Annotated in this window: 136 protein-coding genes, 1 pseudogene and 1 riboswitch (1 of these 138 only partly in view); of the genes and pseudogenes, 73 read left to right on the top strand and 64 right to left on the bottom strand. The window is 42.4% G+C overall.

Annotated elements, in window-relative coordinates:
- Positions 1-289 precede the first annotated feature (289 nt).
- Genes EAE89_RS10570 through EAE89_RS10585 form a run of 4 tightly spaced genes read right to left on the bottom strand, consistent with a single transcriptional unit; the run spans position 290 to position 3,596 of the window.
- Positions 290-1,597 (bottom strand): 6-phospho-beta-glucosidase, encoded by a 1,308-nt coding sequence (locus EAE89_RS10570; RefSeq protein WP_054476273.1) that lies wholly within the window; start codon positions 1,595-1,597, stop codon positions 290-292.
- On the bottom strand, positions 1,594-1,914 hold the full coding sequence (locus tag EAE89_RS10575; RefSeq protein WP_054476271.1) for a PTS lactose/cellobiose transporter subunit IIA: 321 nt from the start codon (positions 1,912-1,914) through the stop codon (positions 1,594-1,596). The genes EAE89_RS10570 and EAE89_RS10575 overlap by 4 nt, the downstream gene beginning before the upstream one ends.
- An 18-nt stretch (positions 1,915-1,932) precedes the next feature.
- Entirely contained in the window at positions 1,933-3,261 is a 1,329-nt protein-coding gene (locus EAE89_RS10580) for a PTS sugar transporter subunit IIC (protein ID WP_054476270.1), read from the bottom strand.
- Between the two features lie 29 nt (positions 3,262-3,290).
- Positions 3,291-3,596: a PTS sugar transporter subunit IIB gene (locus EAE89_RS10585; protein ID WP_214085784.1), complete on the bottom strand. Its 306-nt coding sequence runs from the start codon at positions 3,594-3,596 to the stop codon at positions 3,291-3,293.
- 487 nt (positions 3,597-4,083) lie between these two features.
- On the opposite strand from EAE89_RS10585, the gene hda reads away from it, so the two are divergent.
- Positions 4,084-4,800, top strand: a complete 717-nt coding sequence (hda, locus tag EAE89_RS10590; RefSeq protein ID WP_054476297.1) for a DnaA inactivator Hda — start codon at positions 4,084-4,086, stop codon at positions 4,798-4,800.
- Between the two features lie 37 nt (positions 4,801-4,837).
- On the opposite strand, the gene arsC is transcribed toward hda, so the two are convergent.
- A complete protein-coding gene (arsC, locus tag EAE89_RS10595; RefSeq protein ID WP_214085785.1) occupies positions 4,838-5,194 on the bottom strand; it encodes an arsenate reductase (glutaredoxin) in 357 nt (118 codons plus the stop codon).
- A 9-nt stretch (positions 5,195-5,203) separates the two neighbouring features.
- The gene (bepA, locus tag EAE89_RS10600) at positions 5,204-6,667 is read right to left on the bottom strand and encodes a beta-barrel assembly-enhancing protease (RefSeq protein WP_054476266.1); all 1,464 of its coding nucleotides are present in this window, start codon (positions 6,665-6,667) and stop codon (positions 5,204-5,206) included.
- A 138-nt stretch (positions 6,668-6,805) separates the two neighbouring features.
- Between bepA and EAE89_RS10605 the strand changes: the two genes are divergently transcribed.
- Complete coding sequence (locus tag EAE89_RS10605; protein WP_054476265.1) at positions 6,806-7,885, top strand: AI-2E family transporter; 1,080 nt, start codon at positions 6,806-6,808, stop codon at positions 7,883-7,885.
- A gap of 195 nt (positions 7,886-8,080) precedes the next feature.
- On the opposite strand, the gene bcp is transcribed toward EAE89_RS10605, so the two are convergent.
- Entirely contained in the window at positions 8,081-8,551 is a 471-nt protein-coding gene (bcp, locus tag EAE89_RS10610; RefSeq protein WP_054476263.1) for a thioredoxin-dependent thiol peroxidase, read from the bottom strand.
- Between the two features lie 26 nt (positions 8,552-8,577).
- Positions 8,578-9,123 (bottom strand): glycine cleavage system transcriptional repressor, encoded by a 546-nt coding sequence (locus EAE89_RS10615; RefSeq protein ID WP_054476261.1) that lies wholly within the window; start codon positions 9,121-9,123, stop codon positions 8,578-8,580.
- Between the two features lie 267 nt (positions 9,124-9,390).
- Here EAE89_RS10615 and dapA point away from each other — a divergent pair, with 267 nt between their 5' ends.
- The 6 genes from dapA to EAE89_RS10645 all read left to right on the top strand — a co-directional run bounded on the left by dapA (position 9,391) and on the right by EAE89_RS10645 (position 18,086).
- The gene (gene dapA, locus EAE89_RS10620) at positions 9,391-10,290 is read left to right on the top strand and encodes a 4-hydroxy-tetrahydrodipicolinate synthase (RefSeq protein ID WP_054476259.1); all 900 of its coding nucleotides are present in this window, start codon (positions 9,391-9,393) and stop codon (positions 10,288-10,290) included.
- Between the two features lie 16 nt (positions 10,291-10,306).
- Entirely contained in the window at positions 10,307-11,356 is a 1,050-nt protein-coding gene (gene bamC, locus EAE89_RS10625) for an outer membrane protein assembly factor BamC (protein ID WP_054476257.1), read from the top strand.
- A 100-nt stretch (positions 11,357-11,456) separates the two neighbouring features.
- Positions 11,457-12,170: a phosphoribosylaminoimidazolesuccinocarboxamide synthase gene (purC, locus tag EAE89_RS10630; RefSeq protein ID WP_054476255.1), complete on the top strand. Its 714-nt coding sequence runs from the start codon at positions 11,457-11,459 to the stop codon at positions 12,168-12,170.
- Positions 12,171-12,954: 784 nt separating this feature from the next.
- Positions 12,955-14,670 (top strand): ABC transporter ATP-binding protein, encoded by a 1,716-nt coding sequence (locus EAE89_RS10635; RefSeq protein WP_244866362.1) that lies wholly within the window; start codon positions 12,955-12,957, stop codon positions 14,668-14,670.
- Positions 14,667-16,310, top strand: coding sequence for an ATP-binding cassette domain-containing protein (locus EAE89_RS10640; protein ID WP_214085787.1), 1,644 nt, complete (start codon positions 14,667-14,669; stop codon positions 16,308-16,310). The genes EAE89_RS10635 and EAE89_RS10640 overlap by 4 nt, the downstream gene beginning before the upstream one ends.
- 606 nt (positions 16,311-16,916) lie before the next feature.
- Positions 16,917-18,086 (top strand): alpha/beta hydrolase, encoded by a 1,170-nt coding sequence (locus tag EAE89_RS10645; protein ID WP_214085788.1) that lies wholly within the window; start codon positions 16,917-16,919, stop codon positions 18,084-18,086.
- A 17-nt stretch (positions 18,087-18,103) separates the two neighbouring features.
- On the opposite strand, the gene EAE89_RS10650 is transcribed toward EAE89_RS10645, so the two are convergent.
- The 9 genes from EAE89_RS10650 to EAE89_RS10690 form a co-directional block, all read right to left on the bottom strand.
- Entirely contained in the window at positions 18,104-18,331 is a 228-nt protein-coding gene (locus EAE89_RS10650) for a phosphopantetheine-binding protein (RefSeq protein WP_054476250.1), read from the bottom strand.
- A 30-nt stretch (positions 18,332-18,361) separates the two neighbouring features.
- Complete coding sequence (locus tag EAE89_RS10655) at positions 18,362-19,591, bottom strand: ABC transporter permease (RefSeq protein ID WP_054476249.1); 1,230 nt, start codon at positions 19,589-19,591, stop codon at positions 18,362-18,364.
- A complete protein-coding gene (locus EAE89_RS10660) occupies positions 19,582-20,253 on the bottom strand; it encodes an ABC transporter ATP-binding protein (protein WP_054476248.1) in 672 nt (223 codons plus the stop codon). The genes EAE89_RS10655 and EAE89_RS10660 overlap by 10 nt, the downstream gene beginning before the upstream one ends.
- A complete protein-coding gene (locus EAE89_RS10665; RefSeq protein ID WP_054476247.1) occupies positions 20,237-21,391 on the bottom strand; it encodes an efflux RND transporter periplasmic adaptor subunit in 1,155 nt (384 codons plus the stop codon). The genes EAE89_RS10660 and EAE89_RS10665 overlap by 17 nt, the downstream gene beginning before the upstream one ends.
- A 24-nt stretch (positions 21,392-21,415) precedes the next feature.
- Positions 21,416-25,807 (bottom strand): AMP-binding protein, encoded by a 4,392-nt coding sequence (locus EAE89_RS10670; protein WP_214085789.1) that lies wholly within the window; start codon positions 25,805-25,807, stop codon positions 21,416-21,418.
- Positions 25,808-25,824: 17 nt separating this feature from the next.
- Positions 25,825-26,319 carry a hypothetical protein gene (locus EAE89_RS10675; RefSeq protein WP_054476244.1) on the bottom strand — a complete coding sequence of 165 codons (495 nt, stop codon included), beginning with the start codon at positions 26,317-26,319 and terminating at the stop codon, positions 25,825-25,827.
- Entirely contained in the window at positions 26,316-27,326 is a 1,011-nt protein-coding gene (locus EAE89_RS10680) for a hypothetical protein (RefSeq protein WP_149616991.1), read from the bottom strand. Before EAE89_RS10680 ends, EAE89_RS10675 begins: the two co-directional genes overlap by 4 nt.
- Positions 27,327-28,194: 868 nt before the next feature.
- On the bottom strand, positions 28,195-28,461 hold the full coding sequence (locus tag EAE89_RS10685; protein WP_054476242.1) for a hypothetical protein: 267 nt from the start codon (positions 28,459-28,461) through the stop codon (positions 28,195-28,197).
- Positions 28,462-28,471: 10 nt separating this feature from the next.
- A complete protein-coding gene (locus EAE89_RS10690; protein WP_054476239.1) occupies positions 28,472-29,533 on the bottom strand; it encodes a radical SAM protein in 1,062 nt (353 codons plus the stop codon).
- 996 nt (positions 29,534-30,529) lie between these two features.
- Here EAE89_RS10690 and EAE89_RS10695 point away from each other — a divergent pair.
- Positions 30,530-30,982 carry a DUF441 domain-containing protein gene (locus EAE89_RS10695; protein WP_054476296.1) on the top strand — a complete coding sequence of 151 codons (453 nt, stop codon included), beginning with the start codon at positions 30,530-30,532 and terminating at the stop codon, positions 30,980-30,982.
- Positions 30,983-30,987: 5 nt separating this feature from the next.
- Positions 30,988-33,036: a tRNA(Met) cytidine acetyltransferase TmcA gene (locus tag EAE89_RS10700; protein ID WP_214085790.1), complete on the top strand. Its 2,049-nt coding sequence runs from the start codon at positions 30,988-30,990 to the stop codon at positions 33,034-33,036.
- On the opposite strand, the gene EAE89_RS10705 is transcribed toward EAE89_RS10700, so the two are convergent.
- The 5 genes from EAE89_RS10705 to EAE89_RS10725 form a co-directional block, all read right to left on the bottom strand.
- Positions 32,987-33,175, bottom strand: coding sequence for a YpfN family protein (locus tag EAE89_RS10705; RefSeq protein WP_054476233.1), 189 nt, complete (start codon positions 33,173-33,175; stop codon positions 32,987-32,989). The two genes, EAE89_RS10700 and EAE89_RS10705, sit on opposite strands and share 50 nt — an antisense overlap.
- Entirely contained in the window at positions 33,163-33,849 is a 687-nt protein-coding gene (locus tag EAE89_RS10710; protein WP_054476231.1) for a M15 family metallopeptidase, read from the bottom strand. Before EAE89_RS10710 ends, EAE89_RS10705 begins: the two co-directional genes overlap by 13 nt.
- A complete protein-coding gene (gene dapE, locus EAE89_RS10715) occupies positions 33,846-34,973 on the bottom strand; it encodes a succinyl-diaminopimelate desuccinylase (protein WP_214085791.1) in 1,128 nt (375 codons plus the stop codon). Before dapE ends, EAE89_RS10710 begins: the two co-directional genes overlap by 4 nt.
- Position 34,974: 1 nt before the next feature.
- Complete coding sequence (locus tag EAE89_RS10720) at positions 34,975-35,358, bottom strand: ArsC family reductase (protein ID WP_054476225.1); 384 nt, start codon at positions 35,356-35,358, stop codon at positions 34,975-34,977.
- A 196-nt stretch (positions 35,359-35,554) separates the two neighbouring features.
- Positions 35,555-36,190, bottom strand: a complete 636-nt coding sequence (locus EAE89_RS10725; protein ID WP_015833959.1) for a response regulator — start codon at positions 36,188-36,190, stop codon at positions 35,555-35,557.
- Between the two features lie 587 nt (positions 36,191-36,777).
- Between EAE89_RS10725 and maeB the strand changes: the two genes are divergently transcribed.
- The 5 genes from maeB (at position 36,778) to EAE89_RS10750 (ending at position 45,611) form a co-directional block, all read left to right on the top strand.
- The gene (gene maeB / locus EAE89_RS10730) at positions 36,778-39,057 is read left to right on the top strand and encodes an NADP-dependent oxaloacetate-decarboxylating malate dehydrogenase (RefSeq protein ID WP_054476223.1); all 2,280 of its coding nucleotides are present in this window, start codon (positions 36,778-36,780) and stop codon (positions 39,055-39,057) included.
- A gap of 121 nt (positions 39,058-39,178) precedes the next feature.
- On the top strand, positions 39,179-40,054 hold the full coding sequence (locus EAE89_RS10735; protein ID WP_054476218.1) for a ChaN family lipoprotein: 876 nt from the start codon (positions 39,179-39,181) through the stop codon (positions 40,052-40,054).
- A 154-nt stretch (positions 40,055-40,208) separates the two neighbouring features.
- Entirely contained in the window at positions 40,209-41,009 is an 801-nt protein-coding gene (locus EAE89_RS10740; protein ID WP_214085792.1) for a TonB family protein, read from the top strand.
- Between the two features lie 133 nt (positions 41,010-41,142).
- A complete protein-coding gene (locus tag EAE89_RS10745; RefSeq protein ID WP_054476295.1) occupies positions 41,143-43,200 on the top strand; it encodes a S9 family peptidase in 2,058 nt (685 codons plus the stop codon).
- Between the two features lie 131 nt (positions 43,201-43,331).
- Positions 43,332-45,611: a TonB-dependent receptor domain-containing protein gene (locus tag EAE89_RS10750; RefSeq protein ID WP_214085793.1), complete on the top strand. Its 2,280-nt coding sequence runs from the start codon at positions 43,332-43,334 to the stop codon at positions 45,609-45,611.
- A gap of 28 nt (positions 45,612-45,639) precedes the next feature.
- On the opposite strand, the gene xseA is transcribed toward EAE89_RS10750, so the two are convergent.
- A complete protein-coding gene (gene xseA / locus EAE89_RS10755) occupies positions 45,640-47,013 on the bottom strand; it encodes an exodeoxyribonuclease VII large subunit (RefSeq protein WP_214085794.1) in 1,374 nt (457 codons plus the stop codon).
- Positions 47,014-47,185: 172 nt separating this feature from the next.
- Here xseA and guaB point away from each other — a divergent pair, with 172 nt between their 5' ends.
- Complete coding sequence (guaB, locus tag EAE89_RS10760) at positions 47,186-48,652, top strand: IMP dehydrogenase (protein WP_054476291.1); 1,467 nt, start codon at positions 47,186-47,188, stop codon at positions 48,650-48,652.
- Between the two features lie 75 nt (positions 48,653-48,727).
- Entirely contained in the window at positions 48,728-50,305 is a 1,578-nt protein-coding gene (gene guaA, locus EAE89_RS10765; protein ID WP_054476216.1) for a glutamine-hydrolyzing GMP synthase, read from the top strand.
- 264 nt (positions 50,306-50,569) lie between these two features.
- Here the strand turns inward: guaA and EAE89_RS10770 are convergent, their stop codons facing one another.
- The 4 genes from EAE89_RS10770 to EAE89_RS10785 form a co-directional block, all read right to left on the bottom strand.
- Positions 50,570-50,830, bottom strand: coding sequence for a helix-turn-helix domain-containing protein (locus tag EAE89_RS10770; RefSeq protein WP_054476215.1), 261 nt, complete (start codon positions 50,828-50,830; stop codon positions 50,570-50,572).
- Positions 50,831-50,902: 72 nt separating this feature from the next.
- Positions 50,903-51,106 carry a hypothetical protein gene (locus tag EAE89_RS10775; protein ID WP_214085795.1) on the bottom strand — a complete coding sequence of 68 codons (204 nt, stop codon included), beginning with the start codon at positions 51,104-51,106 and terminating at the stop codon, positions 50,903-50,905.
- Between the two features lie 491 nt (positions 51,107-51,597).
- Positions 51,598-51,990, bottom strand: coding sequence for a DUF2335 domain-containing protein (locus EAE89_RS10780; RefSeq protein WP_161804206.1), 393 nt, complete (start codon positions 51,988-51,990; stop codon positions 51,598-51,600).
- Positions 51,950-52,141 (bottom strand): hypothetical protein, encoded by a 192-nt coding sequence (locus tag EAE89_RS10785; protein ID WP_054476289.1) that lies wholly within the window; start codon positions 52,139-52,141, stop codon positions 51,950-51,952. The genes EAE89_RS10780 and EAE89_RS10785 overlap by 41 nt, the downstream gene beginning before the upstream one ends.
- Before the next feature lie 340 nt (positions 52,142-52,481).
- On the opposite strand from EAE89_RS10785, the gene rlmA reads away from it, so the two are divergent.
- Positions 52,482-53,300 (top strand): 23S rRNA (guanine(745)-N(1))-methyltransferase, encoded by an 819-nt coding sequence (gene rlmA, locus EAE89_RS10790; protein ID WP_054476212.1) that lies wholly within the window; start codon positions 52,482-52,484, stop codon positions 53,298-53,300.
- 56 nt (positions 53,301-53,356) lie between these two features.
- Here rlmA and mntP read toward each other — a convergent pair whose 3' ends face one another.
- The 8 genes from mntP to pabB all read right to left on the bottom strand — a co-directional run bounded on the left by mntP (position 53,357) and on the right by pabB (position 61,530).
- Complete coding sequence (mntP, locus tag EAE89_RS10795; RefSeq protein WP_054476209.1) at positions 53,357-53,938, bottom strand: manganese efflux pump MntP; 582 nt, start codon at positions 53,936-53,938, stop codon at positions 53,357-53,359.
- Positions 53,939-53,944: 6 nt separating this feature from the next.
- Positions 53,945-54,135: riboswitch (yybP-ykoY riboswitch) on the bottom strand.
- Between the two features lie 164 nt (positions 54,136-54,299).
- The gene (locus EAE89_RS10800) at positions 54,300-54,758 is read right to left on the bottom strand and encodes a DUF986 family protein (RefSeq protein WP_054476205.1); all 459 of its coding nucleotides are present in this window, start codon (positions 54,756-54,758) and stop codon (positions 54,300-54,302) included.
- A gap of 78 nt (positions 54,759-54,836) precedes the next feature.
- Entirely contained in the window at positions 54,837-55,703 is an 867-nt protein-coding gene (locus tag EAE89_RS10805) for a PTS mannose transporter subunit IID (protein WP_054476204.1), read from the bottom strand.
- A 13-nt stretch (positions 55,704-55,716) separates the two neighbouring features.
- Positions 55,717-56,517: a PTS mannose/fructose/sorbose transporter subunit IIC gene (locus tag EAE89_RS10810; protein ID WP_054476203.1), complete on the bottom strand. Its 801-nt coding sequence runs from the start codon at positions 56,515-56,517 to the stop codon at positions 55,717-55,719.
- Positions 56,518-56,590: 73 nt separating this feature from the next.
- The gene (gene manX / locus EAE89_RS10815; RefSeq protein WP_054476201.1) at positions 56,591-57,565 is read right to left on the bottom strand and encodes a PTS mannose transporter subunit IIAB; all 975 of its coding nucleotides are present in this window, start codon (positions 57,563-57,565) and stop codon (positions 56,591-56,593) included.
- Positions 57,566-58,064: 499 nt separating this feature from the next.
- On the bottom strand, positions 58,065-59,429 hold the full coding sequence (locus tag EAE89_RS10820) for an L-serine ammonia-lyase (protein ID WP_054476196.1): 1,365 nt from the start codon (positions 59,427-59,429) through the stop codon (positions 58,065-58,067).
- Positions 59,430-59,599: 170 nt separating this feature from the next.
- Positions 59,600-60,163 (bottom strand): CoA pyrophosphatase, encoded by a 564-nt coding sequence (locus tag EAE89_RS10825; RefSeq protein WP_214085796.1) that lies wholly within the window; start codon positions 60,161-60,163, stop codon positions 59,600-59,602.
- Positions 60,160-61,530: an aminodeoxychorismate synthase component 1 gene (gene pabB, locus EAE89_RS10830; RefSeq protein WP_054476287.1), complete on the bottom strand. Its 1,371-nt coding sequence runs from the start codon at positions 61,528-61,530 to the stop codon at positions 60,160-60,162. The genes EAE89_RS10825 and pabB overlap by 4 nt, the downstream gene beginning before the upstream one ends.
- Positions 61,531-61,671: 141 nt before the next feature.
- Between pabB and EAE89_RS10835 the strand changes: the two genes are divergently transcribed.
- The 3 genes from EAE89_RS10835 (at position 61,672) to pip (ending at position 63,360) form a co-directional block, all read left to right on the top strand.
- Positions 61,672-61,845 carry a YoaH family protein gene (locus tag EAE89_RS10835; protein ID WP_072161798.1) on the top strand — a complete coding sequence of 58 codons (174 nt, stop codon included), beginning with the start codon at positions 61,672-61,674 and terminating at the stop codon, positions 61,843-61,845.
- 113 nt (positions 61,846-61,958) lie between these two features.
- Positions 61,959-62,333 (top strand): protein YebF, encoded by a 375-nt coding sequence (yebF, locus tag EAE89_RS10840; protein WP_149616990.1) that lies wholly within the window; start codon positions 61,959-61,961, stop codon positions 62,331-62,333.
- Positions 62,334-62,406: 73 nt separating this feature from the next.
- Entirely contained in the window at positions 62,407-63,360 is a 954-nt protein-coding gene (gene pip, locus EAE89_RS10845) for a prolyl aminopeptidase (RefSeq protein ID WP_054476184.1), read from the top strand.
- A 49-nt stretch (positions 63,361-63,409) separates the two neighbouring features.
- Here pip and EAE89_RS10850 read toward each other — a convergent pair whose 3' ends face one another.
- Positions 63,410-63,640 (bottom strand): DNA polymerase III subunit theta, encoded by a 231-nt coding sequence (locus EAE89_RS10850; RefSeq protein ID WP_054476178.1) that lies wholly within the window; start codon positions 63,638-63,640, stop codon positions 63,410-63,412.
- A 328-nt stretch (positions 63,641-63,968) separates the two neighbouring features.
- On the opposite strand from EAE89_RS10850, the gene ftnA reads away from it, so the two are divergent.
- From ftnA to EAE89_RS10870, 4 genes are all read left to right on the top strand, one after another.
- Positions 63,969-64,472, top strand: a complete 504-nt coding sequence (gene ftnA, locus EAE89_RS10855) for a non-heme ferritin (protein WP_054476284.1) — start codon at positions 63,969-63,971, stop codon at positions 64,470-64,472.
- A gap of 195 nt (positions 64,473-64,667) precedes the next feature.
- Positions 64,668-65,054: a CopC domain-containing protein YobA gene (gene yobA / locus EAE89_RS10860; protein ID WP_054476177.1), complete on the top strand. Its 387-nt coding sequence runs from the start codon at positions 64,668-64,670 to the stop codon at positions 65,052-65,054.
- Between the two features lie 2 nt (positions 65,055-65,056).
- Complete coding sequence (copD, locus tag EAE89_RS10865) at positions 65,057-65,950, top strand: copper homeostasis membrane protein CopD (RefSeq protein WP_054476176.1); 894 nt, start codon at positions 65,057-65,059, stop codon at positions 65,948-65,950.
- Between the two features lie 160 nt (positions 65,951-66,110).
- Positions 66,111-66,452 carry a YebY family protein gene (locus tag EAE89_RS10870; protein WP_054476174.1) on the top strand — a complete coding sequence of 114 codons (342 nt, stop codon included), beginning with the start codon at positions 66,111-66,113 and terminating at the stop codon, positions 66,450-66,452.
- Between the two features lie 237 nt (positions 66,453-66,689).
- On the opposite strand, the gene EAE89_RS10875 is transcribed toward EAE89_RS10870, so the two are convergent.
- Positions 66,690-66,938, bottom strand: a complete 249-nt coding sequence (locus EAE89_RS10875) for a DUF1480 family protein (protein WP_054476172.1) — start codon at positions 66,936-66,938, stop codon at positions 66,690-66,692.
- A 627-nt stretch (positions 66,939-67,565) separates the two neighbouring features.
- On the opposite strand from EAE89_RS10875, the gene EAE89_RS10880 reads away from it, so the two are divergent.
- The 4 genes from EAE89_RS10880 (at position 67,566) to htpX (ending at position 72,163) form a co-directional block, all read left to right on the top strand.
- A complete protein-coding gene (locus EAE89_RS10880) occupies positions 67,566-68,063 on the top strand; it encodes a GAF domain-containing protein (RefSeq protein WP_054476170.1) in 498 nt (165 codons plus the stop codon).
- 95 nt (positions 68,064-68,158) lie between these two features.
- Positions 68,159-68,863 (top strand): RNA chaperone ProQ, encoded by a 705-nt coding sequence (proQ, locus tag EAE89_RS10885; protein ID WP_054476168.1) that lies wholly within the window; start codon positions 68,159-68,161, stop codon positions 68,861-68,863.
- Between the two features lie 19 nt (positions 68,864-68,882).
- Positions 68,883-70,934 (top strand): carboxy terminal-processing peptidase, encoded by a 2,052-nt coding sequence (gene prc / locus EAE89_RS10890; RefSeq protein WP_214085797.1) that lies wholly within the window; start codon positions 68,883-68,885, stop codon positions 70,932-70,934.
- Between the two features lie 341 nt (positions 70,935-71,275).
- Entirely contained in the window at positions 71,276-72,163 is an 888-nt protein-coding gene (gene htpX, locus EAE89_RS10895) for a protease HtpX (protein ID WP_054476165.1), read from the top strand.
- Positions 72,164-72,213: 50 nt separating this feature from the next.
- Here htpX and EAE89_RS10900 read toward each other — a convergent pair whose 3' ends face one another.
- The 3 genes and pseudogenes from EAE89_RS10900 to hxpB all read right to left on the bottom strand — a co-directional run bounded on the left by EAE89_RS10900 (position 72,214) and on the right by hxpB (position 75,189).
- Positions 72,214-73,605, bottom strand: a complete 1,392-nt coding sequence (locus tag EAE89_RS10900) for an L-cystine transporter (protein ID WP_188093369.1) — start codon at positions 73,603-73,605, stop codon at positions 72,214-72,216.
- A gap of 186 nt (positions 73,606-73,791) precedes the next feature.
- On the bottom strand, positions 73,792-74,340 hold the full coding sequence (locus EAE89_RS10905; RefSeq protein WP_214085798.1) for a metal-dependent hydrolase: 549 nt from the start codon (positions 74,338-74,340) through the stop codon (positions 73,792-73,794).
- A gap of 222 nt (positions 74,341-74,562) precedes the next feature.
- Positions 74,563-75,189 (bottom strand): annotated as a pseudogene (gene hxpB / locus EAE89_RS10910) (hexitol phosphatase HxpB).
- A gap of 216 nt (positions 75,190-75,405) precedes the next feature.
- Between hxpB and EAE89_RS10915 the strand changes: the two are divergent.
- Positions 75,406-76,656 carry a tyrosine-type recombinase/integrase gene (locus EAE89_RS10915; RefSeq protein WP_214085799.1) on the top strand — a complete coding sequence of 417 codons (1,251 nt, stop codon included), beginning with the start codon at positions 75,406-75,408 and terminating at the stop codon, positions 76,654-76,656.
- On the opposite strand, the gene EAE89_RS10920 is transcribed toward EAE89_RS10915, so the two are convergent.
- From EAE89_RS10920 to EAE89_RS11010, 19 genes are all read right to left on the bottom strand, one after another.
- Complete coding sequence (locus EAE89_RS10920; protein ID WP_214085800.1) at positions 76,613-76,804, bottom strand: helix-turn-helix domain-containing protein; 192 nt, start codon at positions 76,802-76,804, stop codon at positions 76,613-76,615. The genes EAE89_RS10915 and EAE89_RS10920 overlap by 44 nt on opposite strands.
- Positions 76,805-77,125: a hypothetical protein gene (locus EAE89_RS10925; RefSeq protein ID WP_214085801.1), complete on the bottom strand. Its 321-nt coding sequence runs from the start codon at positions 77,123-77,125 to the stop codon at positions 76,805-76,807.
- Positions 77,115-77,435: a phiTE_015 family protein gene (locus tag EAE89_RS10930; RefSeq protein ID WP_214085802.1), complete on the bottom strand. Its 321-nt coding sequence runs from the start codon at positions 77,433-77,435 to the stop codon at positions 77,115-77,117. Before EAE89_RS10930 ends, EAE89_RS10925 begins: the two co-directional genes overlap by 11 nt.
- Positions 77,432-77,653 (bottom strand): hypothetical protein, encoded by a 222-nt coding sequence (locus tag EAE89_RS10935; protein WP_214085803.1) that lies wholly within the window; start codon positions 77,651-77,653, stop codon positions 77,432-77,434. Before EAE89_RS10935 ends, EAE89_RS10930 begins: the two co-directional genes overlap by 4 nt.
- Before the next feature lie 2 nt (positions 77,654-77,655).
- Complete coding sequence (locus EAE89_RS10940) at positions 77,656-78,216, bottom strand: beta clamp domain-containing protein (protein WP_214085804.1); 561 nt, start codon at positions 78,214-78,216, stop codon at positions 77,656-77,658.
- The gene (locus tag EAE89_RS10945; RefSeq protein ID WP_214085805.1) at positions 78,216-78,359 is read right to left on the bottom strand and encodes a hypothetical protein; all 144 of its coding nucleotides are present in this window, start codon (positions 78,357-78,359) and stop codon (positions 78,216-78,218) included. Before EAE89_RS10945 ends, EAE89_RS10940 begins: the two co-directional genes overlap by 1 nt.
- Positions 78,360-78,371: 12 nt before the next feature.
- The gene (locus EAE89_RS10950) at positions 78,372-78,971 is read right to left on the bottom strand and encodes a hypothetical protein (protein ID WP_214085806.1); all 600 of its coding nucleotides are present in this window, start codon (positions 78,969-78,971) and stop codon (positions 78,372-78,374) included.
- Positions 78,971-79,711: a Rha family transcriptional regulator gene (locus EAE89_RS10955; protein WP_214085807.1), complete on the bottom strand. Its 741-nt coding sequence runs from the start codon at positions 79,709-79,711 to the stop codon at positions 78,971-78,973. The genes EAE89_RS10950 and EAE89_RS10955 overlap by 1 nt, the downstream gene beginning before the upstream one ends.
- 2 nt (positions 79,712-79,713) lie before the next feature.
- Positions 79,714-79,998, bottom strand: coding sequence for a hypothetical protein (locus EAE89_RS10960; RefSeq protein ID WP_214085808.1), 285 nt, complete (start codon positions 79,996-79,998; stop codon positions 79,714-79,716).
- The gene (locus tag EAE89_RS10965; protein WP_214085809.1) at positions 79,998-80,189 is read right to left on the bottom strand and encodes a PerC family transcriptional regulator; all 192 of its coding nucleotides are present in this window, start codon (positions 80,187-80,189) and stop codon (positions 79,998-80,000) included. The genes EAE89_RS10960 and EAE89_RS10965 overlap by 1 nt, the downstream gene beginning before the upstream one ends.
- Positions 80,186-80,476, bottom strand: coding sequence for an ANR family transcriptional regulator (locus EAE89_RS10970; protein WP_214085810.1), 291 nt, complete (start codon positions 80,474-80,476; stop codon positions 80,186-80,188). The genes EAE89_RS10965 and EAE89_RS10970 overlap by 4 nt, the downstream gene beginning before the upstream one ends.
- Before the next feature lie 13 nt (positions 80,477-80,489).
- Positions 80,490-80,855: a hypothetical protein gene (locus tag EAE89_RS10975; RefSeq protein WP_214085811.1), complete on the bottom strand. Its 366-nt coding sequence runs from the start codon at positions 80,853-80,855 to the stop codon at positions 80,490-80,492.
- A 68-nt stretch (positions 80,856-80,923) separates the two neighbouring features.
- The gene (locus EAE89_RS10980; protein WP_214085812.1) at positions 80,924-81,355 is read right to left on the bottom strand and encodes a hypothetical protein; all 432 of its coding nucleotides are present in this window, start codon (positions 81,353-81,355) and stop codon (positions 80,924-80,926) included.
- A gap of 3 nt (positions 81,356-81,358) precedes the next feature.
- Positions 81,359-81,538 carry a hypothetical protein gene (locus tag EAE89_RS10985; RefSeq protein ID WP_112871973.1) on the bottom strand — a complete coding sequence of 60 codons (180 nt, stop codon included), beginning with the start codon at positions 81,536-81,538 and terminating at the stop codon, positions 81,359-81,361.
- Positions 81,538-81,732 (bottom strand): hypothetical protein, encoded by a 195-nt coding sequence (locus tag EAE89_RS10990; RefSeq protein WP_214085813.1) that lies wholly within the window; start codon positions 81,730-81,732, stop codon positions 81,538-81,540. Before EAE89_RS10990 ends, EAE89_RS10985 begins: the two co-directional genes overlap by 1 nt.
- Complete coding sequence (locus EAE89_RS10995; protein WP_214085814.1) at positions 81,729-81,926, bottom strand: hypothetical protein; 198 nt, start codon at positions 81,924-81,926, stop codon at positions 81,729-81,731. Before EAE89_RS10995 ends, EAE89_RS10990 begins: the two co-directional genes overlap by 4 nt.
- Positions 81,919-82,110, bottom strand: coding sequence for a hypothetical protein (locus EAE89_RS11000; RefSeq protein WP_214085815.1), 192 nt, complete (start codon positions 82,108-82,110; stop codon positions 81,919-81,921). The genes EAE89_RS10995 and EAE89_RS11000 overlap by 8 nt, the downstream gene beginning before the upstream one ends.
- Before the next feature lie 218 nt (positions 82,111-82,328).
- Positions 82,329-82,595 carry a hypothetical protein gene (locus tag EAE89_RS11005; protein ID WP_214085816.1) on the bottom strand — a complete coding sequence of 89 codons (267 nt, stop codon included), beginning with the start codon at positions 82,593-82,595 and terminating at the stop codon, positions 82,329-82,331.
- Positions 82,596-82,773: 178 nt separating this feature from the next.
- On the bottom strand, positions 82,774-83,199 hold the full coding sequence (locus EAE89_RS11010; RefSeq protein ID WP_214085817.1) for a transcriptional regulator: 426 nt from the start codon (positions 83,197-83,199) through the stop codon (positions 82,774-82,776).
- A gap of 116 nt (positions 83,200-83,315) precedes the next feature.
- On the opposite strand from EAE89_RS11010, the gene EAE89_RS11015 reads away from it, so the two are divergent.
- The 6 genes from EAE89_RS11015 (at position 83,316) to EAE89_RS11040 (ending at position 87,719) form a co-directional block, all read left to right on the top strand.
- A complete protein-coding gene (locus tag EAE89_RS11015; RefSeq protein WP_214085818.1) occupies positions 83,316-83,549 on the top strand; it encodes a helix-turn-helix domain-containing protein in 234 nt (77 codons plus the stop codon).
- A 34-nt stretch (positions 83,550-83,583) separates the two neighbouring features.
- Positions 83,584-83,877: a hypothetical protein gene (locus EAE89_RS11020; protein WP_422615509.1), complete on the top strand. Its 294-nt coding sequence runs from the start codon at positions 83,584-83,586 to the stop codon at positions 83,875-83,877.
- A 251-nt stretch (positions 83,878-84,128) separates the two neighbouring features.
- The gene (locus EAE89_RS11025) at positions 84,129-84,443 is read left to right on the top strand and encodes a hypothetical protein (protein WP_214085819.1); all 315 of its coding nucleotides are present in this window, start codon (positions 84,129-84,131) and stop codon (positions 84,441-84,443) included.
- A complete protein-coding gene (locus EAE89_RS11030) occupies positions 84,437-85,984 on the top strand; it encodes a DEAD/DEAH box helicase (protein ID WP_214085820.1) in 1,548 nt (515 codons plus the stop codon). The genes EAE89_RS11025 and EAE89_RS11030 overlap by 7 nt, the downstream gene beginning before the upstream one ends.
- Positions 85,981-86,955 carry a DUF7146 domain-containing protein gene (locus tag EAE89_RS11035; protein WP_214085821.1) on the top strand — a complete coding sequence of 325 codons (975 nt, stop codon included), beginning with the start codon at positions 85,981-85,983 and terminating at the stop codon, positions 86,953-86,955. Before EAE89_RS11030 ends, EAE89_RS11035 begins: the two co-directional genes overlap by 4 nt.
- Positions 86,955-87,719: an antitermination protein gene (locus EAE89_RS11040; protein WP_214085822.1), complete on the top strand. Its 765-nt coding sequence runs from the start codon at positions 86,955-86,957 to the stop codon at positions 87,717-87,719. The genes EAE89_RS11035 and EAE89_RS11040 overlap by 1 nt, the downstream gene beginning before the upstream one ends.
- A 178-nt stretch (positions 87,720-87,897) precedes the next feature.
- On the opposite strand, the gene EAE89_RS11045 is transcribed toward EAE89_RS11040, so the two are convergent.
- On the bottom strand, positions 87,898-88,257 hold the full coding sequence (locus tag EAE89_RS11045; RefSeq protein WP_214085823.1) for a helix-turn-helix domain-containing protein: 360 nt from the start codon (positions 88,255-88,257) through the stop codon (positions 87,898-87,900).
- A gap of 65 nt (positions 88,258-88,322) precedes the next feature.
- A complete protein-coding gene (locus EAE89_RS11050; RefSeq protein ID WP_214085824.1) occupies positions 88,323-88,583 on the bottom strand; it encodes a type II toxin-antitoxin system RelE family toxin in 261 nt (86 codons plus the stop codon).
- Positions 88,584-88,731: 148 nt separating this feature from the next.
- Between EAE89_RS11050 and EAE89_RS11055 the strand changes: the two genes are divergently transcribed.
- Positions 88,732-88,980, top strand: a complete 249-nt coding sequence (locus tag EAE89_RS11055; RefSeq protein WP_214085825.1) for a hypothetical protein — start codon at positions 88,732-88,734, stop codon at positions 88,978-88,980.
- Between the two features lie 17 nt (positions 88,981-88,997).
- On the opposite strand, the gene EAE89_RS11060 is transcribed toward EAE89_RS11055, so the two are convergent.
- Positions 88,998-89,501: a hypothetical protein gene (locus EAE89_RS11060; protein WP_214085826.1), complete on the bottom strand. Its 504-nt coding sequence runs from the start codon at positions 89,499-89,501 to the stop codon at positions 88,998-89,000.
- 189 nt (positions 89,502-89,690) lie between these two features.
- Between EAE89_RS11060 and EAE89_RS11065 the strand changes: the two genes are divergently transcribed.
- The 6 genes from EAE89_RS11065 to EAE89_RS11090 all read left to right on the top strand — a co-directional run bounded on the left by EAE89_RS11065 (position 89,691) and on the right by EAE89_RS11090 (position 91,924).
- The gene (locus EAE89_RS11065; RefSeq protein WP_214085827.1) at positions 89,691-90,023 is read left to right on the top strand and encodes a phage holin, lambda family; all 333 of its coding nucleotides are present in this window, start codon (positions 89,691-89,693) and stop codon (positions 90,021-90,023) included.
- On the top strand, positions 90,013-90,417 hold the full coding sequence (locus tag EAE89_RS11070) for a structural protein (RefSeq protein WP_214085828.1): 405 nt from the start codon (positions 90,013-90,015) through the stop codon (positions 90,415-90,417). Before EAE89_RS11065 ends, EAE89_RS11070 begins: the two co-directional genes overlap by 11 nt.
- 9 nt (positions 90,418-90,426) lie before the next feature.
- Positions 90,427-90,876, top strand: a complete 450-nt coding sequence (locus EAE89_RS11075; RefSeq protein WP_214085829.1) for a lysis protein — start codon at positions 90,427-90,429, stop codon at positions 90,874-90,876.
- Positions 90,877-90,884: 8 nt separating this feature from the next.
- Positions 90,885-91,157 (top strand): hypothetical protein, encoded by a 273-nt coding sequence (locus EAE89_RS11080; protein ID WP_214085830.1) that lies wholly within the window; start codon positions 90,885-90,887, stop codon positions 91,155-91,157.
- A gap of 244 nt (positions 91,158-91,401) precedes the next feature.
- A complete protein-coding gene (locus tag EAE89_RS11085; RefSeq protein ID WP_214085831.1) occupies positions 91,402-91,587 on the top strand; it encodes a hypothetical protein in 186 nt (61 codons plus the stop codon).
- Positions 91,588-91,729: 142 nt separating this feature from the next.
- The gene (locus tag EAE89_RS11090) at positions 91,730-91,924 is read left to right on the top strand and encodes a hypothetical protein (RefSeq protein WP_214085832.1); all 195 of its coding nucleotides are present in this window, start codon (positions 91,730-91,732) and stop codon (positions 91,922-91,924) included.
- Here EAE89_RS11090 and ghoS read toward each other — a convergent pair.
- Positions 91,916-92,206, bottom strand: a complete 291-nt coding sequence (ghoS, locus tag EAE89_RS11095) for a type V toxin-antitoxin system endoribonuclease antitoxin GhoS (protein ID WP_214051799.1) — start codon at positions 92,204-92,206, stop codon at positions 91,916-91,918. The two genes, EAE89_RS11090 and ghoS, sit on opposite strands and share 9 nt — an antisense overlap.
- 156 nt (positions 92,207-92,362) lie before the next feature.
- Between ghoS and EAE89_RS11100 the strand changes: the two genes are divergently transcribed.
- The 21 genes from EAE89_RS11100 (at position 92,363) to EAE89_RS11200 (ending at position 108,548) form a co-directional block, all read left to right on the top strand.
- The gene (locus EAE89_RS11100; protein ID WP_214085833.1) at positions 92,363-93,079 is read left to right on the top strand and encodes a terminase small subunit; all 717 of its coding nucleotides are present in this window, start codon (positions 92,363-92,365) and stop codon (positions 93,077-93,079) included.
- Between the two features lie 11 nt (positions 93,080-93,090).
- The gene (locus EAE89_RS11105; RefSeq protein ID WP_214085855.1) at positions 93,091-94,323 is read left to right on the top strand and encodes a PBSX family phage terminase large subunit; all 1,233 of its coding nucleotides are present in this window, start codon (positions 93,091-93,093) and stop codon (positions 94,321-94,323) included.
- 220 nt (positions 94,324-94,543) lie between these two features.
- Positions 94,544-96,007 (top strand): DUF1073 domain-containing protein, encoded by a 1,464-nt coding sequence (locus EAE89_RS11110; RefSeq protein WP_214085834.1) that lies wholly within the window; start codon positions 94,544-94,546, stop codon positions 96,005-96,007.
- A 76-nt stretch (positions 96,008-96,083) separates the two neighbouring features.
- Complete coding sequence (locus EAE89_RS11115) at positions 96,084-96,617, top strand: phage head morphogenesis protein (protein WP_214085835.1); 534 nt, start codon at positions 96,084-96,086, stop codon at positions 96,615-96,617.
- A 49-nt stretch (positions 96,618-96,666) separates the two neighbouring features.
- Complete coding sequence (locus EAE89_RS11120; RefSeq protein WP_214085836.1) at positions 96,667-97,920, top strand: DUF2213 domain-containing protein; 1,254 nt, start codon at positions 96,667-96,669, stop codon at positions 97,918-97,920.
- An 11-nt stretch (positions 97,921-97,931) separates the two neighbouring features.
- Positions 97,932-98,429, top strand: a complete 498-nt coding sequence (locus EAE89_RS11125; RefSeq protein WP_214085837.1) for a structural cement protein Gp24 — start codon at positions 97,932-97,934, stop codon at positions 98,427-98,429.
- An 11-nt stretch (positions 98,430-98,440) separates the two neighbouring features.
- Complete coding sequence (locus tag EAE89_RS11130; protein ID WP_214085838.1) at positions 98,441-99,388, top strand: DUF2184 domain-containing protein; 948 nt, start codon at positions 98,441-98,443, stop codon at positions 99,386-99,388.
- A gap of 39 nt (positions 99,389-99,427) precedes the next feature.
- Positions 99,428-99,823, top strand: coding sequence for an STY1053 family phage-associated protein (locus EAE89_RS11135; RefSeq protein ID WP_214085839.1), 396 nt, complete (start codon positions 99,428-99,430; stop codon positions 99,821-99,823).
- A complete protein-coding gene (locus tag EAE89_RS11140) occupies positions 99,792-100,202 on the top strand; it encodes a DUF4054 domain-containing protein (protein WP_214085840.1) in 411 nt (136 codons plus the stop codon). The genes EAE89_RS11135 and EAE89_RS11140 overlap by 32 nt, the downstream gene beginning before the upstream one ends.
- Positions 100,199-100,717: a hypothetical protein gene (locus EAE89_RS11145; protein WP_214085841.1), complete on the top strand. Its 519-nt coding sequence runs from the start codon at positions 100,199-100,201 to the stop codon at positions 100,715-100,717. The genes EAE89_RS11140 and EAE89_RS11145 overlap by 4 nt, the downstream gene beginning before the upstream one ends.
- On the top strand, positions 100,704-101,090 hold the full coding sequence (locus EAE89_RS11150; protein ID WP_214085842.1) for a head-tail adaptor: 387 nt from the start codon (positions 100,704-100,706) through the stop codon (positions 101,088-101,090). The genes EAE89_RS11145 and EAE89_RS11150 overlap by 14 nt, the downstream gene beginning before the upstream one ends.
- Entirely contained in the window at positions 101,080-101,631 is a 552-nt protein-coding gene (locus tag EAE89_RS11155; RefSeq protein WP_422615510.1) for a phage neck terminator protein, read from the top strand. Before EAE89_RS11150 ends, EAE89_RS11155 begins: the two co-directional genes overlap by 11 nt.
- 3 nt (positions 101,632-101,634) lie before the next feature.
- Positions 101,635-103,098, top strand: a complete 1,464-nt coding sequence (locus tag EAE89_RS11160) for a DUF3383 domain-containing protein (RefSeq protein ID WP_214085843.1) — start codon at positions 101,635-101,637, stop codon at positions 103,096-103,098.
- Between the two features lie 9 nt (positions 103,099-103,107).
- Positions 103,108-103,548 (top strand): phage structural protein, encoded by a 441-nt coding sequence (locus EAE89_RS11165; protein ID WP_149616206.1) that lies wholly within the window; start codon positions 103,108-103,110, stop codon positions 103,546-103,548.
- 2 nt (positions 103,549-103,550) lie between these two features.
- A complete protein-coding gene (locus tag EAE89_RS11170) occupies positions 103,551-103,976 on the top strand; it encodes a phage tail assembly chaperone (protein WP_214085844.1) in 426 nt (141 codons plus the stop codon).
- 35 nt (positions 103,977-104,011) lie between these two features.
- Positions 104,012-104,164: a DUF6889 family protein gene (locus EAE89_RS11175; protein WP_214085857.1), complete on the top strand. Its 153-nt coding sequence runs from the start codon at positions 104,012-104,014 to the stop codon at positions 104,162-104,164.
- Positions 104,154-106,157, top strand: coding sequence for a lytic transglycosylase catalytic (locus tag EAE89_RS11180; protein ID WP_214085845.1), 2,004 nt, complete (start codon positions 104,154-104,156; stop codon positions 106,155-106,157). Before EAE89_RS11175 ends, EAE89_RS11180 begins: the two co-directional genes overlap by 11 nt.
- Positions 106,157-106,771 carry a phage baseplate protein gene (locus EAE89_RS11185; protein ID WP_149616208.1) on the top strand — a complete coding sequence of 205 codons (615 nt, stop codon included), beginning with the start codon at positions 106,157-106,159 and terminating at the stop codon, positions 106,769-106,771. Before EAE89_RS11180 ends, EAE89_RS11185 begins: the two co-directional genes overlap by 1 nt.
- Positions 106,771-107,076 (top strand): phage baseplate plug family protein, encoded by a 306-nt coding sequence (locus EAE89_RS11190; protein ID WP_214085846.1) that lies wholly within the window; start codon positions 106,771-106,773, stop codon positions 107,074-107,076. The genes EAE89_RS11185 and EAE89_RS11190 overlap by 1 nt, the downstream gene beginning before the upstream one ends.
- Before the next feature lie 9 nt (positions 107,077-107,085).
- Positions 107,086-108,189 carry a baseplate hub protein gene (locus tag EAE89_RS11195; protein WP_214085847.1) on the top strand — a complete coding sequence of 368 codons (1,104 nt, stop codon included), beginning with the start codon at positions 107,086-107,088 and terminating at the stop codon, positions 108,187-108,189.
- A 5-nt stretch (positions 108,190-108,194) separates the two neighbouring features.
- On the top strand, positions 108,195-108,548 hold the full coding sequence (locus tag EAE89_RS11200) for a hypothetical protein (protein ID WP_214085848.1): 354 nt from the start codon (positions 108,195-108,197) through the stop codon (positions 108,546-108,548).
- Positions 108,549-108,577: 29 nt separating this feature from the next.
- Here the strand turns inward: EAE89_RS11200 and EAE89_RS11205 are convergent, their stop codons facing one another.
- On the bottom strand, positions 108,578-108,961 hold the full coding sequence (locus EAE89_RS11205; RefSeq protein ID WP_149616211.1) for a hypothetical protein: 384 nt from the start codon (positions 108,959-108,961) through the stop codon (positions 108,578-108,580).
- Here EAE89_RS11205 and EAE89_RS11210 point away from each other — a divergent pair.
- The 9 genes from EAE89_RS11210 to EAE89_RS11250 form a co-directional block, all read left to right on the top strand.
- On the top strand, positions 108,942-109,127 hold the full coding sequence (locus EAE89_RS11210) for a hypothetical protein (RefSeq protein ID WP_149616212.1): 186 nt from the start codon (positions 108,942-108,944) through the stop codon (positions 109,125-109,127). The genes EAE89_RS11205 and EAE89_RS11210 overlap by 20 nt on opposite strands.
- A gap of 173 nt (positions 109,128-109,300) precedes the next feature.
- Complete coding sequence (locus tag EAE89_RS11215; protein ID WP_149616213.1) at positions 109,301-109,519, top strand: hypothetical protein; 219 nt, start codon at positions 109,301-109,303, stop codon at positions 109,517-109,519.
- Positions 109,520-109,602: 83 nt separating this feature from the next.
- Entirely contained in the window at positions 109,603-110,175 is a 573-nt protein-coding gene (locus EAE89_RS11220) for a hypothetical protein (protein WP_214085849.1), read from the top strand.
- Positions 110,176-110,177: 2 nt separating this feature from the next.
- Entirely contained in the window at positions 110,178-110,597 is a 420-nt protein-coding gene (locus tag EAE89_RS11225; RefSeq protein WP_188093318.1) for a type II toxin-antitoxin system YafO family toxin, read from the top strand.
- 58 nt (positions 110,598-110,655) lie between these two features.
- Complete coding sequence (locus tag EAE89_RS11230; protein WP_214085850.1) at positions 110,656-111,414, top strand: phage baseplate assembly protein V; 759 nt, start codon at positions 110,656-110,658, stop codon at positions 111,412-111,414.
- Positions 111,411-111,764 (top strand): contractile injection system sheath initiator, encoded by a 354-nt coding sequence (locus tag EAE89_RS11235; protein WP_214085851.1) that lies wholly within the window; start codon positions 111,411-111,413, stop codon positions 111,762-111,764. Before EAE89_RS11230 ends, EAE89_RS11235 begins: the two co-directional genes overlap by 4 nt.
- On the top strand, positions 111,761-112,948 hold the full coding sequence (locus tag EAE89_RS11240) for a baseplate J/gp47 family protein (protein ID WP_214085858.1): 1,188 nt from the start codon (positions 111,761-111,763) through the stop codon (positions 112,946-112,948). The genes EAE89_RS11235 and EAE89_RS11240 overlap by 4 nt, the downstream gene beginning before the upstream one ends.
- A 2-nt stretch (positions 112,949-112,950) precedes the next feature.
- Positions 112,951-113,607, top strand: coding sequence for a baseplate wedge 1 family protein (locus EAE89_RS11245; RefSeq protein WP_214085852.1), 657 nt, complete (start codon positions 112,951-112,953; stop codon positions 113,605-113,607).
- Between the two features lie 10 nt (positions 113,608-113,617).
- Positions 113,618-113,655, top strand: part of the annotated coding region (locus tag EAE89_RS11250) for a phage tail protein (protein ID WP_244866367.1) (this coding region is incomplete at its 3' end). Its footprint extends 551 nt past the window's final position; 38 of its 589 annotated nt are in view.

Consider the following 113,655-nt stretch of genomic DNA (forward strand, 5'->3'; position numbering starts at 1 on the left):
TAACTTATCAAGGGCAGTTGCCCTGATATTATGGGCTATTTTTAGCCTGTTATGGGTTGTCAGTCCCAATAACAGGCAATCAATCTCTGTGGGTTTATTTTCAATGCCAGTCTTTTGCGACACCCTCTTTACGGCGGGGAGCAGTCACCGTGAAAGATAAATGCGTGCGGCGCCGCAAAAAAAGAGGTTATAAAAATCAGCTAGCGACATCTGTTAGTCAGAAATAACGGATATCGCTTTAATTTTATGACTGTTCTGATCTTAAATTAATTAACCAGACTCAGATTACTCATTGGAATTGTGGTAAATAATCACGATTGATTGCTAATACATCATCCAGTAGTGGTGAAGCAATGTCTGCATCGGCAACCAGTGGGTTGGTGATCAGTGCCAATAGTGCAGCGTTACGATCACCATGAACTGCTGCTTTAATCGTTAAACGTTCGTAGGTTTTTATCTGTTGTGTCAAAGAATGCATGCTGTTGGGCAGGCGACCAAATGTCAGCGGATGGGCGCCTTCTGCATCAATGATACAATTGGTTTCAATAACTGCATCGTCTGGCAAACCCTGAATAGCACCATGGTTAATGGTATTGACCACCAATTGGCTACCAAGATTGTTATGAATAGCGCAAATCAGATCCAGTGCAACTTCGGAATAGAATGAGCCACCGCGGAAACTAAGTTGTTCTGGTTTGTGATCAAGTTCTGGCCCAGCATATAATTCAAACAGTTCCCGTTCCACTTTCATGACTTGTTCAGCCCGTGTGCCCTGTTTGGCTGCGGCTTCGCGCTCTTCCTGCAACATGCTGCGGGTTTGGTAGAAGTAACGATGATAAGGGCAGGGGATCGCGCCTAATGCTCTGAGTAATGGTGGGGGCCAGGGCGCTTCTTTAATATTATTCATGGTTAATGCTACACCATTACATAGCATATCCAGCACTCGCTGAGTTTCATTCTTCCCTGAGACTAACACCTGATGTACCCAGACCATGTGATTAAGCCCTGCAAAGTGTAGTTGTACATCCTCATATGGGCGTTGCAGCATATTGGCTATCATGTGATGCATTGTGACGGGGACATTACACAGGCCGATAATTTTTACCTTACTATGGCGGGAAATGGCTTCGGTGACGATCCCGGCTGGATTGGTAAAATTAATCATCCATGCATCTGGCGCAAGTTGTTCAATTTTGTGGGCGATATCCAGTAAAACTGGAATGGTGCGCAAAGCCTTGGCAAATCCACCTACACCTGTAGTCTCTTGACCAATCAAACCGTATTTCAGCCCTAAACGCTCGTCCGCAACTCGTGCGGGTAGCTGGCCGACACGTAATTGAGTCAAAATAAAATTGGCGCCCCGGATAGCATTATCTGGTGTGAAATGTACGCTGACAGTCACTTGCTCCATGCCGTGACGGGCTAGCATGCGGCGGGTAAGTGCAGCGATGATTTCTACTTTCTGTTTTCCGCTGTCAATGTCAACTAACGCCAATTCAGATAATGGAATACTTTTGTAGCGCTGAATAAGCCCTTCAACTAATTCAGGGGTGTAGCTGCTACCGCCGCCAATAACGGCTATTTTTATCTGTTTCATATATTTTTCTCCAACGGTATCCTGCGGTAGAGTTCAATCATGTCGCCGGCAAGATCTTGAATAACCATAGCGTTCATTAAATGATCTTGTGCATGTATGGTAATCAGATTGACAGGTAGTTTATTGCAGCCTTCATCCTGCCCGATTAAGGTGGTCTGAATGGTATGAGCCTTCCTGATTGCCTGTTGGGATTCAACCATCAGCGCTTGTGCGGCCTGAAAGTCGCCGTTTCTGGCATGTTGTAATGCCATCAATGCATTACTGCGTGCACTCCCGGCATGGACTAATAGCTCTATAATAGTTTGTTCTAAATCCATGTATAAATCCTCCGAAGATTATTGCTGAGACGGAGTTCCTGTGTTGGTGGATGTATCGCTTCCTTGCTGTTTGTACTCTTCGTTAATCAATTGTTTTTCATAAATTTTAAAGAAGGGATACCAGATAAGCAGATCGATTGTTATTAGCACGATAACCAGTACTACCGCACGGTAATCCCAGGCGGTAGAAATTAGTGCACCAAGTGGAGCAGGTGTAGTCCAGGGAGAAATAGCGACCATTTTTTGTACCAGATCGAGATGCAGAGCGCTGTAGGACAATACGGTATTGACCAACGGCACAATCAGTAGTGGAATTAATAAGCTTGGATTCATAACAATCGGTGAACCAAATAACAGCGGCTCGTTAATATTGAATATGGCAGGAACCACACTCAACTTTCCGATAGTACGCAAGTGTATAGAACGACTGCGTAGATAAAGAATAGCCAGAACTAGCGTAGAGCCGGAGCCACCGATACACACATAAAATGCCCAGTAAGGATTGGTGAGAATTTGTGTTGCAGCAACCCCTTGAGCCATTAATGCCGCATTAGTGGCGATATTTGCCATAAAGATAGGACTTAGCAGGCCAACGACAATGTTGTCACCGTGGATACCGGCAAACCACAGCAGATTAGCAATCAGCAGTGCTAGCATAATGGCAGGCAGAGTATCACCAACGGAAATGAGAGGTTGAAATACTTGCATTATAGCGGCAGGAATAAGCAGATTGAATTCACTTTGCAATAGCAGACTGACAGGATAAACCGTCAATAGTATACCTATAACTGGGTATAGAAGTTCAAAAGAGCGGGCAATTGCTGGTGGTACTTGTGCTGGCATATGGATAGTGATGTTATATTTCTTTAATAAACGCGTCAGTTCAACGGACCAGACAGCGCAAATCAACGAAGTAAACACGCCTGAGCCACCGAGAAAGTCGAGTGCTATTTTGTTTTCTACCTGTGGTGCGGCTGCTAGCAGAAATGCCATTAGTGATAGTAAAGCAGAAGTTAATCCGTCCATACCGTAGGATTTAGCTAAGCTGTAAGCCGTGCCGACCGAAACGAATACGCTCATGAGTCCCATCGTCATAAAGTAAGGCATGGTGATAGTTTCCCAGTGGGTTCTGGTAAAGGATAACCAAACCTGGCCGAATGATGATGAAGTCTGTGGATCGAATGGAGGATTTGCCACAATTAACATAATACTGCCGATGATCAAAAACGGCATAGCCGAGATAAAGCCGTCACGTATCGCAATAATATGCCGTTGGCTGCCGATTCGACCGGCAAGGGGCGCAATATGACTTTCTACAATGTGCATGAAAGAAGTATAGAGGCTCATAGGGCACTCCGTCGGGATGATGAAATTGATTATTCCAATAGGCTTAATGCCTTATCGAGAACTTTGTCACCACGAAGAGCGCCGTAATCCATCATGTCAATAACGTCTATTGGCTTGCCAAGTGGTTTGGCGATAGCGGCGAAATGGGCTAGTTGGTATCTTACCTGCGGACCAAGTAAAACAACGTCGGCATCGGTTATTAGATGTTCTAACTCAAAGGTGGGTACTGCTTTGATCTCAATGTCCAATGCTCGTTTTGTCACTTCTGCCTGCATACGTTGTACCAACATGCTGGTGGACATACCGGCAGCACAACACAGTAGGATTTTTTTCATAGCTTGGCCTCTCGTTATTATGTCGTTTCTAATGGGATAGTAGTCAATGGATGCACTATCACTTTTTATAAGACTAGCAACTTATGTTAAATTCGCTGGGATTTTATTCGCATATTGATAAGAATATGTTGACAGATGGGAGTAAAATGTGATCTTCATCTGTATGCAGATAGCATAATAGCGACTACACTGATTTTTCAGGAACTAGACAACCTGTTATCTGGTTTTTTATTTGAAATAGTATCAAGCTCAAAATTTAAACCGTTCCTGTTTTCTGTCATTCTTAGCATTCGAGATATTTCACAGACGTTTGTAGATTGTTCTGTATATGAGCTATTTATAGTGAAATGTTGTGTTTTATTAGAGGATTTTGCTTCTGAAACGGATTTAACTTGTTGAATCTTAAAAATAGTTTTTTTATTATTTACCTATACAGTTCATTTACAACTATTTTCTGTGATAAACTTATTTGCGTTTGTTACCAGCTCTGTTTGAGGCGCTTCTGAACACACCGTCGCAGCTTTCATTACCTTTATATCTTCCCGATGACGAAACTTTTGCCAGTTTTTTTCCGGGGGAGAACGCTACCCTGTTAGCTGCAATCAAATTGGCCATTAGTCAGCAGCATGGCAGCTATATTTATTTCTGGTCCCGTGAAAGTGGGGGACGAAGTCACTTATTGCATGCCGCGTGCGCTGAATTGTCCTTAAAAGATGAAGCTGTGGGCTATGTTCCTCTGGATAAACGTGCTTATTTTATCCCAGAAGTACTTGATGGCATGGAACATTTATCACTGGTTTGTATCGATAATATTGAATGTATTGCGGGTGATGAAGAATGGGAAATGGCGATTTTTAATCTTTATAATCGTATTCTGGAGATTGGTCGCACTTGTCTGCTGATCAGTGGAGATCGTCCACCTCGCCAGATTGATCTTATGTTACCTGATTTGGCTTCCCGTCTGGATTGGGGACAAATTTATAAGTTACAACCGCTTTCCGATGATGAGAAATTACAAGCTTTGCAACTGCGGGCAAAGTTACGCGGTTTTGAATTGCCAGAAGATGTGGGGCGTTTCTTACTGAAAAGATTGGATAGAGAAATGCGAACTCTGTTTATGACATTGAACCAGTTAGATCATGCTTCGATAGTTGCTCAGCGTAAGCTGACGATTCCGTTTGTGAAGGATATCTTGCACCTTTAAAGATGATGGTGATTTCACCATCATCACATTTGTCCGATTAGCCGAGAATTTCTTTTACTTGTTCCGGCGGGCGCCCTAGTTTGGCTTTATCACCACAAACAACAATAGGGCGTTCAATCAGTTTAGGATTTGCCACCATTATTTTCAGCAAATCATTCTGAGTGAGTTGTTCATCGGCCAGATTTAATTCTTTGTATAAATCTTCTTTAGTCCGCATCAACTGGCGAGCATCATTAAAACCAAGCTGTTCTAACAAAGCAGATAATTGCTCCACAGTTGGCGGTACCTCTAGATAGAGAATAATCTGTGGGTTAATTCCCTGTTCTTCAATAAGAGCCAACGTTTCACGGCTTTTGGAGCAGCGTGGGTTGTGATAAATGGTCACCTGTTGCATGAGAGTTCCTTAACGTTTGTATTGACTGTAACGCTGTTGTAGCTGGCGTAACTGATCGATACGGGCATCATAACGTGCCTGATCGTAACTGCCTAATTTTACCAGTGAACTGGCATTACTGAGGTATTTAATCGCGTTGTCAAATTGACCACGAAGCGCCATTTCTTCAGCGTAAGCTGATAATTCTTCATAGCGTTTGCCTTGTTGGGCGGCGGTTTCAGCCATCAGGCGCCAACCATTTAGATCATCGGGATTATTGAACGTATAGTGGTAAAGCAGTTTTTCAGCTTGTTGATATTGCTTTGCGCGAATAAGCGCATTTGCCAAATTAATCTGTAATACCAAATTATCTTTTTGTTTCTGTAAGGCGTTTTGTAACCGAGTGATGGCTTGAGCAGTCCGGTTTTGCTCAAGATCGATATCGGTCATCACATCGATAAACCAGATATTATCTGGTTGTTTTGCGAGTAATGGTTCCAGAATAGCCCGGGCTTCAGCATATTTTTTATCTTGAGAAAGCAAGATGGCTTTACCATAAGTTGCGGCAAGTTGCTCTTGAGCTGTACCTTTACGATAATTTTCCAAAACTTGCTCTAGGTAGCTACGTTGCTCCGTAGTGTACATTCCCATAATACGGACTTTAGCGAATAGAAAATCTTGAGATTGTGGAACATGCTTTGCTGGATACTGGTTAGCGCGGTTACGGGCATCAGCAAGACGGCTGTCAGGTAATGGGTGAGTTAGCAACATTTCTGGTGGTTTAGAGCTGTAGCGGGTCTGATCTGCAAGAAGCTGCATAAAATCTGGCATACCTTTAGGATCAAAACCGGCTTTGCGGAGCGTCTGCATACCAATCCGGTCAGCTTCTTGTTCATTGGATTGGGTGAAGCTGATCATCCCTTGCTGTACACCGGCAATAGTACCGCTGAGTGCGGCCATTCCTGCTTGTGGGTTAGCCATGAGTAAGAGGATGGAACCCAATGCACCTGCCCAAGCCAGCGGCGCTGTACGCTGCTGATCTTCCATCATTCGAGCCAGATGGCGTTGTGTGACATGAGAAATTTCGTGAGCTATAACGGATGCAAGTTCACTTTCATCACGACTATAACGGAAAAGTGCAGCATGGAGGACGATGTTCCCGCCGAAGAAAGCATAAGCGTTGATCTTTGGGTTATCGACCAGATAGAAATGAAAAGGCGTTTTAACTGAATCTGCATGGGCTACCAATTTTCGCCCAAGAGTATTGATATATTGAGTTAATAATGGGTCATAAATTAGTGGGGCGTTAGCCCGCATCTGGCGGGCGTAAAAATCTCCCATTGCCAGTTCCTGATTAATACTCAGGATTGAACCTGCGGTGGTACCTATATCCGGTAACGAATCTTCAATAGAGGCACTGGGAACAGGGGAACTTGTTAGCAATAGTGTACTGACGAGTATTGCTGCCAAAGATTTATTAGACATTATTTTCATAAAACAAAAATGATCTCATTTGGCCATAGTTTTTAGATAATGCGTGTATGATGAACAAGGGTACCTTAAAATTAACCAATTAGTACAATTTTTAAGAAAAATAGAAATTCCGAATACTGCTATTAAGGAGCCTGGTCAATGCTGGACATGATTATACAGTGGTATCGCCGTCGGTTTACTGATCCACAAGTTATTGCGTTATTTGTCATTCTTGTGGTTGGGTTTTGTATTATTTATTTTTTGCATGGCATTTTAGCACCATTATTGGTAGCGATTGTTCTTGCCTATTTGTTGGAATGGCCAACTTCTATGCTTGAAAAATTGGGATGTTCACGAACAGTTGCTGTTTGTATTGTGCTGATTATTTTTTCTGGGATCAGTGCTCTGGTCATTCTGATTGTGGCCCCCACTGCGTGGCAACAAGGGCTTAATCTATTGTCAGATATACCTAATATGCTTAACCGTTTTAATGAATATGCTCAGACATTACCGACACGTTATCCGGTTTTGGTTGATGCCGGCATCATTGATATGATGGCGGAGAATTTGCGTAGTAAGATTTCAACTGCTGGAGAGTCCGTGGTGAAGTTTTCAGTAGCTTCATTGATTGGTTTACTGACACTGGCTATCTATCTGATACTTGTACCGTTGATGGCATTCTTCTTGCTGAAAGATAAAAATCAGATGCTGCAAGCGTTACAACGAGTTCTGCCGCGTAACCGCATTTTGGCCGGGCAGGTATGGCGTGAGATGAATCAGCAAATCACTAACTATATCCGAGGTAAAGTCACTGAGATGGTCATTGTCGGTATCTGTACCTACGCTGTATTTGCATTTCTTGGATTGGAGTATTCATTACTACTTTCTGTCTTGGTCGGGTTGTCAGTATTAATTCCTTATGTTGGAGCGTTGATTGTCACGATTCCAGTCGTATTGGTTGCTTTGTTTCAGTGGGGGGTAGGGACAGATTTCTGGACATTGATTATTGCTTATCTAATTGTTCAGGGATTGGATGGTAATTTACTGGTACCGATTTTGTTCTCTGAAGCAGTAAATCTACATCCTCTGGTTATTATTCTTTCTGTAATTACTTTTGGTGGCTTATGGGGATTTTGGGGCATATTTTTTGCTATTCCACTGGCGACACTGATCAAAGCGGTTATTCATGCATGGCCGGAAGAGATAGTGATAACAGAAGATGCTGAGATGAAAGACTAGGTTTTCTTTCGATATTGAAAATTGTCTTTATATTTATTCTCATTGATTGATGTTAATTCTACCATTAGGGAAGTACGGGGGGAATCCTCCCGTACCTGCCTCGAATATATTTATCTATACCTGTTATCTTTCAAGTTGCCTCTTGAAATCTATTGGGTAATATTAGATAAATATGATTGAATTCTTGCCATTTTCTTAAGAATGTTGTTTCAGATAATCCGCCACGATTTGGTGGTGATCACTGGTTTTAAATTTATCAAAAACGTGTTCAATATTACCTGTGGTATCAATCAGAAAACTGATACGGTGCATACCATCATAGGTTTTCCCCATAAACTGTTTTTTGCCCCAGACACCAAACTGTTCAGCGACTTGATGATCTTCGTCAGACAGTAATGTGAAGTTCAGCATTTCTTTCTCCACAAAGCGTGACAGTTTACTTGGATGATCAGTGCTAATACCCAGCACTTCAACACCAGATGCCTTTAATGTATCCATTTCATCGCGTAGACCACAAGCTTGTACAGTACAGCCGGGAGTCATTGCTTTAGGATAAAAATAAACTAAAACACGCTGACCTTCGAAATCAGACAAATTGATTGTTTCTCCATCTTGGTCAGGAAGGCTAAACAGGGGGGCCTTATCACCGGCTTTCAATGGGTTCATCACGTATTCTCCGTTTAATCTTTCTACTAAAGTGGTTCAAGAATACTAATACTGCCTTGTGCATTGAGATCTGTACATAGCTTATTAAACGCTTGCTTAATAATTATGCCATCATCATCTAACAGGCTGTGAGCAGTAATTTGGATTTGTAATCGGGCGGGGATATTACCTTCTCGTGGTTGTGTTTTTGATACCAGTTCAGCAATATTAAAATCTTGGGTGGTAAACAAATTGGTAAACTGTTCAACAATGCCGGGTGAATCATCAACATCAACCTTGACGAAAACCGTGGAAGGAAATGTTGTATGAGTATCACACTTTGTACGCTTCATGACGATAAGAAGATCGAGTTCGGCCCCTTTCTGTGGCAGCGTTGATTCAATCATGGTGATTGCATTCCAACTGCCGGAAAGTAGCATAATGAAGGTGAACTCCTCACCAAACATCGCTAAGCGGCTGTCTTCAATGTTACAACCACATTCACTCACAAGACGAGTAATCGTGTTGACGATGCCAGGGCGGTCAGCACCTAAAGCGGTTATAACTAAAAAATGTTGTTCTGATTGTGGCAAAGTCACTTTTCCTTCTCTGCTGTAGTTTATTTAAGGTAAACACAAAAAGCCTATACTGCCAAGGTCAATTGTATCAAAGTTGTTCGATTGCTCTCATTACCCAACTATTCCCTATCTTTGAATTTCAACAAATTACTTCGCTTATCACTTCTCTTTAACAAAGGTTCTCTGGTATTAACAAAATTCATTGAAATCCGACGTTAAATAGTTTCCTTCTGTATGACTAGAAAGTACCATGGAACTCTTGTTTGTATAGGGGGTTATGTAATGTCTAGTGGGAGTTTTAAATTCACAGGCAGTATTGTTGCATTGGTGACACCAATGGATGCTAATGGTCATGTTGATAAGGCTAGTTTGAAAAAGTTAGTCGATTACCATGTTGCCAGTGGTACATCGGCGATTGTTTCGGTAGGAACAACTGGAGAATCGGCTACATTGAGTCACGATGAACACGGTGATGTTGTTTTGACAACCATAGAATTGGCTGACGGACGTATTCCGGTCATTGCTGGAACAGGTGCGAATGCGACTGCTGAAGCGATATCCCTGACGAAGCGTTTTGAAAATAGTGGTGTTGCTGGTTGCCTGACGGTAACACCCTATTATAATAAGCCTTCACAAGAAGGTTTATATCAGCATTTTAAAACTATTGCTGAAAATACTGATTTGCCGCAAATTCTGTATAATGTGCCTTCTCGTACGGGATGTGATTTACTGCCATCAACTGTAGCTCGTTTGGCGAAGATCAAAAATATTGTCGCAATTAAAGAAGCTACAGGGAACTTAAATCGCGTTAGTCAAATCCAAGAGTTGGTTAATGATGATAGTTTCATCTTATTGAGCGGTGATGACGCAAGTGGGTTGGATTTTATCCAGCTTGGAGGCAAGGGAGTAATTTCTGTTACTGCAAATATTGCAGCTCCTGAAATTGCCAGGCTTTGTGAATTGGCATTGAGTGGTCAGTTTACAGAAGCGCGTAAGCTGAATAACCGCCTGATGGATTTACACTGTCAGCTATTTGTTGAACCTAACCCAATTCCGGTTAAGTGGGGATGTCACAAATTAGGTCTGATTGCTGATGACACTATGCGTCTGCCGATGACGCCATTGACAGAGGCAGGAAAAGTCTCAGTCGAAAAGGCATTGAGAACGGCCGGATTACTGTAAAATTTAGGGAATTTTAATGGCAATATTGTTGCAAAAATCAAAGGTCATGAAGGTTGCTGGTATGTCATTGGCAATGTTACTGGCAGCGTGTTCCAGCGACCAAAGTTATAAGCGTGAGGTCAATGGTAATGATGCGTATCTTGATACGCCTCCTCTGAAAGCACTGAATATTCCTGCGGGTATGATATTGCCATTACAGAATGGTGAATATGATATTCCACCAACGATCTCTAAGGGGCTGGTTGGGAAAGAACTTGATATTCGCCCGCCATCTCAGGCATTGACTTTGTTGAGTGGTTCTCGTACTGAAAACAGTGCAAAAAACAGTAAGTTGCTACTTGAAAATACCCCTGAGAACAGCAATCTGTGGTCGCAGATTAATCATGTTATGCAGAAAAAAGGTTACAAAGTTAGCCAGCGTGATGATGCCAATCAAACACTGACAACGGATTGGATTGAATGGCAACGTGCAGATGAAAATGTTCCATATCAAACGCGTTACCGTATCAGTCTTGCCCGCCAGAGCTATCAGATTGAATTATCAGTTGTTAACGAAGGATTGAGACAAGCGGGTCAACAGATAACTGATCCTATTGAAATCCAGCGTTATAACGCACTGATGCTTAATCAGCTGATTGAAGGCGTGAACCAGCAACGTGAACGTATTAGTGATAACACTACTGCACGCAATTTCGGGCCATTGGATGTACAGAGTGGTGGTGATACTTCTGGGTTGCCACAGATAATTGTTCGGGCACCATATAATATCCTTTGGGACCGGCTACCGGCAGCACTGGAAAAAGTGGGAATGCAAGTAGGTAGCCGCAGCCGTTCTACGGGTTCTGTCACTGTGAACTATAAAGGTCTTAGTACATCTGATTGGAAATCAATGGGTGTTAATGAGCCTTCCATTAGCGAAGGGGATTATAAATTACAAGTTGGTGATTTGAATAACCGAAGCAGCTTACAGTTTATTAGTGATAAAGGTAAACCGTTAACTCAAGTACAAAATGATGAGTTGGTTGCAGTGTTGATAGCAGCTTTCAGCCAGACGGCAGGATTATAGTTTTAAATGTAAGTAAAGGGGCGTAAAGCCCCTTTACTATTTATAGTTATAGCTATTTCGGACAATTATTTTTCGTAGTGATATCTTGGAGTGTAATAAGATGCAAAAAAAAGCTGAGCTGTATCGTGGAAAGGCAAAAACGGTGTACACCACTGATGATCCTGATTTACTCGTGTTGGAGTTCCGTAATGATACATCAGCATTGGATGGCGAACGGATTGAACAGTTTGAGCGTAAAGGAATGGTGAATAATAAATTCAACCATTTCATCATGAGCAAACTGGAAGAAGCGGGTATTCCGACGCAAATGGAACGTCTGTTATCGGACACGGAAGTGTTGGTCAAAAAGCTGGATATGGTGCCAGTTGAATGTGTTATCCGAAACCGGGCTGCTGGTTCGTTAGTCAGACGCCTTGGTATTGAAGAAGGTTTGGTATTGAATCCACCTCTGTTCGATCTGTTTCTCAAAAATGACGCCATGCACGATCCAATGGTGAATGAATCCTATTGCGAAACTTTTGGTTGGGTCAGTAAAGAACACTTGGCTGAAATGAAAAAACTGAGTTATAGGGCTAATGAAGTCTTGAGCAAATTGTTTGATGATGCGGGTTTACTTCTGGTTGATTTTAAACTTGAGTTTGGTTTATTTAAAGGGCAAGTGGTTCTGGGGGATGAATTCTCTCCGGATGGAAGCCGTTTATGGGATAAAGAGACATTGGATAAAATGGATAAAGACCGTTTTCGCCAAAGTCTTGGTGGTCTGATTGAAGCGTATGAAGAGGTAGCACATCGTATCGGTGTTATTTTAGACTAATTACGCAAACGATTACCTGGGCCGAAAGGCCCTTTTTATTAGCATAAAGTGATGCTGGTTATAATTTCTCACTTTGTTTTTAGTAATTAATATTATTGGATAGGATTATAGCTGATATAAATTAACTTATATTTATTTAGCTTATTTTAATTAATTGGATATTAATTCAATAAGGGTAATTTTTCATTTTATTAGTAATAAATGGTTAAAGTTTAGAAAATACAGAGAACAACCAAAATTAACCAGAAATACAATTGTATTGTTGTGAATTTGTAAACACCATGATAATTTATTGGGTTTTCTGTTGGTTTTTTATTCGCTTATGACGCATTGTCTGGAATATGTTATCTATTGACAATATACTTGCGGCCCCCTTGGGATATGGAGTAACCCTTAAAAGGTATTGACAATATAAAATGAGATATATACCCAATAGATTTCAAGTTGCAGTGCGGCGGCAAGTGAACGCATCCCCAGGAGCATAGATAACTATGTGACTGGGGTAAGTAAACGCAGCCAACAAAGCAGCAGCTTGAAAGATGAAGGGTATAAATTTTATTTTCTGGCTATTTTCTTGTGATAGCGTTTATAAAGATCTCAATCATGTAGTGATAAACGTGAATATTTTGAGATAATTGCATTTTTCCAAATGCAAACAAGATGTTACTGTTGTGACCGATTTGTTATTAATTAAGGGCGGCACTAGCTGCATATCCATATATTGATGTTACGAATAACATCCCTAATTTTACTGAGGTGATATAACCCAAAGATGGAAAACATTATGTCAAAGAATTTAACCGCATGGCAGATACTGTTACGTAGTGCCATACCGTTTAAGGGAACGGTTATGTGTGCTTTTCTGGCCTTAACCTTCACATTATTATGCGATCTGGGTGGCCCCTATATTATAAGGAATTACGTCGATAGGGCGACGTCAGGAACCACTGCTGATCAGCTTATTATGTTGGCAATAATTTATCTTTTCATCGCCTCGATTGGTGTCATCGGTAGTCTGGTCACCAGTTACATGAGCACCAAGGCTGGTTGGGGTATCGCAGATACTATTAGATACAAACTCTTTCATCATGTGATGACGGTTTTACCCGTATTGGAAATAGAGAGAAGATCGCAGGGAGAGCTGTTGGAAAGTGTCGAAGGAAACGCTGACATTATAGGGAAAACGATTTCTAAAGCTGGCTTCAAGGCCATTGGTAATTCAGCTCTGGCACTCGGTACATTGATCATTATATTCAATGTCATGCCCCAGGCAGGTATTGCCATGGCTGTGGTTATTATATTGGTGGCATATGTACTGACTCAATTGACCAGACTTGCTGTTCGTCGCTGGCTAATTGCGCGAACTGAGAAAGCGAAGATCTTTGGTTTTATCGGTGATTCACTGCATGCAATGGATGATTTGCAACCATTGTCACAGGCTCATTGGCCTTCTGTTGCATTTCGTAAGATGTTGTCAACATTGCTCAAAATTGAACGCAGTGCTTATATCGGCGGTAGGGCTTTCTGGCCAATTACTCAGCTCTTTTTTGCATTATGTTTTGGTATCGGTTTTGGTTTCGGGCTTCAGTTACTTGGTCAGGACAGTATCAGTATCGGGACATTAACAATGGTTTATCTCTATGTTGACAAACTTCGGGAACCCGTGGAAGACATGTCATCAGAAATAGAGCTATTACAGAAGTTATTTGCTGCTTTATTACTTGCGGCTAAAACTTTAAATGAAGGGGCTTCAGATAAATCAGCGGATAATTTATTGCCTGATGGGCCTCTTTCTATCCATTTCGATAATGTTGATTTCAGTTATGGTGGGGAAGATACACAGGTTTTGCATAGCGTTAATTTTTACGTCGCTCCAGGGAGTAAAATTGGCATCATTGGTAGAACGGGAGCGGGGAAAAGTACCATTCTTAATTTGATGTGTGGATTTGCACAACCTGATTCGGGAAGGGTGACAATTGGAAATATTGATGTTTCAACAATCAGACCTGAAGAATTTGCGAAAAAGGTTGCCGTCCTTAGTCAGCGTTCTCATTTATTTTCCGCAACACTGCGGGAAAATTTAACGCTATTCAGTCATGAAATATCTGACAATCATATTTGGGATGTTCTGCAAGAATTAGATGCACTTGAATGGGCCAAAGCATTACCAGATGGTCTTGATACACCGGTCGGGGCTAATGGCCGGATAATGTCAGAAGGGGAAATTCAAATGATAGCGGGAGCCAGGGTGATGTTACGGCATTGCTCGTTGGTGATTATTGATGAAGGAACATCTCAACTCGATCCTCAGACTGAAGAGAGTTGGTTGAAACTACTTGAAAAATTAAGCCGCAATCGCACCGTAGTGATGGTCGCACACCGTCTTCATACACTTTCAGCCGTTGATGAAATCATCATTATTGATGATGGGCGGATTAAACAGCGAATTCCAGAAACAGAAATCGCAATGTCAACCAGCAATCATGGACTTATTGTATGACTATATCCCGTGTATCAACTAAACCTAAGATGTTACCGGCATTGATTGATCTGGTGAAAAGATTTGCACCTATCTATTTCATCACGATGTTTGTCTGGACGCTTATGCACGGTTTTCCTTTATTGGTTGGTTACTTAATCAGTAAATTACTGGATAGTGCAATAAATGAACCGACTAACCCTACAGTCTGGTGGTTGCTTGCCTCTGCGATTGCTGTAATGGTTTTGCGATCGCTAATTCTCTTCATGGGATTAAGCTTGGACTTTACGTTGATATTTAAAGTAAGTGCTTATTTGAAGGAGAGGGTTTTGCGCGGAGTGAGTCATTGTTCTCACAATCAAAGGCACGCTTTTTCACAAGGCGATATTTTGAATCGCATTCGTGATGACAGTGATGAAATTGCGGAATTCTTGAGTTGGACCTCTGATTTTATCTACCGGGCATTACTTTTAATGATCGCATTAGTTGTGCTTATCAACACTGATCCAATAACCACGCTGGCTCTTATGCCGATGATTGTAGGTCTCTGGGTTGGCGCGATACTTAAACGCAAAGTAGGTAATTTACAAGAGAGCAAACGTCAATCACAGGGAGATATCGCTGGTCAGATTACTGATGTTTTAACGGGAATACGTGATCTGCGCCTTAGCAACAAAATTGAAGGTCAGATTGAGAGGTTGTCGCAGAAATTTGTTAGTCGGCGGGCTATTCAAGCCAAACATCAGGTATTTACTGACCTTCTTTCTGGCCTGTTTAAAAATATTGTCATAATCGGAACGTCAGCTGTTTTATTGATAGTGAGTAAACGAATCGTTGATGGCAGTTTTACCGTGGGTAACCTGGCGTTATTTCTGACTTATATCGGCTGGATCAGTGAACAGATATTTTTCTTTGGTCGGTCTATTGCTAATTATAAAAATGCTGATGTGTGTTATGAGCGTATCAAACAGCTATTGGCAGATAAAAAAGAAACAAAAGAATATGAGCAAGGTGAGGTCCTCTATAAGCTTAGTGTTAATCATCTTGCGTATTCAAATACTCAGCTTCCTGTTTCATTTGAAGCGACAACTAATCAGGTCGTTGGAATCGTTGGTGAGATGGGAGCGGGTAAAACCACCTTTTTGCGTTATTTGATCGGTCTGGAAAAGTCCAGTTCTGGCAGTGTGCTTTGGAATAACAGAGAGGTTCTGGGGAATGAAAACTGGTGGCGGAATCCACGTATCGGTTATGCCAGACAGAAAGCGGGTTTTTTTGGTGGAACAGTAAGACAAAATCTCGCATTGGGCGATACGGATATTGATGATGATGTCATGGTGCAGGCTTTGGAGGCGGTAGGGTTGACCCCCGGTTCATATGAGTTGCCAGAAGGGCTTGATACTGTCATTAATTCTGGTAGCGCCCGGCAACTATCTGGTGGCCAGCGTCAGCGTTTGGCATTGGCTCGAATGTTATGCCGTCCAGCTGATGTTTATGTTGTTGATAACTGTGATTCATCATTAGATGCGGCTACGGCTCGTCACTTGTGGTCCACTTTACCTGAGCGCTGGCCCGGTCTGTGGATTGTTGTTTCATGCAATGCTGACTTTCTCGCTAAAGCTGACCATATTGTTACTGTTCAACGGCGGAGGGAGTTGGCGTGATCCCTGGAAAATAAGTTGTACTGCGTGAGGGATATTTCTAGCTTAATGATGTGCTTGTGGCGGTAGGGAATACCGATACGTTAAACGCTTGTCAGAGGCAATGTAAGACTAAAGCAATTGTATATACCCAATGGATTTCAAGATGGATCGCGACGGCAAGGGAGCGAATCCCCGGGAGCATAGATAACTATGTCATAGATAATTCTGTGACCGGGGTGAGAGAGTACAGCCAACCAAGAGGCAACTTGAAAGATAACGGGTATATTGCCATGCGATTGCCAATGACGACAAGAATCACCTGACTTTAGCCTGGTGAGTTTCAATGTATAAAGAATGTAGGCACTTGCAATGTGGCTGAGTTGAAGGTTCATTCAGCTATACTGAAATATGAAAGGAGAGGTTGTTATGGTAAAAATTGCTGATTATCCACAAGTGAAAAGTTGTGCTTAGAATTCGTTTCGCCGGAGTCAGATAACTGTTATCACAATTACTAAATTTAATCTGCATAACTTCATATCGGACTTTTCATATCAAAAACACCAAAGACTGGGATGATTGAGCAAAAATTGATATAAAAAAGCAAATCACCATTATTTGAGAAATGGCATGCTTGTTAAGAGATTAATTACCGCGTTGGATGAGGAAATAGCCGTATTAATAACTGCTTTGCTTGACGAGCAGTGGGAAGCGGTTAGGGCGTTGATGAGTGAGCCGTTGCGCATAGCGGCTGATGACGCGACATTAACCGTACTGGCAGATAGTTTGTATAACTCAGATATCGATATTATTTTCCAGCAGCAAAACGCTTGCCATTTACGGCTAAGTACCCTCAATGGAAAATTTAACCTTTATATTGGGCTTAAAGATCAGCAGATTGACGCGCTTACGCTGGCTCCATGCCCGATACCCGATGTGTATGAAAAACCAGGCATCTTCACTGAAAAAACGCTAAGGGAGTTTGGCCTTGAAGCGCTTCCTGATGGTTTGGTATGTCTGCCATCACCTAATGTTAAAGCATTGGTATTATTGCTTGCGGGTTCTGGTCCGCATTCAATGGATTATGATATTGGCCCTAATCCACTGTTTCGTATGTTGGCACATGAATTAAGCCAATACGGTATCGCCAGTGTGCGGTTTGACAAACGCTATTACCGTTATTGGCAGGGAAATACTGATCCAGAGTCCATCGATCTCGATGCAGAAGTTGTTGATGATGCGTGTCATATTTTAACTGGTTTGATGGAACATGCTGAATTCCACAATGTGCCGGTATTCCTTGTTGGGCACAGTTTTGGCGGATATGTTAGCCCGTTGATTGCAAAAAATTTACGGCAAAAATCGGGTCTAGATGTTGCGGGCATTGCAATGCTGGCGACGCCCTTTCGTCATTTACTCCAGGTGATTTTATCCCAATTATCCAGTGGCAAAGAGAAAGAGACGACATCTCTTGCGAACTTGCTGGCAGTACCGGAAAGCTATCTCAAACAGCTTGAGGACTACCATGCATTTACTTGCTTAAAAAATTTGCCCTCAATACCTTTATTCTTGGCTCAAGGAGATCAGGATTTTCAAGTTCCGTATGATATTGACTTTACAATGTGGAAAACTGCACTGCACAGCAATAAAGATGCGGAGTTCAAACTTTATACCGGGTTGAATCATATTTTATTGCCTACGACAGGATGCACCAGCGGAGAGGATTATTTGCAACCAAACCAAATCCCGGGGCAGCTGATTACTGATCTTGCCACATGGCTTATCCTTCGCTCATTATGAAACGAAAGGTAGCTCAGTTAGTCTTTTGCGATCAGATTGATCCAGTCATTTATTGTCGGCCACCGGACCAAATCCGCAAAGTTGACTGGATAACCAGCATATTTTAGCCGATCAACCAGCATCAACATTTTTATCGAATCGAAACCAATATCAAAAAGATTCTCGTCTGCTGGAATGGTTTCTGCTTCTGAGTGAAGGGCTTTGATTTCCCGGAGTAAAATTTCATATAAAAGTTGATTTTTCATCGTGCCTCCAAAGTTGTATTAAAAAATAGGCTACAATTCCCTGATCCCGTCGATCGGTGTGGATGCTGCTGCACGATGTGATGGATATACACCAAACACCACCGTAATGAAACATGCCGAGAGGGAAGCCAATAAAAATGAATAAAATGAGAAGCCAACGGCAATATCAAATAGCGATAAGACCTTGAAACCGATAAATGATAATAATAATCCTAATAGTGCTCCCAATAATGAAATCAAAAATGCTTCGGTAAGAAATTGATAAAAAATATCGGAATAACTTGCTCCTACCGCAAGTCGTATACCAATTTCTCTTCTGCGCTCTCTGACACTGATCAAAATAGTATTCATCACACTAACTCCCGCAACAAAGAGCGTTACTGATGATATTGATAGCAGGAAAAGGTTAATTTTTGTCTGAGTTTCATTCAACGTTTTCAACAATTCCGTGGTATTACGTATCTCATAGCTTTGCTGACGTTTAAACTGTGATAACCGTTCTTCAACAGCGCGCTTAACCGGTTCGACATGAGTAGCGTCCTTGGCTTTCAACACAATACCGCTGGGAGGTGTATTACCGAATAGCCTCACCAGAAAGCTATTTCTTGGTAAAAATACAGTGTTATCAACTCCCGCATCCATGCCTTCACCTTTCTGCGCCAGGATGCCGATGACTCGCATAGAGATGTCGTTAATTTTAATATTCTGTTCAAATGCGGCTTCTTTATGGGGAAATAGTCGTTCGGCTAGGGAAACCCCTAAAACGACGACGTTTGCCAGAGTATCATCTTCTTCTGGTGTATAAAAACGCCCGTGTTCAATGACCAGATTACGGATAATCGCTATATCCGCATTAGCACCGAGCAATTGAGCATTAGTCGTGCCTTGTGGAGAAACTATCGTTCCTGAAGCGGTGGAAAAAAGGGTGCTGTGGCTAATATGCGGATTACCTGAAAGTGACGTGATATCTTTTTGGGTCAGATAATTATTATGGGAATCGAAAGCACCGTTTTCTTGTCCTTTGTATTTTACTGAGATGATGTTACTTCCCATTGAGGAAACAGCTTTGACAATGTGATCCTTGGTTGCCATCCCGATAGCCTGCATAATCACAATTGAAGCGACTCCGATGGCAATGCATAACAAAGTTAAGAAAACTCGTGTCTTATGTGCCGCGAGGGAGCGTGTTGCCATCCTGAGGTTAAATAGGATAACAGTAGAATAAATGTCAAGCTTTAGGGGTATTTTCATTATGCCCATTGTGTCACCAAAGAACCGTTATCCAGGCACAACTTACGCTTTGCGTATCCAGCAACAGTTTGATCGTGTGTCACGAGAATGATGCCACATCCATTATCATGTAATTCAGTAAAAAGCTGCATCAGATTGGTCGCATTAGCGGTATCTAATGCGCCGGTAGGTTCATCGGCAATAATAAACTTCGGATTATTGATTAATGCACGGGCTACAGCAACGCGCTGCTGTTCTCCGCCAGAAAGATGACGCGGGTATTTATCCAATAAATTATTAAGTTGGAGGCGTTCTATTAAGTAATTGAAGTACTTTCTGTCGTAATTGAAATCTCTTTTTAAGTAGTACATCGGCATTAAGATATTTTCATCAATCCGGTAATGATCGAGCAGGTTGTAGTTCTGAAAGACAAAACCAAAATATTTCCGCCGCAAAAGCGCCAATGAGTGAGTCTTTTTCTGCGTCATTTCCAGGTCATTAATAAGATATTTTCCCGTACTGGCGGTATCCAAAAGCCCGATTATATTCAATAAAGTACTTTTCCCTGAGCCAGAGCGACCAAGAATAGCAACGTAGTCATGTGGATCGATAGTTAAACAAATATCTTTCAGCACAAAATGCTTTTTGTTCTCATTGCCGTAGATCTTGCAGATATTATTTAGGGTTATCATCTTTACCACCAAGATTATCTTGTTTGGAAAGTACAACGATCTGTTCATTATTCTGCAATCCGCTGACAACAACTGAGTGTATTCCATCGTTATGACCGACAATCAATTTCCTTATTACGATATTTCCATCTTTCATCTCACGTAAAAAATAGGCGGTTAGATTATCATTTACAGGTTGATGTCGTTTGTTATTCAGTACGTCATTGGGTATGGTCACTACCGCAGTACTTTCATGTGTCACAATAGTGACATCAGCACTCATGCTAGGTTTTAGCAGGAAATTGTCATTAATCACATCAAACAGCACTGTATAATAAACTGCATTATTAATTAGGTCAGGTTTATACATGATCTTCTTAACATTACCGTGCCATATATGCTGATTTGCACTATAGATCTTGAAGGAAGCTTTTTGCCCGGTCACGATTTGGTTAATATCTGCCTCAGAAACTTTTGCATAAACGGTCATATTCTTGAGATCGGCAATTTGCATGAGAACAGGTGTCTGTTGATTAACATTGAGGGTTTGACCTGGATCAACATAGATTGCAGTCACTACGCCGGCGATAGGTGCATAGATTTGGGTATAACTGAGGCTGACTTCTTCGCTATGTAAAATATGTTCATTTTGTCTGATATCTGCTTTAAGGTTTTCAATTCTTGCCAGACTTTTCTTTACGCCGAAAGTCGCCTCATCCAGTAATTGTTGGCTGGTTGCAGAGTGTAGACTAAGCTGTCTTTGGCGTTTTTCGGTAATGACCAGGAACTGGTAGGTGTATTGTTCTTCCTTCAATATGGCCCGCAATTTTTCCAATCGCGCGCGGCTTGCCTCAACTTTAGTACGATAAAAAGTATCATCAATGCTGGCAACCCGCTTACCTGCTTCGACGATATCCCCGACTTCAACGTATAACTTGATTAACTGGCCAGAGATTTGACTACCAACGTTAACCTGGCTAGTCGGTTGTATAACACCGGCTGCACCTACCGTAGAAATAACATCCCCTAACGTTCCTGTGATGATTTGCTCTGCCATCACAGCAGGTGTTTCTTTCCGGTTGAATGTGTAATAAACCACGGCGATAAAAATGATCATAACGATAGTGATAATTGCCCATTTCTTTTTTTTGATCAGCACAATCAGTATCCGTCTTAGTATTTGCTATAGTTTCATGTCGCCAGGTGTCAGGTAATGCTGAGTACCCATGCAATCCAATAAATCAATCAAAAATAGTCCCATGTCGCTAATAATATTTTCAGAGAAAATATCATCGTCGTAGAGCCATTCCAGACCCAATCCGGTTGGGGTGTTTACCAACTCGAGCGCGATATCCCCTTTAGGTTTAAGCCCCTTGACTTTTTCCTTTGTGCAACGGGTTTCACCAAGATACAAACTGGTGGAGAATCCGATTTGAGAAGAGAAATAATAAGCGATTTCTGGTAGCTGCATACCGTGGTAGTGGTAAAGATGTTGTTTCAAGTACGCCAGCGAAATATTGGAATGTGCATTCGCGTCTATCAGGAAATCACGGACATACTTGGATACGTTAATTAGCGAAGTTTCAGTGGTAGCATAGGGCAATAGCAAGGTTGTTGCAAAGCTTCCGACGCTATCAAATGGCACAGGAGGAACACGGTTGGCGCAAGGGATGCCCATTATTAGCTCGTCTTTATTGAGTAATGATTTGATGGTCATTAAAAATGCCCCAATCACGATATGTTCCAGAGTCACTGCATGTTTTTTCTGTACAGAAGACAATGTCGCAATTAATTGAGGGGACAATGTCATCGAGTAACGTCGACCACGAACCCGAAGATTAGCCTCTGGTACAGAATGATGTTGTCCGGTGATAGAAAGCACGTTGAACAGTTTTTCGGTCCAAAAATTTAATGTTTCATCTGACATATGTGGATTAATTACCGCAACTTTTGTTTCCGTAACGGCTTCTATATTCGGTATATTATCGGCATAAATTGAAGATAATTTTTGCAACACATGAGCAATTGACATTCCATCACAAAATGCATGGTGGAAATTTAACAAAAGGTAATATTCATTCTCCGCCACTTTCAGCAACTTAAAACATACCGGTGGATTTTCCTGTAATGACATTGGTTTGAAGGCCAGATCATTTAATATCTTGCGTAATGCAATCTCAATATTGATACCTGTAGTATGAGTCAGGTCGATATATTCGAAGGGTAAATCTTCTTCGGTAATAGGTAAAAAGGATAAAGAGAGTTGCCCTTCTGCCATTGTTACTTTCTGGCAGAGGGCAGGGAAACATTGCATGGTATACAGCAAAGCGCAATGTAATTTCTTTAAATCGATATTACCGACAAGATGATAATATAACGGGATATTGTGTGCCCCTGAACGGTTAGAAATAGTGTCAATTATCCAATAATATTGGTCGTGCTGTTCTGTCAGGCAAGTGTTATTTTTATTGGTTAAAACCGGCATTTGTCCCTGTTGAATGACGGATTGCAATAAATAACCTAATCTGGGGGACTGATAGAAATCTTCCAGCCGGATAGTACAATCAAAATGTTGTTGGATCTTATTAATTAGCAACAATGCTTTAAGTGAGGTACCGCCTGCGTCAAAGAAATCGGTATCCTCATTAACTATTTTGTCGCTGTCGCCAAAGACTTCTCGCCATAATGTAAAAAATATTTCGCGTTTTTCTCCTTCAATTTGTGACATATTATTTCTTTTACTTAAATCTGTCTCTGGAACAGATTGATCGGATGAGCTTAATTCGACAATAAAAGGTACCTGCAATTTTGGATAACATCCGCGCAGGAAGGAGACTATTTCGTGGCGATCTATCGGGTATACATCATGAGGTATAAATATATTAATATACTGGTACCCAGTTTCACTTTCTTTTAGCGTTAAATAAATTTCATCAATATCAAAAGCGGCTGCAAGTAATTTATGCATTTCTTCCAGATCGACACGTTTTCCATCAATTTTTCGCTCTTTATCCAATCGACCCACGAAATTTAAATTTCCCAGGACATCGTAAAACCCACGATCCCCGGTTAAATAATAGATTTTTCCATCGTTCAACTGTAAGAATTTACATGAAGTTGATTCGTCATCGTTAATATATCCAGTACATATAGAATCGCCACGGATGCATATTTCTCCACTGCTACCGTTGATGATTTTATCAGTTCCATATTCCCGAATGACGATAGAGGTATTTGCCAATGCTTTACCAATGATATTTCCGGGGTGAAATTCATCATCTATTTTATGGCAGCTAGCCACAACACAACATTCTGTTGGGCCATAAGAGTTAATTAGAGATATTCCACAGCCTACTTTTTCTAACCAATGGTGGATAGCTTTATCCATTGCTAAATCACCACCGATAATTGCCATTCTGATTGAAGGCGACAATTCTTTAATGGCTGCGTGTAGGAAAAAGACAATTTGATGCCAGTAATTCGTAGGGAAATTAATTATAGTGACCGATTGAGCATGACAAAATGAAAACAGTGTATCAAGCTCAGCGATCATTTGATCGCTAGCAATTGTCAGAGTAGCTCCCTGATAAAAACATCCGAACACTTCTTCAATATAAGCATCGAAAACCGGCGTGCTGAAATTAAGAATAACATCATCCTGTTTAATGCCATACTTATCTGTCATTGCGGCCAAATAAGCATAAAGTCCCTTGAAAGTTATCGGTACCGCTTTTGGTACGCCAGTGGTTCCTGATGTAAAAAAGATGTAGGCTTCGTCTTCTTTGGTCGCAGGGCGTTTTATGTTATGTTCCAGAGATATTCTAGCGGGCAGAATATCTATATCCTCAATAAAGAAAATATGAGTATGATTAATGCCATCCACTTTATCATGGTAATTCTGTGTAGTTATCAAGAAAGAGATATCTAGCCCACGTAATATACTACTGATTTCTTCTCGTCCGAATGTCATGTTGATTGGAACAAAGCATAACCCAGCAGCATGGATTGCTAATATGGATAATAAGGATTCCATTCCCCTTGGTAATAATACTGCTACCCTTTGGTTTTGCATCGGATAAGATAATAGCAGTTGGCTGAGATTTAATAGCTTACAGTAAAGCTCACGGTAATTAAGGTAATGTGCAGCGTTTATTATGGGCTGACTTCCACAAATTACTGCTTTCTTATCTGGAGATGTCTCGGCTATTTTCGCTATTTTGGAAATAATGTTCTCTTTGATAGGGTGATTAATGATAATATTTTCTATAGCCCATATGCCTGATGTAATATTGTCATCTGTTTCTATCGATTTATATTTTTTCCAATATGTTTCGATAGTTTCATTGATATTTATCGTCATAGTGTTATAGATATGTAAATATTCATCAATCAAAGCATGTGCGGTAGAAACACTATACAGGCGGCTCCCTGCATCCAATTCAACTAATGCCGGTTTTCCATCAGAGGAGAATCGGATATTAATGCCATAATTATTTACTGCTCCGGAAATCATACAGCCGCGAGTAGCGCGGTTATTTTTCATGAAACCATGTTCAAGCTCATGTAACAGGTTAACATAGGGCGCAGAAGTTAATTGATCCGCTCGACTTATCGCACCATCGTTTAAATCATTTATATCAATACGACTATGTTTGCTATGCAGGCTGATCTGAGATTGCATTTCTATAAGGATTTGTTTTATCGTTGCCCCTGGAGATAAAGAAACCATAAGAGGCAAAGTGTTCATAGCCGGGCGATAATAACGGTATTCTCCTTTGCCTCGTCTATTGGAGAAAGGTAAATTGATAATACTTGTTGATGAGTGGCCCTGTTTGGTCATTTGTAAGCATAAAGCCAATATCATCATCAACTTATCATTAAAAGTGAAACTACCGTTATTGGTGGTGAGTGGTCGGCTAACTTTAATCGCTTTGGAAGGAAATAAACGTTTACGTGCATAATCTTCTAATATGGGAAGTTGGTTAAGATAATTATCCCAATAGTTTTTGTCGTTGGTATAATATATGCTTGCCTTATATTTAACATCATTAAGGTAAGCGTGATAGGTAAAAACAGATTCTAATATTGGGGGGGATAGGGTTTCTTCATAGCAGGATAGAACATCATGAATTAATTGTCCAATTCCCCAATAATCTGTAGCAATATGATGAGCAACGATTCCCCAAAAATAGCATCCAATATCATTAAAATAAAGATAATGTCTGATTGTAACGCCATTTTCGATGTCCAGTGGTTCAGTTGATCTCTTTTTAAAATCAGTTTTAGCTGCTTGTTCTATCATTGAATCTGACCGTTCTATCCGTATGATTTCAATCGGTGCAGATCCTCGATCTTGAAAAATGTTTTGTTCAGAAAGACGATAACGTAAAGAAAAACCATCATTAAAACTGTGAATAGTCATAATGGCCTGTTCTAGTCTTTCCAGACTAATACAGTCATTGAAACTGATGAATTCGCCGACATTGAAGACAGATTTATCGTCAGCTACAGTATTAGCAATGGCTAAACGGAGCTGTGTATAGTTCAATGGCCAATAATTTTCACTATATTCCATTATCCTGCTACTCCACTCTATATTTTATTTTGCAACTCGCTCTTTATTTTTTCGAAAATAGATTCATCCATGCATAACCCAATATTGCCTTCTGCACTAAAACATATCAGGGGACGTTTGCTGGTACGCAGAATAAAATATTTGTTTCGTTTCTTTTGATAGTATCCAGATGAATAATGGATAATATGTATACCATTACTGCGATGAAAGTCGTCCAGGGAAGTTCCTTCTTCCCGGCGCAATGAGGAAATAGTCCATTCGTGTGAATATACTCCTGACTTCATCAATAATTTCCCTTCCTTGACTACTGCCTTATTTGATAACAGTTGATAGCCCACAAATAGGGTGATGATGACAAAGAGAGTGGTTGTAATGCCTGCCACCAATTTATTGGGATTACTGCTATTGAGCCAGTATGGTACTGGCAGAAAAACCAGAGCAATAAGGACGAACATGGCGACGTTCATTAATATGACTTTGAAGTCTGGATTTAATCCCACGATATTATTCATGCTACTGCCATTCCTAAAGATAATTCGGTAAAAAGATGAATCACTTCTTTACGCCCTTCGCGAGTTTCCGGCAGATTAATATAACCACACTTTTGTGCTGCAAACAGGCAAGCTGTGATTTCCCGCCGGATAGCTTCTTTCACCAGAGTGTCAACCATTTCTTGATTGTTATAGAGTCTGGCAAGATGAAGAGAAGCTGTGCCAGTTGAGAGGTCGCTATGGTCAATTTTAGGTAGATAATTTGCCATACAGACAGTAACGGCTGTTTGTACTGCCAGACTTAAATAGGCTGCTACGTTAACCGCTGCTGCTGCATTTACCGCCGCGACGACTCTGGTGCCGACAGCCACGTTAACCGCAGCAACCACATTTGCTCCGACGACCAGGCGGGCAATCTCAATGCGGGTATCGTCTTCGCTGTTTAAGGGTTCCAGAATTTCCTTTAACCGGATAAGAGGAGGACTGTCTGTATCTTGCAGCTGATAGGATTCGATATGCTCTTTAAAATGTGCAACAAGACTGGCGTCTTGATTGAGGTGATAATTGATTCGGCTTCTCAGGCTTGAGCCTTTTTCATTTAAACCATAGGTTTTTAGTCGGGAAAAGAGCGTTTCATAATCGTTGGTTTTTACTGAATTCATTAAATCTTTATCATAAGTGATAAACAACAGTAATTCCTCAGCGGAGCCGGGGCTAACAATATCTTTGTCTATACCGAATTCATCCAATACTTTTTCGGGTGATTCTCTATATTCTAATGCCAAAGTAGGTTGTTGTTTTATGGTTTCCCAAAATCGGTTATAGGTGATGATCTCTTCCCAAACTTCTACCGGGAGTTTTGCGTTTGACATTGACAATCTCAGCTTGTTTTCCTCGACTTCTCCTGGGGAAAGTAATGAACGTGGCACGCCAAAGAGACGAGTGCTGTCAGTACTGGCGTTAACGGTAGGTATGACACTGCCAATGGCTGCTCCGGCGGCTACGCCAATAAATGTACGTCTTTTCATCATTCGTTCCTTTATAAGTTAACGGAATTCTTTTTTTACTGAGTGTTATACCCTTCATCTTTCAAGTTGTTGCTTTGTTGGCTGCTTTCACTTACCCCAGCTACATCGTTATCTATGCTCCTAGAGATGTGTTCACTTGCCGCCGAGCTGCAATTTGAAATCTATTGGATATATAAGACGAAATTTAACCTTTTCTTATTAAGTTCTTCATCACTGATACAATTTCATGACGTAATTATCTAGCTAAAATTTTTTACCAACGATACTCATTGTCAGTATATATTGTGATTACCGTAACAATATCTGGATATTATTCTCATGCTAGGTGAGGAAACATAGAATAATTCACCCTCCGTTCGATTAAAGGTTAGATGCTACTAACTATTAGCTGGATAGCTCAATTTTGCAATAGGTTAGTTGATTAAATTTATATTTTGGGTGTTTAGGCTAAATATATCTTGGCATAAAGTGTGTTTATTTGGAGCCTGCTCACAAAATAGGGGGTGGAAATATTCATAAAGGATAATAAATTATTTCCTTTCCTTGATTACCACTTCATCTAATAAAAATTTTATAGTCGAAAAGTCCTTATTATGGCGATATTTGTTAGTAGTAATGCTAATACCCGTTATCTTTCAAGTTGCCTCTTTGTTGGCTGCACTCTCTCACCCCGGTCACAGAGTTCTCTATGACATAGTTATCTATGCTCCCGGGGATACGCTCCCTGGCCGTCGCGATCCACCTTGAAATCCATAGGGTAAAGGTTTGGATTCAATTCTGTAATATTGTTCATGCTGTTATCATTTTTAAAGACAATTCGGTAAAGAGGTCAATGACTTCTTTGCGTTCTGCCCGAGTCGCTGGAAGGTTAATATAACCACATTTTTGTGCGGCAAACAGGCAAGCGGTAATTTCCCTCTGGGTGGTTTCTTTGACCAGCGTATCGACCATTTTTGGGTTGTTGTAGATTCTGGCAAGATGAATGGAGACTGCGCTGGCGGAAATTCTCTCCCGGAGAAAGTAATGAACGTGGTACTCCAAATAGACGATTACTGTTAGCCTTTGCGTTAACGGTAGGTATAACACTACCAATGGCTGCTCTGGCGGCTGCGCCAATAAATGTACGTCGTTTCATTATTCACTCCTTATATTGAATCAACGGCGTTTTCTGCTGCTGATTGATATATCAGAAGATCCAATCTTTCCTTAGCATTAAATTTTTTGATTACTGGAATAATTTCCCCATGATAATTATCTAATAAATTCTGGCGTGTTCCTTCGTCCTTATGTAGGTAGGCACAGGCTTGGCAGGGATGAACGATTTTTTCCAGATTAATGTTGCTATCTTGTGGACGATATTTTTTTAGAATCTTGTACGGCCCCTCTGTCCGTAACCAGACTTTCATAAAGTCTTCTTCTTGCCCTTTGAAAAGTTGGGCTAAATCCCCTCCTTGTAACCGACCAAGTTTCATTTCCGGGATATGCTCTAATGTCAGACCACAGCAGGCGGAAATTTCACCATGTGGTGTCAGCACGATATTTTCAAAGACCTGATCACACCCTTTTGTCAGTTGTTCATCTCGGTTCGGCACGTTTTTCCGTTCTTCACTGGTATCATAGAATGGCATCCAGGTGTTTCGCTGTAAGCTAATCTTGTTTTGTGCTTTGAGACGTTTAATGATCGGATTTTGGGTAATTTGTGTTGCAATGGCGGAATCTGCGGTGTCCTGTTCCACTGTAATCAGTGTCGTAATGTTTTGCCCGGCCAACGCTTCCGCTGCTGCAACTACGTTGTCGATTGGCACCCATTCGCTGTGATCTTTCCCGGTACTGATGTTTATCTCTGTGATACCGGCATCTGTTAAATCTTGGGCGATTTTTTGCGCCTTTTCCCGATTTTTTCCCCAATAACCATTGGTCACGCAACGGGTCAATAAGCCATGTTCCGAGGCAAAACGGATAGCTTCCATGAGATCTTTGCCTAACAGGAAACACTCTCCACCACTAAAAACGACTAACTTTAGTCCTGGGAAATTAGCTTTTGAATGTGCAATAAATTGTTTAATTTCATCCAGGCTGAGGCGTGCTTTCACTGAAGGATTACATTCAAAACAACATTCTTTGCAAGCGGCATTGCAAGTATATGTTGTGATTACCGTGGCTGTATTCGGATATTTTTCCCAATATCCAGTAGGAAAGCATGACATAATTTACCCCCGGTTAGATTAATGGTTAGGCGATATTCACTATTAGCAGTATGAATTCATTTTGCAATGCATTGGTTAATTAAATTCGTATTTTGAGTGTTTAGGCTAAGTATGACGTGTTAAAAATATGCTTATTTAGAGGATGATCACAAAATAGGGGGCAGAAATATTTATTATGGAGGATAAAGTAAGAGGGAATAATTCGTGAGCTACTGTCGCCGAATGCATTTTTATATCATTATAAGGAATATGACTATGTGTGTTGGATTTACACTGTAACCAGCCGAATTAGCGAAGGTTTATCATGAAAAAGGTTATTAGTCTGGCAAGTCTTTAACTGGCATATTGAACACAATTTCCCTCATTAACTGCGAATTTAATTTTCGCAGGAATAAAAAAGGTGATGCTGAAATAATATAACTTCCCAATGTGGCTGAATTTTTTATTATACTTTTTATTGCTGAAAATGGGATTAGTGTTTTATTTAGTTATACTACAAGTAGCTGGATTATTTTGAAATTATTGATGCTATATGAATATATAAAACTCGATATTAACGATCCTGAAAGGGTAGAAATTATTTGCTCTCAGCAACTGTTGCTTTCAGGAAAAGTAGCTATAATGGCGTGTCGTCTGATTCGAGGGATACTCATATGCAGCGCTCATGTGAAAAACAGATGATGATGAAAAAAAACGGTTACCGGGCATCTTAAGTAATATAATTGTTGTTGATGGTGGTGAGGAATTGAATAGTTGATTATTTAGAAATACTTATTAATATTGTAAGTGAAAAATTAGTTTTGTAATGTAATACAAGGAAAAATCGCCCTGGCCTAATCGAGTTTAGGTAGCTATACCTAATAGATTTCAAGATGCATTGAGACGGCAAGAGAACGCATCCCTAGGAGCATAGATAACGATGTGACTGGGGTAAGTGAAAGCAGCCAACAAAGCAGCAGCTTGAAAGATGAAGGGTATATTAGGGCATTAACGTCTATGAGCCATATCGATCCTACTTTACTCGTATTGTTGGTGCTGGCGGCACTGGGTATTATCAGCCACAATATGACCGTCACCCTTGCCATGCTGTTCCTATTGGTTATTCGCATAACGCCGTTGAATCAGTTCTTCCCGTGGGTAGAAAAATATGGGCTGACTATTGGTGTGCTTATTTTGACTGTGGGAGTGATGGCGCCTATTGCCAGTGGAAAAATCACTGTACAAACGGTCCTCAACTCATTTATGAATTGGAAATCGTTATTGGCAATATTGATAGGGGTTTTAGTCTCATGGTTGGGTAGTCGCGGTGTTTCCCTGATGTCTAATCAACCATCGACTGTTGCTGGTTTGCTAGTGGGAACCGTGCTGGGTGTTGCCATGTTTAAAGGTGTTCCAGTTGGGCCGTTGATTGCTGCGGGGATTTTGTCATTGCTGATTGGTAAATCGTAATAGTTATGTTTCTAGAATTAAGTGCAATCCAGGCGGAAATGCAGCAGCAAGGATTACGTCGTTTGCTGGTGTTGAGTGGAGATCATAATTGGTGCTACCAACAGGCTCATGAGTTACAGCAGCGATTTACCGGTGATTGGTTATGGATCTCTTATCGTAAAGAGAAGGCTGTATTACCAGAAAAATCGGCGGGTTTACTAGGTCAGGAATATCTGCATGGAATATTTGATGCTACTGAAGGTTTTAATGCGGAAGCATTAGCGATAGTAGTGGGCACATTGAAAGCAGGAAGTTGGTTGGTAATGATGGTTCCATCTTGGTATCAATGGGATTATCAACCAGACCGTGACAGTATTCGCTGGAATGAACAATCAGGTGTTATTCCAACTCCGAACTTTATTCAGCATATTCAACGGCAAATTGTTAGCGATCCTCAAGTTTTGTTATGGCGGCAAAATGATCCCTTTTACATCCCTAAATTTCCGCGATATAGAGAATGGCAGTTGCCTGATGGCAAACCAACGGCCCGCCAGAATGCCATTTTGGCGCAACTTTTGCGGGCAAATCAGGGGATATGGGTAATTACGGCTTCAAGAGGGCGAGGGAAATCGACGCTTGCAGGTATGTTAATGCAGCAATGGCAAGGAAATTGCTGGTTGACAGCACCAGCAAAAGCAACAACTGAAGTTATCAGGTGCTATTCAGGAGAAAAGGGTCAATTCTGGGCAGTAGATAATTTGCTGAAATATTGTAGACAAAATAGCGTATCGGATATTGATTGGTTGCTTATCGACGAAGCCGCGGCTATTCCAATGCCTCAGTTAGCTGAGTTGATCAGTTATTTTCCCCGAATATTGTTGACCACAACCGTGCAGGGATATGAAGGTACAGGGCGCGGATTTTTACTTAAATTTTGCGTTGGGATTCCTGATAGTCATATCCTGAGCCTGACAGCACCTGTACGTTGGGCTGAAAATGATCCACTGGAAAACTGGTTGGAAAACGCTTTATTGTTTAAGGATGCAATTCCTGTCAACGATTCTGATAAGGCGATTCGTTATCACGTCTATCATCAGCAACAATGGATTAAACAGCCTGAATTGTTGAAACAGTTTTACGGCATATTAACCCGCGCTCACTACAAAACGTCACCTTTGGATTTGCGACGTTTACTGGATGCTAAAGGTATGCAATTTGTTGCGGCTCTTGGAAATAATGCCTTGATCGGTGCTTTGTGGATGGTTGAAGAAGGTGGATTATCGTCTGAACTGGCACATGAAGTATGGGCGGGAAGACGTCGTCCAAGAGGAAATTTGGTTGCTCAATCATTAGCGGCTCACAGTGGTTTATCCCAAGCGGCTGTTCTGAAATCTCAGCGAATTAGCCGGGTTGCTGTGCAGGTTAACAGTCGCAGACAGGGTATTGCTCAGGGAATGATTGCGTTTCAACGAGAAAGGGCGGAAGCGCAGGGAATGGATTTTATTTCTGTTAGCTTTGGTTATACCGCGGAGCTTTGGGCGTTATGGCAAAAGTGCGGTTTTCAATTGGTACGGATGGGTACCCATCAGGAAGCCAGCAGCGGTTGTTATACCGCAATGGCAATTTTTCCACTGAGCCAACAAGGGATTGCACTTTGTGTTCGGGCACAAAAACAGTTTGCTCGTGATGCACATTGGCTGGAATCACAGATTGGGTTCCGCTTGCCTGTTGATTATCAAGCTGATCAACGTCTTAATCAAAATGACTGGCAGGAGCTTGCAGGTTTTGCATTTGCTCACCGGCCATTGTCTGCTTCATTGCCAGCTTTGCAACGATTGTTACTGAATTGTGATTTGCCGCTGATAGCACTGAGAAATCATCTCCAGTGGGAAATGAGTATTGAGCAGTGTGTTACTGAGTTAAAGTTAAGCGGGTATAAGGCATTAACATTGCTTTGGCGGCAAGAAACCACGCAGGCATTGGTAAACCTTGATAAAAAACTTGCTATGTACTGGCAAGAGTGGGCTACTGTTTTTTCTGAGGCCAATCGTCTTCATCATCCCATTTGTCATTAAGATCCCGGTGAGGGGGGAGTTCCGGTTTATTATCCAGAAATTTTTTGACGTCCAGACGGCGTAATTCTTTAATGGCATTGAGCAAAACGCCAACCAGCAAAACTAAAATAATCCACCAGTAATCAGCTAACCATTGCATCGGGTTGTCTCCTGTGGAATACGGAGGTAATTTTCAAATAGATAAGGTAGGTTAGCAGATAACCAGTCGATCCCTGCGATATCATGATGTTGCCAGACATCCAGTAAAATCTGTTCAGTTAGCAATTTCTCCAATTGTTCAGATAATGGCCGATAGCTGATATGCCATGGCTCATAGGCGATACCACTGTTACCGACAAAAGGGCGATAAAAGCCAAAATGGGCCATATTCTCTGTTAACCAGTGAGTTAATGGTTCAAAGTAACCGTCTTTTTCATATTCCCAGGGTTCCAGTTGCAATTTCTGGTTTTCCGGCAGCATGGTTGGATCATAAATATCCAGCTCTGTTCCCCAATGATGACGGCTGGCACCGGGCAAGGCAGACCAGCGAAGAATAGCCTTACAGAGTTCACCTTCGGTTAATGGAGTAATATCCATTGGTTGGCTATTTTCATCCAATACAGGGCGTTTGCCCCGGAATTTGCCATTCCAGATAGTCTGTTGGCGCTGGAAATCGCGGAAAGTGCTGGCAGGTTGCAAATTAAATCCTGCGCTTGCGGCGGCCTGCTGCATGGATAAAAAAGCTTTCGCTGCTTCTGGTTGCAACTGATGGTTGCCAGAGAGCGAAACCAGATGCTCGGTAGTCAGGCCGGTTAACATATTTGCTGTTGTCACTGGATTAGCAGCTCCATAACACGCTGGTAAATTCGGCTAAGTTGTTGCAGATCTGCGGCACTGACAGACTCATTAACTTTATGAATAGTTGAGTTTAATGGCCCCAATTCGACAACCTGAGCACCCATCTTGGCAATAAATCGCCCGTCTGATGTACCGCCGCTGGTGGATAATTCAGGCTTATAGCCACAGTAGTGGTCTATTGCTTGTACGACTGCATCGACTAACTTGCCTTTGGCTGTCAGGAAAGGCTCTCCTGGTAATATCCACTCAATGGTGTAATCCAGGTCGTGGTTTTTTAGGATGGTTTCAACCCGTTTACGGATTTGGCTATCGGTTAGCTCTGTACTGAAGCGGAAGTTGAATTGAACCTGTAAATTCCCTGGGATCACGTTATGGCTGCCTGTTCCGGCATGAATATTGGCAATTTGCATACTGGTCGCTGGGAAAAATTCATTTCCTTCATCCCAATGTGTACTGACCAATTCTTGTAAGGCTGGAATAGCCCGGTGAATCGGGTTATCAGCTAAATGTGGATAGGCAACATGGCCCTGAATGCCATGGACAGTCAAATTAGCTGTAAGGGAACCACGACGGCCATTTTTCACCATATCACCGAGGCAATATTGGCTAGAGGGTTCACCAATCAGACAATAATCTAGTTGTTCATTGCGGGACATCAATGCTTCAACTACTTTAACTGTACCATCGGTGGCTTTTGCTTCTTCGTCTGAGGTAACAAGAAAAGCCAGGCGACCATTGTGATTAGGGTGACTGGTAACAAAGCGTTCGGCGGCGACAACCATAGCGGCCAGCGAACCTTTCATATCTGCTGCACCCCGGCCGTATAGCATGCCATTACGAATGGTCGGCTCAAAAGGTGGATGTTCCCATTGAGATCCGTCACCTGCAGGAACAACATCGGTGTGTCCGGCAAAGGCCAGCGTTGAACCTGTACCACGATAAGCCCAGAAATTGCTTGTATCGCCGAAAGGCATCAGTTCGACGGTGAAGCCAATCGCTTGCAGACGGGCGATCATAATATCCTGACAACCTTTATCGTCTGGACTGACAGATGGCTGCTTGATGAGTTGTTGAGCAAGTTCAATTACAGGACAAGTCATCTCAGCATCCCTCAGCAAAAAATTGCTGATATTCATCTGCTTTATAACCTAACAGACAGTTGCCTTTAGCAGAAACTAATAATGGACGCTTGATAAGAGCGGGCTGTTCTAACATTAACACTTTTGCTGCATCAGCATTATTGATTGCTGCTCTCTGTTGGTCAGTCAGTTTACGCCAGGTTGTGCCACGGGTATTAATCAGTGATTCCCAGCCAAGTTTGTCAATAAACGATTGTAAAAGTGTTTCATTTAATCCATCTACACGATAATCATGAAACAGGTAAGTGATTTTCTGTTCTTCCAGCCAATGACGGGCTTTTTTTATGGTGTCGCAGTTTTTTATCCCGTAGAGAGTAAAGATAGATTGAGAAGGTTTATCCGACATAATATAAGAGATCCCTAAAAAGTCTAAATACCTAAACATAATGCTGGAAAATGTCAGTTTTATCTAGACGGTATCCTGATTTTTATTATCTGAGAAAGGAGGGAGCAGTTTGTCTTGTGGAGGCTATTTTGTTGCACGATAACCGCAAGAGCCGGTCCCCGGGTATAAACCTAAGAGAACGGCTCAGATAAAAATATTAAGCTATCCCATTTTTCCTATGTTGCAGATACATAATTGTTGCTGCCAAACGGGAACGTACGTTCAGTTTTTTTAACAAGTTTCTGATATGTACTTTTACTGTTTCTTCAGAAATAAAGAGTACATCAGCAACTTCCTTATTGGTCATGCCACTGGAAACTTCTTTTAATACATCTAACTCACGCTTGGTCAATTCAGATAAAGGATCAACGTGTTTATGGCGGTTAGCCAAATGTTGATATATTTTTTCACTAAATACAGTTTGTCCACGAGCTGCATGACGAATACTGCTTAACAGCGAATCTAAATCGCTGTCTTTAAGTAAATAGCCATTGGCGCCAGCGTCAATGGCTGCATAAACATCGTTTCGGTCATCTGAAACGGATAATACCAGCACATAAGAGTTGATCCCTTTCCTACGAATAGATTTAATTGTGTCCACGCCTGAAAGACCATTCATATTAAGGTCTATCATAATGACATCAGGTTTGAGCTTGCACGCAATGTTTATTGCTTCTTCACCGTTGTCAGCTTCCGCAGTGACGGTAAGTGCACGGTCGAGCTCTACAATCTGTTTCAGGCCATGGCGAATGAGAGGGTGGTCATCAACTATCATCACTGAATGGTTATACATTGTCCTTCTCCCTTATAGGTAAAGCCACGAAATTCAGACTTTTAATTCGATTAATAGGCAGTAATGAATGAGTCTGCCCTAAATTAAATTGCTATAAAAAAATTTCACAAAAACCGATTGAATTACAAAGTTGATATCTCTGTAAGTCCAGAAAACACATCCTGATATAAAAAAATAAATAGCGCAAATTAGTTTGATAAGTAAAAGAAGAAGATGAGTAATTTTCACAAAAAACGTATAACTTTTCTATAAAAAATAATATTGTAAATCAATTTGTTATAAATCCAGTTATTAAATTTGTTTTCTTTTATAAAATTTATTTTAATTGAATTTATATTGAGAGTTTTTATTGTTTATAATTATCAAAGTTATTATAATTATAATGATATTATATAGTCAGTAATATTTCCGTGTTTATATTCTCCATACCTAGCATATGACATTGATGGATAAATTTACCAGTGTTTTTTTTGAGCAGAAAAGTGCTGGTTTATGGGTAAAATACTGTCAAAGTTATGATTTAACACACCATACCCATTATACTGGTTCTGTGCTTACTCCAGATAATGTATATAAAGGACCCGACGATGGACGAAAAATTAAAGCAGAGTGCATTGGATTTTCACCAGTTTCCACAACCAGGAAAAATCATGGTTACTCCAACCAAGCCTCTGACAACTCAGCGCGATTTGGCCTTAGCTTATTCACCAGGTGTTGCTGCGCCTTGTCTGGAAATTGCAGAAGATCCATTAGCGGCTTACAAATATACGGCGCGCGGCAATCTTGTTGCGGTGATTTCTAACGGTAGTGCAGTCTTAGGGTTAGGGAATATTGGTGCACTGGCAGGTAAGCCAGTGATGGAAGGAAAAGGTGTACTGTTTAAAAAGTTCTCAGGGATTGATGTATTCGATATCGAAGTAGATGAGTCTGATCCTGATAAATTGATTGACATCATTGCGGCATTGGAGCCGACTTTTGGGGGAATTAATCTCGAAGATATCAAAGCACCGGAATGTTTTTATATTGAACAAAAACTCCGGGAAAAAATGAATATTCCAGTATTCCATGATGATCAGCATGGCACGGCAATTATTTGTACTGCTGCCGTTCTAAATGGTTTACGGATTATGAAAAAAGAGATTTCAGCCGTTCGTCTGGTTGTTTCTGGTGCCGGTGCTGCATCGATTGCTTGTATGAATTTACTGGTTGCGCTTGGGCTGAAACGCGAAAACATCGTGGTATGTGACTCTAAAGGGGTTATTTATCGTGGTCGCGATGAAAATATGGAAGGAACTAAAGCCGCCTATGCTATTGAAGATAATGGCAGTCGTACATTAGGTGATGTTATCCCTGGTGCAGATATTTTTCTGGGATGTTCTGGTCCTGGCGTGCTGACTCAGGATATGGTGAAAACCATGGCAAAAGATCCTCTCATCATGGCGCTGGCAAACCCTGAGCCAGAAATTTTGCCACCATTGGCTAAACAAGTTCGCCCTGATGCTATTATTTGTACTGGTCGTTCGGATTATCCGAACCAGGTTAATAACGTTCTTTGTTTCCCATTTATTTTCCGTGGTGCGTTAGATGTTGGGGCAACAACTATCAACGAAGAGATGAAACTTGCCTGCGTCCACGCTATTGCTGATTTGGCACTGGCAGAACAGAGTGAAGAAGTCGCTTCTGCATATAATGATCAGGATCTGTTTTTTGGCCCGGAGTATATTATTCCCAAACCATTTGATCCGCGTCTGATTGTTAAAATTGCCCCGGCAGTGGCTAAAGCGGCTATGGATTCCGGTGTAGCAACGCGTCCGATTAAAGATTTTAGTGCATACATAGAAAAACTGAATGAGTTTGTCTACAAAACGAACTTGTTTATGAAACCTATTTTCTCTCAGGCAAAGAAAGTGAAAAAGCGCATTGTTCTGGCCGAAGGGGAAGAAGTTCGGGTGCTGCATGCGACTCAGGAGCTGATTTCTCTTGGGTTGGCTTATCCGATCTTGATTGGCCGTCCAAGTGTTATCGAAAAGCGTATCCAGAAATTAGGGCTGCATATCGAAGCGGGTAAAGATTTTGAAGTCGTCAATAATGAGAATGATCCACGCTTTAAAGAGTATTGGCAAGAATATCATAACATTATGAAACGTCGTGGTATTTCTCCTGAACAAGCACGCCGAGCCGTTATTGGTAATCCAACCCTGATTGGGGCGATTATGGTGTTACGTGGTGAGGCTGATGGTCTGATTTGTGGTACCGTTGGCAGTTACAGTGAACACTATGATGTGATGAGAGATGTATTTGGCTTCCGAGAGGGGGTCCATACTGCGGGTGCAATGAACGCATTGATGTTGCCAAGTGGTAATACTTTTATTGCAGATACCTATGTCAATAATAATCCAACGCCTGAACAACTGGCCGAGATTACTCTCATGGCCGCAGAGACCATTCGACGTTTTGGTATCGAACCAAAAGTTGCGTTGCTTTCTCATTCAAGCTTTGGTTCTACAGATTGTCTTTCCGCGCAGAAAATGCGTCAGACATTGGCATTGGTCAATAAGATGTCACCTTCACTTGAAATTGATGGTGAAATGCACGGTGATGCCGCGTTGGTTGAAAGTATTCGTCGTGACGTTATGCCAGATAGTCCATTGAAAGGTGCGGCGAATCTGTTAATTATGCCGAATATGGAAGCCGCCCGTATCAGTTATAATTTGCTACGTGTCACCAGCTCGGAGGGAGTTACCGTTGGTCCGGTTCTTATGGGAGTTTCAAAACCGGTACACATTTTGACGCCAATTGCTTCTGTACGTCGTATCGTCAATATGGTCGCTTTAGCAGCAGTTGAAGCGCAAACTCATCCATTGTAAAGATAGATCTTAATAAGCAGATTAAAACAGCCGCGGTTTCCTGTAGGGAGCCGGGCTGTTTATTGTAAATAATTCTTATTATCTATATGATGCGCAAAATATTATATGGATAACGAACATTATGAAATTATTCACAGCTGTAAAATCCTTTCTGATTACCTGTGGCTTACTGCTCTTATCTGGATGCATATCTGTACAACAAAAGCCAACTCTGCAAATACTTTCGCCGGAATTGACCCAGCAAGGGGTTGTTATCGATCTTAAAACCGGCAACGCGCTTACTCCTGATGAATTGATCAATCGATTGGCCTCACATCAGCGAATAGTTGTGGGTGAAAAACATGATAATCCATATCATCATCAAATTGAGCTTTGGCTGGTTCAGCAACTTCTTCTCAAGAGAGAACATGGTTCGGTACTGTTGGAAATGATTACTCCTGACCAGCAGGAAAAAGTGAACAAAGTCAAAAACTGGTTGCAAACTAAGCCTACTGTGCGTGAAAGCCGTATAAAAGATTTGCTGGCGTGGAATGCTGGATGGCCGTGGGAATTGTATGGTGAGCTGGTCTTGGAGCTTATGTATCAGCCTTATCCGCTCTTGGCTGCAAATTTGGCTCGCAGTGAAATTAAGGCTGCTTACAGCAATCCCCCTATTTTACAGGGAAATATTTCTGTTGCTGAAAATGTGAAAGCACAGATTGCAGCGACGATTAAAGATGCCCATGGTGGTGAAATAACAGAGCAACAGTTATCTGCAATGACAACGATTCAGCAAATGCGGGATCGCAGAATGGCAGAGCAATTAATTAAAGCACCTGTTCCTGCTACATTGATTGCGGGTGGATACCATGCAACGAAAGTGATGGGTGTTCCTCTGCATATTAAAGATTTGTCACCACGGGAGGATCTTGTTGTGCTGATTCTCGCTGAGAAAGCAAATGTACTGGATAGTCAACATGCTGATTATATCTGGTATACACCAGTAAAAAAACTATAGATATTTTACATAATTAGCTGTTTTTTAGGCTGTATTTAAAGGGTTCTGGTACATGGATGTGCGCAAGTTAACGATATATGCAAAAATAATTTTCATTAACATATGGAATTAATTATCATTACCAAATGATAATTAAAATTATGCGCTGTAACTAATGTTAACGTTGACACACCCTGTCTTTCAAACAAGTCATTTTAAAAAAGGACTTGTTTTTGCTCTTGCTGTTCATCTCATTTGGGCTGGATGGATTATCTACCAGTCAGAAGAAATTTCTGTTGATGAATTGATGTCACCTCCGGCGGTGATGATGGAGCTTTCATTACTGACAGAAGCGATACATCAGGTACAAAAACAACCTATTGGTATTGAACAGCAACTTTCTGTTGCCAGCCGACAACAAGAAAGTGCGATTAATGAGATTAAAGCGCCTGAGCTTATTAAAGATGAACAAGCGCAGATTTTGGTACATAAGCTTAAAAAACAGAAAAAGAACCTCGAAGAGCTTAAAAAAACACCGCCAGTAAAGCGCCAACAGGTAGAAGAACAAGAGAGTGAAAAATCTCAAAGTAGTGCTGCTCCTGTGAGCAGTACTGCCACTTCGGTTAATCTAACTTCGCGAGTTGCTGCTTCTTATGATAGTGATTCAAATGCTATTGTTGATGCAGGCGCTGCATGGCGAGCTGAAGTTATCGGGCATTTAAACCGTTATAAACGCTATCCTGAGGATGCACAGAGAAGAAACCGCACTGGCCGGCCTACGGTCAGGTTCACTATTGATAAACACGGATATGTTACTAACAGCGTTTTGGTTCATCGTTCAGGTACCCATTCTCTGGACAGGGAAGCGAAACAAGTTTTGGCAAGAGCGCAGCCATTGCCAGCTCCTCCCAATATTATTTTAAACGGCAATGAAATTACGATAGAACTTCCAATTGATTTTAGTTTAGTCAATTAATATCTTTAATGACTTAAGGACAGTATATATTATGTTAAGGCAGCAAGCGCAGTTTGCCCTGAAAACTAAAGGGCTGTTGTTAACATTTTTATTAAGTGGCTGGTTGAGTTCAGCTGCGGCAGAGGAAGGAATTATGCCACCAAAGGCAATTAAACAACCACATCAGATGATTATTCATGGTGATACTCGTACAGATGATTATTACTGGATGAGGGATGATAATCGTCAGGATCAAAAAATTATTGATCATTTGATAGCCGAAAATAAATATACTGAACAGATGTTGAAACCCGGTGAGCAATTGCGGGATACGTTATATGAAGAAATGATTAGTCGGATGAAACAGGATGATCAATCCGTGCCATACACTTATAACGGGTATATTTATCGTACAATTTATGAAGCTGGAAAAGATTTTCCGATTTATCAGCGTAAACCGGTTGATAGTTCATCAGATTGGCAGATTCTGGTTGATGGTAATGAAAGAGCTAAAGGGCATGAATATTACCAACTGAGTGATTTTGCTATCACGCCTGATAATAAACATATTGCGATTGCCGAAGATACTCAGGGGCGCCGTAATTATCAGATCTCCTTTAAAGAGATCAATGATAAACAGTGGAATAATGGCGTAATAAACAATACTTCTGGCGATATTGTCTGGGCAAATGATAACAACACACTATTTTATGTGCGCAGGAATTCTCAAACGTTGTTGCCATACCAAGTATTTCGTCACCAATATGGTACAAATACTACTGAAGATCAGAAAATATATCAGGAAAAAGATGAGCGATTTTACTTAGAACTCTCTAAAAGTTCTTCCCGTGATTATATTATGTTGTCGATAACCAGCACTTCGACTTCGGAATATTTACTGATTGATGCAAATAAACCACAAGCTGAACTTCAAGTATTTTCTCCCCGTCAAGAAGGTCGGGAATATGATATAGACCATTTCCGTGATTATTTTTACATCCGTTCAAATCATGAAAATGAAACTTATGGGCTTTATCAGACTGATGCAATAAATACACCGTGGAAAACAGTTATTGCTCCACAGCAGGATAGTGATCTTGAAGATTTCGTATTGTTCAATAACTGGTTAGTTGTACAGGAGCGAACAAAAGGATTGCCGACAATTCGTCAGATTAATTGGGAAACACAGCAAGAAAAACAGATTAAATTTGATGATCCGAGTTATATGGCATGGATTGATTACAACCCTGAGCCAGATACTGATTTTGTACGTTATGGTTATTCGTCCATGACTACACCAAGTTCAACATTCCAGTGGAATATGAAAACAGGTGAGCGGGAATTACTTAAGCAGCAGGAAGTAAAAGGATTCGATAAACATAATTATGAGAGCCAGCGTATTTGGGTGAAAGCTCGTGATGGTGTGGAAGTTCCAGTCTCTCTGGTTTATCGTAAATCACTGTTCAAAAAAGGCCATAACCCAATATTGATATATGGATATGGGGCTTATGGTTCGAGTATGGACCCGGCATTCAGCTCATCACGATTGAGTCTGTTGGACAGAGGTTTTGTTTACGCATTGGTGCATGTGCGTGGTGGCGGTGAATTGGGCAAGCAGTGGTATCTGCAAGGTAAAGTCGAAAATAAAATGAATAGTTTTAATGACTTTATCGATGTGACCAAGGATCTGATTGCTCAGAAATATGGTGACAGTAAGCGTGTTTATGCTATGGGAGGCAGTGCTGGTGGTTTGCTGATGGGAGCAGTAATTAATCAGGCACCGGAATTATATCGTGGTGTTGTTACTCAGGTTCCATTTGTTGATGCTGTTACAACCATGCTCGATCCTTCTATTCCACTGACAGTAGGAGAATATGAAGAGTGGGGTAATCCCGAAAACAAAGATGATTATTTCCGAATTAAATCATATAGCCCATATGATAATATAAAATCTCAGCGCTATCCCAATTTATTGGTTACGAGTGGATTACATGATTCACAGGTTCAATATTGGGAGCCAGCTAAATGGGTCGCAAAATTACGGGATATGAAGAAAGATGACACTGTTTTATTACTGGAAACCAATATGAGTGCGGGGCATGATGGTAAATCAGGCCGTTTTAATCGTTTGAAAGATACTGCATTGGATTACAGTTTTATTTTAATGTTGGATGATGCTAAGAAATACTTTCCACAATTAAGAGATAACTGAAAGAAATTATAAATATAAGTTTGTTATTTAAAGCACTGATAATTATTTATCAGTGCTGAATCTTTTTATTCTTTTTTTGAAGACTGACATGTGAGCAAATAATTTATTTTTATGAATTTGGGATGATTGAAATGAGAATAATGACACAAATAGCAGGAGCCAGTGTTGTGTTGATTGGGCTTCAAGGGCTTGCTTATGGTGAAGAAAAACAAGAGAAGAAATCAGATAAGGTAATGAAATTCAGCAGTCTTAAGGTTTCAGGTTCGCAGGATAATGCCGAAGTGCGGGCAATGGAAAGGCCCGGTTCTTATAGTTCTAAAGGCGAAGATACTAAACTTCAGTCAATAGATAATATATTGCGCAGTATGCCAGGAACCTATACGCAAATAGATCCGGGACAGGGGACGGTGAGTGTAAATATCCGTGGATTAAGTGGCTTTGGCCGGGTTAATATGATGGTTGATGGTGTTAGCCAGAGCTTTTATGGTACATCTCCGACGAATCCAATTCATGGTTTGACTTATAACCAATTCGGGGCACTAATTGATCCTAATTTTATCGTGGGCGTTGATGTTAACCGTGGTCAATCTGATGGTTCAAATAGCGTTAATGCCTTGGTAGGTAGTGCTAATTTCCGCACAATTGGCATAGATGATGTAATATTTGCTGGGAATTCGCTAGGAGTACGCACAAAAGCAACTTATGGCGATAATGGCATTGGTCATAATGGCATGATAGCGGTTGCGGGTAAAATACCGGCTTTTAGTTCTGAGGGTTCAATAGGTGCTATGTTGGCTGGCAGCGGACATTCAATTGATGCGCATTATAAGAATGGCGACGGTGTATTAAGTGATGAGTTTGCTACCAATAAATCATTTAAGCAAAAACCCAATTCGCAGTTAATGAAAATAAATATTAAACCAAACGAATTTCATGATATGGAACTCAGTGGGCGCAATTATCATAATAAATTTACCCGCCGTCATATTGACAGTCGGGATGTTTATCTAAAATACAATTACACACCATTTAGTGAATGGGTTGATATGAAATTATTGGCCAGCACCAGTGAGAGTAGTCAACGTTATGAAGGTGATTCACTTTTTGATTTGATAAATAGCAGAGCCAAAAACAAGTCAGATGCAATAGATATTAGTAACATTAGTCGATTCGACTATGGCAATACAAATTTTGAGCTAACATTTGGCAGTAAATTGATGAAAACCGAATATAGCAAAATAACAGATAGTACTTATTCTGGTAAAGGTCAAAATGAGGAAGAAAAGAAAAAATATGATAAAACGGATAGGGAAGCAAAAGAAAATAATGTCTTTGCACCAAGTGGTAAACAAGATATTGCCAGTATTTATGGTGGGCTGAAAATAAATCGTGGGATTTATCAGGCCAATATTACCTTTAATTATATGGACTACAATGTTAAAGGCCATAAACCGGCTTGTGATCTGCGGATTCCTTGTTTCCCTCAGTGGGCAACCGAATTGAATTTGAAAGAACATGGATTTAATCCTGGCATTTTACTATCAGCAGAAATTATTCCTGAATTTCAGCCATTCGTCAGTTATGCTCGCTCAATGAGAGCACCAAACATTCAGGAAACTTTCTATAGTAATGAAGGTGGTGGTTCCATGAATCCATTTTTGAAGGGAGAAACATCAGATACTTATGAAATTGGTTTTAATAGTTTTCGCCCAGATTTGATTGTTAAGGGAGATATTTTCCGCTTGAAAGCCGCCTGGTATCACTCTAAAGTAAAAAATTATATTCTCAGTGATATCTGGATTATTTGTGGCAACAGGAAAACATGTAAATACGATAGTTCATTGGACAACTACGATACAGTCGATCCTAACATCAAAATGTATATCTATCACAATAGCTTGACGCCGGTGACAATACGTGGGTATGAAGTTGCTGCTGATTATGATGCGGGGGTGTTTTATAGCAAATTGGCTTATAGCTGGCAAAAAACGCGCCAGCCAACTTCGGCAGCTACAGCGCATTTTGGTGCTGATCCCGTGTCACAATTACCTGATAGTTTTATGACTCTGGATACAGGTGTTCGTTTATTTGATGAAAAATTCCGTATTGGTGCGATTGTTAAATACACTGGCGATTCTCATAGACTGGACCCAGATCAATATAATGTGGATAGTGATGGGCGGGTTGTACTACAAAAAGAGCCTAAAATCCCGACGATAGTTGATCTTTATAGTGATTATCAGATAAATAAAAACGTATTGTTGAAATTTTCAGTACAGAACCTGGCAAACAAAAACTATTCTGAAGCACTTAATCGTGTAAATTCTTCTCCATTAATGACCGAACAAACTTCAGCTATGCAAACCGCCAGAGGGCGTACCTATATTGCAGGTGCAGAAATTCGTTTCTGATGTAAGAAAAAGTGGCAAGGGAATGCCATTATTCCTGATTTGCTCGCCGTTTCTGGCGTTTTTTCTTCACTTTAATAACTTCACTTTCAATCCAACCATCTTGTAAACGGGTTTTCAGAGCATCACCAACACGTACTTGTTTGGTTTGTTTCAGTAATTTTCCATCAGATGTTTCACTGATATTGTAACCACGAGCCAGAGTTGCTAGTGGGCTGACGGCTTCCATTCGTGAACAGGAAACGGCAAATTTTTCTCTGGAACGGCTGAGTTGTCGTTCAATCGCTTGTTTTAGCCGGAAATCCTGTTGTTGGATTTGTTGGCTATACTGGTGGATCTGCTGACTAGGCTCTGAATGCCAGAGGCGTTGCTGCAATTTCTCATAAGCCAGATTGCTTTGTCGTAGATGCTGTTGCAAGCTGTCAGTGAGTCGTTGGCGTAAACTGACCAGTATGTTTTGCTGACGAGCCAGTCGTAAATGGGGATGTTGCTGCTGTAAACGATGAGATAACAAACTAAAAACATGTTGTTTCTGGGCAAAGAAATAATCCATTGCCATTTCCAGCCGTTGTTGTTGTGATTGAATTTGACGTAATAATTCAAGCTGATTACGGCTGACTAACTCAGCTGCTGCTGATGGTGTAGGAGCGCGTAAATCTGCCACAAAATCAGCAATGGTGATATCCGTTTCATGACCTACAGCACTGACTATCGGAATATCACTGTGAAAAATCGCTCTGGCAACATGTTCATCGTTGAAACTCCATAAATCTTCTAGCGAGCCGCCACCACGTCCAACAATCAATACATCACATTCTTGCCTTTCGTTAGCTAATTCAATAGCCCTGATAATCTGTAACGGTGCTTCTGTACCCTGGACGGCTGTTGGATAAATGATGATGGGTAATGATGGATCACGACGCTTTAAAATATTCAAAATATCATGCAGAGCAGCACCATTGGTTGAAGTAATCACACCAAGCTGTTGAGCAGGAGATGGCAAGGGTTTTTTATAGCTTTGGTCAAATAATCCTTCAGCACTGAGTTTTTGTTTCAATAATTCAAACTGTTGTTGTAACAGGCCATCACCGGCGGGTTGCATACTTTCAACAATGAGCTGATAGTCTCCTCTTGGTTCATAAAGTGTAATTGCAGCGCGCACTAATACCTGCTGACCATTTTGTGGTCTGAATGTCACACGTTGGTTGCTATTGCGAAACATAGCTGCTCGCACTTGGGCACGTTCGTCTTTCAGTGTGAAATACCAGTGACCAGAAGAAGGTTGAGAAAAGTTAGATATTTCAGCGCTTAGCCAAATTCTGCCCATTTCCATTTCGAGCAGTTGTCGAATCGTCTGATTGAGGCGACTGACAGAAAAAATTTCAGTATTAAAAGGTAGTGACATATGAGAAAGATCAAATTTCAAAACAAGAACTTAATATACTGATACTAACCTTCATGATGAAGTAAGCAAGAAATTTTTTAATAAAATGCTGGAGGCAACCGATTACGTTCTGTATAATGCCGCGGCAATATTTTATTCCTTAAATTTTCAGCAGCTTGGTGAGATATTGCTTATGTTACGAATAAAAAAAGAAGCTTTAACCTTTGACGATGTTCTGTTAGTTCCTGCCCATTCTACTGTTCTGCCTAACACTGCTGACTTGTCTACTCAACTGACCCCCACTATCCTTCTGAAGGTTCCTATGCTATCTGCGGCTATGGATACCGTGACTGAATCCGCTTTAGCTATTGCGTTGGCTCAGGAGGGGGGAATGGGTTTCATCCATAAAAATATGTCGATTGAGCGTCAAGCAGAAGAAGTGAGTCGGGTGAAGAAACATGAGAGTGGTGTTGTGACAGATCCTGTCACTGTGACTCCTAAAACAACGCTGCGTGAAGTTCAAGCTCTAACTGAACGTAATGGTTTTGCTGGTTATCCTGTTGTGACTGAAGGAAATGAGTTAGTTGGTATTATTACTGGCCGTGATGTACGTTTCGTTACTGATCTGGATCAGCCAGTTACTGCTGTAATGACACCTAAAGAGTGTTTAGTAACGGTAAAAGAGGGCGAAGCTCGCGAAGTTGTATTGCAGAAAATGCATGAAAAACGTGTCGAAAAAGCACTGGTAGTTAATGAAAACTTTCATCTGCTTGGCATGATCACAGTTAAAGATTTCCAGAAAGCAGAGCGTAAACCTAATGCTTGTAAAGATGAGCATGGCCGTTTACGTGTTGGTGCAGCGGTTGGTGCTGGTGCCGGCAATGAGGAGCGTATTGATGCGTTGGTTGCCGCTGGTATTGATGTTCTGCTGATTGATTCATCACATGGTCATTCTGAAGGTGTATTGCAACGTATTCGTGAAACCCGCGCTAAATACCCAAATCTACAAATTATTGGCGGTAACGTGGCAACTGGGGAAGGAGCAAAAGCGCTGGTAGCGGCTGGAGTCAATGCTGTTAAAGTCGGTATCGGTCCCGGTTCTATCTGTACTACCCGCATTGTTACCGGTGTAGGTGTACCACAAATTACTGCTATCTCTGACGCGGTTGCAGCGTTGGAAGGCACCGGTATTCCGGTTATTGCTGATGGTGGTATTCGTTTCTCTGGCGATATTGCCAAAGCCATCGCTGCGGGAGCGTCTTGTGTTATGGTGGGTTCTATGTTCGCAGGGACAGAAGAGTCACCAGGAGAAATTGAGCTGTTCCAGGGACGTTCATTTAAATCTTATCGTGGTATGGGATCGTTGGGGGCGATGTCTAAAGGCTCTTCTGATCGATATTTCCAAACTGATAATGCCGCAGATAAGCTGGTACCGGAAGGTATTGAAGGCCGTGTTGCCTATAAAGGCTTGCTGAAAAACATTGTCCATCAGCAAATGGGGGGCTTGCGCTCTTGCATGGGATTGACAGGCTGTGGAACCATTGATGAATTGAGAACTAAAGCAGAATTTGTTCGCATTAGTGGTGCTGGTATTCAGGAAAGCCACGTTCATGATGTGACCATTACCAAAGAGTCTCCAAACTACCGTTTAGGTTTGTAATTCATATTTATGTGGCCTGAATAAGGCCACTGAACCTTTTTTATTTTTACTACTTGTTTTTGGAATTCCCCGCACATGACAACTAATATCCATCAGCACCGCATTCTTATCCTCGATTTTGGTTCACAATATACTCAGTTGATTGCTCGTCGTATCCGTGAAATCGGGGTTTACTGTGAACTTTGGGCATGGGATGTCACTGAAGAACAAATCCGCAGCTTTAATCCAAGCGGTATCATTCTTTCCGGTGGCCCGGAAAGCACCACAGAGCAGGGAAGTCCACTGGCACCTGAATATGTTTTTAACGCGGGTATTCCTGTATTGGGTGTTTGCTATGGTATGCAAACTATGTCAATGCAGTTTGGTGGTAAGGTTGAAAGTTCTATTGAGCGTGAATTTGGTTATGCTCAGGTCGGAATTAAATCGGAAAGTGCACTATTCCGTGGGATTCAGGATTCATTAAATGAGCAAGGTCAACCATTACTGGATGTATGGATGAGTCACGGTGATAAAGTCACGGCAATTCCTGCGGACTTTATTACGATCGCCAGCACTGATACCTGTCCATTTGCCATTATAGCGAATGAAGAAAAACGTTTTTATGGCGTACAATTCCACCCGGAAGTCACTCATACTCGTCAGGGGCAGCGCATACTGGAACGTTTTGTACTGGATATATGTCAATGTGAAGCGCTGTGGGCTCCTGATTCTATTATCGAAGATACCGTTGTACGCTTACGCGAACAGGTTGGTGAGGATCACGTTATTTTGGGGTTATCCGGTGGTGTTGATTCCTCTGTTACCGCATTATTGCTGCACCGCGCAATTGGTAATCGTCTGACCTGTGTATTTGTTGATAACGGTTTGTTGCGTTTGAATGAAGCTGATCAGGTAATGGAAATGTTTACCGGCAAATTTGGGCTAAATATTGTTCATGTTCCCGCCGAAGATCGTTTCCTTGCTGCACTGGCTGGCATCAATGATCCGGAAGAGAAGCGTAAAACGATTGGTCGTGTATTTGTTGAAGTCTTTGATGAAGAGGCAAGTAAACAGACTCAGGTTAAATGGCTGGCACAAGGTACTATTTATCCGGATGTCATCGAATCAGCGGCATCTGCGACAGGTAAAGCCCATGTTATCAAATCTCATCATAACGTAGGTGGTTTGCCAGAAGAGATGAAACTGGGATTGGTAGAACCTCTGAAAGAGTTGTTCAAAGATGAGGTGCGTAAGATTGGCTTGGCGTTGGGATTGCCTTATGACATGTTGAACCGCCATCCATTCCCAGGTCCCGGCTTAGGTGTTCGTGTATTGGGTGAAGTGAAGAAAGAGTACTGCGATTTACTACGTCGGGCAGATGCTATCTTTATTGAAGAGCTGCACAAGGCTGATTTGTACAATAAAGTCAGCCAGGCATTTACTGTATTCTTGCCGGTTCGTTCGGTGGGCGTTATGGGGGATGGCCGCAAGTATGACTGGGTTGTCTCGTTACGGGCAGTAGAAACTATTGATTTTATGACCGCACATTGGGCACATTTGCCATATGATTTCCTTGGCCGGGTTTCTAACCGGATCATCAATGAAGTCAAAGGGATATCAAGAGTGGTCTATGATGTCAGTGGTAAACCTCCTGCGACTATTGAGTGGGAATAAGCCCTCAGAGTCTATAGACATTGGTTGAAGCCTAAATTAAAAACATCAATAAAACTAAAACGTTTTTTGGTGTTTTTGTTTATGGTATGCACTGAACTGTATTCGTCAGTTGGATATAACTGAGATTGGATTGAAGAGGTCTTAACTCATGAGTAACGTAGCCGTAGAGATCCATAACAAAGCTGTATGTGTTGAACAGAGCAAACAACTGCCACGGAGTTGGTTAACAAGTTGATTGAAGAATATAAAGAATAAACTCGATATTCACTTGAGATTATTGTTAAAACTTGGTTTTTTCAGCTTTATTTTGTTTAGAATTTGGATTGGGTTTAGTGACAATAAATGGGCCATGTGCATACATTCCACGACATCCAGTCTTCTTTCACCATTTTCAACTTTGGCTATAAATGATTGAGGACGGCCAAATACTTGCGCCAGTTTTTCCTGTGTAATGCCTTTTTCCAAGCGTGTTTCGCGTAATAATCGGATAACGTGCTGATATTCTTCTGAGTAAATCGAGCTCATTCGTTTTGCCTTAATAGAAAGATCCCAAGTATAGAATATCCCTCATTTGCAGGAATATCCAAAGTTACAGTCTCAGAGAAGCTGTTCAGTTTTTTGTTTACGATTCAGTGTAATTTCTCCTATCAGTTTCTCTTTGATTGCTAACGTATTTGCGATTTCATATAAAGAATTAGTATTAAGTTGTTGTGCTTCTTGTGCGTCAAAGCCGAGTTCAGAAAAAATATTTTTCCCAATTGGTGTTACATGACGAATTTTAGTATCAATATTGACGGTCACTTGTTTCTCCAATGCTACAAACCATGATTCAATTTTACGCTATTCTATTAATTAGTGATGTAGAAAGTGGCAAAGATGGTTTGTAGACTTTTGGATGTCCAATTTATTCATTAAGAGTTATTCCAGTTACAGCCGAAGATATTGTGATCCGCTGGATTATTTTCATAATGTCATTTCAAGTTATGTTCAGATATTTAATTATCAATTCATCGGCCAATCGTTGCTATTTTGCGAATGTAACCGTTAAATTAATGATATACTTTTCATCCTTCAAGTTGTTGCTTTGTTGGTTGTTTTCACTTACCCCAGTCACAGAGTTATCTATGCTCCCGGGGATTCGCTCCCTTGCCGTCGCGATGCACCTTGAAATCTATTGGGTATAAATGTCATCAATTTATTAACTGATATTTTATTTTTTATCTATAAATTTTAGGCAAAGTAAAGATCTATGACAATATAAAATAAGACATTTTTACCCTGATCTATATTAATTATCTTATAAATCGGTGTGGATTTCTATTTAAAACATAAATAATTAGAATAGTTGTTACAGTGCCACTTCCAATAATTCCTGCTAACCAATTATTTCCATTTAAACCCAAGATTAAAGCGACAAACAAAGAGATAAAAGTGAGTAATAATCCATAACTTTGTCCCCTTATACTTTTTCTTACCATTTGCTCTAAAGCGACTTTTTCCATCTCGTGTCTGTGCTGTTGTTGTTGTTCGATTAGGGTTAGAAATCGATCTGCAGCTCCTTTTGTATGTTGTTCATAAAGCGATAATATCTCCGAATCAGGCAATTGATAATATAATGGATTGATATCACCTTGATTAGATTGTTTAGCTATTTTCGGATGTTTTCCGGTGACCATTTTTCTCATATATCGTCTCTTTCCCTGTAGATAATATGATTTCATCATTGAATTGCTTTAATACAACAGCAAAGTCTGCACGGACTTTATCCAGATCATCTGCTAAAGTATCAACATCACTCTTCTGTGGGATAAGATCAAAATAGTTTGTATTGGGCATAATATCGAATCTCGGTGAAATTGATCTTAATTTATTAAAATATTGTATGAAAATGTTCATCATATTACCTGTGTTATTAGTTGCTTCTATTAGTTAAATGATTTATTTACAATTATATTTTCTTGATTTTGATTGGATAATAATACCTGATAAATAGATTTATTCCATAAAAATATTGCGAGCCGGCTCAAAAATAGAACTGAAAATAATGGAATATAATTTCATTCAAGGTAATTATTAATCGTCTATATAGGAACTATTAATGAGTATGATTTACGACTAAAAGTATCAGAATATGCTATAGTGCTGGCTGGTTTTTGCTTATATTTTTGGGAATCTTATGTCGTATCAATGCCCCTTATGTCATCAATCTTTATTGTTCACTCGACAGCAATGGCGTTGTGAGAATAATCATCAGTTTGATTGTGCGAAAGAAGGGTATGTCAATCTGATGCCTGTTCAGCATAAAAGGTCTAAAGAACCGGGAGATAGTCCAGAGATGATGCAATCAAGAAGGGCGTTTTTGGATTCTGGGCATTATCAACCATTACAACAACAGGTTTCGGAATTGCTGGAAAAGTATCTGCCAGAAAAGGCAGAAAGTTTACTGGACATAGGATGCGGTGAAGGTTATTACACCGCTGCGGTTGAAGCGCAGTTAAGCAAGAGACGTAATCTTAAAATCTATGGGTTAGATGTCGCTAAGATCGCAGTTCGTTATGGCGCTAAGCGCTATCCTGCTGTCAGCTTTTGTGTCGCGTCGAGCCATCGTTTGCCATTTGCCGATGAATCTCTTGCCGGGGTGCTACGGATTTACGCGCCTTGCAAAGCGGAAGAACTGGCAAGGGTTGTTAAGCCACAGGGAATTGTTCTGACAGTCACTCCCGGTCCTCGCCATCTTTATCAGCTCAAGGAATTGATTTATCAGAATATTCAGCTTCATCCATTGAAGACAGAACAGTTAGCAGGATTCGAATTGATAACGGATGAATCATTATCTTATCCAATGAAATTAAATGGAATACAGGCGCATCATTTATTACAGATGACACCATTTGCCTGGCGGGCCACAGAAGATGTGAAAAAAGGATTGGCAGATAAAGCGTTGTTTGAATGCGAAACTGATTTTATATTGCGGGTTTATCAACGTCTTGATTAATTAGAATTTAGCCCAAAATATCATTTTTGGAAAAGAAATATTCTGGGCTAGAGGCGTTATTTCGAGTACATAAATAATTCGAGGTGTTCAAATAAAATATTGAAGCCAATTGCAATCAGAATAAGCCCACCAATAAGCTCAGCACGTTTGCCTAGTAGTGGGCCAATATAGCGGCCAATTAACATCCCCAATGTCGCCATAATCATTGTCATTATACCGATAGCCATCGCAGTATGTATGATATTGACTTGAAGAAAAGCGAGTCCGACACCAATTGCCATTGCATCCAGACTGGTAGCAATAGCGGTTGTTATTAATACCATTGAATTGTGGCGGCAGGGTGGTTCACACTTTTTTTCCGGGCTAGCTTTAAAACTGTCTGTAACCATTCTATAGCCTAGAATAAACAGCAGAGTGAAAGCAATCCAATGATCCCACTCCATAATATACTGACTGGCATAAAGTCCTATCGACCAGCCAATCAGCGGAGTACAAGCTTCCACCACACCAAATATCAGGCCAGTACGGAGTGCTTCACGAAAATGTGGTCTATGCAGTGCGGCCCCTTTGCCGATTGCAGCAGCAAAAGCATCCATTGAGAGCGCTAAAGCTAGGATAAGGGTTGCGTATAAGTTCATTAAAATAGCCTCGGTTGGGTGTTTCCATATACATATAACTCACCCCCAACCAATGATGTGTTATATGCCTATGGTCTTGCCAACCTTAAAGGCTACCCGTACCACGTTTTATTTTGAAACGAGTATGTTGATACGAGTTTTTCAGAGAAATTAACTAAATCATTTTTCTGAAACAGGCTACTCCCCATGACTTTTTCAAAGATAGCATAATAACTCAAAAAGAGAAAATAATATTATTTTTAGGGTTAAAGTATGATACCGATAATAATTATCATTATCTATTTGTCATGTGGGAGAAAATAAAAACCAGCATAAAGCTGATTGTTTATTATTTATTTTTCTATCCATTATTTATTCTTATCTATCTATTTTCAACAAGGAATTTATAAATCATTTCTAAATCATCAAGTTGGCAGACTGAGACATATAAATTTTTATTTTCTAAACCAATAACCAGAATGCCATCTTCAGATAAATTTATGGTTTTTATCCGGTCATAAGAAATAAACGTATTTGCGTAGAAAAAACCTTTACTTTTAAATAACAATTTAGGTGAGCGTATATAGGCAATATAAATAGTAACCAGGATAGTAAATAACAATAAATATGTGGTTAAACGACTACCATGAGCAATGATATTATTATAAACAACAATAAGTATCAGGATAATAAAGATGAGAGCATCAATTTTATGTTTTCTTTTTAGCTTTATTTGTAAATAGGTTTTTCCTTTCAGTAGATTAACCACAAATTCGTCATAGATAGCGAAAGCTAGCATTAGCACAATTAAACTCACTAATACCATATCATTGAGGCTCATTCTTTAATCTCTGTGTTGTTGTAAAAAAAAAAATACGGGGAGGAATTTCTCCCCGTATGATTAATGGGATGATTATTTCTATAGGCCGAGGAACCCAAATCTGGCACCAATAATCCCCAGAATAAAGAAGCCAATAATAATCCATAGGGCATTGACTTTATGCCTTAATAGCCACATACAGGCAAATGTCAGCAATAGTGGTACAAGGCCCGGCATCAGTTGATCAAGGATATTCTGAACCGTGGTGATTGTTTTTTCACCTGTTTGTTGGTTAGGGATTTCTGATACGACTAGCGGGATATTGACTTTCGTCCATTTATTAACTAATGCTCCCATGACAAACAGTCCAAGGATTGATGCACCCTCCGTCATTTTTTGTAGGAAGCCTCCCCCCATATCCTGAACGATATGAATCCCTTTCTTATAGCCATAAGAGATCCCTGAATAGAGAACCAATAGGCGAACCAAGTTAAATAAAAAGAAGAATAGTACTGGTCCAAGCCAGCTACCGCTCATTGCTAGACCCGCCCCCAAAGCAGCAAATACCGGGCGGACTGTGCCCCAAAAAATTGGATCACCCACACCGGCCAATGGCCCCATCAAACCGACTTTGATACCGTTGATAGCACCATCATCAATTGTTGCTCCATTAGCTCTCTGCTCTTCCATTGCCATCGTGACGCCCAATACAGGTGCGACAACGTAAGGATGAGTATTAAAGAATTCAAGATGACGTTTAATTGCTTGTTTACGCTCGTCGGTATTTTCTGGATACAGACGACGGAGGGCTGGAACCATAGAAAAACAGAAACCCAGCGCTTGCATACGTTCAAAGTTCCATGAGCCTTGGAACACATTAGAGCGGAGGAATACACCGCGGATGTCGCTTGGTGTCAGTTTTTTCTGGCCGACTGTCTGAGCCGCCGTTTTTGTTGTATCTAACATGTTGCTCATCCTCTTAGTCTAATTCGTTATCAAGATCGTTATTGGTGTGTCCAGGGGCAGCAACCACCTGAGATTTGTTGTATTTAGGGCTGAGTTGAATGTATAGCACGGCCATAACAATACCAATAATACCCAATGCAACCAGGTTGAAATCAGTAAATGCCGCAGTGACGAAACCGAGATAGAAGAATGGCATTAAGTAGCCCGCACGCATCATATTGATGACCATTGCATAACCTACAACCACAATCATTCCACCCGCAATATTCAGGCCGTTTGTTACAACTTCAGGAATAGAGGCGAGCAATTGTTGGACTTCGTTGGTCCCAACGGACAGGGCAACAATCAGGGCAGGGATAGCAATACGCATAGCTTGAAGCAGTAATGCGGATAAATGGATAAGGCTGATAGCCCGAAGATTGCCACGTTCTGCTGCGTTGTCAGCGGCATGCTGGAACGCAACTGTGATGGTACGGACAATGATAGTCAGAACTTGTCCTGCGGCTGCCAAAGGAATTGCCAGTGCGATACCTTCACCGATATCTCGTCCACCTGCGATGACCAAAATAGTTGAAATGATTGATGCTAAAGCCGCATCCGGAGCAATTGCGGCACCGATATTCATCCAGCCAAGTGCGATCATCTCCAGCGTACCGCCAATAATGACGCCAGTTGTCATGTCACCGAGAATGATTCCGATTAAAGTACAGGCCACAAGTGGGCGATGGAATTGAAATTCATCAAGAATGGAATCCATACCTGCAATACAGGCTACGATGAATATCAATGAAATTTGAACAACGGTAATTTCCATTGTTTGTCTCCTGTAACCAAATTAAATTTGGTGAGAAATTTTTGCCATTGAGTAATAGTTAAATTGCTCTGGTTTAATTTTCGTTTTTGACCTTCTGGATTAGATCCATCATTTGCAGACGGGTATCACTGGCAACTTTACGGGCTTCTAGCTCAATGCTACGTTCATCCAATTTTTTGAAGGCTTTAATATCAGTTTCATCAATAGATATTGCGTTATTAACTTGTATTTTTCCCTGTCGGTATGCCATTCCCCCGATGTTTACAGAAGTGATATTGACACCATTTTCGACCAGACGAAGAACATCTGTTGGATTTGTGAACAATAACATGACTCGTTCATTAGCATATTTCGGGTTGTTGTAAACGCGAATACATTTTGCGATATCAACAACGTGAGCACTAATCCCCGGTGGAGCAACCTGTTTCAGTAAAGTGGAGCGAACAGTATCGGCTGCAACTTCGTCGCTGACGACAATAATCCGTTTGACATTGGTTTCTTTTGTCCAACGGGTAGCAACCTGACCATGAATAAGGCGGTCATCAATTCGGGCCAGCGCGATTTTCATATGACCACCGGTTGGTGGTGCTGATGTAAGTGTCGCTACGGGGGCAGGGGCTACAGGTTTGACAGGTTCAACTTTTGGTGTTTCTTCTGTTTTTAGGGCCCGGATACCCTCTTTTCCTGTTTCCAGAGCGACTGAGACCAATTCTTCTAAAGATGGATCATCATCACGGCACATAAAGGCTTCAACTAGCATCGGGACGTTAACCCCGGTAATAATCTCATAATTTTCTTTATCTACAGCGATACGGTTAGCTGCATTGAATGGACTTCCTCCCCATGTATCAACAAAAAATAGCACCCCTTTATCTGTGCTGAGCTTTGCAAGTTTGCTGTTGTATTTTTCAAATAAAGTATCGGCATTTTCACCAGGAACAAAGTCAATATAAGAAACGTTTTCTTGTTCCCCAATTAACATCTCTACGGTGCGAAGCAGTTGCTCAGCCGCAGCTCCATGTGTGCCAATCATAATGGCTATACTCACCTATTTTCCCCTCTGTTAGTAATATAAATGCAGAATGATTACAAATTTACTCCAATAATTTTAATGAATCATTCTTCCAACAAAAAATTCACCTGTATAAGTAATAGTCTTTTGTTGATTTGGTGTCTGAATATTTGGCTTGATTTAGACTTTTATCTCTTATTGGCTGAGAAAACACACTATTAGATTAGCATCAGAGGCACTAGAGAAAAATTGCTATCAGTCAGAAAAAATGAAATAGGTGAACATATTAGTAATAAAATAATTTAATAAACTAAATATTGTTAAATTTCATTTTAATTATCTTAAATTTAACTTTAAAAGGTTATTAATTCTGTTCCCGGTAACATCTTATTAATTTAAAATTAAAAATATATTCATCTTTTTAGGTTAAGAAATATCCGATTTGGATTTTGCATAAAAAATATCCCGGCCGTAAGGCAGGGATATGTTCGTTGTGGAAGGATTTGCTGCTTAAAAAAGCGGGTTACTTATTTGATTAATCACACTGAACTTTAATCGCCAAACCGCCACGGGATGTTTCACGATATTTAGCGTTCATGTCTTTACCTGTTTCATACATGGTTTCAATAACCTTATCGAGAGAAACACGTGGTTCACTGGTACGGCGCAGAGCCATACGTGCAGCGTTGATTGCTTTTACTGAAGCAATTGCATTTCGTTCAATACAGGGAACCTGTACTTGGCCTGCTACCGGGTCACAAGTAAGACCAAGGTTATGTTCCATGCCGATTTCAGCCGCAATGCAAACCTGTTCAGCACTACCGCCGAGTAATTCAGTAAGACCCGCTGCTGCCATTGAGCAAGCAACCCCCACTTCGCCCTGACAACCAACTTCAGCGCCAGAAATAGAGGCATTCATTTTATACAGAATACCGATAGCACCAGAGGCCAGGAAATAGCGGATGTACAGCTCTGGTGTTACAGGTTCAATGCAATGGTTGTAGTAAGCAAGTACGGCGGGAACAATTCCACAAGCACCATTGGTTGGTGCTGTAACAACACGTCCACCCGCAGCATTTTCTTCATTGACTGCTAATGCAAACATGTTTATCAAATCTACGACATTCATTGGATCATTAGACAGATTATTTGATGCAGTCAGCATACGGTGTAGTGCTGCTGCCCGGCGTGGTACACGCAATGGGCCAGGCAGAACGCCTTCTGTGTTCAGGCCACGCTCAATACAAGCCTGCATGGTATCCCAAACATCAGCAAAGTAGGCATAAATCTCTTCCTGGCTGTGGAGATCCAATTCGTTTTTCATCATTAAACCGGAGACAGACAGCCCGGTTTTATTACAATTCATCAGTAATTCTTTTGCTGAGCTGTATGGATATGAAACAGGTTTGGTATCCTGAGATGGCTTACCAAAATGTTCTTCGTCAACAATAAAACCACCACCAATTGAGTAGTAGGTTTTGCTATAAACTTTTTTGTCACCAGCGAATGCATGAATTTGCATACCGTTTTCATGTAGCGATAGGTTATCACTACGGAAAACCATGCCGCTGTCGTGTGGGAAATCGACTTCATGTAAACCATTGGCCAGCTTAATACGCTGAGTTTGCTCTACATCACGAATAAAACCGGGGATCGAATCAATATCAACTGTTGCTGGCAAGTTGCCTGCCAGGCCCATGATAATGGCGATATCCGTATGGTGACCCTTACCGGTTAATGAGAGTGAGCCGTAAACATCGACGGCTACACGCGTGATAGAAGGCATTAGTCCCTGGTTTACCAGATCGTCGACAAACTGTTTGCCGGCTTTCATCGGGCCAACCGTATGAGAGCTAGATGGGCCGATACCGACCTTAAACATGTCGAAAACGCTAATCACGCCAGACTCCTTAAAAAAGATAGAGATATAGTTATATATATTGAGGTACGCTACTTTACTGTGATTTAGTAGTGTTGATAAGGGAGTTTACAGCTTTTTTTGAATTATGATAGCAACAGTGACAAAAATGGATGAAAAAAACACAAATTGATTATTTCTAATGATACAGATCAAACTTGAATCTGTTGAGCTAATTGATGAATTATTGCTGCTGTCAAGCCCCAAATGTGTTGTCCTTGATGCCAATAAAAATAGATACGATGTTGTTGACCACGGCGGCTAACATCAAGATGATGGTAATTCGACAGTGAAAGTGCATCAGATAGAGGAACTTCGAATATATTGGAAACTTCTGCCGGATTGTTATGGAAAGGCAGTCCGGGGGGTAATAATCCGACAATTGGGGTGACTAGATAGCCGCTAATGCTGTCTAAAGGAGGGAGTTTCCCCAGAACCTGAACTTTCTGATGAGGTATGTTAACTTCTTCTTCTGCTTCCCGTAGTGCTGTGGCGATTATTGATTTATCTTCAGGATCAACACCACCACCTGGAAAGGCTACTTGACCGGCATGTGATCGTAAAGTGATTGAGCGTTGAGTTAGTAATAGTGTTGGTCTCGGCTTGCTGATGATCGGTAATAATACCGCCGCATGGCGGCGGTTATTTGAAGGCCGTTTAGGATGTGGTGGAAGTTGTAACTGAAATCTGTTAATGAAATTAGATAGTAGCATCATATCGATTTTATTTTCCCTAGTTGTGGCAAAATACGATTCAATTTATCAAATGTTTCCTGGTACTCTTTTTCAGCAATACTATCTGCAACAATTCCGCCACCTGCCCAACAATATATTTTTCCTTTCTCGGTCAATAGGGTACGAATAGTGATATTGCTATCCATTGTGCCGCAGAAACTAATATAGCCAATTGAACCACAATATCCATGTCGGCGGTGAGGCTCTAATTCTTCTATTATTTCCATTGCCCTGATTTTCGGGGCGCCAGTGATAGAACCGCCGGGAAAGCAGGCTCGTAATAAATCTATGGCATGCTGTTCATTGGGTAGTGTTGCGGTAATTGTGCTGACCAGATGATGAACGGCAGGGAATTGTTCAACCACAAATAGTTCAGGAACTTTAACTGAACCTGGTGTGGCTACTCGACCAATATCGTTACGCAACAAATCGACGATCATCAGGTTTTCGGCTCGGTCTTTTTTCGATGTTGCTAGTTTTTCAGCCTGTAATGTATCCTTTTCAGTCTGATTTAAGCGCGGTAATGTGCCTTTGATAGGGCGAGTTTGAATTTGTTTATTTTCCAGGAGTAAGAAACGTTCAGGAGAAACGCTGATCACGCTGTTTTCTGGTAAACGGATAAAGGCAGAAAAAGGTGCACGATTGCTCTTATTAAGTTTCACGAATGCCTGCCATTCATTTCCCTGATAGTCAGCGCAAAATCGTTGTGACAGATTAACTTGATAACAGTCACCATTTAACAGATAGTCATGAATGTGGCAAATTTTCTCATTATATTGTTCCGCACTCATATTTGATTGCCACTCGGTGGTCAGCATAAAGGTTGTTTCTGGCGAGTTTCCGTGGGATATAAGCCAGTTTAGACGCGCATCAGCGTCACTGTGACTTAATAGAGTCACCTTTTTTTTGTGATGATCGACAATCAAAGCCCAGTCATAAATACCTATTGCCATATCTGGAAATGACAGCTCATTTTTAGCTTGTGACGGTAATTCCTCAATACAACGTCCAAGGTCATATCCCCATAAACCTAATGCACCGCCTTGAAATGGCAAATCAGAATTAAATTTTGCGGTGATATTTAAATTTTCTAGCTGTTTTTTTAGCAGGTAAAAGGGATCTTCCTCAGCAATAGAGGTAGTGCCATACTTATTTATTTCGGTTGATTTACCCTGACTGAGGAGAGTGATCAGTGGTTCTGCAACCAGAATATCAAACCGGTTATGGGAATGGTTTGCAGAGCCAGAATGGAGCAGCATTGCCCAGGGCTGGTTTGAAATCGTCGCGAAATAGTTGATGGCGGCATTTGATTGATAAGGTAATTGTCGTTTTTGCAATGAAGTATTCATTTGTGGTGTTGGTTTTAACAATAGCAACGCAAAAGTTGTCATTAATTTTAATCACCAGAGGTTAACATAGAAATTCACTCCTTACCTGAGTTAAAAATCGCTATACTCTTAGTTGTCGATCAATTTATTGAGGTTATTCTCGTGTTTTCAGGTATGCCAACATTATCTCATCAGGAACAGCAACTGGCAGTGGAAAAAATTCAGCAATTGATGGCTGAAGGAATGAGCAGTGGAGAAGCCATTTCGCTGGTTGCCCAGGAGCTTCGCGAGAAGCATAGAGGTCAAGAGCAGGTTAATGTGGTGTTTGATGATTAAAAATGAACATAATTAAATTATTTATTTAACAATAATCACACATTTTTTTTACCTAGCATGTTAGGTTAGCTCCATATTTAATCTCTTATTTTGAGATATTAACAGGAGGTAGTATGAAAGCATGTCATATCATTAACAGAGTTGGCTTATCAGGTGCTGCGCTTTTGTTTACGGTTTCATTTACCGTATTTGCTGTGTCAGAGAGCAAACGTGTTGATAAATTTGTTTCCTGCAATAATTTAACCAAATCGCAGATTGCTGCTCAGGTAAAGCGAGATTTTCTGCAAAACCGTATTAACCGTTGGTCAGAAGATAGAAAACAGTTGGGAACTTCTACACCGGTGGCGTGGGTAAATGCAGAAAATATCACGGGTGATAAAGATGTGTTAAAAGTTCCACTTACTGTTCGTGGTTCTAAGCGTGACAAAGATTACAGGGTGATCGTTGATTGTCAGCAAAATACAATTAGCTATAGCGAACTGAAATAACATTTTCTGATAGTTATCTCTAACCGTCATCAGATGGACACCAGATCTGGTGTTAACCAGTAAAGGGGATGTTATGTCAGAATTGAGAAAGTTATATCCGGCCTGTGAAGCTTACCGTTCTGGTTATTTGGACACAGGCGATGGTCACCAAATCTATTGGGAATTATGTGGTAATCCTGAGGGTAAGCCCGCCGTATTTATTCATGGCGGGCCGGGCGGTGGTATTGCGTCTTACCACCGCCGACTATTTGATCTTAAGAAATATCATGTCATGTTGTTTGATCAGCGTGGTTGTGGGCGTTCAAAACCTCATGCCAGTCTGGAAAATAATACTACCTGGCATTTGGTTGAAGACATTGAACGTTTACGTCAATTGGTGGGGGTAGGAAAATGGCTGGTATTTGGCGGCTCATGGGGTTCAACTTTATCTCTGGTTTACGCACAGGCTCATCCTCAGCGAGTTTCTGAACTGATTCTTCGGGGGATTTTCCTGCTAAGGCCACAAGAGCTACATTGGTATTATCAGGATGGCGCTTCTAATTTCTTCCCGGATAAATGGCAACGAACTGTCTCTATTTTATCGGAGGAAGAACGAAAGGATGTTATTGGTGCGTATAACAAACGATTGACTAGTGATGATCGTCAAATTCAATTAGAAGCCGCTCGCCTCTGGAGCTTGTGGGAAGGGGAGACGGTAACATTACTTCCTTCGGATAATGTGGAGTCTTTTACAGAAGATGAGTTTGCCCTGGCATTTGCCCGAATTGAAAATCATTATTTTATTAATGAGGGTTTTATGAATGAGCAGCAGCAACTGTTGAATAATATTGACGCGATAAGGAATATTCCGGCAGTTATTATTCATGGTCGATATGATATGGCCTGTCGAGTGCAAAATGCTTGGGATCTAGCGCAGGCATGGCCAGAAGCAGAATTACACATCATTGAAGGAGCTGGACATTCATTTGATGAGCCGGGTATTTTACATCAACTTATTAGTGCAACGGATAAGTTTGCTGAGCAGTAATCTGATATAACCACCGGTTATCCGGTGGTTATTAATTCTTGCTGGATGGCTAGCGATTTTTGGGGTCGTAGGGTAAGCGGGAAAATTGTTTGGATAATTGACGATAATGCACTAAACGTTGTTGAAAATACTCTCGAAGGTATGTGGGTTGTTCCTGCTCAACCGCATCAGGAAGTACTGGCATATTGTAACGTTCCTTAAAAGCTACACCAGATGCTGCCAGATCAACATTGATTTTATCCATCTTTTCTGTAGAAAGTTCAGCCAGATTATGTCCCATGAGTGTCTCCCTGAATTAAAATTCTAATTCACAAAATGATAAAGCTAATCCAGACTGGTTTTTCTGGCAAGAACTGAATCGATAATTTTATGAATATAAATAATATTCATTATCATTAAATATAGGAGTTTATTTGGTTGGATTATTTTGAAAATAAAATTCATTTTCATTTAAATATATTAAATGAGATTCATTTCTATTTTGTTTTGTTGAAAATGTTGTTATATTTCAGTGTAATATGATTTTTGTATTTATTTTTGTTTGTTGGGTTTTTTTATTTAAATTTAATTGGCATAATACGGGTAAATTAATGATGGGAGTATTTGTTATGCTAAATCAAGAAATGGTTAATAAATTAAATGAGCAGATGAATTTGGAGTTCTATTCTGCGAATTTATATCTACAAATGAGTGCATGGTGCTGTGACAAAGGATTAGCTGGCGCCGCTGCATTTTTTAAATCGCATGCTCAGGAAGAAATGCAGCATATGCATCGCTTATTTGATTATCTGAGTGATACTGGTACGATGCCACGTTTAGGGCGGATTGATGCGCCTTCGACAGACTATGAATCCGTGTCTCATGTACTTAATAAAACCTACGAACACGAGAAATTTATTACTAGTGAAATTAATAAACTCGCTCATCTGGCGATAACAACGCAGGATTATTCTACTTTTAATTTCCTGCAATGGTATGTAGCAGAACAGCATGAGGAAGAGAAGTTGTTCAAGTCTATTCTTGATAAACTGGAGATGGTTGGTGAGGATGGTAAGGCGCTCTTCCTGTTGGATAAGGATCTGAAAGGTCTGGCCGCTGCCAACCCTATCTGAATGAACGGAATTAATCAACGGCAGTAGCTGGCAATGACTTCAGGTATTTAAGGCTAGTGCCGCAGTTTTCCTTTGTTTTTGCGCGATAGTTCACAAGACGAAATTCTCATTGTAAGTTATCGCGGATAAAATAATTTCTTTGTTATAAGATAGCCTTAATTTATAGGAATATACCTGAAAATTAAGAGGTTATTTATGACTATCAGCAAAACTCGTTCTTTTTGCCGGAAATTATCTGCTTTAGTTGTCTTGTTTATCAGTATGTCTTGCCAGCAAGCTCTGGCTCACGCGCATTTAACAGAACAAATTCCAGCAGAAGATACCACAGTGGAAAATGCACCACAGGTAATTACTCTGAGCTTTTCAGAAGGTATTGAACTGAATTTCAGTAAGGTAAAAGTGACTGGCCCGGAAAATAAATCTATCAAAACTGGTCAATTGAGGCTTGATCCTGCAACTAATACAAAACTTATCCTTCCTGTCGAAGATAAGCTAGTGGCAGGTAAATATGATGTTGACTGGAGCGTAGTTTCGGTTGATGGACATAAGACTAAAGGCATCTACAGCTTTACAGTGAAATAATTATGTCTCTGGCGGCACTTTATATCTTTTGTCGCTTCACTCATTTCGTGGCAGTTATGTTGATGTTTGGTCTCAGCATATTTACTGCTATGTTGGTTCCTGATCGCTTCTCTGTCCTAATTGATGCCCGCCTCCGTTTGGGGGTAATTATCAATACAGTTGTAGCATTAATAACAGCAATTGGCTGGTTGGTGATACAAGCGGGGCTAATGGGGGATGGCTGGCAGGATACTTATGATCCAGAAATCTGGCGGGCAGTATTAGGAACAACCTTTGGTAAGATCTGGCAGTGGCAAATATTGGTTGCAGTAGTTACTACAGGGTTCTTGTTTATCAATAACCAAAAAGCCAGAAATATTCTGATGTTAATCAGCTCTACCATTTTGCTGTCTTGCCATGCTTTTATAGGTCATGCGGTAATACATGATGGCGTGTTGGGTATCCTTCATCAGATTAATCAGGTTATTCACCTATTAAGTGCTGGGTACTGGTTTGGGGGATTATGGCCGTTTTTGTTATGCCTGCAATTTTTGCGTATACGGAATGAACTAGCTGTAGGGTTGGATAGGCAGGTTATGATTTCTATGATGCGTTTTTCCACTTATGGTCATATCGCGGTAATCCTTATTATCGTTACAGGCATGATAAGTAGCTTAATTTTGCTCCCTGATTGGCCGGAGTATAGCGGTACTGAGTATCAGTCAATGCTATGGCTGAAGATAGCGCTAGTAGCGGCTATGGTGATGCTTGCATTGATTAACCGTTATATCTTGGTTCCTAAACTAAGGCAACCTGGTCGCTATCAACTGCTGATTATAAGTAGTTGGATTGAAATTATTTTTGGGGCATTGGTTTTATTATGTGTTGCTGTTTTTGCTACTTATCAGCCGATTTGATTTTTATAACTAGCAGCTTGTTTCAGTAGGTGTTATTGGTGCAGTTTATTGGTGATAATAAATAGTGGAACACGGACAACGTGCAGAAATTGGAGCGCACATGTAGTACGTGAGGATAATTTGCTTCGTTTGCCCTTATATCTACACATTGGTAACTATTATGAAACGTTTATTTTTATTACTTTTCTTATTCTGTCTGGCTTTTCAAGGTATTGCTGCACCTATTGAAACGGTGAGTAAGCTGCAATTTGGTGATAAATGGGCATTTACTCGGGAGGAAGTGATGCTGGATTGCAGAGCCAATAAGGCTTTGTTTGTGATTAATCCAAGCACACTGGTGCAATACCCATTGAATGATATAGCCACAGAGATGGTCAGGGAAGGGAAAGTGAATGCTAAATCTCTGGATATTATTCTATTAGATGACAGTAATAATCCGGATCAAAAAATGAGCATAGAACCATTCCAGAGAGCAGCTTTAACACTATGTGATAGAAAGTAGTGCGATAAAAAATAATGTCATTGAGTTAAGCCATATCGTGATATTTGACTTAATAAACACCATCTTGGCCATTTATTGTCCAATGGGTTGTTTAAACGTAATATGTCAGCTACGCTTTAAGTTATAAGTTGTTTTACGTCTCAATGACACTTTTAGCGCACGGCTCTTAAGAGCCATTTTCCCTAGGCCGAGTAGAGGAGTCAACTCGGCTTTTTTTTGTCAGAAGTTTTGCGGACATCAGGCTACCCTCATCACCCATGCATGTTTTTGTTTGTCATAATGTTTTCTGTATAACAGAATTTGTTTGTCGTTTAATAAGGCGGGGATACTGGTATGTTCATCCCATCCATCTAACTGCATACAAAGTTCGCGGTCAGAATTACAAGGAATGCTAATGGTAGTATCGTCTTCTGCTTCTGCGGAAGGTTGGGACAGAATAGCATCGTCAATTTCGTAGCTGGAAATTCTCAATTTTGTCTGGTTCATGATGGTTCCTTAATTTCAATTAACAGGTACGACCAGTAAGGCCATCATTTGAGAATAGATCAAATGACTGAGATTGCCAGTAATAATATTTCCTGTATTGGATAATCGTTAGATGATATTGCTGTTATAACTATCTGTGCTAAAACTTAGTTTTGTAATATTGCTTTTTTCATCTTTGTCATTCTTTGGCCTTTTCCACATTCAGTAGGAAATATTTATTTGGTGTAATTGTCGGAGCCAAAAGCGTTAATGATAGAATGGCAAGTGTAATAATTCTACGGATAAATTGTTTGAATGTTTTGCTTTTCTCTACTCTACTGATTGGTTCCCAGATAATTTACCTTTGCAATGTGAGAGAATACAGTCTGATTTTTATTGTAGGAGGTATAGAGGCGTTTACTATGCATTATACTTATATTGACCGCACCTTTTGGTGTTTTGGTAAGAGGTGTGATATCTCACCAACCTTGATAAACGTTCGATAAATATAATAAAGAATATCTTAACAGAGACAGTAAAAAATTTACGTCAGTGTGACAGGCTGTTAACCTTATTGTTATGGGCATTTGATATTTTTTTGATATAAAAATAGAGATGCGTTTTGTAAATTTCATCGGATAGGTCAATATGAATAAAAATGAGTTCTATCGGGATCTTACTGGAGACTTAAAAGCTCTGTTGTCTGGTGAGTATGACTTAATAGCGACACTCGCTAATGCTAGTGCATTGCTGTATGAACGTCTGAATGACGTTAACTGGGTCGGTTTTTATCTGATTGATGGTGATACGTTGATTCTGGGGCCATTTCAGGGAAAGGTTGCCTGTGTCAGAATACCTGTTGGCAAAGGGGTATGCGGAACTGCTGTATCAGAAAAGCGTATTCAACGTGTTAATGATGTTCATGAGTTCCCTGGTCATATTGCCTGTGATGCTGCTAGTAACGCAGAAATTGTGTTGCCATTGCTTGTAAACGATAGAATCATGGGTGTATTAGATATTGATAGTACAATTTTTCATCGGTTTGATGAAGAAGATGAATTTGGCTTACAAGCCCTTATTGATGGGCTCTGTGCTCATTTAGAACAGTGCGTTGTGCCGAAATATGTTGAGTTGAATGTAACTTAACATATGGATAACGTGGCATTTATCAGCAACGCTATTATAATGACGCCAGTTCATGCCTATGCTGGTTGGCAAAACCGTTGTAATCAGGAAATTTCATGGAAAATCAACCTAAGTTGAATAGTAGTAAAGAAATCATTGCTTTTTTAGCTGAGCGCTTTCCGCTCTGCTTCGTAGCCGAAGGTGAAGCTCGTCCTTTAAAGATCGGTATCTTTCAGGATATCGTTGAACGTATTCAGGACGAAGAATGTTTAAGTAAAACACAATTGCGCTCTGCCTTGCGTCTGTACACATCAAGCTGGCGTTACCTGTATGGTGTTAAAGAGGGAGCACAACGTGTTGACCTTGATGGTAACCCATGCGGTGAATTGGAAGCGGAACATATTGAGCATGCTCTCCAGCAACTGACTGAAGCCAAAGCACGGGTTCAGGCCCAGCGTGTGGAGCAAAGAGCCAAAAAACGTGAAGCTGAAAATGCAGCTGCCGGTGAAAAAAATGAGCGACCAATTGCCAAGAAGCCGGCTCCTCGTCGCCGTGCTAATAATACTGAAGGGGAAAAACGGCAGCCACGCCAACAAAGTCGCCCTCAGCAACAAGCACATAAACCTGTTGCTAAACCTAATCAATCTACACCGACTCAGATTGCTGATGTTTCATTGCTGAAAATTGGTCAGGAAATTAAAGTCAGGGTAGGTAAAAGCTCGATGGATGCCTCTGTGCTTGAAGTCGCTAAAGATGGCGTACGAGTACAATTGCCTTCTGGTCTGGCAATGATTGTACGCGCAGAACATTTACAGTTCTGATACGGAGGCCAACCCAGGCATGAACAAATTCGTCAGACTGGCTTTTGTCTTAAGCGTTTCAATTTTTGGTACTTGTTATGCAAATACAAACAGTCCAGCAACTGTCCCTGTTCGTATTGAGCAATTGCCTATATTGAAACAAGAGCCTCAGCATTCAACTGTGAGCGAGCGGGTAACATCCCGCTTCATTCGTTCTCATTACCGTCAATTTAATTTAGATGGTGATTTCTCAGCAAAAATCTTTGACCGTTATCTCAATATACTGGACTACAGCCATAATATATTGCTGGCGTCAGATGTAGCTCAGTATGCTGATAAGAAAAAGTTGTTGGGCCAGGAATTGGAAAGCGGGAATCTGGAAATCCCGTATGACCTGTTTAATCTGTTACAGAAACGCCGTTTTGAGCGTTATCAGTATGCTTTATCTCGTCTTGAACAGCCAATGAGTTTTGATGGTAACGATACAATTGATGTTGATCGGTCCAAAGCTCCTTGGCCACAGAGTATAGAAGAGCTGAATAGGCTTTGGGATGCTAAAGTTAAATATGATTGGCTCAATCTCAAACTCGCGGGTAAAGATGATAAAGAGATTGAAGAAGTGCTGACCAAACGTTATCAGTTTGCGTTAAAACGTCTGACACAAAGCCAAAGTGAAGATGTTTTCCAATTGATTATGACTGCGTTTGCTCGTGAAATTGATCCTCATACCAATTACCTTTCACCACGCAATACTGAACAATTTAACTCAGAAATGAGTCTTTCCCTTGAAGGAATTGGTGCTGTATTACAGATAGACGATGACTACACTGTCATAAATTCTATGGTTGCTGGTGGCCCCGCAGCCAAAAGTAAAGAGCTAAAAGTAGGTGATAAGATTATCGGTGTCGGTCAATCAGGAAAGCTAATGGTGGATATTATTGGCTGGCGTTTGGATGATGTGGTCGCACTGATTAAAGGTCCTAAAGGGAGTAAAGTACGGCTTGAGGTTATTTCTGATACTAAAGGGGCGAAACCACGTACCGTCACTTTAACTCGTGAACAGATTCGCCTGGAAGACCGGGCAGTGAAGATGTCAGTTAAGACAATCGGTAAAGAAAAAGTGGGGGTTCTTGATATCCCAGGTTTTTATGTTGGCTTGACTGATAATGTTAAAACTCAATTACAGAAACTAACTAAGCAACATGTTAGTGCTATTGTCATAGATCTGCGTAGCAACGGTGGTGGTGCACTGACAGAAGCGGTTTCTTTGTCTGGTCTATTTCTGCCAAGTGGTCCGGTGGTGCAAGTCAGGGATAATAACGGGAAAATTCGGCAGGATTCTGATACTGATGAAGTGGTGTACTATAAAGGGCCTTTGGTTGTTCTGGTAGACCGTTTTAGTGCTTCTGCTTCTGAGATTTTTGCTGCTGCAATGCAGGATTATGGGCGTGCCTTGATTGTTGGGGAGCCAACTTTTGGTAAAGGTACTGTTCAACAATATCGTTCTTTGAGTCGTATTTACGATCAAATGATGCGGCCTGATTGGCCATCACTGGGTTCTGTTCAGTATACGATTCAGAAATTCTATCGTGTAAATGGCGGTAGTACTCAACGTAAAGGTGTGACACCTGATATTGTGATGCCAACGGGGGTTGATCCGGCGGAAACAGGAGAGAGTTTTGAAGATAATGCTTTGCCTTGGGATAGCATTCCTCCTGCCCGTTATACGGGGTCTAAAGTTATTGCAGCGTTAGTTCCTCAGTTAACTGTGGCCCATAATGCTCGTATCGCAAATGATCCAGAATTTAAGTATATCAATGAGGACATTGCTCACTATAAGGAGATGAAAGAGCATAAAAATATTGTTTCTCTGAACTATGTACAAAGAGAGAAAGAGAATAAAGAAGATGATGCTCTGAAATTGAACCGGATTAATGATCGCTTTAAACGAGAAGGAAAGAAACCATTAGTATCACTGGATGATTTACCTAAAGATTATCAAGGGCCAGATCCATATCTTGATGAGTCAGTGAAGATTGCGCTTGATTTGGCACACCAGCCTGCTGAGAAAGTGTTATCTCGATCTAAGTAGAGCAATAGATTAAATAACCAGTTTAATAATGCCCAATACCGTTCATCTCAGATGCGTTGAGTGAACGGTATACTAGCTTTCAGTATATAAGCGGTTTTTTTTGAGATGATTTTTATTTTTCGGGAAGGATGAGCTGTTTCACAATTTCCTTGTGTTACTTGGTATCAAAGTATTTTGCTTAACCAATAGGTGTTAGGCTAATGTTGGTTTTTTACGATTTTGTAAAGTTGTGTTGATTTTATCGTTTGAAGAGCTAAAAACCTTGAATATAGCAAGAATAGCCTTATTTATAGGATAACTCTGAAAATGTACTGATTATTAATAAAGGAAGCCCGTTTATTATGATGCGAATTGCTTTGTTCCTCCTCACCAACCTTGCTGTTATGTTGGTGTTCGGGATAATACTTTCTCTGACAGGAATTCAGGGAAGTAGTGTACAGGGTCTGATGATTATGGCTGGTCTGTTCGGATTCGGGGGAGCACTTGTTTCTCTGTTGATGTCCAAATGGATGGCTCTGCGTTCTGTTGGTGGTCAGGTTATAGAACAGCCAACAAATGAAATTGAACACTGGTTGGTAGAAACTGTTCGTCGTCAGGCAGAGCAAGTCAATATTGCTATGCCACAGGTTGCGATTTATGCTGCACCTGATATTAATGCATTTGCTACCGGAGCGCGTCGTAATGCTTCGCTGGTAGCTGTCAGTACTGGTCTATTGGACAATATGAGCCGAGCAGAAGCGGAAGCTGTTATCGCTCATGAGATTAGCCATATTGCTAATGGTGATATGGTGACCATGACTTTGTTGCAAGGGATAGTAAATACTTTTGTTATCTTTATCTCCCGTTTGTTGGCTCAGGCTGTATCAAGTTTTCTGTCTGGCAACGATAACGAAGAAGAGAGTAGTAACTCCGGTAATCCGATTGTTTACATGGTTGTTTCAATGGTGCTGGAAATAGTATTCGGTATTCTGGCGAGCATTATTACTATGTGGTTTTCTCGTTATCGTGAATTCCATGCAGATGCAGGTTCTGCCAAGTTGGTGGGCCGTGAGAAGATGATTGCTGCCTTACAGCGTCTGAAAACCAGTTATGAGCCGCAAGAAGAGGGCAGTATGATGGCGTTCTGTATTAATGGGAAATCTAAAACATTCAGTGAGCTGTTTCTGTCTCACCCGCCATTAGATAAGCGTATTGAAGCACTGCGTAGTGGTCAATACCTGAATAAATAATATTGTGAATGAAGTAAAAAAGCTGGGAGTGTTTCCCAGCTTTTAAAAATTTATAGCTGATTTAACCTAATTTCTTCTTCCTGATTGAATATGGCTGTATCGGTTTTCCCCAGCAATTGGCTGGTAATTGTACCTGCGGTTATTGAACCACTTACATTCAAGGCGGTGCGGCCCATATCAATAAGAGGCTCAACAGAAATCAATAGGGCAATTAACGTTACAGGTAACCCCATTGCCGGTAAAACGATTAATGCGGCAAATGTGGCTCCTCCACCTACGCCGGCAACGCCAGCAGAGCTGATAGTTACAATACCAACTAGTGTCGCGATCCACATGGGGTCAAATGGATTTATTCCTATTGTTGGAGCAACCATGGTTGCCAGCATGGCAGGATAAATACCGGCACAACCATTCTGACCAATTGTTGCACCAAAAGAGGCAGAGAAACTGGCGATAGACTCAGGTACACCGATACGAAATGTCTGGGTTTCAACATTCAGTGGAATACTGGCTGCACTTGAACGGCTGGTGAATGCAAAGGTTAGCGCTGGCCAGGTTTTTCTGAAAAATTTTACTGGATTGATGCCAGTAAGAGAGAGCAGAAACCCATGAACAACAAACATCAGAGCTAGTGCAATATAGGATGCGATAACAAAACTGCCCAGTTTCACGATTTCGTGGATGTTAGAGTTAGCGACAACTTTAGTCATCAGAGCCATGACACCATATGGCGTCAGGCTCATAACCAGACGAACCAATTTCATTGTCCATGCTTGCATAGTATCGATAGCGACTAATACTTGCTCACCACGTTGGTGATCATCTTTCAGCATTTGCAACGCAGCAATACCCAGGAAGGTTGCAAAAATAACAACACTGATAATAGAAGTTGGATTGACACCAGTTAAATCAGCAAATGGGTTTTTAGGAATAAAAGACAAAATTAACTGTGGCACAGACAAGTCAGAGACTTTGCCCATATAGTTATTTTCGATAGCAGACAGGCGTGCTGTTTCTTGGGTTCCTTGAACTAGACCTTCTGCAGTCAAGCCGAACAGGTTGGTAATAATGATACCGACAAGCGCTGCGATCATTGTAGTGAACAGTAGCATTCCGATGGTTAGAAAACTGATTTTTCCTAAAGAAGATGCTTTATGTAATTTGGCAATTGCGCTCAGAATAGAGGCAAATACCAGCGGCATAATCACCATTTGCAAAAGCTGTACGTAACCATTGCCAACAATGTTGAACCATGATACTGATTCTTTCACTGTGGCATTATCGGGACCATAAATGAGTTGTAGTGCTAGGCCAAAAATAACACCAATGGCAAGGCCGATAAGAACTTTTTTCGACAGACTCCATTGATGTGAACTGGCTTTTGACAATAGCAAAAGCAGTGCTGCAAAGATGAGCACATTCAGAATGAGTGATAAATTCATTCCCAAACTCCAGAATTCAATTAATTAGATAATAAGCTGTATTGAATCGTGTAAGTTTGTGAACGAACACATTACAACAAGCAGTTGTAAAACATAATATCAGCTTAAATTATTCCTATTTATAATTAGATCGAATTTGATATAACAAATGTAATAATTAAGATTTAGTTTCAGTCAATCAGAGCATTAAAAATAGCGTTCCTTAATGCAATCTATATAAAAAAATATGGAGTATTCAATGTGTTCTGGTAGGAAAATGGCAATAACGATCAATAGAGCAGAAATAAATCTTTCTGCTTTCTTGTTTCCCTGCTTACCAAGCATAGGTAAGCGAAAACGTATCTTTATTGGCCATAATAACGGTACACCAGCGGGAGTCAGCATATCTGCAATCAGATGACTTAGATAGCCAACAATCATGGCATGGAAAAAATCAGTTGGGATAAGCCACTCTTCTGGTATTTTTAACCAAAATAAGGCAACACCTAATATGAGGGCAAGGAGACTATGGGTAAATCCTCTGTGTCCACATAATTTGGCGATTGGTATGGAGATAAACCTGAATAATTTACCTAGGGTTGAATTTGGGTGATCTATATCTGGTAACAATGCGGTGAGAAGCACTCCTGGTAGCATATGTAACCAGTCACCATGAGCTATTTCTGGTGTTATTTTGAGTTTTTGCGCCAGAATAATGCTGGCAACTGAAAATAAAAGATGCCCTTCCGCGGTCATAAATTCCTCTGACTGGTGACTGTCTATCCATACAGTGGGCGAGTATAGTGGGTTTTATGCGGGTAAGATAGAGGGTGAAAAACAAAAATATTTTATTTATTAATAAATAACATTAATATTTAATCAAGTTTTTATTTGACAGAATAAGATATAAGCACTAAGGCTGCTATGTGAACAATCAAGAACTGCCATCTGAACAGATAATGGCAGTTAAAGTCAGAGTCAAACGATATCCGTTACACTTAGTTGTTCGAGTGAATGCAGTTTAATATCAGCTAATGCCCAACGTGGATCATTGAAATGATGAGCTGATGGTACAACGATTGAACGCATTCTTGCTGCTTTTGTTGCTATCATTCCATTAAATGAATCTTCTAAAGCTACACAATTTATTGGGGCAACCCCCAGTTGTTCAGCAGCACGTAAATAAACTTCGGGATTGGGTTTACTATGAGGTAATTTGGCAGCCGAAACGACAGTATCGAAATAATGACGCAAGTTGAACATTTCTAACACTTGTTCCAACATATATTGAGGGGAAGCTGAAGCTAGGCCGATTTTCAATTCCTGTTCACGGCAAAGGCTTAAAGCATGTTCAGTACCTGGGAGTAAGGGGTGGTTTTCTTTTATCAAATTGATAACGTGGTCAATAATCCGCTGTTCCACTTCTGATTTCGGTACACCTTGCCACGGAGAAGCCTGATACTATAGCTCTACAACATGGTCAATACGTAATCCAAGAGTATCTGGTAGTTTTTCCACCAAAGATAGATCCAAGCCTAATTCACCGAATACTTCCTTCTCTCCTTGGGCTCAATAGGGTTCAGAGTCAATCAGCAAACCATCCATGTCAAAAATGCGCTTATGTAATCATCTTTAAACATTAACGGTCATTGTTAGTCATGATAATAAATTTAACTAATTGATATTAAATAAATATTTATTTTTCTTTGGGCTTCCTTAATCAGTGGTAATCATAAATGTCCATATTGTGTCATGAAAATTATGTACATGCTGATGTACATAAATTACATTAAGGGCTGTATTATTTTTGAGGAAATTAATATGGCAATTACTGATTCATGGCTGCGTTCAGTCAGTGGCAAACCCCAGGAAAAAATGATTACTAAGTCCGATAGAGACGGTCTGTCTGTTCGTGTTACCCCAAAAGGAAAAATTATATTTCAGTTTAGATATCGCTGGGATGGAAAAGGGGATCGAATAGATATCGGCACTTATCCAGCAACGAGCTTAAAAGATGCTCGTGACTCGGTGATTTCTTATCGCGGAGAACTAGAGCAACATCGTAATCCCAAAATAGTTAAGAGAGTTCGAAAAGAATCTGCATTGAGCGCGGTCGCTGTGGAAAAGCTTATTCGAGAATGGTGGAGAACGACCATGCAAGGTTTGAAGGTTAACGCTGATGAAATTTTACGCTCTTTCGAAATTCATGTTTTCCCGAAAATTGGCAAATTGCCTCATGATGAAGTAACGCTTCATGTTTGGCTTGCTTTAATTGAAGAAGTCGCAAAACGGTTTCCGTCAATTGGAGAACGTATATTGACATATTCCAAGAAAGCGCATAAGTGGGCCGTTCGTCGAGGAATGACAAGTATCACCCCATTAGCTAATGTGGTGCCACATGATCTAGAAGGAAAGGAGCTTGATACTGACATTGATGTCGATACTGACATGGGGGAGAGGACATTAAGTGAGGAAGAATTAGTGGTTCTTTTTCGTATTATCAATGCCCCCAAATACAACCCACGGAACGCACTGATAGTAAAGCTCTGCCTGCTGTTTGGGTGCCGCATTGGTGAGTTGTTGAAAGCTAAAATTAGCGATTTTGATTATGAAAAAAATATTTGGGTTATCCCTCCCGCAAACCATAAAACAGGGAGAAGATCTAAAAAAACCATTGTTAGACCGATTATTTCAGAAGCTAAAAAACTAATTGAACAGGCAAAGAAGTTAAATCACGGCAACGAATACCTTTTTATTGTATCTGGATGCAAACCCTTTGCTCAAGGATCGCATAAACATATAATTGAGAGACTTAACAAAAAGATGGCCCCCTATTTTGATCCCCACATGCACTGGTCAATCCATGACTTACGCAGAACAATGCGCACCGGGGTTTCTGAATTAACACCGCCGCACGTCGCTGAAACTATGATTGGTCACAAATTGCCGGGGGTGTGGCAGGTGTACGATAAGCACACCTACCTTAACGAACAGAGAGAGGCATATGAGCGCTGGTGGGCGAAGTTGACTAAAATTGTTTCCCGTTCTCCCAGTCCTCAATGTCTTTCCTAGAGAAGCTGTTTTCTCTCCCGCGAAATCTGGGTTTTGGGAAACCTTCTTTTTTCTGTTTCCCATCCCCACACCACGTCCTGATAGTGTGGGGTGTGACACGTAACTTTTTAGCCAGTTCTCTTGTTGTAATATATTCGGACTCTTCCATTTATTTTTCTCCTCTCTGATAACCGTTCTCCAAAATTATCCTTGCCACTGTTGCCGGAGTTGTTTTATCACTCCAGACCAAATCATCAATCAGGAGGCTTAGCTCAGCAACAAGTACGGATTCTAAATCTTCGGGCCAATACTCATATGGAATATCGCTGTAATGAGAATCCTTGATGACCTTAAGTGTCATCAATACCATCTCTTCCGATGTTCTGTCGGCTTTTCTGTAACCGGCATCCCAAACTGCATCTGTAATATCAGATGGATCGCCCCAAGCCGAGGCGATTACCTGTGTTAAGTGGAATGAGTTATTGATCATGGCTTTCCTCCTTTACATCCCTAAGGATTAGCTTCACTTTTACTCCCTGTGATTTCAGATGAGTGTCACAGTGAGAAATACCTCTGTTATATTCAATACCCAGTTCGTCGTCATCATCACAATCAATATAATTTGGCAGTTCCACACGAACTTCACTCCGAGCTTTCCAGCCTGCCCACGCAAAATGCAATGCACTGCTGCGACTGATGTAGTATTCGCATTCATCATGAAAGAAAGCTTTTTCTAACTCTTCCTCACCCCACGGATAAGTTTCTATGAGCCATTTTTCAAATCGTTCTTTGTTTGTCACTGTTCGCTCTCCCTGCAAATGATTCTGTAGGCTCGCAGTACGTGAACTGTTTTGCCCGTGATAGTGGTTTTCCTTAATAGAAAGCCGGTAGACCAGGCACGAACAGGTACCATTAACAGGGCGGCATCGATACAACGGTTGTGTTTGCGGCGTTCAGTGATGAAACTGGTAACGACGATTTGTGCAGTGCTGCCCTTATCTTGATAGTCGATTTTCATGGTTACCAGCTCTTCATTTCCCGTGTTATTAATTCGAAAACATCCTCTTCGCAAGGCATGACTATAAACACAGGGTTGCCGTAATACTTGTTCGTTATAGGGCAGAACCGAAAGCGGCAAGCTGTCTTCATACCGGATGGTTCCATAATCACTACCCCTAACCTGTCAAACATCCGAGAGGGGTAGGACAGATATTCGGTACGAAAGAACGGCATAACATCCAGTTTCTCTGTTGGGATGATTTTGTCAAAATCAGGAAACCGACCATCCAGTATTTTCAGATTATTAAAGCCAAACAGGCGACCATCTTCATCGTAATGAAATGCCTTGCTGCCGCCTTCTAAGTCTATTTTTGTATTTTCAGCGGCTTCTGGAATATCACCATCAAATCGAATAATTAGGTCAATATCAGTGTCAACGTTGTGCTCCATACGAACAGCAACATGACTATTGGTTGCCTCAATATACTTAGGTGATATATGTACCCCCGTTAATTGAGGGTGCTTGTTCACCTTAGCCACACAAACCAAAGCGGCTCGTAGTAAACTAGAATCAATAATCATTATTTTTTTCCTTGTAAATTTTCAGTACCGAACAATTTTTTAAGATCTACACCGTGGGCACCACCGTTACGGGTTGTTACATCGTGATAGATAGCGGCGTAGGTGTTTGCCTGTGCATTAAGATGAAAGTTTTTTGTTATCATCTGAGCCTCCTGTCAATGAATAATCGGCATGGTGTTAAACTCACCAGCCTCTACCGCTTTGATTAAGTCATCGTGCAAGAGAGAAAACCCTTCGCGCCCTTTCTCAGATAGCCGGTTGCCGATCTCTGGCTGCATATTGATAAAATCCATGTACATTCTGACCGCCATATCCGCCCCGTCTTCGTTACCGGCCTTTTCAAAGGCGATCCCCTCAACATAGGTTGCTAACATCATGCGCTCTGCTAATGGGTATATCGTGATTGCTGCTGTTCCATTATCGTAGAGGGCTGCGGTATCAGTGCCTCCCTTGCCGTTATCAACTTCAAGGGTGCCGTTTCTGTCTATTTGCTCTTGCACAAACGAGGCTGAGACAATCCACCGCCAAAACATCAACCGTTGTTCACTGGTTGGCGCATAGAAGCCTGTTTTCCAGCCATGAAAAATAGCCGCTATCAATTCAAAGCCCAGTAATAAATCATTGTCATATTGACCCGCGTCCAGTGATACTACCGCCTCCGCATAACTCATGACTTTGCTGTTCGCGTCCTCAGTGATGACAATGACGCCATACTTGCCGTAATCAAATTCTGGCTTAGTGTGATGTTTGATCATTATTTACCCTCCCACCCGATAACCTGAAATAAGCCCATTTTGGCGTGATACCATTTGGATTTGCGCTGTTCAGCTTCGCTCATCATCAGACGGAACGCGCTCATAAAGTCCTCTTTAAATATGATTTTCATCGGGCGAGGCTGGCCGTCTGGTGTCATTATGATGATGCTGTCCGTTGGTACGTTGTACTGTTCGGCCAAGGTACGGCACTTGGCATTGGTTAATCCTGATTCAGTCGCAGCCAGAGAGAACCCAATCCAACCCACGGGAATAACTCCCTGCTTGATTTGCTCAATGGTTTCAGAAACCTCTTCAACTTTTTCTTCAACCTGATTAAGGCGGCGCTCCTGTTCTACTTGAGCTAAGGCGTAGGCAAGGTTAAGTTCAGCTTGGGATTTTGGTTTTGTGGCGCCAGACTCCAGAGCAAACCAACGGTCAATGATGGCGGCACGACGTCTTACGTCATATCCGGTTATCAGGATTTCGGTATTCCGGCGATCAAGGAAAATTTCACTGATAAAACCCCTCTCATCAACAGCAACAGTAATCCCGGCGGTAAACATAACTTGTTGATTTCTATGATTCCTCAAAAATGAGGAATCGAATTCAACGCTATAGACGGCTTTCAGAACTTCCCGGATGTCACGAATAACGTTATCGTGGCGCTTATCTGTTAATTCAGAGATTTCACGGCTGCCCATCACGGCCGTTTGATTGCTGGTGGTAGTTATATTGGTCATTTTCATACCCCTTGCTCTTTCATTGCCTTAAGTAAAGATTTCTTAAGTTTCTTCTCTTGGCACATGTCCAGGTACATTATCATTAGCGTTTTGTTTAACCAGATTTCATCAGTGTCTGGATCACGTCTGACACTATCGGGATAAATCGCGAGATACTCTTTCACTGCATCCAGTGATAAAAACTCTTCCGGTGTTAACTTGCGTGCCTGTCGGCGATTGTGGGTGACTCTGGAGTCCCGACTAACAGAAGTCACACCGGCTGTATGGGGTTTATTTTGACAGCTCATTACATCCCCTCCGCTTTATTTGGTGACCGAGCTTTTCTTGCACAACGTTTGGCATCAATAGTGCAACATTCGCGTTCTTCATCTGTCAGCGCCCAGTCAATAGCCTCGCTATAGGTATTAGCTGCGCGTCTAAACAGGCCGTGTTCTTCAAGCTCTTTGGCTTTCTCTTTTAACTCGTGAAAGCTTTTCATGCTGATGCCTCCTCTTTATTCATATGGGCCTTGAGGGCAGCAGCAAGTTTTTTGGCTGCCCATTCTTCCTTACGGTGCTGACTGGCGCGGGCTTTTAGTTCTTCATGACGCTTATGTAAGGTATGGCGACTTGAATTCAGTTCAGCACGATATTCAGCCCATTCACGGTTAACTTGGTGCTTGGCATGTTCAGCGGCTTTGTTCCAAAAAATAGCCGCTGTTTCGTATTTTTCTTCACGCTCACTTTGAATAGCTCTTTGTGAGAAATTAAAATGGGTAATATTCACTGTGAGTCCTTATTTACTGAAAGGTATATTCTGGTGAAAATCCGCCGTGCTTAGCTCTTTCTGCAATTAACTTAATAAGAGCGCACATAAAGTCATTTCCCTCACCCGTTAATTTATCGCCGTGTTTTGACAGGTAACTGCTATAGCTGTCTAAAATATATTTATCAGCTTCATCTCGCTTATATTCGTTATAAGCGGGCACTTCGAAAAACACATGCAAAGCTTTTCTTAATATCTCCTTCGATAATTCAACAGTACACATAGAGCCATCGTGAAGACTAACAGTAATACAATGGCTGTTGGTCTTCTCTGTCATTGCATCGAGTTTTGCAGCTATTAAGCGATTTCTGTATCGTTCAATTAATGTTTGATTACTCACAGATACCCCTTTGCTTAGGCTGAGATAATCCCCAGACATTAAGCTGTAATTAAAATTTTATTAGACTGCTACTTGGTGGCGTTAATAAACTCTTTTTTTAATCGCTCATATTCACCGAAAGCGTAAATATATTTTATGCGCAGTGCGTCTATTTCTTTTCGACGTTTAAGTAGCAATCTTATTCGCCGTACCGCTCTGTTATGACACTCGATATATTCAGGCAGTGATTCCCCTACTGTCCAGTTTACTACATTGTTTTCGCCAACCATTGGTCGGGCTGGGTAGTTGGTATCTCGTCCGGCCCGGCTAAATACTTTCTGCGTCATAATATGCGCTAGCTTATTAATGGCACTACTACGACTTTGGCGCTTGTAAGAACGTCCATGACGACTAACAACATAGATGGGTAATGTATGCACGCTGAATGCATCATCAATACCGCTACCACTAATAATCCCATCAGCATAAAAATGGGAATAATCAATTTTTTTTGGTTTCATAATTTAAGCCCCGTCTAGTTTATCCAGCTTTTTTTTCACTTCGAAAACTAAACCCTGTAGTACGCCGATGAAATAAGATTCATCACAATCTTTTTTAAATGATTCTTGCCATATACAGAGAAGCGCATCTATTTGCATGACCTTTAAATTCATATCAGAGATATCATCAGCTAAGTCACTCATCATTTTCCCCTTGATGCTTCACTGGCAATTGTCTGGATAATACCTAGAAGTTCAAGCCCGATTTCAGTTAGGCCGTCATCAGCAAGTAAATAACCCGCCGCTGCTGCTAAAGCTTCGATTTTTCCGAACGCATCATCTGCCGCTAAACCAATATAAGGAATATTGTTTAGCTTATTTAGAGAGTTGTTATTCATTCCTCACCCCTACTAGCTAAAGCTGCTTCAGGGGAACGATAAACCTCAAAATTAATATCACAAGCAAGTGCAACTAGATCAGTTAGAATGTTTGAGCACCCTTCTTTAGCTGCAATATCTGTAATGACTTCATATAGCGATATAGCCAAACCTGAGCGGTATTTTGCATCATCTAAAGTAATTGGTTTACGCATTGCACACCTCGCTTATTTGCCCCATCCATACAATAAAATATCCTGAAAACATTTCGGATAATGAATTTTTGGCTTGCTGGTAACTTTCAGCCACATATTTAACCTTAACAATGAGCTGTTCAGTACCTGCGTGTTTTTTGACTGCAAAAATAAAAGTCTTTGTGGTATTATCTGTGTTGAACATAGTAATCATGCCTCAAAGTGTTTATTCTGTTCAGGCTCTGGTATTTGATTGGTGTCGAGCACCAGAGCCATTTTTAAATCAATTAAATTTCGCTTATACTTTGATACTTGCAATTTATTAATGTCTTTTCTTGTTGTGCTTCATGCTTACCTCGGTAATCGATTTTGAGGTTATGTTGGTAATTTTTTAGCTGTGTATCTCTAACCGCAACCTATTCTTTATTTTGATAAATAAGATTCACTAATAATGACATTGGTATGACTTTTAATGTTTTTGTTTGCGCATTTATTATAAGTCATGCTTCCATTGTCAATTTCAAGCTTGACATGTATTTCATTGCTTATGTTCAATGCTGAACCAATTATGTTATTTATGTCTTTCTTTGACACGCCGCCGCTTAGTAACAGACGTTGCAAACCAACTAAAATTGAACTAAGCATTTCTACTTTTTCGCTAATTTCCTGATTCTCTTGATTTACGGTCATGCTAATCACCTCTTATGTGTGGTACCGGATGATTTGAATATAGCTACATGGTAATTCTTTATCAATAGCAAATTGCTAATTTTTTTGAAATTAATGATAACATGTTGTTTATTAATAACATTAATTTAAAAACAAACTATGCAATGAAGCGCCAATTTAACGGCGCCGTTAGAATCATTCATCCCAGTGTGCGTTTTCTCCTTTCCAGTAACTCGTTAATGATCCGTTCGTAATCATCCGCCTTTTCCTTTAATTCGTTGATTATTCTTGATTGTTCCCTTTCTGGCATTTGTCTAAAAAGGTCTACAAGATGCTCTTCTTGTGGGGTTATTTTTTTATCTCTTTCAATTGAGCCTAGTGGTGACTCTGTTAATTCATTTGAATTGATTATTTCATCATGTGGAACATCCAACCAACCGCGCTTTATGCTTAGTTTTTCTTCTATCTTTCTAGATAGGGAATCCCCTAAGTTCCTGTATCCATTAATTAATTGGCTTATCATGGATGGCGATAAATCGCAGCGCATAGCAAATGATGCTTGGGATAGATCACTTGATTCCATAAGTGATTTTAAATTTTTACGCCTAATATCTTTGGTTTCCATTTTGAAAATACCTCGTTAATTAGCTAAATGCTATTTACAGTATTGCTAATCTTTCACTCTGTTTGTATAGTTAGCATATTGCTAATGATGAATTATATCAACAGAAGAGGTGATAAATGGATCGGGAATTACTAAATCTTCGCCAAAAACTCACGTCCGCCCAATGGAGCCAGATTGCCAAAATGTCTGGAACAACCACGGCCTATTTAAATCAAATCGCGCATGGTTTTCGCCGTCCGTCTGTATCTCTCTCGCAAAGGATTGAAGATGCAACAGTAGCGATTTGCCCCGATATGGCCATTCGAAAAGAAAGTCTTGCTTTTGCCCCAATACGAAGAGCAGAGAAATGAATTTGTTAAAAATTTTATCTCAATAGTTATAACTATGTTCATTAATCCTCACGCTCAGGTATCAATGCCATCTCAATATTTTCCTGATGACGGCAAGTGGATACAGGAGATGTTACTGAGCCTTGATCCGGCTACACGGGCAAAAATCACTTTCAGGTATGCCGAGGTTTATCAGGCGGCTTGGGATGAAGAACCGATTTCGTACCGGAAAGATAACGCAGCGAGGCGGGCGGCCAATATCCGGCTTAGGGAGTTTGTCAGGAAATATGCAAGGGCGAGTCAGGGTTATACCGAGAAGCCGCAGTTAGTGAAAGAAACAGGAGCTTAAAGATTATGGATGTTTGGACGTCTAAACGTTTAGATGGTTTGGGGAAGAGGGGAAAACTTTCTAGGGGGGTAAGGGGGGGTGATCTTTGAAAGGGGTGTTAGGGAAGGCACAGCCAAAGAAAAACAACTCAGATCTTATAGGAGATCACTATAGGGGTATAAAAGCCGAAATACGTCCAGACGTCTAAAAGGCTAAATTGATATCTGTCAGGGCTGTGCTCTTGGCAAAGTGAAATAACAGAGGGCGGTGCAATGGAAAACAGCGAAAAACTTGTTGGGGATTTAGAGCGGCTCCTTTCCGTGAAAGGGTGTTCCGGTCTGACAAGATGGGAATACGACTTTATTAATGGACTCAGCCGTTATTTTCGGCGTGGAAAATATCTAACAGGCAGACAGAAGAATATAGCCCGTAGCTTGATAAAAAAATATTCAGAAGGGAGCAAGAAGCCGGTGGAGACTTTAGCGAGACATGCACCGGCTCTTGCAGGCACCACTCAGAGTTCAGCGCCTACAGGCAATTATGTCACTGAATCCGCCTTAAGGGAATGGGGAGGTAAAACATGCTGACGATAACCCCCAACACGACTCAGAGCCGGGCATTGTCTATGTTGCGCCAGAACTGGAAACAGCACAGTACCTTCATGGTATACGCGCCTACCGGCAGCGGCAAAACAGGTTTATCGGCATTCATCACAGCCGGTTTCGTCTCTCGCGGCATGCGGGTGATGTTCGTCGCGCCTTACCTGACCTTGGTTCGTCAGACTGCCACCCGGTTTATTCAGTACGGACTGCCAGAGGAGGAAATTGGTTATGTGTGGCGGGATTACCAGCCTAACGACCCAAACCGGCTGATTCAAATTGCCTCGGCTGACACGCTGATCCGTCGCGACTTCCCGGACAACATTGATTTGCTGATTATTGACGAGGCTCACTTACGCCGTAAAAAGCTGCTTGAAGTGATTCAATATCTGGCAGAGAACACCGATGTAAAAGTGATTGGACTGTCAGGAACGCCGTTTTCTCCGTTTCTGGGAAACTACTATCAACAGCTCCTGAAACCAACCACGATGAAGGAGCTTATCGCTAAAGGCGAACTCAGTACCTATGAATTTTATGCGCCCACCAAGCCGGACCTGAAAGGCGTAAAACTGACCTCCAGTGATGACTTTGGACAGGATTACAAAGAGGACCAGCTAGCCGAGATCATGGGTGATTCAATGCTGGTGGGCGATATCGTCAAGAACTGGCTGGAGAATGGTAATGATGAACCGACGATCTGCTTTTGCGTCAACGTGGCCCACGCCAATTTTATCACAGTCGAATTTAACAAAGCCGGTGTTAATGCCGAGGTCATCATTGCTGAGACGCCCCCGGAAGAAAGACAGATCATCATCCATCGCTTTGAGCAGGGTGTGACAAGAATATTAGTCAGCGTAGGAACACTGATTGCGGGGTTTGACAGTGACGTGCGTTGCATCATTTATGCCCGGCCTACGAAGTCAGAAATCCGCTGGGTCCAATGTCTTGGTCGCGGATTGCGTACCGCCCCCGGAAAAAAAACCTGCATGATATTTGATCATAGCGGCTCAATTCATCGGTTGGGTTATCCCGACGACATCGAGTATGACAAATTGCCTTCAAAAAGTGACGGCATGAAAGAGGCTTCTCGCCGTACTGACAGTGACAAAGCTGAAAGACTCCCAAAAGAGTGCCCCAGTTGCCACTTTATGAAGCCCGTGGGCGTTTATGCCTGCCTGAAATGCGGTTTTAAGCCCTTAAGCGGTGAAGATGTGGAAGTGGATTGCTCGCGTGGACTGAAAAAACTCAACGGCAAGGACCGCACCTACAGTAAGAAAGAAAAGCAAAGCTGGTGGTCACAAATCAAATATTACCAGCGCCAGCGGGCGAATCAGGGGAAACCCATTTCCGATGGCTGGTGTAGGCATACCTTTAGAGACAAATTCAGTGAGTACCCTAATGGCTTAAATGACCATCCGGCAGAGATCACCCCGGAAGTGAATAATTTCATCAAATCTAAATTTATTGCATGGGCCAAGATGCAGGAGAAAAAACAACTCAGTTCAGCCACACAGGGAGGCAGCGAATGAAAACAACGGATGCAGTAATTGGACAGTGGGCTAAAGTTTTTGAGTATTATGGCCTGCCCCCTGTGACAGGAAAGAAGCATTACAAAGGCAAGTGTCCCATTTGCGGCCATAAAGGTAAATATCGTTGTGATGATCGCGATGGGCGGGGAACTTTTATTTGCGTCTGTAATATTGGTGATGGATGGGCGCTGCTTCGGCTAACTCAGAAGAAAGATTTTAAAACGCAGGCAAAAGAAGTTGATGAAATTATTGGCAATACGTATGCCTATCAGCCTGAAAGCGTTCAATCTTCTATCAATAAAGATGACCGGTCATCATTTCGTGACAAGGTGATTGGGAAGTATTCCACACTGGTGAGTCTGCGCGGAACGTCAGCCGAAAGCTATTTACGCAACCGGGGGATCAACTGTTTACCCATCGAGCAAATCAGGTATTGCCATCATCAACCCGTAGGAACGAAAGCTTTTCAGGCTATGTATTCTCTTGCTACGGATGATAAAGGGGCGCTGTGTTATCTGCATAGGACATTATTAGACGGTGACAAAAAAGCCAATACACCTACAGCTAAAAAAATGCTGTCACTCCAAAACGACAGTTATTTAGAACATGCGGGATCTGTTGCTATTCGTATATTCCCTGTCTCATCAACGCTAGGTATCTCAGAAGGCATAGAAACTGCTCTCTCATGTAAACAGATATACGGCTGTAATACATGGTCGGTGATGAATGCCGCATTAATGAAGCGTTTCAGAGTGCCGGCAGGAGTTAAACACTTAATTATTTTCGCTGATATGGACCTGTATTCAGCGACCGGGCACGCAGCAGCATTTGAGTGCGCCAGAGGCAATCTCATTGCCAAAAACGATTTAGAAACGGTCAGTATTCGCTGGCCTGATCATGGTGATTTCAATGACGTACTCGTTAACGGTGATGAAGTACGTGAACTGTCTTTTAAGAAGTGGGTGGAATAATGAAACTCGAATCAGCATTAAAACATTTCAGCCCAAAAGGACTGGTAATCAACAGTTCTCCCAAATGCACATCAACGGACCGGATCACGGGTACGGATGTGATGGCGGCATTAGGGATGGCTGAATCTAAAGCGACGTTTGGGATGGCTGCGTTCTTGGGTAAACATGGCGTCAGCAATGAAGATACCATACGAACCGTTGAGCAACTGACTTTGTATGCCAGACGTCAGGTCCCCAAACTCATTACCAAAGCCAGTGGAAACCGGCTGGGAAAATGCCTGGTGATATTGGCAAAAATGGCCTTTGAGGAATATTCCCGGTCAGCGGCAACGACCACTTCATGTGCTCACTGCAATGGGCGCGGGCTAACATCAGTTCAGCGTGATGTGATTAAGTATGCAGGATATAAGGACGTGATAGAGCAGCGGGTAGAAACGGAATGGGTGGATGAACTTTGCCCCCCTTGTAACGGCAAGGGGATTGTATCCAGTCGTTGCCGTTGTAACGGTACCGGGAAAGTTGTTGACCGTGAAGCAACGAAAGCCACGGGTGCACCAGTAATTAAAATCTGTGAGCGTTGTTCTGGCCGTGGTTATAGTCGGGTACCGTCATCAGTGGCATATGCAGCAATTAAGGCTCTACTGCCAGAGCTGACACAATCAAGTTGGTCGCGTAACTGGAAGCCATTCTATGAAAAGCTGGTGGCGAAATGTGATATCGAGGAAAGCAGAGCGGAATCTGAATTTAGCAAAGTAACGCGATAAAAAAGAGAGGGCTTGCGTTTTGCATAAACTTGGCGTAATCTCTCCAGATAGTGGGAAATTGTAGCTATGCTCACTAAAGAATATTCAGGCCCGCCGATGAGCGGGTTTTTCTATTTCTACCAGTAGCAAACTCAAGGTTTACAGCCAAAGTAAACGACCCCTGATCGGGGCCGTTGGGTTATGGAATTAGTTGTTCTGGAGTACAGTTGTATAGTGCAGCCAGTTTTTCTCGTGTGCGCTTCTGTGGTCGATCTGACGCCTCCCACTGAGACACGGTTGATTGAGCCGTGTTGAGTTTTTCAGCTACCTCATGCTGAGACAGCCCACGATAGATGCGCCAGGCTGCCAGAATAGAAACATCCTGATCAACCATAATAGACACGACGCCGTTAGGCACGGTCACCTCATCATATTTTGACGGAGTGTATGGCACATCCTCCCAATCTTCCTTTGTGCTGAGAAGTTTTTCGTATTCAGCTACTGGCAGGACAACATATTGAGGTTTTCCTGCTTCATCATTTATGTATTGCATTTTCATATATTCATCCGTGTAGCCAAGAGTCGCGGTGAATTTAATAATGAGGAAATGGCGGGTTGCCCCGCCTAGTACGTTGTCGATGTTCTCCGTTTGACTGCCATTATCGAGCAGATAACCGGCTCGCCGTCAGTGATTTCGAAGATTATCCTGTATTCACCAACCCGTAGTCTGTATTGGTTATCAAGGTCATGAAGCTTCTTGATGTCCAACATCACTACGGGGAAAGTTTCAAGTTGGTTAACCTTCTCATTGATAGCTTTCCGGTATCTGGTATCGATTGAAAGCAACTGTTTTCGTGCTTTCCTCGTCCATTGAACCGTAACCATCGTTTCCTCATTTGTTAAAGAGCCTATCCGCTTGGGATGATTAGATAATACGATTTTAATCGTATTGTGTCAATAAAATGCGATTAAAATACGATATTGTTTTCAGGGCTGCGCATGGTGTGGCCTTTTTTGTATCTGGAGATTTATCATGAGCGATAACCAGCCGTACTTTTACAATCCGAATATGTCTTCTGAACATTTGGAGGATTGGTTAGATAAGCAAAGATTGCATGTCACTTACTTCAACAAACTGAAACAAGAAAGAGCCGCACTGGAACAACGGCTCTCAGAGATTGATGTGATTTTAGATAACTTTAAACATGAGTTTGAAGGTAAATTGAGTTTTCCCTGGGAGCCCAGTCCTCATCTAAAATATCATCAAAACGGTAAGAAATAGCCTCAGGTCAAGTATTTTCAGCGAGGCAAGAGAGCGGAAAAATTCGGCTTAACTGGGATCATCTTATGCATAAGAATATTTACAGAGCAATTAGGACAAAGACTCTGGAAAAAATACCCTTTAGCAGTCGATACGGTGTCTCCTGTTGGTTGAAGTATCGATATTTCTCTTTTCTGGAAACAGTGTGCGCAAAGATAGTGCGTTTTGATATCAGAATCTGGAAGCGCCTTCAATCGGTATACCGTCGAACCGGCATCAGTGGTATAGATTTCATAATCCTTGGACTGCAAAGCAAACATCTTGATTTGGGCATTTTCCTCAGTAAGCTTCATTGTGATTTGCTTTTCAGCAAGGTAAAGGCTGGAGAGCTCTGCATGAGCCATTTGTAATTCGCTAATTTTTTCTCTGAGCTCGCCAATGGCGTTAGTGATAGTAATTTCATCACGTGCATCTTTTATTACTTTTAACAATTCGAAAGCTTGCTTTGTCGCTGTAATAGCAGCGGCTGCTTCTGTAATCATATTAGTCTCACATTATTGTAGGGGTGAGTTAATTCTAGATGATTTCTTGTTGTAGGGGTATAGCAGGAAACACGCGCCGGGCGTGAGCAGTACCCGGCAACACTTCAAGGGCTGCGATCTGACGCGGCCTTTTTCTTTTCACACCCGACAAATGCCGGGACTCAAATTCCCCAGGTCGGGGGTGGAAATATGAAACTCATGGACAAGCAGCCTGATATATGGATGCAGCTATGGTTATGGCTGTTATCAGTCAAAGAGCAAGGGCTAGGCGCGGCACTGGCTGCAACAATGGCTTACCTCAGAGGCCGATATAACGGCGGTAAGTTCTGGAAGACAATGATTGACGCGCTGATGTGTGCACTTATCGCGTGGTTTATCCGTGATTTGTTGGTCTTTTTAAATTTGAGCACGGACCTGGCTTACATCGGCAGTGTGATTATTGGTTATCTGGGAACGGACTTTTTCGGCCAATTGATGCGTGGGACTTTGAATCGTAAAGCCGGGGTATCAGATGCAAAGTAGGGGTATACGAAACAACAATCCCGGCAATATTCGCTGGGGGGATAATTGGCAAGGTTTGGTGCCTGAATCACAGCGTACCGATAAATCTTTTTGTCAGTTTATCAGTCCTGAATATGGTATTCGGGCTATGATAAAGGTCATTCGGAATTACAACAGGAAATACGGGATCAATACTGTCAGCGGCATCATTTCACGATGGGCGCCAGAGATAGAAAATAATACGGCGGGTTATATTAATCGTGTGTGTAAAGACACCGATGTTACCCGCGACCAGGTTGTTGATGTATTTAATCAGGCATTTATGACCAAACTGATTAAAGCCATTATTACAGTGGAAAATGGTAGCCAGCCCTATAGCAATGAGGTGATTGATAAAGCCTTTTCACTTTTGTAGGGTGATATTATGAAGTTTAATTCTCATAGTTACACGATCATTGCTCTGGCTCTTGTTTCATTGCTGGCGTATCACTATTACGGTCAGTATACCAAACAGCTTGATGCAACAGTTCAGCTACAGAGTCGGCTGTTGGAGCAACAGAATGAAATTGTCAGCCAGCAGGAGCGGATAAAACGCTTGTCTGAGTTGGATACTAAACACACGCAGGAACTTACCAATGCCAAATCTGAAATTGATACTCTTCGTGATGATGTTGCCAGTGGTCGTAAGCGCTTGTTCGTCAAAGCCACATGTCCAAAGAGCGAAGCCGATTCCCGCGCCCGCATGGATGATGCAGCCACCGCCAGACCTGCTGACACCGCTATCCGAAATTATTGGACCCTCAGAGAGCGAATAGCAGCAATCAATCAGCAGGTATTAGGCTTGCAGGACTACATCAAAACTCAGTGTCAGTAGGTGAAAAAATGCAGACGGAAGTTGACTTGATTTACTTTGAGAAAAACAGAGAAGAGCGAACGCAACTCAGTAAATACTACGTATTACACAACAACTTAAACACCGTTCTTGAACAAACACTTGTCATCAGTAGAGACGAGTTCGGAAAATATATCGCAAGCATTGAGTTTTCTGGTTTTCCGAAACTGTATTCAGAGAATGAAGCCGCTTTAAAACTGGCTGACTGGATGAAAAGGATGTCTGAAGCAATAGAGAATCATTTTAGAACCGAGTGTCAGTAATAGCCTCGTTTAATCCGGGGCTTTTTATTATCTAGCGCATTCACACGCGCATCTATTTCTAAACGCAGAGCCTCATCAGCAAGTCGCAAAGGTAAGATGTATGACGACTGTTTGAACATAGCGAAAGCGTGGGCGAGTAAATACTCGGCTGAGAAACCAAAAGTAAGAGCGTAAGAAAAGACTTAAAACTTAATGAGCTTCTGAATAGTCAGAGGCTTTTATTATCAGAAACAGGAAAAATCAAATGTTTAGATATAATTTAAAGCAGGCTGTCAAAATCAATATCAGCATTGAAGTGGGTGAGGTTAAAGGTCGCGCTGAGTATACAAATCACATCAATAACTACTTTATCAGTTATCGTGCCTCTGACGGTCGGGCGGCAGAGGGCTGGTTTGATGAAGATGAGATTTCATCAGCAGATGAAGAGTAGTCACTAATTCAGAGCATTCTGCTGACAGAGTGCTCGATAGTAGTTATTCACTCCGGTGTGGTATTTAAAATGCCGGGGATTTATCAGACTGAAAAGTAGAAAGTTCTGATTACAGCTGTTTTTGGTTTAGCGAGGGTTTAAAATGAAATTTGAAGATTTAACAATCGAGTCACAAGTAACGGCACGTGAAGTATTAGCAGATATGCTGAGAATGAAATATCAACATGAACTTGGTTTAGATCCTAATGTGATTAGATTTCTAGGCCACAATGTAAGAAAAGCATTTGTGGCCTTGGAGAGTGAAGAGCCTAGAGCTGAATGTAACGAATCATTCTGAAGCGTAAAGTAAAGAGGACCACTCACTGGCTTGGAATTTACAAACGAATAAAGAGGGATCTTTACTAGATAGCGGACTTGCTACTGATTTCACCTTATCTCTTATCTGACTTGGTGATAATGAAGATTTACCAAAATATGTGCCACTAGGTAAATCGTGAGACTTGCCGTCCGAATATTTAATGTACTTGTAAAAACCAATTGCCAACATTTTCTTATGTAATGTCTCATAGTCACTATAATCGGCATCATATATTTCTACTCTAACTAAGTAATTAGCCATTTTGGTTACTCCTCATTTGACTGTGGAATGACAAACATATCAATTTTTCTTGACTGTGGAAAGCGAGAAACCCGCACCGCCTGAGTGGGTTAACAAAGCAGGCATATAATCAGATAATAGGTCGCTTCGGCGGCATTTTTTATTTAAGGGAAAGAGATGGCAAAAAATACTGACTGGGAGGGAATAGAGCGTGATTACCGTTCCGGCCTTCTCTCAATCAGGGAGATTGCCAAACAATATGGCATCAGTGATGCAGCGATTCGAAAAAGAGCGAAAACTGAGGGATGGGTTCGCACTATTGTTGAAAGTACGCAGTGCGAACCTGATGCGAACCAAGCGGAAAGTCAGGTAGCAAGTAGCACCAGTAATATCTTGGAGTCTGAAAAGTTCGCAGAGAGTTCGCAGGGAACCGCAGGGATTCTAAAGCCGCAATACGAACAGTTTGCTCAAAACATAGCGGCGGGTATGCTGATGAAAGAGGCGGCAATTTGTGCGGGTTACTCTCCAGCCCGTGCTGATTCTCAATCATCCATATTGATACGCAGACCGGAAATAAAAGCCCGCATTCGAGAACTGAGAAACGAAGCGGCGTTGCTTGTTTCATTCAATGCTGGACACTTGGCTGAATTGTCGTTTCGTGCTGGGAAGGAAGCGTTAGCAGATAAGAAATTCGGGCAGGTTGCCCCAAATATTAAAAATGCCGCGCAACTTACCGGTATCGACATGAGCAGCAATAAAACTGAGGTCAATGTTGATCTCGCTGGCCTGAGTTATGGCAAAGTCTGTATTGTCACGCCTGCGAGTTGCCCGGCTGATGTGTGGGCTTCTCACATGGAGAAGCTCCGTGAGGGAAAACAGATAGCCCGGTCATAATTGATGGTGTTCTGTACGCCTTTAGTAGTGACTGGGCGACAGAGGTTTTATATGACCGAGCATTAGGTTCTGTCCGTTGGCGTTGGACGTATGGCGGGCGGGGTGGCGGTAAATCGGTAGAGATTGCCCGTGCGCTGGTATTGTTGGGCGCAATAGAGCCAATGATTATTCTCTGCGCGCGCGAATTCCAAAACTCTATTAACGATTCCGTCCTTGCGCTGCTTGAAGCACAAGTTATTGATCTTGGGCTGTCCCACTTCTACAAAGTCAAGAATAACGAGATAGAAGGTCGGAATGGCACTCGTTTCACGTTTAAAGGTCTTCGAAACAATATTCAAAGCATCAAGTCGATGCATGGCATTAAGATCTGTTGGGTAGAGGAAGCTCAAACGGTATCACAAGATAGTTGGGATATCCTCGGTCCGACAGTTCGCGCCAATAAATCCGAAGTCTGGGTTTCTTTTAATCCTCGCGAAGAGGAAGACCCGACATACAAACTGATGATCCGGCATCAGGAAGATCCGCCCGATGGTGGTGTGATTATTCGAAAAGTTAACTATTGCGATAACGCTTTTTTCCCTGACGTACTCCGACAAGAGATGGAATATTGCAAACGCATCGACTATGAAGCGTATGAGCATATTTGGCTTGGATTGCCAAAAGCACTCAGTGAAGCGGTTATTTTCTCTGGCAAGTACCGAGTTGAAGCATTTTCTGATGAGTTGTGGCTAGAAGCCGACCGGCTTTTCTATGGGGCTGACTTCGGTTTCGCTAATGACCCGTCAACATTAATTCGCTGCTTCATCATCGGTACCAAACTATATATTGAATATGAAGCCTATGGCGTCGGAGTTGAATTGGACGAGATGCCCCAGTTCTATGACTCAATTCCAGAGGCTAGAAAGTGGCCTATTCATGGTGATTGCAGCCGACCTGAAACAATCAGCTACTTATCGCGTCAGGGGTTCATCATTGACGGCGCAACAAAATGGCCCGGAAGTGTCGAGGACGGGATCACTTACCTAAAAGGGTTTGAAGAAATCATTATTCATGAACGCTGTAAGCACATGATTGATGAGGCAAGACTCTATTCATACAAGACTGACCGACTGACCGGTGAAGTCCTGCCGGTGGTGCTCGACAAACATAACCATTTATGGGATGCGGTACGTTATTCGCTGGATGGTTATATCACCAGCGAGGGTGATTTGGGCGTCTGGGCGGCATTGGGAAAGCAACAATAGAAAACTGTCAAAAATAGCCGTTTGGAGCCTAAAAACGGCTATGCATTTTTACCCCTGTTTTATGCACGATTTATGCAATTAATTTTCGTCATTTTTGAATCGAAGACCCTGATAAATAAACATCTTGTTGCTATTGGGTGATGAGTACTGATCGCGCAGTGCGCCTAAGAACCATTATGTTAAAAAGTGCCGAATTTTAACAAATTTCAGTGAGGGAGCTATGACCCGCAAAAATCGTCGTAACGACGCAAAAAAGCCCGTTAGGACTGCTGACGGGTACAATAACTTTACGGCAAAACTGGGCAGCTATACCTCGAACATCCAAACCGGTGGCACATACATTCCCGGTTATATCTCGCGCAACAGAGTACAGATTGAGTTTGGCTATCGCAGCTCCTTCTTAATTGGCGCGGGCGTGGACGCCATGGCGGATGATATGACGCGCAAAGGCATATCAATCAGTTCACGGATGAAACCGGATGCGAAAGGAAGGCTGGAAACGTTCTGGGAAGATATTGGGATTTGGGACGAACTAAACAATACACTGAAATGGTCGCGGCTCTACGGCGGCGCATTGCTGGTAGTACTGATTGACGGACAAGACCCATCAACAGAGCTTAATCTTGAAACCATCAAGGAAGGACAATTTAAAGGCGTGATGTGTCTTGACAGGTGGATAGTTAAGCCAACAGACAGTGACTTGGTAAAAGAGTACGGCCCGCACTTCGGAAAACCCAAATTCTATAATGTGGTAATTAATCAACAGGGAATTCCGCCTTGGAAGATTCACCATTCCCGCGTCATCAGAATGGAGGGTGACACACTGCCATTTCAGCAAGCGTTGACCGAAAACGGCTGGGGGATGTCGGTTGTAGAGCGTATTTTCGAGCGAGTTCAGGCTTTCGACACAGCCACTGTAGGCACGACTCAGCTCATTCACAAAGCGCACTTGCGGACGTATAGCATTGATGGCTTAAGGAAAATATTGGCGACGGGTGGCTCGCTGAAAGAAGGTTTAATGAAACATATGGACATGATACGCGAGTACCAGACAATCGAAGGCATGACGATCATGGATGCCAGCGACACATTTCAGACGCACAGCTATTCATTTGCCGGTATCGCTGATGTCATCCTGCGCTTTGCTGAACAAGTCTCTGGGGCTACCGGTATCCCGCTTGTGCGTTTGTTTGGTCAGTCTCCATCCGGGTTTAACACAGGTGATGGTGACTTAGAGAACTATTACAGTCGGGTTAACACACTACAAGAAAGACGTCTCCGCCGCCCATTGAGATGGTTGCTGGATATCTCGCATCGGTCACTATTCGGCGAGCCGCTTCCTAATGATTTTACGTTTGAGTTCAACAAACTTTGGGAAATGTCAGACACGGATAGGGCAACAATGGCGAACAACGTAGCGTCTGCGATAGGAACGCTTGTTGACCGGCAGATTTTACCCATCCATGCGGCAATGACGGATTTACGCAACATGGCTGACATTATCGGCATCGGGGGTTCAATCACAGATGAAGACATTGAAAGCGCGAAAACGCAGTGGGAGGAGTCTGAATCTGAAACCAGCCCTCCGCCGACGTTCGGAAATTCAATACAACAAAAGCCTACAGGCGATAGTCAGCAAAATAAATCAGATCATCACTGGCTCTTACGATGGTTCTCAAGCTAGCGCGGATACCATCTCCGGTCATCTTATCGACTACTCGCAGGTTCTTGACGATTGGATTACTTCCGTCGCGCATAAAATGTTCATGCAAGTGGAGGGTGAAGAGTGGCGTCAGTGGCGTTCTGTGTCGCAAGAGATTTCAGAGGGTTTGCGTGATGTGGTTGGAAATACTCCGATAGGCCAGGTCACTCAAGATATTGTTTATCGGCAAATCCAACTGATGAAATCACTACCGCTCGAAGCTGCCGAACGTGTTAAAGAGATTCAGGATAGGGTAATACAGGCCGTTATCAATGGCGAACGGCCAGATGAACTTTATCAAATGATCATGGAGTCTGGGAACGTCGCGGCGAGCCGGGCGAGGATGATAGCCCGTACGGAGATTGGCAGAGCGACAACGGCCCTTACACAGGCTCGTGCTCTCTCTGTGGGTTCTGAGGGTTATTGGTGGCGCATTGAAGGGGCAGGAACGCGACCCTCGCACAGAAAGATGAAAGATAAATTTGTACGATGGGAAGATCCGCCCACATTGGACGGCATGACCGGCCATGCGGGATGTCTACCCAATTGTAAATGTTGGCCGGAAGTTCACATTCCACCGCCGAGAGAATAACAGGCCACAAATAGCGGCTTTTTTATTGCCTGAAATTAGCAGGTAACCCATGAAATATTTTTTTACGACGAAGCTTGGAGAGACACGCTATCTACAGGCCGATGGCTCTTTGCTGTGTAAAGACGTACCGATAGCCCGCACGGGTACGCAAACTTACCTGCCCGAAGAAATTGATTTACAACCCGATGCTAGTGGATTGGTCACAGTCTATCGCACCGAAGATGAAGTGTTTTCACCGGAGACAATGGCGTCATTCGAGGGGGTGGCCGTCACTCTGGACCATCCCGAAGACGAGAACGGGGATATTGTTTTTGTCAATCCCTTAAACTTTTCTGAACTGGCTCACGGACATATTCAAAACGTGCGTCGTGGTACCGGCGATAAGTCGGATTTGCTGGTCGCTGACGTGCTGGTTAAGCGACAAGAGGCCATCGATGCAATAAACGCAGGGATGACAGACGTTAGTTGCGGCTATGACGCGCAATATAAGCAGATAGCGCCAGGCAAGGGCAAGCAATACCAAATCACAGGAAACCATCTTGCCATTGTTAAAAAAGGCCGGGCTGGTGGTCGCTGTGCCATCGGGGATTCAGCCCCATTCAAATTTAAGAAGGAAAAACCTGTTATGTCATGGTTTAAAAATGTGGCGAAAGCCCTTAAGACACGAGACGACGACGCGTTAGATAAACTTATCGATGAAGCGCCGGAACTTCCCTCCAGTGGGATGGCATCTATTCCCGGAGTCACTATCAATATGAACACACCAGCGCAGGCAACAGCATTACCGACTGCGGAGCGTACTACGGTTGATGACACGCCCGGCAACCCTGAAAAAAAGACAGAGGATAACGACGTGCCAGAATGGGCGCAAAAATTCATGGATTCCATATCGACCCGTTTAGATACGCTTGAAGGAAAAACGGCGGACAGTAACCCTGATGATGAAGAGGAAGATGCGAAAGTCACTGGTGATGCTGCATACCGTCGCAACATCATTGCTGACGCGGAGATTATTTGTCCGGGCTTTAAACCTACGGGGGATAAAGGGCTTAAGCGTCAGGTTCTTAATCACGCTGTACGCACCGGTGATAGCTCTTATCTGAAATCGTTCGGCATTTCAGATTATTCCAAGGCACCGAAAGTCACTGTCGATGCTGTTTTCAACGGGGCAGTTGCAGTTAATAAAGCAAAAAACAATATCCAACCCATTCCAACACGCACAGGCGATCACGCTCATCCGGTCGCTCGCACCCCGGCAGAACTGAACAAAGTTTACGCCGACTTTTGGAAACGCAACAAATAAGGTAATCACACATGGCAGGAACATCCTATTTAACCCGTATGCCGCTTGGCTTTAACGGAACGGTCACTCGTTTGCGCGATTTGACCACTGAACCCGCAATTCTTGACCAAACAAAGGTATTCGGACAGTACGGGCTAGCGGGTAAATACAACGGCGATAAATTCGTACCGCTAGTCGATGGCGACACGGTAGATGACGTAGTGGGCATTTTGGTTCGTCCTTACCCTATCCAGTCACAAGCGGATATGGCGCATCTTGGAATAAAAGCGAGCACGACTGGCGACATCTTAAAGCGTGGCTATATGGCGGTCGCTGTAAAAGGTGCAGAAAGCGCAAAGAAAGGCGGAAAAGTCTATGTTCGCGTGAAAGGCGCAACAGCAGACAGTCCATTGGGATCGTTTCTTATTATGCCGGATAAGACCGCTGAAAATACACCGGAACTACCGGCAGTCAAAGTGATGGGGCCGGGTGATGCATCAGGCCATATCGAAATTGCATATAACATTTAATAAGGAACGCTATGTTTACTATCGATAAAGCCACGAGAGATTCCACCGGTGTGTTTCTTGCCGGGGAATTAGAGCGCGTTGATCAGACGCTTAATTTGCCGCTGGTCTCTTTCAAATGGAACCGCGACATGTCGCTCCGTTCAGATGTGTCTATCGCAGATGAGGTTTCATCTTTCACTAACACCGACTTAGCAGCAATGGGCGGGGTTAACCCGAACGGCAAAAACTGGATCGGCAAGAACTCGACTGCCGTTGCCGGTATCAGCCTGAACATTGAGAAAACTCCACAACCTTTAACACTGTGGGGGATGGAAATCGGCTGGACACTGCCAGAATTAGCATCCGCTCAACAGGTGGGGCGTCCAATTGACACTCAAAAATACGACGCCATGCAATTGAAATGGAACATGGACGTTGACGAGCAAGTGTATATTGGTGACGCCGAGCTGGGCATGACCGGTTTACTTAATTTGCCTCAAGTCACCCCCCGCGCGGCGGCTGCGGCATGGACGAAAGCAACGCCCCCGGACGATATCGTTGCTGATATCAACATCTTGCTGACGGATGCCTGGCTGGCATCGGGCTACGCTGTCTGTCCGCGCAAAATCGGGTTAGCGCCGGAGCTGTTCGGTCTGTTAGTCAGCAAGAAAGTTTCAGACGCGGGCAATATCTCTGTACTGGAATATATCAAGATTAACACGATTGCTTTTCAGGAAAACGGCGAGCCACTAGAGATTGTTTCAATGAAATGGGCTTCTAAGCGCGGTGCACGCGGTGCCCATCGTATCGTAGCATATACCCAAGAAGAGAAGTATATCCGCTTCCCGCTGGTGCCTTTGTTGAACACGCCTCTTGAACCTCGCGGCCTGTATCAATTGACAACTTACTACGGACGGTTAGGGCAAGTCGAAGTGCCGTATGCGAATACTATCGCCTATCTTGACATCCCGGCATCTTGATTAATGGCGGGGATTCCTCCGCCTTTTATGGAGATTGACATGAAATACCTTGTATCAAAGAAAGCGATCCTGAATTTTGCAGACGGCACTCAAATAGAACTGCAACCGGGCATTAGCAGCTTTCACGATGAAGTCATTAAACATTGGGCGTTTTCAGCCCACGCCCAGCCAATTGATGAAAACGAGCTGAAACAAAAGGACGTAAATAGCTCTTCGGCCTTTCTGGAAGAGGTGATTGAGAAACTGGTTGCTGAGAATGAAGATCTTAAGTCCCAGATAGAAGCTAAGGATGTGACCATTTCTGAATTGAATAATGCCTTAGAGGAAATGAAGGCTCAGATAGGAGTTAAATCTGACAAAACCCTGACAGAACACAATACTGAAAAGAAACCGGGGGCTGGCAATGGTAAAAAACAGCCTTCTTCCGACAGTTGATCAATTCCGCGCCGACTTTCCCGAATTTTCCGACGAAACTTTCTACCCCAACGCAGCAATCAATTTCTATCTCAGCCAGGCAGATAAGTTACTCGACCAGAACATGCATGGTGATCAGTTCGTCTATCTCTGTGAACTCTTCACGGCACATTACGTCGAACTGAGAGGGAAAACTATTGCAGGTGCGGCTATCAGCGGCAGCGTGAACACGGCAGCGGGTGGCGTGGCGACGTCAAAATCAGTCGATAAAGTCAGCGTCAGTTATGACGTGTCGGGCATTATTAACCCTGATGCGGGATTCTGGAATAACACAGCATACGGAAGAGAGTTCTTCTGGTGGTGGTCTATGTTCGGCGCGGGTGGGAGACAACTGTTATGAAAAGTGGTCTGACTATCAAGGCGGACAATGCGGTAGCAGTACTGGAATCCCTCAAAAAGCTGTCCGGTCTTGATGTGCTGGTGGGTATCCCGGCCGAAAATGCTACGCGCGAAGAAGGGGAAGCGCTGAACAACGCAGAAATTGGCTATCTGCAATCTACAGGGGCAACAGTGGAACTGGATGGCGAAACTGTCACGCTCCATCCCAGACCATTCCTTGAGATCGGTATTGACGACACCAAGGACCGCACAGCCTTGTATTTAAAAGCGGCGGCAGAATTTGCACTGGAAGGAAAGCAGGATGCTGCTATCCGTGAGCTGGAACGGGCGGGACAGATTGCCCGTGACGGGGCAAAGAAAGTCATCAGCGACGGTGACCGACTGACTCCGATTGCTGACGCGACAAAAGAAGCGCGGCGCAGGCAAGGGATACCGGGCGACAAGCCGCTTTACGCTCACGGCTACTTGCTTCGCTCAATTAACTATGTTGTGAGGAACAAAAATGCCACTTCTTGACGTCACTGATGTTTTATTTGATCCCGATTTCTGCGATACGACACTGAAATATACCAGGCGGACGGTCATTGTCGATGACGATGGGTTCGCCACTTCGGAAAAAAACACAAAAGGTTTTGCCGGGGTGGTGACCGTTGACCGCTCTCTTGAGGCCCAGATACGAATAGCCGGGCAAGTCGTCAGCGGTAATATTCTGATTATTACAACAACACGCCTAATCGCAGGTGAAACCGGTAAAACGGGTGATGTGGTCACGTATCAAAACCGGGATTATCTGGTTAAATCTGTTGATCCGTATACCGCTTACGGGGCCGGGTTCGTGCAGGCTCACTGTGAATTGTTGCCCTTTGATGGGGGGATACCTGTTGAGTAATAGCACACAACAACCGGGCTGGCTCACACCTTTGTCAGCCCCAGACTATGACCGTGAAGTAGAAAGGAAGCTGTCACGCTGGATAAGCTCGGTGAGTGACTTGCCGGGGAAGATGATGTTTCCGAAATGGCAACCCAACGACGAAACCCGGATTTTTCCGGGTAACGATGCTAACTGGTGTGCCTTCGGGATTTCGTCGATAGTTTCCGATGATAATCCTGCTTTTGTTAATCAAACGGATAAAAGTACCGAATTGTGGCGACATGAGAAAATCGAATGCCTTATCTCGTTCTACGGTCCAGCAGGGCAACATCATTGCACGCAATTCCGCGACGGGATCACGCTTAGCCCCAACAACGCCGAGTTAAATCAAATCGGTCTGTCACTCAGCCACTACAGCCGTATTTTTTCAGCGCCCGAACTTATCAATAACCAGTGGGTGCGTCGCTATGACATGACGGTCACCTTGCGGCGAAAAGTCGAGCGTGAATACGGTGTTAAATCGCTGGTGGACGCGCCGGTTAAATTCTTTGGAGAGTAAATTATGCAGGGATTACCTGTTTCAAATATCGTCAATGTCACGATAAACATGGCCCCGCGAGCCGCGCAATCCCGAAACTTCGGCGCATTATTGATTGTGGGTGCAAGCAATGTGATTGATACCCATGAGCGGTTACGCCTGTATTCCGATATCGATGGCGTCGGGGCTGATTTTGGGCTGGATACCCCAGAGTATCAGGCCGCAGCGCTTTATTACTCCCAGTCACCACGTCCTGTCGATTTATATATTGGCCGCTGGGCTAAAAGCAATGTCGGAGCTTCTTTGCAAGGTGCAATACTGACGAAGCAACAGCAAGCCATCAGCAATTTTACGGCTATCACCGATGGTTCTTTTAAGTTAGCGATTAACGGTAAAGAAGCGGTATACAGCGGCATTGATTTGAGTAAAGAGACCAATCTTAATGGTGTGGCCCAACGGGTAGCGGAAAAGCTGAAAGATTGCGCGGTGACGTGGGATACCTCCCGTTTTGTTATTTCACTGCAAGCATCGGGTACCCTAGGTTATGTCTCATCAGCAACGACCGGCACATATATTGGTGACCTGTTAAAGTTGAACCCAGGATCGGGCGCTACCGCCATTGAACCGGCCAAAGCAGAAACTATTGCCGAGGCCGTGGCAACATTGGGCGCTACGTCAAGTGGCTGGTATGGGCTGGTGGTTGCTGAGGGTACATTGACGGATGAAGATGTTTTGTCTGTTGCCGACTACATCGAATCTACATCTGTGTCCCGTATCTATGGACATACCGTACAAAAAACAGCGGCATTGGATGCTGATGTTGATACCGATATCGGCTCAAGATTGAAAGCGGGCAACTATCAGCGCACACTCTGGCAGTATTCATCGGGTAAACCCTGTACCGTGGCTTCTCTGTTGGGTCGTATGTTTACGGTTAACTTCAACGGTAATAACACCACCATTACCCTGAAATTTAAACAGGAACCGGCCGTAACCGCCGAAAGCCTCACAGCAACCCAAGCTAATGCTTTGAAGAAGAAAAACGGCAACGTGTTTGTTAAATACAACAACGACACGGCCATTATTCAGGAAGGTGTCATGGCGAACGGGGATTTCATTGATGAGCGCCACGGTCTGGACTGGTTGCAGAACTACGTTCAGAACAATCTTTATAACCTGCTTTACACCAGTACCGGCAAAATCCCACAGACTGATGCCGGAGTGACGCGCTTACTGACTAACGTTGAGCAGTCACTTGATCAGGCTGTGACTAATGGGCTGGTGGCACCGGGCATCTGGAATAGCGGGAACATTGGACAGATTCAATCCGGCGATACATTAACGAAGGGTTATTACGTCTATGCACCGGCAATTGCGACACAGGCACAGGCTGACAGGGAAGCCCGAAAAGCACCGGTTATTCAGTGCGCTATCAAATTGGCGGGTGCAGTCCACTATGCAGATGTACTGATTAATGTCGTTCGATAAGAGGTAAACATGTCAACCTATTCATTTATGGATGTTTCGGCGTCCCTGACAGGGCCGACCGGCGTTATTGATGTGGGATATGGGTCAGCCACTTCGGAAGAAGGGATCATCGTCACCATGACCGAGGCCAAAAACACCATGACTATCGGCGCGGATGGTGAAGGGATGCACTCCTTGCATGCGGGTAAGTCAGGCTCTATCACAGTGAACTTACTGAAAACCTCGCCGACCAATAAAAAATTGTCACTCGCTTACAACGCGCAATCGCTGTCATCAGGTACATGGGGGAATAACGTGATTGTTATTCGCAACCACGTATCGGGGGAAATCACGACAGCGCGGGGCTGTGCCTTTCAGAAGCAACCGGATTACACCAATGCTAAAGACGGTGGTACTGTCGCGTGGGTGTTTGACTGCATAAAAATAGACCAGGTACTAGGGGAGTTCTAACGATGGAATTTGAAATTAACGGTATTCAATATCGCACGGCAAAGCTGAGTGTGTTCGATCAATTGAAAGTATCGCGTAAATTACTGCCGGTATTAGCGGGGCTGGTATCAGATATTCGCGCCGTACAGACAATGGCGCAAGATAGAAATATGGAGGGCGCTTTAGAGAAGGCGCTGCCTAAAATCGCACAAGCCGTTTCTGACTTAAGCGACGAAGATTGTAATGCGATCCTCTACCCCTGCTTATCAGTTGTATCGCGGCAACATGGCAAAGGGTGGACTGCTGTATTCTCGCAGGGGGCATTGCACTTCGATGACATTGACCTGCCAACATTGTTGCAGCTAGTCGCGAGAGTGATCGGGGATTCACTGGGAAATTTTTTGCACGCACTCCCCGACAACGAGACGCCACTCCCGCCAGCGGCTTAGTGCTCGATTACCTGCCGGACGGGGAAGATTATCTGATGCGCCCCGTTGACGCCGGCTATATCCAATATCCCGATCTCTTAAGCGGCGTTGTTGACCTGTCTGATATCGCCCGCATGAACGACTGGTTAGATTTAAAAGCCGATAACGAGGCCCGTATAGCACGCTGGAGAGATACCCATGAGCGGTAATGTTGACACAATTAAAGACTTCCTTATTAGCCTGGGTTTTGATGTAGACAAGAAAGGAAAAAACAAGTTTGAAGCCGTGTTAAAAGGCGTTACCGCCAACGTGCTGAAAGTGGGTGCAGCCGTTGAAGGGGCCGCACTGACTATCGTCGGCTTTACAACCAAAATTGCAATGGGCTTAGATAAGCTCTACTGGCAGTCACAGCGTACCGGCGCTACGGTGGAGGGCATCAAAGCGCTCGGTTATGCCGTTGCACAGATGGGGGGCAGCGCCGAAGCTGCGCAAAGTGCGTTAGAAAACATGGCGCGGTTTATGCGCAATAATCCCGGCGCTGAGGGCTGGCTGAATCGCCTTGGTGTTCAGACTCGCGACTCATCCGGTCAGATGCGGGATGCTGCGAGCGTATTGGCAGGGGTCGGCCAGAAACTTAGCAATATGCCTTACTATCGGGCCAATCAGTATGCCCAGATGTTGGGTATTGATGAAAATACCTTAATGGCTATGCGGCGCGGATTGGCAGGTTTCACCGCTGATTATCAGATGATGTTGCAGAAAACCGGGTTTAATGCCGATAAAGCCGCGCAACAGGCGAATAAATTTACCACGGCATTACACGGCTTTAACGCACTACTGGGTATTCTTCGGGATAAGATTGGCGCCAATCTTGCGGGTGGTTTAGCGAGTTCCTTCGACGCGTTACGTCAGAAGATACTGGATAACTTCCCAAAAATTGAAGCCACACTCACCAAGATTATCAAAGGCATTCTAGGGTTCGCTGATGTCTTTAGCAGGATGGTTTACCGGGTAGCTCAGGGTATTGGAGATGTTATCGATTGGTGGAAGCGACTGGATGAAAGCAGCAAGATGCTCATTGCTATGTTCGGGGCTATCGTCGTTGCATGGCGTCTACTCAATAGCGCGTTCCTGATGTCACCGATTGGCATGATAACCGTATTAATCGGGGCGCTTCTTCTCCTCTACGATGATTATAAAACATGGAAAGAGGGTGGCAAAAGTCTGATTGACTGGGGTCAATGGGAAAAAGAAATCGATCTCGCGATTAGTGCGTTTAAGGAAATCGGGAGGTGGATTAAAAAAGGCGTTAAAGCGATTGGCGGCTGGAAAACTGCATTCTTAATTCTCGGTGGGATTGTTGCAACTACGTGGGCGGGAAAAATGCTCGCGGGATTCGCGAAAGTGGCCGCAGCATTAGCGCCCCTGCTCGCCGATCTTGCCCCGTTGTTAGGGCTGGTGGCCTATGGTGGATACTTATACAGTGACTGGGGCAATATCAAACAAAGTGCCGAATCATCGTGGGACTACAATACCCGTCAGATAAAACGCGGGATTGGGGACTTTGGCAAATGGCTGGGTATCGACAACGATTGGGCGAACAAACATCAGGGCGGCTTACCCAATCCCGTTACAGCAGATATCCCCGGTATGCCCGGCGCACCTACACCGCCCCCTTCACCCGAATACAAAGAAATGGGGCTACGCAATAACAACCCCGGCAACTTGAATTTCGTGGGGCAACGCGGCGCAACATTAGAAAGCCCCGGTGGCCGGTTTGCCCGATTTGAAACGGCGTTTGAGGGTTTGCGAGCGCTCTCTCGTCAATTGACGTTATACGCCAGTCGTGGACTCACGACGATACGCGACATTATCACGACATATGCGCCGCCGAGCGAAAATGACACTGAGGCTTATATTGCCGGTATGTCAAAATGGTTAGGTGTTGATCAAAATGCACAATTGAATTTGCAGGACCCGCAGACACTGACAGCCATGATGAACGGCATCATCCATCATGAAAATGGTCGTAACCCCTATTCTAGTGAGCTGATGGGTAAAGCCGCTATTGCAGGCAGTGGCGGTGTTCAGCAAACCACTAACATTACAGTGCATGGGGCCACTGATGCGAAAGCCACAGCGGATGAAATCGCGGATCGTCAAGTCACAGTAAATTCCCGTCTGATACAACAGGTGAGCTAATGGATATTTTATCTGCCATCTTTCAGCAACAAACCCGGTCGTTTGGCACTGAAAGCATGTTGCTTGTGCCGAGTGTCGTTATCGCTGAAAAGCATACGGACGCACTGGAAATCACCGAGCATCCGGTGGAAATCGGGGCAGCGGTCAGTGACCACGCCTACAAAAAGCCATCAGAAATCACGATGGAACTGGGATTTGCTGGTGGGGGTTCGCTTCTCGACTTTGTTGATACCTCCAAGATTGGCTTGAACATGGGCTTAAGCCCGAAAGAAACCTATCAGAAAATTCTTGATCTCCAAGAGCTGCGGGAGCCGTTTAAAGTTATTACCGGCAAACGCACTTACGAAAACATGCTAATCAAAGCGATTGAAGTCACGACGGACCGGCATAGTGAGAACGTATTGCTGTGTACTCTGACATTACGTGAAGTGATTATTTCATCTACACAGGTTGTACAAGTGGCAGAAAAGGAATCAATGAAGACCGGGGTGAGTACATCGGCTGTTGAGAATTCGGGTACTAAAGCACCGAAACCCATTAATGAATCTGTTTTGTCAGAAATAAAAGAGAGTGCCGTTAATGCGTTTAAAAGCTATGTAAAAGGAGGCGGCTGATGCAAGTCTCTGAAATTCCGCTCACAGCAAGCAACCAATTTTTTGCAATAAAGCTGGGTGATCAGAATGTGAAAATGCGCCTGATTTACCGGGACAGCGCCGGTTGGGTAATGGATATTCAGGATAAATCAGGGGTAGACATGCTGGTGGGCGCACCGCTCATACCCGGTATTAATCTGTTGGAACAATATCCTTATCTTGGCATAGAGGGGATGTTAGTTATTGCCAGTGATGCCGACAGCGCTGAATATCCAACAAGCACAAATCTTGGGTTATCCAGCCATCTTTATTTTGTACAACAATAAGGTAAAAATATGAGTCAGAATTGGTTACGTCACTTTGAATTAATGCTATTGGATGATCAGGGTAAAGGGATCGTTTTATCGGATTTTAGAGTGACCTTTAATATTGAGTGGTTCAATATTAGCAATCCACGTGTGGCGACGTTAAAGATTTACAATCTTTCCAAAAATACCAGCAATCGCATATTAGGTAGTGAGTTCTCAAAAATAAAGTTAATTGTTGGCTATGATGGAATAACGCCTACCGTTCCAGAGAGCGAGGTTGGTAAAGCTAGACACGTGGAGCCGGGTACAACGGGACATCGGGACGGAAAAAATTATGGTGAGATCTTCAGCGGGGATATTCGCTATACGATGACCGGGAGGGATAACCCCACTGATACGTATACGCTCATTCAGGCGTGTGATGGCAATGAAGCCTTTATTCATGCTTTCGTCAATCAAACATTAGCGGCGGGGTATACCCTGAATGATGTCTATAACCTCGCTTTACGCAGCCTTGAACCTTACGGTATTACCGCGGGGGCAAAACCCAAAATGCCGGATACCGTCTTTCCGCGAGGAAAAATGTTTTTCGAAAAGGCGCGATATGTATTAGACAATATCGCGCAGCAATGTAAGGCCAAATGGCAATTTGTGGATGGTAAAGTGGAGATGATCAATGATGAAATGGCCGTACACAATGTTGTGGTATTAAATAGCCGGACCGGGTTAATTGGTATGCCGCAACAGACCATTGGTGCAGGTGTTAACGTGAAGTGCTTGATTAATCCGAATATCCGGGTAAATGGCTTAATTCAGTTAGATGAGGGTTCGGTATATAGAACGGCGTTGCCTAATGATGTTGTAAATAAATCGGGTGATGAGCAACAAGAGCAACAAGATCATAAACAGCAACGGGAAAGTAAACTCGTAGAAAAAAACGATAACGGGAACCTTTACGTCAGCGGCGTGTCTAATCCTCCAGCAAGCATAGCAACGGACGGCGTGTATATTGTCAGAGGCATTATGTATACTGGTGATACTCGCGGCAATACGTGGTACCAAGAAATGATGTGTGAGGCACGTGGGGCTGCGGATTTATGGTCATCTTCTAATCTCAATAAAACGAATTAATTGCAATGAAATTAAATACTTTAGTATTAACTATGATTGCTCTTACAGGAGCAATATCTACAGCAAATGCAGCATTCCAATGTTCTGGTTATCATATAGCTGTAAATGATAATGATGGAATGATTCGAGTGAATGGGGAAAAGGTAACATCCCAAAAAATCGCCTTTATTAAAGCACAGGGTGACTATGCCAACACTAAAACAGACATGGGCCTCATGCCCGCCCGCGACGGCAACATGTATGGCTTCCAGTTTATCAAGCGTAATGGCAAAGCGTGGCTGAACGTCCAGCTATTACAGAACGCGATGGACGCGCCTAAAATTATTGGCTCGTTTCCTTGTAAGAAAGTGGCGGATTAAACTATAAAGCCCGTAAAGGGCTTTGCGTCTTACTTTTCTGTAGGGGCCTGAGGTTCCTTATTTTCCTCCACAGCCAGCTCAATCCCCGGTTCTTGCTCTAATATTTTAGCAAGATCGGCGGATGTTAGGTTTTTGAACTCCATAGTTACACCGTTTTTCTTAATTTTAACCTTTTTCCCATGCTTGGCTTTAATCCATGCGCACAGTATCGAAGCAATCATAAGGCATGCGGGTTTTGAGTGAATGATCTCAACAATAACCGCTTGCACAACTGATACGACATTAACAGAGTCACCTGTTCTGACGATAGTTGATATGCTTCTTTCTTCTTCAGGAATAAGGTTTTTTAAATCAGTAAGAATCTCATCACTAACCGCTTTGGAGAGTTTTATTGTGAATACCGGTTTAGACATAACGTTTAATGGCTCCTATGCCAGTAAATTAAGAGTGATTGTTTCTTTGCTGAGAGTTATCAGCATTCTTATTTTCAATGAAAAAGCTACGCTGACTATCGAAGGGACTTTGGTAAAGCATAATGAATATACGTCAGTCAATTCTTTTGAAAATCCTGATATTTGATCAGCCATGCTGCTATGTGCGGTTTTTTATTGCGAGGTCACACAGGCCAAGGGTGGCAAATCTGAAACATTTTGATACATCACAGAACAATAAGAATACAACTTTGATTGTTAAATGCGTTGAACTAGTGGTTCAATCGAACTATTATCACCATTGCGAGTTAGGAGGGAACTATGACTAGATTAGCAAGAGTGATGCGTTACTTTATTGCGCCTCCTGATAAAATTCTAATGCGGATCACAAGAACCTCCGCTCACGGAACCACGGCAAGTGATGGAAAGATAATTGTTGATGAGAACGGAAACTTATCATTAAACCTAAATAATAAAGAAGCTCAAGAAGCCTTTCTTGCAAACGTAAAAGTGATAAGTGGCGGATTAATTAAAAGATAAGCTTATCGGCGATATGGGAAGTGAGTATACTGTACTTCTTTAGTACTATTTTGTTTCATAAGGGGGTTCACATGGCAGTAGGAATGACAACGTTAGTAATGTTGCTAACGCCGCTCCCTGATACTAATCAGTTAGCAAAATTGCCAGAATATCTTTCTGCGCCGATTACGCAACTGGTACAGGATAGATCAGGGCAAAAGATACTGACCGCTCAAGAGGCGATGTCATATTTCTCTGAATCTAAAATGGCGCTTGCCTACCTGAAAGAGAATGCCCAAATTGGCCTTGAGTTGCTTGAAACCATTGACCGCGACGGGATCGAGTCCGGTATAAATATTCGTGATGTCGCTGAGCGTTACGAATCCGCTGCAAAAATCGTTACGAGTCAACTTCATCTCTTGAAATTAAGCTGTATTCTTGCGGAATATTCACCCGCATGGGGGCCGCACGTCAAACTATTCCAAGCGCATTCTCATGAAATGTTGCGGGTTTTTGCGAACAACAGAAACGTTTTATTGCGTATTGCAGTAACGTTAAAACAGTACCTGCCAGCTAATGCAGGTGAGTACACACCGAAAGCCGATGCGGAAAGCTATAAAGAATTGGTGAATCTCTCGCATAAAAAGCTTGGTATTACATTACCTACATGGGGTTAAGCATGGTCTATGTCAGTGTGGCAGAGGATCTGCTTTTCAACACAGCCGCTTATGATTACGCGGCCATGCTAGCTAAATATCTGAGTGATGCAGAAGAAGTTTCAGGTTGGCTTGGGTGCCAAGGACGCTTTGAGTTCAACATGAAGGCTATGGAGTCAGGGATATGGAAATTACATATTCGCCCCCTAAATGAAAAACCGTGGCCGGCAAATGTGATGCTACATAACAGGAAAAGTGACAATTATCTGGTTTACGCCCAACATTGGTATTACGAAAATCATTATCAAGTTATAGCCGTGGTGATACCTGATGCTCACGCACGTATGGATAAGCTCATGAATAGACTTATTCGCATGGTAGAAGATTCTTTCCAGTGCCTAAGTGAGCAAGAATTGAAATTGCTTAACCATGTCAGCGCATAATCCTTTTACCAAGAAAAATATAGACCTGCTTCGGCAGGTTTTTTTATGGAGTTTTCCCATGCCCGTATCAACCGAATCCAGAACCGGCGATTTATCCGAAACACTGAAAGCCATAAATCATTCTCTCTCTTCTCAGCTCAGAGTTGCGATCCCCGGCATTATTCAGTCATTTAATGCGGATGCGGTCACGTGTGTTGTTCAGCCTGCGATTAAAAGCGGTATTGCTGATGCTGAAGGGAAAACTACCTCGGTATCCTTGCCCCTGCTGGTGGACGTGCCGGTTATCTTCCCAAGGGGCGGTGGCGTGACGTTAACCTTCCCGGTAAAAGCGGGTGATGAGTGCCTGGTGGTATTTGCCGATCGCTGCATTGATTTCTGGTGGCAATCTGGCGGCGTACAGGAACCGGCAGACGACCGCCAACACAGCTTATCTGATGCCTTTGCTATTATCGGTCCGCAGTCTCAACAGCGAAAAATAGCAGGCATTAGCACTCACACCGCGCAACTGAGAAGTGATGACGGCGCAGCGTATATTGAACTCGATCCCAATAGTCATAATGTCACGGTTATCACACCGGCAAAACTTATCGCTACTGCTAATGGTGGTACCGAAATCACCTCACCTGACATCATCCTGAATGGCAACGTCACCATTAACGGCAACTTATCACAGGGCATGGGGGCTGGTGGCGGAACGGCAACGATGCAAGGCCCGGTCACCGTGAGTAACGATGTAACAGCAGCGGGTATAAGCCTGAAAAATCATGTGCATAGTGGTGTGCAATCGGGCGGAAGTAAGACGGGAGGTCCCCAGTGAGATACCGACGTGAGGACGAGAACGGGGATTACAGTTTCGGACAAGGGGATAATACGTTTCTGACGAATTCGCCCGAAGCTGTAGCCCAAGCAGTCAAAACCCGGCTGGCGTTATGGCGTGGGGATTGGTTCCTAGACATGAAAGAGGGTACTCCCTATATACAGTCCGTGCTTGGAAAACAGCGATCTGATGTCTATATCCTTGCCGTTCGTGACAGAATATTAAAGACCAAAGGTGTTAAGTCGATTCTTTCTTTCGATACACGCAATGACGGCACGACACGCCGCCTCACCTTCACCGCTACTATCGATACCCTATACGGACAAATTACGGTAACAAGCGAGGCATAATGTTAAATCTAGATACGTTAGGGCTTGCTGCCTCAGTGACTGCGAGCGGCATCAGTGCGCCTGATTACCAGACAATTTTGAACAAAATCACTGAGTTTGCTCGTCAGATATACGGTGCTGATGCTTATTTGGAGCCGGATAGTAAAGACGGCCAGATGCTAGCAATTTATGCGCTAGCGATACATGATGCGAATAATGCCGTTATCGCGGCTTACAACTCGTTTAGCCCGGCGTCAGCAACTGGCGCAGCGTTATCTAACAATGTCAGGATTAATGGGATAACCCGGCATAAATCCACGCACTCAACAGTTGACGTTAAGTTAGTCGGCACAGTCGGCACCGTTGTGAAAAACGGTATCGTGCGAGATATCAACGGCTATAGCTGGAGTTTACCAAGTACCGCATCTATCGGCATACACGGCTTTGTTATCGCTACTGCTACATGTCAAACGAAAGGCAATGTTACTGCGTTAGTCGGGGATGTTTCTATCATTGGCACGCCAACGCAGGGATGGCAGAGCGTAACAAATCCTTCCGCCGCTACGCCCGGCCAGCCGATTGAGTCCGATACGACATTGAGAGAACGGCAGCGGAAATCTGTTGCGCTGCCATCAAGAACCGTGCTCGATGGAATTCAGGGTGCCATTAGCCTGATACCCGGTGTTGTTCGTCGGCGTGGGTTTGAGAATGATACAAACGTGACGGACAACAACGGCATTCCGCCACACTCTATAGCAATGATTGTTGATGGGGGCGACGCTAAGTTAATCGCTCAAGTGATCGAAACCAAGAAAGGACCGGGAGCGGGTACATTTGGCGATACGGAGATAAAAGTTGCGGATAGCTATGGCATTCTTCACCCGATTCACTTTTCCCGACCTAAAGACGTGCCTGTCTTCGTTGAAATAACTTTGACAGCGTTTGAGGGCTATACAACGCTGGTGGGTGACAGAATTCGGTCAGCCATTGCCAGTTATATCGATGCGCAATTAATCGGTGATAATGTTTATTTAAGCCGTTTATTTTCTCCCGCTAATTTACGTGATGAAGAGGGATTAACTTATGATATTTTTGAAATACAAATCGGCAGGTCTGAGGATGATATATCACCGGGCAATTTAATTGTGACATTTGATGAAGCGGTTACATGCAAGCCAGAGCATATCAAATTAATAGCGAGGTGAAGATGAGAGATTATTTATCACTTATTACTCCTCAACACAGAACTACAAATAAATTTGTTACCCATATCGATTTCATTACCCGGCCACTATCTGACGTTATTAACGCCGCGCAACTCCTGAATAGTCAGTTTTCAATTGATGAAGCCGTAGGAGTTCAATTAGACGCTGTGGGGGAATGGATTGGGCTTTCTCGATATGTCAAAACACCCATTGTCGGTGTGTACTTTGCGTTTGATACGGAAGGGGTTGGATTAGATGAAGGTAGCTGGAAACGGCAATATGACTCTGATTCCGGTTTTACTGAATTAGACGATGAAACTTACCGAACAATATTACGCTCAAAAATTCGTGCAAATCACTGGGACGGTACAAATGAAATGCTTGCGGAAATTTATCAGGGTGTTATTCCAGATGAATCGGTATTAATATTCTTCGTTGATAACCAAGATATGTCAATGGATGTTTATGTTACTGGCGGAGTTGTGCCCGAAGTCGTCAAAGCTGTCATCCAGCAAGGATATTTAAATATTAAGCCCGGAGCAGTCAGAGTTAATAATTATACCAACTCGGAAAATCAGGGAGTTATTTTTGGTTTCGATTCAGACAGTAAATATATCGCCGGATTCGATGTCGGCGGTTGGCCCATTCTATTAAATTAAGAGTAAAATAATGGCGAAGAATGAATTTCTAACCTTCGGTATAGCCGA

Source organism: Photorhabdus heterorhabditis (assembly GCF_018448905.1).
Lineage (GTDB): Bacteria > Pseudomonadota > Gammaproteobacteria > Enterobacterales > Enterobacteriaceae > Photorhabdus > Photorhabdus heterorhabditis.

Coding starts and splice junctions, on each gene's coding strand:
- EAE89_RS10570 (WP_054476273.1), bottom strand. CDS start 1,597: ATGAAACAGATAAAAATAGCCGTTATTGGCGGCGGTAGCAGCTACACC.
- EAE89_RS10575 (WP_054476271.1), bottom strand. CDS start 1,914: ATGGATTTAGAACAAACTATTATAGAGCTATTAGTCCATGCCGGGAGT.
- EAE89_RS10580 (WP_054476270.1), bottom strand. CDS start 3,261: ATGAGCCTCTATACTTCTTTCATGCACATTGTAGAAAGTCATATTGCG.
- EAE89_RS10585 (WP_214085784.1), bottom strand. CDS start 3,596: ATGAAAAAAATCCTACTGTGTTGTGCTGCCGGTATGTCCACCAGCATG.
- arsC (WP_214085785.1), bottom strand. CDS start 5,194: ATGCAACAGGTGACCATTTATCACAACCCACGCTGCTCCAAAAGCCGT.
- bepA (WP_054476266.1), bottom strand. CDS start 6,667: ATGAAAATAATGTCTAATAAATCTTTGGCAGCAATACTCGTCAGTACA.
- EAE89_RS10605 (WP_054476265.1), top strand. CDS start 6,806: ATGCTGGACATGATTATACAGTGGTATCGCCGTCGGTTTACTGATCCA.
- bcp (WP_054476263.1), bottom strand. CDS start 8,551: ATGAACCCATTGAAAGCCGGTGATAAGGCCCCCCTGTTTAGCCTTCCT.
- dapA (WP_054476259.1), top strand. CDS start 9,391: ATGTCTAGTGGGAGTTTTAAATTCACAGGCAGTATTGTTGCATTGGTG.
- bamC (WP_054476257.1), top strand. CDS start 10,307: ATGGCAATATTGTTGCAAAAATCAAAGGTCATGAAGGTTGCTGGTATG.
- purC (WP_054476255.1), top strand. CDS start 11,457: ATGCAAAAAAAAGCTGAGCTGTATCGTGGAAAGGCAAAAACGGTGTAC.
- EAE89_RS10635 (WP_244866362.1), top strand. CDS start 12,955: ATGTCAAAGAATTTAACCGCATGGCAGATACTGTTACGTAGTGCCATA.
- EAE89_RS10640 (WP_214085787.1), top strand. CDS start 14,667: ATGACTATATCCCGTGTATCAACTAAACCTAAGATGTTACCGGCATTG.
- EAE89_RS10645 (WP_214085788.1), top strand. CDS start 16,917: ATGCTTGTTAAGAGATTAATTACCGCGTTGGATGAGGAAATAGCCGTA.
- EAE89_RS10650 (WP_054476250.1), bottom strand. CDS start 18,331: ATGAAAAATCAACTTTTATATGAAATTTTACTCCGGGAAATCAAAGCC.
- EAE89_RS10655 (WP_054476249.1), bottom strand. CDS start 19,591: ATGGGCATAATGAAAATACCCCTAAAGCTTGACATTTATTCTACTGTT.
- EAE89_RS10660 (WP_054476248.1), bottom strand. CDS start 20,253: ATGATAACCCTAAATAATATCTGCAAGATCTACGGCAATGAGAACAAA.
- EAE89_RS10670 (WP_214085789.1), bottom strand. CDS start 25,807: ATGGAATATAGTGAAAATTATTGGCCATTGAACTATACACAGCTCCGT.
- EAE89_RS10675 (WP_054476244.1), bottom strand. CDS start 26,319: ATGAATAATATCGTGGGATTAAATCCAGACTTCAAAGTCATATTAATG.
- EAE89_RS10680 (WP_149616991.1), bottom strand. CDS start 27,326: ATGAAAAGACGTACATTTATTGGCGTAGCCGCCGGAGCAGCCATTGGC.
- EAE89_RS10685 (WP_054476242.1), bottom strand. CDS start 28,461: ATGAAACGACGTACATTTATTGGCGCAGCCGCCAGAGCAGCCATTGGT.
- EAE89_RS10690 (WP_054476239.1), bottom strand. CDS start 29,533: ATGTCATGCTTTCCTACTGGATATTGGGAAAAATATCCGAATACAGCC.
- EAE89_RS10695 (WP_054476296.1), top strand. CDS start 30,530: ATGAGCCATATCGATCCTACTTTACTCGTATTGTTGGTGCTGGCGGCA.
- EAE89_RS10700 (WP_214085790.1), top strand. CDS start 30,988: ATGTTTCTAGAATTAAGTGCAATCCAGGCGGAAATGCAGCAGCAAGGA.
- EAE89_RS10705 (WP_054476233.1), bottom strand. CDS start 33,175: ATGCAATGGTTAGCTGATTACTGGTGGATTATTTTAGTTTTGCTGGTT.
- dapE (WP_214085791.1), bottom strand. CDS start 34,973: ATGACTTGTCCTGTAATTGAACTTGCTCAACAACTCATCAAGCAGCCA.
- EAE89_RS10720 (WP_054476225.1), bottom strand. CDS start 35,358: ATGTCGGATAAACCTTCTCAATCTATCTTTACTCTCTACGGGATAAAA.
- EAE89_RS10725 (WP_015833959.1), bottom strand. CDS start 36,190: ATGTATAACCATTCAGTGATGATAGTTGATGACCACCCTCTCATTCGC.
- maeB (WP_054476223.1), top strand. CDS start 36,778: ATGGACGAAAAATTAAAGCAGAGTGCATTGGATTTTCACCAGTTTCCA.
- EAE89_RS10735 (WP_054476218.1), top strand. CDS start 39,179: ATGAAATTATTCACAGCTGTAAAATCCTTTCTGATTACCTGTGGCTTA.
- EAE89_RS10740 (WP_214085792.1), top strand. CDS start 40,209: ATGTTAACGTTGACACACCCTGTCTTTCAAACAAGTCATTTTAAAAAA.
- EAE89_RS10745 (WP_054476295.1), top strand. CDS start 41,143: ATGCCACCAAAGGCAATTAAACAACCACATCAGATGATTATTCATGGT.
- EAE89_RS10750 (WP_214085793.1), top strand. CDS start 43,332: ATGAGAATAATGACACAAATAGCAGGAGCCAGTGTTGTGTTGATTGGG.
- xseA (WP_214085794.1), bottom strand. CDS start 47,013: ATGTCACTACCTTTTAATACTGAAATTTTTTCTGTCAGTCGCCTCAAT.
- guaB (WP_054476291.1), top strand. CDS start 47,186: ATGTTACGAATAAAAAAAGAAGCTTTAACCTTTGACGATGTTCTGTTA.
- guaA (WP_054476216.1), top strand. CDS start 48,728: ATGACAACTAATATCCATCAGCACCGCATTCTTATCCTCGATTTTGGT.
- EAE89_RS10770 (WP_054476215.1), bottom strand. CDS start 50,830: ATGAGCTCGATTTACTCAGAAGAATATCAGCACGTTATCCGATTATTA.
- EAE89_RS10780 (WP_161804206.1), bottom strand. CDS start 51,990: ATGAGAAAAATGGTCACCGGAAAACATCCGAAAATAGCTAAACAATCT.
- EAE89_RS10785 (WP_054476289.1), bottom strand. CDS start 52,141: ATGCCCAATACAAACTATTTTGATCTTATCCCACAGAAGAGTGATGTT.
- rlmA (WP_054476212.1), top strand. CDS start 52,482: ATGTCGTATCAATGCCCCTTATGTCATCAATCTTTATTGTTCACTCGA.
- mntP (WP_054476209.1), bottom strand. CDS start 53,938: ATGAACTTATACGCAACCCTTATCCTAGCTTTAGCGCTCTCAATGGAT.
- EAE89_RS10800 (WP_054476205.1), bottom strand. CDS start 54,758: ATGAGCCTCAATGATATGGTATTAGTGAGTTTAATTGTGCTAATGCTA.
- EAE89_RS10805 (WP_054476204.1), bottom strand. CDS start 55,703: ATGTTAGATACAACAAAAACGGCGGCTCAGACAGTCGGCCAGAAAAAA.
- EAE89_RS10810 (WP_054476203.1), bottom strand. CDS start 56,517: ATGGAAATTACCGTTGTTCAAATTTCATTGATATTCATCGTAGCCTGT.
- EAE89_RS10825 (WP_214085796.1), bottom strand. CDS start 60,163: ATGATGCTACTATCTAATTTCATTAACAGATTTCAGTTACAACTTCCA.
- pabB (WP_054476287.1), bottom strand. CDS start 61,530: ATGAATACTTCATTGCAAAAACGACAATTACCTTATCAATCAAATGCC.
- yebF (WP_149616990.1), top strand. CDS start 61,959: ATGAAAGCATGTCATATCATTAACAGAGTTGGCTTATCAGGTGCTGCG.
- pip (WP_054476184.1), top strand. CDS start 62,407: ATGTCAGAATTGAGAAAGTTATATCCGGCCTGTGAAGCTTACCGTTCT.
- EAE89_RS10850 (WP_054476178.1), bottom strand. CDS start 63,640: ATGGGACATAATCTGGCTGAACTTTCTACAGAAAAGATGGATAAAATC.
- ftnA (WP_054476284.1), top strand. CDS start 63,969: ATGCTAAATCAAGAAATGGTTAATAAATTAAATGAGCAGATGAATTTG.
- yobA (WP_054476177.1), top strand. CDS start 64,668: ATGACTATCAGCAAAACTCGTTCTTTTTGCCGGAAATTATCTGCTTTA.
- copD (WP_054476176.1), top strand. CDS start 65,057: ATGTCTCTGGCGGCACTTTATATCTTTTGTCGCTTCACTCATTTCGTG.
- EAE89_RS10870 (WP_054476174.1), top strand. CDS start 66,111: ATGAAACGTTTATTTTTATTACTTTTCTTATTCTGTCTGGCTTTTCAA.
- EAE89_RS10875 (WP_054476172.1), bottom strand. CDS start 66,938: ATGAACCAGACAAAATTGAGAATTTCCAGCTACGAAATTGACGATGCT.
- EAE89_RS10880 (WP_054476170.1), top strand. CDS start 67,566: ATGAATAAAAATGAGTTCTATCGGGATCTTACTGGAGACTTAAAAGCT.
- proQ (WP_054476168.1), top strand. CDS start 68,159: ATGGAAAATCAACCTAAGTTGAATAGTAGTAAAGAAATCATTGCTTTT.
- prc (WP_214085797.1), top strand. CDS start 68,883: ATGAACAAATTCGTCAGACTGGCTTTTGTCTTAAGCGTTTCAATTTTT.
- htpX (WP_054476165.1), top strand. CDS start 71,276: ATGATGCGAATTGCTTTGTTCCTCCTCACCAACCTTGCTGTTATGTTG.
- EAE89_RS10900 (WP_188093369.1), bottom strand. CDS start 73,605: ATGAATTTATCACTCATTCTGAATGTGCTCATCTTTGCAGCACTGCTT.
- EAE89_RS10905 (WP_214085798.1), bottom strand. CDS start 74,340: ATGACCGCGGAAGGGCATCTTTTATTTTCAGTTGCCAGCATTATTCTG.
- EAE89_RS10915 (WP_214085799.1), top strand. CDS start 75,406: ATGGCAATTACTGATTCATGGCTGCGTTCAGTCAGTGGCAAACCCCAG.
- EAE89_RS10920 (WP_214085800.1), bottom strand. CDS start 76,804: ATGGAAGAGTCCGAATATATTACAACAAGAGAACTGGCTAAAAAGTTA.
- EAE89_RS10925 (WP_214085801.1), bottom strand. CDS start 77,125: ATGATCAATAACTCATTCCACTTAACACAGGTAATCGCCTCGGCTTGG.
- EAE89_RS10935 (WP_214085803.1), bottom strand. CDS start 77,653: ATGAAAATCGACTATCAAGATAAGGGCAGCACTGCACAAATCGTCGTT.
- EAE89_RS10940 (WP_214085804.1), bottom strand. CDS start 78,216: ATGATTATTGATTCTAGTTTACTACGAGCCGCTTTGGTTTGTGTGGCT.
- EAE89_RS10945 (WP_214085805.1), bottom strand. CDS start 78,359: ATGATAACAAAAAACTTTCATCTTAATGCACAGGCAAACACCTACGCC.
- EAE89_RS10950 (WP_214085806.1), bottom strand. CDS start 78,971: ATGATCAAACATCACACTAAGCCAGAATTTGATTACGGCAAGTATGGC.
- EAE89_RS10955 (WP_214085807.1), bottom strand. CDS start 79,711: ATGACCAATATAACTACCACCAGCAATCAAACGGCCGTGATGGGCAGC.
- EAE89_RS10960 (WP_214085808.1), bottom strand. CDS start 79,998: ATGAGCTGTCAAAATAAACCCCATACAGCCGGTGTGACTTCTGTTAGT.
- EAE89_RS10965 (WP_214085809.1), bottom strand. CDS start 80,189: ATGAAAAGCTTTCACGAGTTAAAAGAGAAAGCCAAAGAGCTTGAAGAA.
- EAE89_RS10980 (WP_214085812.1), bottom strand. CDS start 81,355: ATGAAACCAAAAAAAATTGATTATTCCCATTTTTATGCTGATGGGATT.
- EAE89_RS10985 (WP_112871973.1), bottom strand. CDS start 81,538: ATGAGTGACTTAGCTGATGATATCTCTGATATGAATTTAAAGGTCATG.
- EAE89_RS10990 (WP_214085813.1), bottom strand. CDS start 81,732: ATGAATAACAACTCTCTAAATAAGCTAAACAATATTCCTTATATTGGT.
- EAE89_RS10995 (WP_214085814.1), bottom strand. CDS start 81,926: ATGCGTAAACCAATTACTTTAGATGATGCAAAATACCGCTCAGGTTTG.
- EAE89_RS11000 (WP_214085815.1), bottom strand. CDS start 82,110: ATGTTCAACACAGATAATACCACAAAGACTTTTATTTTTGCAGTCAAA.
- EAE89_RS11005 (WP_214085816.1), bottom strand. CDS start 82,595: ATGACCGTAAATCAAGAGAATCAGGAAATTAGCGAAAAAGTAGAAATG.
- EAE89_RS11010 (WP_214085817.1), bottom strand. CDS start 83,199: ATGGAAACCAAAGATATTAGGCGTAAAAATTTAAAATCACTTATGGAA.
- EAE89_RS11015 (WP_214085818.1), top strand. CDS start 83,316: ATGGATCGGGAATTACTAAATCTTCGCCAAAAACTCACGTCCGCCCAA.
- EAE89_RS11020 (WP_422615509.1), top strand. CDS start 83,584: ATGTTCATTAATCCTCACGCTCAGGTATCAATGCCATCTCAATATTTT.
- EAE89_RS11025 (WP_214085819.1), top strand. CDS start 84,129: ATGGAAAACAGCGAAAAACTTGTTGGGGATTTAGAGCGGCTCCTTTCC.
- EAE89_RS11030 (WP_214085820.1), top strand. CDS start 84,437: ATGCTGACGATAACCCCCAACACGACTCAGAGCCGGGCATTGTCTATG.
- EAE89_RS11035 (WP_214085821.1), top strand. CDS start 85,981: ATGAAAACAACGGATGCAGTAATTGGACAGTGGGCTAAAGTTTTTGAG.
- EAE89_RS11040 (WP_214085822.1), top strand. CDS start 86,955: ATGAAACTCGAATCAGCATTAAAACATTTCAGCCCAAAAGGACTGGTA.
- EAE89_RS11045 (WP_214085823.1), bottom strand. CDS start 88,257: ATGAAAATGCAATACATAAATGATGAAGCAGGAAAACCTCAATATGTT.
- EAE89_RS11050 (WP_214085824.1), bottom strand. CDS start 88,583: ATGGTTACGGTTCAATGGACGAGGAAAGCACGAAAACAGTTGCTTTCA.
- EAE89_RS11055 (WP_214085825.1), top strand. CDS start 88,732: ATGAGCGATAACCAGCCGTACTTTTACAATCCGAATATGTCTTCTGAA.
- EAE89_RS11060 (WP_214085826.1), bottom strand. CDS start 89,501: ATGATTACAGAAGCAGCCGCTGCTATTACAGCGACAAAGCAAGCTTTC.
- EAE89_RS11065 (WP_214085827.1), top strand. CDS start 89,691: ATGAAACTCATGGACAAGCAGCCTGATATATGGATGCAGCTATGGTTA.
- EAE89_RS11070 (WP_214085828.1), top strand. CDS start 90,013: ATGCAAAGTAGGGGTATACGAAACAACAATCCCGGCAATATTCGCTGG.
- EAE89_RS11075 (WP_214085829.1), top strand. CDS start 90,427: ATGAAGTTTAATTCTCATAGTTACACGATCATTGCTCTGGCTCTTGTT.
- EAE89_RS11080 (WP_214085830.1), top strand. CDS start 90,885: ATGCAGACGGAAGTTGACTTGATTTACTTTGAGAAAAACAGAGAAGAG.
- EAE89_RS11085 (WP_214085831.1), top strand. CDS start 91,402: ATGTTTAGATATAATTTAAAGCAGGCTGTCAAAATCAATATCAGCATT.
- EAE89_RS11090 (WP_214085832.1), top strand. CDS start 91,730: ATGAAATTTGAAGATTTAACAATCGAGTCACAAGTAACGGCACGTGAA.
- ghoS (WP_214051799.1), bottom strand. CDS start 92,206: ATGGCTAATTACTTAGTTAGAGTAGAAATATATGATGCCGATTATAGT.
- EAE89_RS11100 (WP_214085833.1), top strand. CDS start 92,363: ATGGCAAAAAATACTGACTGGGAGGGAATAGAGCGTGATTACCGTTCC.
- EAE89_RS11110 (WP_214085834.1), top strand. CDS start 94,544: ATGACCCGCAAAAATCGTCGTAACGACGCAAAAAAGCCCGTTAGGACT.
- EAE89_RS11115 (WP_214085835.1), top strand. CDS start 96,084: ATGTTCATGCAAGTGGAGGGTGAAGAGTGGCGTCAGTGGCGTTCTGTG.
- EAE89_RS11120 (WP_214085836.1), top strand. CDS start 96,667: ATGAAATATTTTTTTACGACGAAGCTTGGAGAGACACGCTATCTACAG.
- EAE89_RS11125 (WP_214085837.1), top strand. CDS start 97,932: ATGGCAGGAACATCCTATTTAACCCGTATGCCGCTTGGCTTTAACGGA.
- EAE89_RS11130 (WP_214085838.1), top strand. CDS start 98,441: ATGTTTACTATCGATAAAGCCACGAGAGATTCCACCGGTGTGTTTCTT.
- EAE89_RS11135 (WP_214085839.1), top strand. CDS start 99,428: ATGAAATACCTTGTATCAAAGAAAGCGATCCTGAATTTTGCAGACGGC.
- EAE89_RS11140 (WP_214085840.1), top strand. CDS start 99,792: ATGGTAAAAAACAGCCTTCTTCCGACAGTTGATCAATTCCGCGCCGAC.
- EAE89_RS11145 (WP_214085841.1), top strand. CDS start 100,199: ATGAAAAGTGGTCTGACTATCAAGGCGGACAATGCGGTAGCAGTACTG.
- EAE89_RS11150 (WP_214085842.1), top strand. CDS start 100,704: ATGCCACTTCTTGACGTCACTGATGTTTTATTTGATCCCGATTTCTGC.
- EAE89_RS11160 (WP_214085843.1), top strand. CDS start 101,635: ATGCAGGGATTACCTGTTTCAAATATCGTCAATGTCACGATAAACATG.
- EAE89_RS11165 (WP_149616206.1), top strand. CDS start 103,108: ATGTCAACCTATTCATTTATGGATGTTTCGGCGTCCCTGACAGGGCCG.
- EAE89_RS11170 (WP_214085844.1), top strand. CDS start 103,551: ATGGAATTTGAAATTAACGGTATTCAATATCGCACGGCAAAGCTGAGT.
- EAE89_RS11175 (WP_214085857.1), top strand. CDS start 104,012: ATGCGCCCCGTTGACGCCGGCTATATCCAATATCCCGATCTCTTAAGC.
- EAE89_RS11180 (WP_214085845.1), top strand. CDS start 104,154: ATGAGCGGTAATGTTGACACAATTAAAGACTTCCTTATTAGCCTGGGT.
- EAE89_RS11185 (WP_149616208.1), top strand. CDS start 106,157: ATGGATATTTTATCTGCCATCTTTCAGCAACAAACCCGGTCGTTTGGC.
- EAE89_RS11190 (WP_214085846.1), top strand. CDS start 106,771: ATGCAAGTCTCTGAAATTCCGCTCACAGCAAGCAACCAATTTTTTGCA.
- EAE89_RS11195 (WP_214085847.1), top strand. CDS start 107,086: ATGAGTCAGAATTGGTTACGTCACTTTGAATTAATGCTATTGGATGAT.
- EAE89_RS11200 (WP_214085848.1), top strand. CDS start 108,195: ATGAAATTAAATACTTTAGTATTAACTATGATTGCTCTTACAGGAGCA.
- EAE89_RS11205 (WP_149616211.1), bottom strand. CDS start 108,961: ATGTCTAAACCGGTATTCACAATAAAACTCTCCAAAGCGGTTAGTGAT.
- EAE89_RS11215 (WP_149616213.1), top strand. CDS start 109,301: ATGACTAGATTAGCAAGAGTGATGCGTTACTTTATTGCGCCTCCTGAT.
- EAE89_RS11220 (WP_214085849.1), top strand. CDS start 109,603: ATGACAACGTTAGTAATGTTGCTAACGCCGCTCCCTGATACTAATCAG.
- EAE89_RS11225 (WP_188093318.1), top strand. CDS start 110,178: ATGGTCTATGTCAGTGTGGCAGAGGATCTGCTTTTCAACACAGCCGCT.
- EAE89_RS11230 (WP_214085850.1), top strand. CDS start 110,656: ATGCCCGTATCAACCGAATCCAGAACCGGCGATTTATCCGAAACACTG.
- EAE89_RS11245 (WP_214085852.1), top strand. CDS start 112,951: ATGAGAGATTATTTATCACTTATTACTCCTCAACACAGAACTACAAAT.